This is a genomic window from Streptomyces sp. NPDC052107 (assembly GCF_040680215.1).
Lineage (GTDB): Bacteria > Actinomycetota > Actinomycetes > Streptomycetales > Streptomycetaceae > Streptomyces.
Map to the genome: position 1 here is coordinate 1 of NZ_JBFAWG010000021.1, position 113,578 is coordinate 113,578.

101 protein-coding genes and 1 pseudogene (1 of these 102 cut by a window edge) are annotated in these 113,578 nt (G+C 70.9%); 65 read left to right on the forward strand and 37 right to left on the reverse strand.

Going from position 1 to position 113,578, the window contains the following annotated elements:
* On the reverse strand, nt 1-449 hold a 449-nt coding region (locus AB0M27_RS23145), incomplete at its 3' end, for a recombinase family protein (RefSeq protein WP_365723764.1).
* Here AB0M27_RS23145 and AB0M27_RS23150 point away from each other — a divergent pair.
* Nucleotides 450-779, forward strand: coding sequence for an antibiotic biosynthesis monooxygenase (locus AB0M27_RS23150; protein ID WP_365723765.1), 330 nt, complete (start codon nt 450-452; stop codon nt 777-779).
* Between the two features lie 64 nt (nt 780-843).
* On the opposite strand, the gene AB0M27_RS23155 is transcribed toward AB0M27_RS23150, so the two are convergent.
* Complete coding sequence (locus AB0M27_RS23155) at nt 844-1,245, reverse strand: YrdB family protein (protein WP_365723864.1); 402 nt, start codon at nt 1,243-1,245, stop codon at nt 844-846.
* A 146-nt stretch (nt 1,246-1,391) separates the two neighbouring features.
* Here AB0M27_RS23155 and sigJ point away from each other — a divergent pair, with 146 nt between their 5' ends.
* Complete coding sequence (gene sigJ / locus AB0M27_RS23160) at nt 1,392-2,315, forward strand: RNA polymerase sigma factor SigJ (RefSeq protein ID WP_365723766.1); 924 nt, start codon at nt 1,392-1,394, stop codon at nt 2,313-2,315.
* An 81-nt stretch (nt 2,316-2,396) separates the two neighbouring features.
* On the opposite strand, the gene AB0M27_RS23165 is transcribed toward sigJ, so the two are convergent.
* Together AB0M27_RS23165 and AB0M27_RS23170 are read right to left on the reverse strand one after the other, a co-directional pair.
* Nucleotides 2,397-3,134, reverse strand: coding sequence for an NmrA family NAD(P)-binding protein (locus AB0M27_RS23165; RefSeq protein ID WP_365723767.1), 738 nt, complete (start codon nt 3,132-3,134; stop codon nt 2,397-2,399).
* A 151-nt stretch (nt 3,135-3,285) separates the two neighbouring features.
* The gene (locus tag AB0M27_RS23170) at nt 3,286-5,553 is read right to left on the reverse strand and encodes a heterodisulfide reductase-related iron-sulfur binding cluster (RefSeq protein ID WP_365723768.1); all 2,268 of its coding nucleotides are present in this window, start codon (nt 5,551-5,553) and stop codon (nt 3,286-3,288) included.
* A gap of 191 nt (nt 5,554-5,744) precedes the next feature.
* Here AB0M27_RS23170 and AB0M27_RS23175 point away from each other — a divergent pair, with 191 nt between their 5' ends.
* The 5 genes from AB0M27_RS23175 to AB0M27_RS23195 all read left to right on the forward strand — a co-directional run bounded on the left by AB0M27_RS23175 (nt 5,745) and on the right by AB0M27_RS23195 (nt 11,029).
* A complete protein-coding gene (locus AB0M27_RS23175) occupies nt 5,745-6,764 on the forward strand; it encodes an MraY family glycosyltransferase (protein ID WP_365723769.1) in 1,020 nt (339 codons plus the stop codon).
* Nucleotides 6,765-6,858: 94 nt separating this feature from the next.
* A complete protein-coding gene (dnaK, locus tag AB0M27_RS23180) occupies nt 6,859-8,706 on the forward strand; it encodes a molecular chaperone DnaK (protein ID WP_365723770.1) in 1,848 nt (615 codons plus the stop codon).
* Nucleotides 8,703-9,365: a nucleotide exchange factor GrpE gene (gene grpE, locus AB0M27_RS23185; RefSeq protein WP_365723771.1), complete on the forward strand. Its 663-nt coding sequence runs from the start codon at nt 8,703-8,705 to the stop codon at nt 9,363-9,365. The genes dnaK and grpE overlap by 4 nt, the downstream gene beginning before the upstream one ends.
* 36 nt (nt 9,366-9,401) lie before the next feature.
* Complete coding sequence (dnaJ, locus tag AB0M27_RS23190; RefSeq protein WP_365723772.1) at nt 9,402-10,574, forward strand: molecular chaperone DnaJ; 1,173 nt, start codon at nt 9,402-9,404, stop codon at nt 10,572-10,574.
* 5 nt (nt 10,575-10,579) lie between these two features.
* Complete coding sequence (locus tag AB0M27_RS23195; protein ID WP_365723773.1) at nt 10,580-11,029, forward strand: helix-turn-helix domain-containing protein; 450 nt, start codon at nt 10,580-10,582, stop codon at nt 11,027-11,029.
* Between the two features lie 81 nt (nt 11,030-11,110).
* Here AB0M27_RS23195 and AB0M27_RS23200 read toward each other — a convergent pair whose 3' ends face one another.
* The gene (locus tag AB0M27_RS23200; protein WP_365723774.1) at nt 11,111-13,117 is read right to left on the reverse strand and encodes a PA14 domain-containing protein; all 2,007 of its coding nucleotides are present in this window, start codon (nt 13,115-13,117) and stop codon (nt 11,111-11,113) included.
* Nucleotides 13,118-13,412: 295 nt separating this feature from the next.
* Between AB0M27_RS23200 and AB0M27_RS23205 the strand changes: the two genes are divergently transcribed.
* Nucleotides 13,413-14,519 carry a substrate-binding domain-containing protein gene (locus AB0M27_RS23205; RefSeq protein ID WP_365723775.1) on the forward strand — a complete coding sequence of 369 codons (1,107 nt, stop codon included), beginning with the start codon at nt 13,413-13,415 and terminating at the stop codon, nt 14,517-14,519.
* A gap of 431 nt (nt 14,520-14,950) precedes the next feature.
* A complete protein-coding gene (locus tag AB0M27_RS23210; RefSeq protein WP_365723776.1) occupies nt 14,951-15,997 on the forward strand; it encodes a LuxR C-terminal-related transcriptional regulator in 1,047 nt (348 codons plus the stop codon).
* Here the strand turns inward: AB0M27_RS23210 and AB0M27_RS23215 are convergent.
* Together AB0M27_RS23215 and AB0M27_RS23220 are read right to left on the reverse strand one after the other, a co-directional pair.
* Nucleotides 15,960-16,949, reverse strand: coding sequence for a helix-turn-helix transcriptional regulator (locus AB0M27_RS23215; protein WP_365723777.1), 990 nt, complete (start codon nt 16,947-16,949; stop codon nt 15,960-15,962). The two genes, AB0M27_RS23210 and AB0M27_RS23215, sit on opposite strands and share 38 nt — an antisense overlap.
* A gap of 105 nt (nt 16,950-17,054) precedes the next feature.
* On the reverse strand, nt 17,055-17,999 hold the full coding sequence (locus AB0M27_RS23220) for a helix-turn-helix transcriptional regulator (protein WP_365723778.1): 945 nt from the start codon (nt 17,997-17,999) through the stop codon (nt 17,055-17,057).
* A gap of 377 nt (nt 18,000-18,376) precedes the next feature.
* On the opposite strand from AB0M27_RS23220, the gene AB0M27_RS23225 reads away from it, so the two are divergent.
* On the forward strand, nt 18,377-18,712 hold the full coding sequence (locus AB0M27_RS23225; RefSeq protein ID WP_055707997.1) for a hypothetical protein: 336 nt from the start codon (nt 18,377-18,379) through the stop codon (nt 18,710-18,712).
* A 150-nt stretch (nt 18,713-18,862) separates the two neighbouring features.
* Here AB0M27_RS23225 and AB0M27_RS23230 read toward each other — a convergent pair whose 3' ends face one another.
* Nucleotides 18,863-19,255, reverse strand: a complete 393-nt coding sequence (locus AB0M27_RS23230; RefSeq protein ID WP_365723779.1) for a TIGR03618 family F420-dependent PPOX class oxidoreductase — start codon at nt 19,253-19,255, stop codon at nt 18,863-18,865.
* 117 nt (nt 19,256-19,372) lie between these two features.
* On the opposite strand from AB0M27_RS23230, the gene clpB reads away from it, so the two are divergent.
* The gene (gene clpB / locus AB0M27_RS23235) at nt 19,373-21,970 is read left to right on the forward strand and encodes an ATP-dependent chaperone ClpB (RefSeq protein ID WP_365723780.1); all 2,598 of its coding nucleotides are present in this window, start codon (nt 19,373-19,375) and stop codon (nt 21,968-21,970) included.
* Nucleotides 21,971-21,973: 3 nt separating this feature from the next.
* On the opposite strand, the gene AB0M27_RS23240 is transcribed toward clpB, so the two are convergent.
* Complete coding sequence (locus AB0M27_RS23240; RefSeq protein WP_365723781.1) at nt 21,974-22,441, reverse strand: hypothetical protein; 468 nt, start codon at nt 22,439-22,441, stop codon at nt 21,974-21,976.
* 141 nt (nt 22,442-22,582) lie between these two features.
* On the opposite strand from AB0M27_RS23240, the gene AB0M27_RS23245 reads away from it, so the two are divergent.
* Nucleotides 22,583-23,122, forward strand: a complete 540-nt coding sequence (locus tag AB0M27_RS23245) for a YbjN domain-containing protein (protein WP_365723782.1) — start codon at nt 22,583-22,585, stop codon at nt 23,120-23,122.
* A gap of 15 nt (nt 23,123-23,137) precedes the next feature.
* Here AB0M27_RS23245 and AB0M27_RS23250 read toward each other — a convergent pair whose 3' ends face one another.
* Both AB0M27_RS23250 and AB0M27_RS23255 read right to left on the reverse strand, forming a co-directional pair.
* Nucleotides 23,138-24,331: a hypothetical protein gene (locus AB0M27_RS23250; RefSeq protein WP_365723783.1), complete on the reverse strand. Its 1,194-nt coding sequence runs from the start codon at nt 24,329-24,331 to the stop codon at nt 23,138-23,140.
* A gap of 196 nt (nt 24,332-24,527) precedes the next feature.
* Nucleotides 24,528-24,959 (reverse strand): annotated as a pseudogene (locus AB0M27_RS23255) (aminotransferase class I/II-fold pyridoxal phosphate-dependent enzyme); the annotation flags it as partial.
* Between the two features lie 173 nt (nt 24,960-25,132).
* On the opposite strand from AB0M27_RS23255, the gene AB0M27_RS23260 reads away from it, so the two are divergent.
* Both AB0M27_RS23260 and AB0M27_RS23265 read left to right on the forward strand, forming a co-directional pair.
* Nucleotides 25,133-25,687, forward strand: a complete 555-nt coding sequence (locus AB0M27_RS23260; protein WP_365723784.1) for a Uma2 family endonuclease — start codon at nt 25,133-25,135, stop codon at nt 25,685-25,687.
* Nucleotides 25,688-26,012: 325 nt separating this feature from the next.
* Nucleotides 26,013-28,106 (forward strand): hypothetical protein, encoded by a 2,094-nt coding sequence (locus AB0M27_RS23265; RefSeq protein WP_365723785.1) that lies wholly within the window; start codon nt 26,013-26,015, stop codon nt 28,104-28,106.
* A 469-nt stretch (nt 28,107-28,575) separates the two neighbouring features.
* Here AB0M27_RS23265 and AB0M27_RS23270 read toward each other — a convergent pair whose 3' ends face one another.
* Nucleotides 28,576-29,775 carry a pyridoxal phosphate-dependent aminotransferase gene (locus tag AB0M27_RS23270; RefSeq protein WP_365723786.1) on the reverse strand — a complete coding sequence of 400 codons (1,200 nt, stop codon included), beginning with the start codon at nt 29,773-29,775 and terminating at the stop codon, nt 28,576-28,578.
* A 354-nt stretch (nt 29,776-30,129) separates the two neighbouring features.
* Nucleotides 30,130-30,711: a hypothetical protein gene (locus AB0M27_RS23275; RefSeq protein WP_365723787.1), complete on the reverse strand. Its 582-nt coding sequence runs from the start codon at nt 30,709-30,711 to the stop codon at nt 30,130-30,132.
* Nucleotides 30,712-31,812: 1,101 nt separating this feature from the next.
* Between AB0M27_RS23275 and AB0M27_RS23280 the strand changes: the two genes are divergently transcribed.
* The 3 genes from AB0M27_RS23280 (at nt 31,813) to AB0M27_RS23290 (ending at nt 35,229) form a co-directional block, all read left to right on the forward strand.
* Nucleotides 31,813-32,829: a PQQ-binding-like beta-propeller repeat protein gene (locus AB0M27_RS23280; protein ID WP_365723788.1), complete on the forward strand. Its 1,017-nt coding sequence runs from the start codon at nt 31,813-31,815 to the stop codon at nt 32,827-32,829.
* 517 nt (nt 32,830-33,346) lie between these two features.
* Nucleotides 33,347-34,015 carry a class I SAM-dependent methyltransferase gene (locus AB0M27_RS23285; RefSeq protein ID WP_365723789.1) on the forward strand — a complete coding sequence of 223 codons (669 nt, stop codon included), beginning with the start codon at nt 33,347-33,349 and terminating at the stop codon, nt 34,013-34,015.
* Between the two features lie 758 nt (nt 34,016-34,773).
* Nucleotides 34,774-35,229: a hypothetical protein gene (locus AB0M27_RS23290; RefSeq protein WP_365723790.1), complete on the forward strand. Its 456-nt coding sequence runs from the start codon at nt 34,774-34,776 to the stop codon at nt 35,227-35,229.
* Between the two features lie 465 nt (nt 35,230-35,694).
* Here AB0M27_RS23290 and AB0M27_RS23295 read toward each other — a convergent pair whose 3' ends face one another.
* Both AB0M27_RS23295 and AB0M27_RS23300 read right to left on the reverse strand, forming a co-directional pair.
* On the reverse strand, nt 35,695-36,927 hold the full coding sequence (locus AB0M27_RS23295) for an XRE family transcriptional regulator (RefSeq protein WP_365723791.1): 1,233 nt from the start codon (nt 36,925-36,927) through the stop codon (nt 35,695-35,697).
* 155 nt (nt 36,928-37,082) lie between these two features.
* A complete protein-coding gene (locus AB0M27_RS23300) occupies nt 37,083-37,448 on the reverse strand; it encodes a GntR family transcriptional regulator (protein ID WP_365723792.1) in 366 nt (121 codons plus the stop codon).
* Between the two features lie 175 nt (nt 37,449-37,623).
* Between AB0M27_RS23300 and AB0M27_RS23305 the strand changes: the two genes are divergently transcribed.
* The 26 genes from AB0M27_RS23305 to AB0M27_RS23430 all read left to right on the forward strand — a co-directional run bounded on the left by AB0M27_RS23305 (nt 37,624) and on the right by AB0M27_RS23430 (nt 62,513).
* The gene (locus tag AB0M27_RS23305) at nt 37,624-38,181 is read left to right on the forward strand and encodes a hypothetical protein (RefSeq protein WP_365723793.1); all 558 of its coding nucleotides are present in this window, start codon (nt 37,624-37,626) and stop codon (nt 38,179-38,181) included.
* The gene (locus tag AB0M27_RS23310) at nt 38,178-38,600 is read left to right on the forward strand and encodes a helix-turn-helix transcriptional regulator (protein WP_365723794.1); all 423 of its coding nucleotides are present in this window, start codon (nt 38,178-38,180) and stop codon (nt 38,598-38,600) included. The genes AB0M27_RS23305 and AB0M27_RS23310 overlap by 4 nt, the downstream gene beginning before the upstream one ends.
* Nucleotides 38,597-38,818, forward strand: coding sequence for a hypothetical protein (locus AB0M27_RS23315; protein ID WP_365723795.1), 222 nt, complete (start codon nt 38,597-38,599; stop codon nt 38,816-38,818). The genes AB0M27_RS23310 and AB0M27_RS23315 overlap by 4 nt, the downstream gene beginning before the upstream one ends.
* Nucleotides 38,819-38,844: 26 nt before the next feature.
* The gene (gene repSA / locus AB0M27_RS23320; protein WP_365723865.1) at nt 38,845-40,242 is read left to right on the forward strand and encodes a replication initiator protein RepSA; all 1,398 of its coding nucleotides are present in this window, start codon (nt 38,845-38,847) and stop codon (nt 40,240-40,242) included.
* Nucleotides 40,239-40,436, forward strand: a complete 198-nt coding sequence (locus AB0M27_RS23325) for a helix-turn-helix domain-containing protein (protein WP_365723796.1) — start codon at nt 40,239-40,241, stop codon at nt 40,434-40,436. The genes repSA and AB0M27_RS23325 overlap by 4 nt, the downstream gene beginning before the upstream one ends.
* Nucleotides 40,436-41,698, forward strand: a complete 1,263-nt coding sequence (locus AB0M27_RS23330; protein ID WP_365723797.1) for a site-specific integrase — start codon at nt 40,436-40,438, stop codon at nt 41,696-41,698. The genes AB0M27_RS23325 and AB0M27_RS23330 overlap by 1 nt, the downstream gene beginning before the upstream one ends.
* A gap of 154 nt (nt 41,699-41,852) precedes the next feature.
* Nucleotides 41,853-42,062, forward strand: a complete 210-nt coding sequence (locus tag AB0M27_RS23335) for a hypothetical protein (RefSeq protein WP_365723798.1) — start codon at nt 41,853-41,855, stop codon at nt 42,060-42,062.
* A gap of 293 nt (nt 42,063-42,355) precedes the next feature.
* Nucleotides 42,356-42,691 (forward strand): hypothetical protein, encoded by a 336-nt coding sequence (locus AB0M27_RS23340; protein ID WP_365723799.1) that lies wholly within the window; start codon nt 42,356-42,358, stop codon nt 42,689-42,691.
* A gap of 372 nt (nt 42,692-43,063) precedes the next feature.
* Nucleotides 43,064-43,588 (forward strand): DUF2617 family protein, encoded by a 525-nt coding sequence (locus tag AB0M27_RS23345; protein ID WP_365723800.1) that lies wholly within the window; start codon nt 43,064-43,066, stop codon nt 43,586-43,588.
* A 99-nt stretch (nt 43,589-43,687) separates the two neighbouring features.
* A complete protein-coding gene (locus AB0M27_RS23350; protein ID WP_365723801.1) occupies nt 43,688-45,325 on the forward strand; it encodes a polyamine aminopropyltransferase in 1,638 nt (545 codons plus the stop codon).
* A gap of 54 nt (nt 45,326-45,379) precedes the next feature.
* Nucleotides 45,380-46,174: an SRPBCC domain-containing protein gene (locus AB0M27_RS23355; RefSeq protein ID WP_365723802.1), complete on the forward strand. Its 795-nt coding sequence runs from the start codon at nt 45,380-45,382 to the stop codon at nt 46,172-46,174.
* 36 nt (nt 46,175-46,210) lie between these two features.
* Entirely contained in the window at nt 46,211-47,017 is an 807-nt protein-coding gene (locus tag AB0M27_RS23360; RefSeq protein WP_365723803.1) for an aldose 1-epimerase, read from the forward strand.
* Nucleotides 47,018-47,027: 10 nt separating this feature from the next.
* Nucleotides 47,028-47,576: an orotate phosphoribosyltransferase gene (gene pyrE, locus AB0M27_RS23365; RefSeq protein WP_356300279.1), complete on the forward strand. Its 549-nt coding sequence runs from the start codon at nt 47,028-47,030 to the stop codon at nt 47,574-47,576.
* Nucleotides 47,577-47,720: 144 nt separating this feature from the next.
* Entirely contained in the window at nt 47,721-48,743 is a 1,023-nt protein-coding gene (fbaA, locus tag AB0M27_RS23370; protein WP_365723804.1) for a class II fructose-bisphosphate aldolase, read from the forward strand.
* 69 nt (nt 48,744-48,812) lie between these two features.
* Nucleotides 48,813-50,267 (forward strand): MFS transporter, encoded by a 1,455-nt coding sequence (locus tag AB0M27_RS23375; protein WP_365723805.1) that lies wholly within the window; start codon nt 48,813-48,815, stop codon nt 50,265-50,267.
* A 94-nt stretch (nt 50,268-50,361) separates the two neighbouring features.
* On the forward strand, nt 50,362-50,775 hold the full coding sequence (locus AB0M27_RS23380; RefSeq protein WP_365723806.1) for a DUF3151 domain-containing protein: 414 nt from the start codon (nt 50,362-50,364) through the stop codon (nt 50,773-50,775).
* Between the two features lie 153 nt (nt 50,776-50,928).
* Nucleotides 50,929-51,777 (forward strand): tryptophan 2,3-dioxygenase family protein, encoded by an 849-nt coding sequence (locus AB0M27_RS23385; RefSeq protein WP_365723807.1) that lies wholly within the window; start codon nt 50,929-50,931, stop codon nt 51,775-51,777.
* Nucleotides 51,770-52,954 carry a kynureninase gene (gene kynU / locus AB0M27_RS23390; protein ID WP_365723808.1) on the forward strand — a complete coding sequence of 395 codons (1,185 nt, stop codon included), beginning with the start codon at nt 51,770-51,772 and terminating at the stop codon, nt 52,952-52,954. The genes AB0M27_RS23385 and kynU overlap by 8 nt, the downstream gene beginning before the upstream one ends.
* 229 nt (nt 52,955-53,183) lie before the next feature.
* Nucleotides 53,184-54,086 (forward strand): alpha/beta hydrolase, encoded by a 903-nt coding sequence (locus AB0M27_RS23395; RefSeq protein WP_365723809.1) that lies wholly within the window; start codon nt 53,184-53,186, stop codon nt 54,084-54,086.
* 211 nt (nt 54,087-54,297) lie between these two features.
* Complete coding sequence (locus AB0M27_RS23400) at nt 54,298-55,494, forward strand: alpha/beta hydrolase (protein ID WP_365723810.1); 1,197 nt, start codon at nt 54,298-54,300, stop codon at nt 55,492-55,494.
* Nucleotides 55,487-56,842: an acyltransferase gene (locus AB0M27_RS23405; protein ID WP_365723811.1), complete on the forward strand. Its 1,356-nt coding sequence runs from the start codon at nt 55,487-55,489 to the stop codon at nt 56,840-56,842. The genes AB0M27_RS23400 and AB0M27_RS23405 overlap by 8 nt, the downstream gene beginning before the upstream one ends.
* Nucleotides 56,835-58,352 (forward strand): histidine kinase, encoded by a 1,518-nt coding sequence (locus tag AB0M27_RS23410; RefSeq protein WP_365723812.1) that lies wholly within the window; start codon nt 56,835-56,837, stop codon nt 58,350-58,352. The genes AB0M27_RS23405 and AB0M27_RS23410 overlap by 8 nt, the downstream gene beginning before the upstream one ends.
* Entirely contained in the window at nt 58,349-59,029 is a 681-nt protein-coding gene (locus AB0M27_RS23415) for a response regulator transcription factor (protein ID WP_365723813.1), read from the forward strand. Before AB0M27_RS23410 ends, AB0M27_RS23415 begins: the two co-directional genes overlap by 4 nt.
* Before the next feature lie 143 nt (nt 59,030-59,172).
* Nucleotides 59,173-60,513, forward strand: coding sequence for a histidine kinase (locus tag AB0M27_RS23420; RefSeq protein ID WP_365723814.1), 1,341 nt, complete (start codon nt 59,173-59,175; stop codon nt 60,511-60,513).
* Nucleotides 60,510-61,175 (forward strand): response regulator transcription factor, encoded by a 666-nt coding sequence (locus AB0M27_RS23425; protein WP_365723815.1) that lies wholly within the window; start codon nt 60,510-60,512, stop codon nt 61,173-61,175. The genes AB0M27_RS23420 and AB0M27_RS23425 overlap by 4 nt, the downstream gene beginning before the upstream one ends.
* 111 nt (nt 61,176-61,286) lie before the next feature.
* Nucleotides 61,287-62,513 carry a cytochrome P450 gene (locus tag AB0M27_RS23430; protein WP_365723816.1) on the forward strand — a complete coding sequence of 409 codons (1,227 nt, stop codon included), beginning with the start codon at nt 61,287-61,289 and terminating at the stop codon, nt 62,511-62,513.
* A gap of 52 nt (nt 62,514-62,565) precedes the next feature.
* On the opposite strand, the gene AB0M27_RS23435 is transcribed toward AB0M27_RS23430, so the two are convergent.
* Both AB0M27_RS23435 and AB0M27_RS23440 read right to left on the reverse strand, forming a co-directional pair.
* On the reverse strand, nt 62,566-64,137 hold the full coding sequence (locus AB0M27_RS23435; protein WP_365723817.1) for an ABC transporter permease: 1,572 nt from the start codon (nt 64,135-64,137) through the stop codon (nt 62,566-62,568).
* On the reverse strand, nt 64,134-65,036 hold the full coding sequence (locus tag AB0M27_RS23440) for an ABC transporter ATP-binding protein (RefSeq protein ID WP_365723818.1): 903 nt from the start codon (nt 65,034-65,036) through the stop codon (nt 64,134-64,136). Before AB0M27_RS23440 ends, AB0M27_RS23435 begins: the two co-directional genes overlap by 4 nt.
* A 75-nt stretch (nt 65,037-65,111) precedes the next feature.
* Between AB0M27_RS23440 and AB0M27_RS23445 the strand changes: the two genes are divergently transcribed.
* On the forward strand, nt 65,112-65,612 hold the full coding sequence (locus AB0M27_RS23445) for a MarR family transcriptional regulator (protein WP_365723819.1): 501 nt from the start codon (nt 65,112-65,114) through the stop codon (nt 65,610-65,612).
* A gap of 23 nt (nt 65,613-65,635) precedes the next feature.
* Here AB0M27_RS23445 and AB0M27_RS23450 read toward each other — a convergent pair whose 3' ends face one another.
* The gene (locus AB0M27_RS23450; protein ID WP_365723820.1) at nt 65,636-67,147 is read right to left on the reverse strand and encodes an APC family permease; all 1,512 of its coding nucleotides are present in this window, start codon (nt 67,145-67,147) and stop codon (nt 65,636-65,638) included.
* Nucleotides 67,148-67,357: 210 nt separating this feature from the next.
* Here AB0M27_RS23450 and AB0M27_RS23455 point away from each other — a divergent pair, with 210 nt between their 5' ends.
* On the forward strand, nt 67,358-67,954 hold the full coding sequence (locus tag AB0M27_RS23455) for a Uma2 family endonuclease (protein ID WP_365723821.1): 597 nt from the start codon (nt 67,358-67,360) through the stop codon (nt 67,952-67,954).
* Here AB0M27_RS23455 and AB0M27_RS23460 read toward each other — a convergent pair.
* Nucleotides 67,946-68,785 carry a diacylglycerol kinase gene (locus tag AB0M27_RS23460; RefSeq protein WP_365723822.1) on the reverse strand — a complete coding sequence of 280 codons (840 nt, stop codon included), beginning with the start codon at nt 68,783-68,785 and terminating at the stop codon, nt 67,946-67,948. The two genes, AB0M27_RS23455 and AB0M27_RS23460, sit on opposite strands and share 9 nt — an antisense overlap.
* Before the next feature lie 196 nt (nt 68,786-68,981).
* Between AB0M27_RS23460 and AB0M27_RS23465 the strand changes: the two genes are divergently transcribed.
* From AB0M27_RS23465 to AB0M27_RS23475, 3 genes are all read left to right on the forward strand, one after another.
* Complete coding sequence (locus AB0M27_RS23465) at nt 68,982-70,265, forward strand: adenylosuccinate synthase (protein WP_365723823.1); 1,284 nt, start codon at nt 68,982-68,984, stop codon at nt 70,263-70,265.
* A gap of 251 nt (nt 70,266-70,516) precedes the next feature.
* A complete protein-coding gene (locus tag AB0M27_RS23470; RefSeq protein WP_365723824.1) occupies nt 70,517-70,729 on the forward strand; it encodes a hypothetical protein in 213 nt (70 codons plus the stop codon).
* A 273-nt stretch (nt 70,730-71,002) separates the two neighbouring features.
* Nucleotides 71,003-72,826: a 5'-nucleotidase C-terminal domain-containing protein gene (locus AB0M27_RS23475; protein ID WP_365723825.1), complete on the forward strand. Its 1,824-nt coding sequence runs from the start codon at nt 71,003-71,005 to the stop codon at nt 72,824-72,826.
* Nucleotides 72,827-73,004: 178 nt separating this feature from the next.
* Here the strand turns inward: AB0M27_RS23475 and AB0M27_RS23480 are convergent, their stop codons facing one another.
* The 6 genes from AB0M27_RS23480 to AB0M27_RS23505 all read right to left on the reverse strand — a co-directional run bounded on the left by AB0M27_RS23480 (nt 73,005) and on the right by AB0M27_RS23505 (nt 77,878).
* Complete coding sequence (locus AB0M27_RS23480) at nt 73,005-73,478, reverse strand: hypothetical protein (RefSeq protein WP_365723826.1); 474 nt, start codon at nt 73,476-73,478, stop codon at nt 73,005-73,007.
* 60 nt (nt 73,479-73,538) lie between these two features.
* A complete protein-coding gene (locus tag AB0M27_RS23485; protein ID WP_365723827.1) occupies nt 73,539-73,772 on the reverse strand; it encodes a hypothetical protein in 234 nt (77 codons plus the stop codon).
* Nucleotides 73,759-73,998 (reverse strand): DUF6400 family protein, encoded by a 240-nt coding sequence (locus AB0M27_RS23490; protein WP_365723828.1) that lies wholly within the window; start codon nt 73,996-73,998, stop codon nt 73,759-73,761. The genes AB0M27_RS23485 and AB0M27_RS23490 overlap by 14 nt, the downstream gene beginning before the upstream one ends.
* A gap of 979 nt (nt 73,999-74,977) precedes the next feature.
* Entirely contained in the window at nt 74,978-75,628 is a 651-nt protein-coding gene (locus AB0M27_RS23495) for a hypothetical protein (protein WP_365723829.1), read from the reverse strand.
* Between the two features lie 62 nt (nt 75,629-75,690).
* Nucleotides 75,691-76,386: a GntR family transcriptional regulator gene (locus AB0M27_RS23500; RefSeq protein WP_365723830.1), complete on the reverse strand. Its 696-nt coding sequence runs from the start codon at nt 76,384-76,386 to the stop codon at nt 75,691-75,693.
* A gap of 136 nt (nt 76,387-76,522) precedes the next feature.
* The gene (locus AB0M27_RS23505; RefSeq protein ID WP_365723831.1) at nt 76,523-77,878 is read right to left on the reverse strand and encodes an aspartate aminotransferase family protein; all 1,356 of its coding nucleotides are present in this window, start codon (nt 77,876-77,878) and stop codon (nt 76,523-76,525) included.
* A gap of 351 nt (nt 77,879-78,229) precedes the next feature.
* Between AB0M27_RS23505 and AB0M27_RS23510 the strand changes: the two genes are divergently transcribed.
* Nucleotides 78,230-80,260 carry a serine/threonine-protein kinase gene (locus AB0M27_RS23510; protein ID WP_365723832.1) on the forward strand — a complete coding sequence of 677 codons (2,031 nt, stop codon included), beginning with the start codon at nt 78,230-78,232 and terminating at the stop codon, nt 80,258-80,260.
* A gap of 118 nt (nt 80,261-80,378) precedes the next feature.
* The gene (locus tag AB0M27_RS23515) at nt 80,379-81,908 is read left to right on the forward strand and encodes a substrate-binding domain-containing protein (protein ID WP_365723834.1); all 1,530 of its coding nucleotides are present in this window, start codon (nt 80,379-80,381) and stop codon (nt 81,906-81,908) included.
* Between the two features lie 24 nt (nt 81,909-81,932).
* Here AB0M27_RS23515 and AB0M27_RS23520 read toward each other — a convergent pair whose 3' ends face one another.
* The gene (locus AB0M27_RS23520) at nt 81,933-82,682 is read right to left on the reverse strand and encodes an SLATT domain-containing protein (protein ID WP_365723835.1); all 750 of its coding nucleotides are present in this window, start codon (nt 82,680-82,682) and stop codon (nt 81,933-81,935) included.
* A gap of 274 nt (nt 82,683-82,956) precedes the next feature.
* Between AB0M27_RS23520 and AB0M27_RS23525 the strand changes: the two genes are divergently transcribed.
* Genes AB0M27_RS23525 through AB0M27_RS23535 form a run of 3 tightly spaced genes read left to right on the forward strand, consistent with a single transcriptional unit; the run spans nt 82,957 to nt 84,607 of the window.
* Nucleotides 82,957-83,301, forward strand: coding sequence for a YbaB/EbfC family nucleoid-associated protein (locus AB0M27_RS23525; protein ID WP_356301229.1), 345 nt, complete (start codon nt 82,957-82,959; stop codon nt 83,299-83,301).
* Between the two features lie 51 nt (nt 83,302-83,352).
* Nucleotides 83,353-83,952, forward strand: a complete 600-nt coding sequence (gene recR / locus AB0M27_RS23530) for a recombination mediator RecR (RefSeq protein ID WP_199211360.1) — start codon at nt 83,353-83,355, stop codon at nt 83,950-83,952.
* Complete coding sequence (locus tag AB0M27_RS23535; RefSeq protein WP_365723836.1) at nt 83,945-84,607, forward strand: DUF5063 domain-containing protein; 663 nt, start codon at nt 83,945-83,947, stop codon at nt 84,605-84,607. The genes recR and AB0M27_RS23535 overlap by 8 nt, the downstream gene beginning before the upstream one ends.
* Here AB0M27_RS23535 and AB0M27_RS23540 read toward each other — a convergent pair.
* Complete coding sequence (locus AB0M27_RS23540) at nt 84,558-84,995, reverse strand: hypothetical protein (RefSeq protein ID WP_365723837.1); 438 nt, start codon at nt 84,993-84,995, stop codon at nt 84,558-84,560. The genes AB0M27_RS23535 and AB0M27_RS23540 overlap by 50 nt on opposite strands.
* A 97-nt stretch (nt 84,996-85,092) precedes the next feature.
* Between AB0M27_RS23540 and AB0M27_RS23545 the strand changes: the two genes are divergently transcribed.
* On the forward strand, nt 85,093-85,263 hold the full coding sequence (locus AB0M27_RS23545; RefSeq protein WP_365723838.1) for a hypothetical protein: 171 nt from the start codon (nt 85,093-85,095) through the stop codon (nt 85,261-85,263).
* Here the strand turns inward: AB0M27_RS23545 and AB0M27_RS23550 are convergent.
* Nucleotides 85,253-85,981 (reverse strand): sulfite exporter TauE/SafE family protein, encoded by a 729-nt coding sequence (locus tag AB0M27_RS23550; RefSeq protein ID WP_365723839.1) that lies wholly within the window; start codon nt 85,979-85,981, stop codon nt 85,253-85,255. The two genes, AB0M27_RS23545 and AB0M27_RS23550, sit on opposite strands and share 11 nt — an antisense overlap.
* A 219-nt stretch (nt 85,982-86,200) precedes the next feature.
* Here AB0M27_RS23550 and AB0M27_RS23555 point away from each other — a divergent pair, with 219 nt between their 5' ends.
* From AB0M27_RS23555 to AB0M27_RS23570, 4 genes are all read left to right on the forward strand, one after another.
* Nucleotides 86,201-87,472, forward strand: a complete 1,272-nt coding sequence (locus AB0M27_RS23555; RefSeq protein ID WP_351243754.1) for an aspartate kinase — start codon at nt 86,201-86,203, stop codon at nt 87,470-87,472.
* A gap of 34 nt (nt 87,473-87,506) precedes the next feature.
* A complete protein-coding gene (locus AB0M27_RS23560) occupies nt 87,507-88,565 on the forward strand; it encodes an aspartate-semialdehyde dehydrogenase (RefSeq protein ID WP_365723840.1) in 1,059 nt (352 codons plus the stop codon).
* Nucleotides 88,566-88,881: 316 nt separating this feature from the next.
* Nucleotides 88,882-89,565: a SigE family RNA polymerase sigma factor gene (locus tag AB0M27_RS23565; protein ID WP_365723841.1), complete on the forward strand. Its 684-nt coding sequence runs from the start codon at nt 88,882-88,884 to the stop codon at nt 89,563-89,565.
* Nucleotides 89,566-89,693: 128 nt separating this feature from the next.
* Entirely contained in the window at nt 89,694-90,836 is a 1,143-nt protein-coding gene (locus AB0M27_RS23570; protein ID WP_365723842.1) for a hypothetical protein, read from the forward strand.
* Nucleotides 90,837-90,854: 18 nt separating this feature from the next.
* On the opposite strand, the gene AB0M27_RS23575 is transcribed toward AB0M27_RS23570, so the two are convergent.
* Together AB0M27_RS23575 and AB0M27_RS23580 are read right to left on the reverse strand one after the other, a co-directional pair.
* The gene (locus AB0M27_RS23575; protein ID WP_365723843.1) at nt 90,855-91,643 is read right to left on the reverse strand and encodes an SURF1 family protein; all 789 of its coding nucleotides are present in this window, start codon (nt 91,641-91,643) and stop codon (nt 90,855-90,857) included.
* Between the two features lie 43 nt (nt 91,644-91,686).
* A complete protein-coding gene (locus AB0M27_RS23580) occupies nt 91,687-92,526 on the reverse strand; it encodes a methyltransferase (protein WP_365723844.1) in 840 nt (279 codons plus the stop codon).
* Between the two features lie 83 nt (nt 92,527-92,609).
* On the opposite strand from AB0M27_RS23580, the gene AB0M27_RS23585 reads away from it, so the two are divergent.
* Nucleotides 92,610-94,427, forward strand: a complete 1,818-nt coding sequence (locus AB0M27_RS23585; RefSeq protein ID WP_365723845.1) for a prolyl oligopeptidase family serine peptidase — start codon at nt 92,610-92,612, stop codon at nt 94,425-94,427.
* Between the two features lie 28 nt (nt 94,428-94,455).
* Here the strand turns inward: AB0M27_RS23585 and AB0M27_RS23590 are convergent, their stop codons facing one another.
* Nucleotides 94,456-96,300 (reverse strand): NAD-binding protein, encoded by a 1,845-nt coding sequence (locus AB0M27_RS23590; RefSeq protein WP_365723846.1) that lies wholly within the window; start codon nt 96,298-96,300, stop codon nt 94,456-94,458.
* A 162-nt stretch (nt 96,301-96,462) separates the two neighbouring features.
* On the opposite strand from AB0M27_RS23590, the gene AB0M27_RS23595 reads away from it, so the two are divergent.
* The 3 genes from AB0M27_RS23595 to AB0M27_RS23605 all read left to right on the forward strand — a co-directional run bounded on the left by AB0M27_RS23595 (nt 96,463) and on the right by AB0M27_RS23605 (nt 99,303).
* Nucleotides 96,463-97,482 carry a permease gene (locus AB0M27_RS23595; protein WP_365723847.1) on the forward strand — a complete coding sequence of 340 codons (1,020 nt, stop codon included), beginning with the start codon at nt 96,463-96,465 and terminating at the stop codon, nt 97,480-97,482.
* On the forward strand, nt 97,479-98,201 hold the full coding sequence (locus tag AB0M27_RS23600; protein ID WP_365723848.1) for a TIGR03943 family protein: 723 nt from the start codon (nt 97,479-97,481) through the stop codon (nt 98,199-98,201). The genes AB0M27_RS23595 and AB0M27_RS23600 overlap by 4 nt, the downstream gene beginning before the upstream one ends.
* 85 nt (nt 98,202-98,286) lie before the next feature.
* On the forward strand, nt 98,287-99,303 hold the full coding sequence (locus tag AB0M27_RS23605) for a hypothetical protein (RefSeq protein ID WP_365723849.1): 1,017 nt from the start codon (nt 98,287-98,289) through the stop codon (nt 99,301-99,303).
* Nucleotides 99,304-99,329: 26 nt separating this feature from the next.
* Here AB0M27_RS23605 and AB0M27_RS23610 read toward each other — a convergent pair whose 3' ends face one another.
* Nucleotides 99,330-101,372 (reverse strand): NAD(+) synthase, encoded by a 2,043-nt coding sequence (locus AB0M27_RS23610; protein ID WP_365723850.1) that lies wholly within the window; start codon nt 101,370-101,372, stop codon nt 99,330-99,332.
* Between the two features lie 158 nt (nt 101,373-101,530).
* On the opposite strand from AB0M27_RS23610, the gene AB0M27_RS23615 reads away from it, so the two are divergent.
* Both AB0M27_RS23615 and AB0M27_RS23620 read left to right on the forward strand, forming a co-directional pair.
* On the forward strand, nt 101,531-102,502 hold the full coding sequence (locus tag AB0M27_RS23615; protein ID WP_365723851.1) for an ATP-binding cassette domain-containing protein: 972 nt from the start codon (nt 101,531-101,533) through the stop codon (nt 102,500-102,502).
* Nucleotides 102,499-103,293, forward strand: a complete 795-nt coding sequence (locus AB0M27_RS23620; RefSeq protein WP_365723852.1) for an ABC transporter permease — start codon at nt 102,499-102,501, stop codon at nt 103,291-103,293. The genes AB0M27_RS23615 and AB0M27_RS23620 overlap by 4 nt, the downstream gene beginning before the upstream one ends.
* Before the next feature lie 43 nt (nt 103,294-103,336).
* Here the strand turns inward: AB0M27_RS23620 and AB0M27_RS23625 are convergent, their stop codons facing one another.
* From AB0M27_RS23625 to AB0M27_RS23645, 5 genes are all read right to left on the reverse strand, one after another.
* Nucleotides 103,337-106,483: a BTAD domain-containing putative transcriptional regulator gene (locus tag AB0M27_RS23625; protein WP_365723853.1), complete on the reverse strand. Its 3,147-nt coding sequence runs from the start codon at nt 106,481-106,483 to the stop codon at nt 103,337-103,339.
* Between the two features lie 19 nt (nt 106,484-106,502).
* Nucleotides 106,503-107,021 (reverse strand): hypothetical protein, encoded by a 519-nt coding sequence (locus AB0M27_RS23630; protein WP_365723854.1) that lies wholly within the window; start codon nt 107,019-107,021, stop codon nt 106,503-106,505.
* A 111-nt stretch (nt 107,022-107,132) separates the two neighbouring features.
* Nucleotides 107,133-109,091 (reverse strand): amino acid transporter, encoded by a 1,959-nt coding sequence (locus AB0M27_RS23635; RefSeq protein WP_365723855.1) that lies wholly within the window; start codon nt 109,089-109,091, stop codon nt 107,133-107,135.
* Between the two features lie 288 nt (nt 109,092-109,379).
* Nucleotides 109,380-110,198, reverse strand: a complete 819-nt coding sequence (locus AB0M27_RS23640) for an SDR family NAD(P)-dependent oxidoreductase (protein ID WP_365723856.1) — start codon at nt 110,196-110,198, stop codon at nt 109,380-109,382.
* Nucleotides 110,199-111,035: 837 nt separating this feature from the next.
* A complete protein-coding gene (locus tag AB0M27_RS23645; RefSeq protein WP_365723857.1) occupies nt 111,036-112,607 on the reverse strand; it encodes a Na+/H+ antiporter in 1,572 nt (523 codons plus the stop codon).
* 233 nt (nt 112,608-112,840) lie between these two features.
* Between AB0M27_RS23645 and AB0M27_RS23650 the strand changes: the two genes are divergently transcribed.
* A protein-coding gene (locus AB0M27_RS23650) for an ATP-binding protein (protein WP_365723858.1) crosses the window boundary here: on the forward strand, nt 112,841-113,578 show its 5' end (the start). 1,764 nt of this gene lie beyond the right edge of the window; the window shows 738 of its 2,502 coding nt (coding positions 1-738); it begins with the start codon at nt 112,841-112,843; its stop codon lies beyond the right edge, outside the window.

The window sequence follows — 113,578 nt, forward strand, 5'->3', positions numbered from 1 at the left end:
TCCAACTTGAGCCTAGACACCTCAAGGATCACAGGAGACGGCGTGTTTCCCGTATCGGGGCAGCTCAGGGCACCCACACATACGGCAGGAGAGCCGTATTTGGCGAGTTCCTCGTTGATCAGCATCGCTTCGAGGGCGCCCTGTCGGGTGAGCCGGGACAGCGAGAAGACAACCACTGCGTCTACGTGTCCGGCGCGAACGGCGGACATCATCTCTTCGAACGCGGGGCGGACCACTTTGGGGTCCCAGCCGGATTTGCCCACGTCAGCGAAGTGACCGGCGTTGTCCCAACCCTTGGCCGTGATCAGCGCCTCGCACTTGGTCCGCTGCGCTTCGGGGGACGACGCGGAGTCGTCCTCACGCTTCCTTGACTGTCGGATGTAGGACACTGCGCGCACATGGTCCAGATCAGGGGTCCAGTCGGGGCCCCGTTTGACGAGAGGTGTCATGTGCCTAGCGTAGTAAAAATCAACGTGCTGACCGTCCCCGCCGAGCAGCGGGAGGTGCTGGAGAAGCGGTTCGCCTCCCGGGCCCACGCGGTGGAGAGCTCCGACGGCTTCGAGTGGTTCGAGCTGCTGCGTCCCGTCGAGGGCACCGACACCTACCTCGTCTACACGCGCTGGCGTGACGAGGAGTCCTTCCAGGCGTGGCTGGAGGGGCCGATGAAGACCGCGCACCAGGGCGGCGGAGAGGGTGCCGAGCGCCCGAAGCCCGCGGCCACCGGTTCCACCCTGTGGTCCTTCGAGGTGGTGCAGCAGTCGGGGCCGAAGGGGGCGTAGGCGACGATTGGCGGTCACGTTCCACCCCGGAGCCGCCTCCCGGCCCTTGACCTGCGTGTTCGCGTCAGGCCGGTGGAACGGATCTGCCAATCTCGACTTCACCGGTGGAGGGGATGGGCGGGGTGCGGCGGAAGGTCTCGGCCAGCGCCGTGTTCGCGATCACTACGACCGCCATGGTCACGGCGGCGACGGGATGGCCGACGCCGTACAAGGCCGCGGCCCCGCCTCCCAGCACCACCGCCTTGACCGTGAGCACGAGCGGCAGGCCGGGCCGCAGCCGTGCCCTCGGTGCCGCGAACAACGCCCACAGCACGATCGCCGCCAGGGGAGTCCCCAGGCCGAGCACGACATGGAGAGCCACGTCGCCGCCGGCGGTGAACCCCCACCAGCTCAGGCACGCCAGTGCGGCGAGCTCCAGCAGGAACGCCAGGAGCTCGTTGGCGGTGTACCAGCGCCGCTCGTCCATAACGGCCTTGGCGGAGGGGCCTGTTGACATGGGGTCCTCTCGGTGCGCCGGGGGGCCCAGCATGACAGGGTGGTGACGGGCGGGACGGGACTTTGCCGGACCGTTGTGGCTCGCCGCCCCGCCCTTTCTCGAAAGGCATCGGCATCATGGACGAGCAGCTGCAGCACACCGGTGACTCGCTGGACGAGGCGGCGGACGTGTTCCAGGAGGTGCGGCCGCGGCTGTTCGGTGTCGCCTACCGCATCCTGGGCAGCGTGTCCGAGGCCGAGGACGTGGTGCAGGACGTGTGGGAGCGCTGGCAGGGAACCGACCGCAGCGCCGTGCTGGATCCGGGAGCGTTCCTGGCGACGATCGCCACCCGCCTGGCCATCAACGTGGCCCAGTCCGCCCGGGTCCGCCGTGAGGCCTACGTGGGGCCGTGGCTGCCGGAGCCCGTGGACACCAGCGTGGATCCGCAGGTCGGCGCGGAGCGCGGGGAGGCGCTGGAGACGGCCGTGCTGCTGGTCCTGCAGAAGCTGAACCCCGTGGAGCGGGCGGCCTATGTGCTGCGGGAGGCGTTCGACTACTCGTACGGCGAGATCGCGAGCATGCTGCGGCTGAGCCAGGCCAATGCACGGCAGGTCCTCAGCCGGGCCCGCAAGCGCCTGTCCGCCGAGCGCAGGGAACCCGTCGAGGCGGCACAGCACCGGCGGCTGGTCGAGGCCTTCGTCGCCGCCGCGCGGCACGGTGACGTCGCCGCGCTGGAGAACGTGCTGTCGGCCGACGCCGTCGCCTACGCGGACGGCAACGGCATGCGCGGCGTGGCACGGCTGGCGGTCGTGGGCGCCGAGCGCGTGGCCAGGGTCAGTGTCTTCGCCCACAAGTTCTTCCCCGGCGCCGAGTACGGCGTGGTCGAGGCCAACGGCAGGCCCGGACTGCTGCTCGTCCAGGACGGGGCCGCCGTCGCCCTGGTGTCCGTCACGGTGGGGCCGGACGGCATCGACGGGCTGTACTGGGTCCTGGCGCCCGAGAAGCTGAGGGCGTACGAGCGGTCCGCGCACAGGCTCACGGGACGGTCGCAGGCCTCGTAGCCGTAGGCGCTGCACAGGCCCACGGCCGGTCGCGGTGGGCCCGCAGACCGGCCGGGGTCGTTCTGAACCGAGGCGCGTCGGTCAGTTCCGGTTGAGCCAGTCCTCGTAGCGCGTGGTCGCGAGGTGCGCGGTGTCGTCGCCGGTGAGAACGTCGGGCATGCCCGCGAACGGGCTCGCGGACTCGTCGGTGACGACGGAACGGCCGTCCGGCTTCGCCGCCAGGGTCAGCTCACCGAGCTGGTCGAGCCGGTGCACCTCGGGGCCCGCGATGTTCCGGATGCCGTTCGACGGTTCGTCCTGCGCCGCGTCGGCGACGGCGGCGGCGACGTCGGCGGAGGCCATCGGGCGCAGCCGGTTGGACGGCAGGTGCACCTGCTTGCCCTCCGTGCACATGTCCATCACCGGGGCGATGAACTCGAAGAACTGGGTGGCGCGCACGAGGCTGTAGGGGACTCCGCTGTCGCGCACGGCCCGCTCCTGGGCGACCTTGGCCCGGTAGTAGCCGTAGTCGGGTACCTGGTCGACGCCCACGATGGAGAGCGCGACGTGGTGGCGGACCCCCGCCGCCTTCTCGGCCTCGAACAGGTGCTGCGCCGAGCGGGTGAAGAAGTCCAGGGCCGGCTCGGTGTCGAAGGAGGGGGAGTTCGACACGTCCACGACCACGTCGGCGCCCTTGAGCGCATCCGCCAGGCCCTCGCCGGTGTAGGCGTTGACGCCGGTGGAGGGAGTGGCCGGCACGGCCTCGTGACCGCCCTTGCGCAGCAGCGCGACCACCTGCGAGCCGATGAGCCCGGTACCGCCGACAACCACGATCCTCATTACTGTCTCCGTTCGCTGAGTGCGTCCGTACACCAGCAGGACAGCGCAGCGTCCGGGTTTGTGACAGCCGGGCTCAGCCGTCGAGGGCGGAACGACGGCGCCCCCTGCCTGTGCGGGGCAGGGGGCGCCGTACGACCGGGGACGGCCGGCGTTACTTCACCGGCTCGGGCTCCGGCTCGGTCTCGCTCGCCGTCTCGCCGGCCGGGTCGACCGGGGTCCTGACGGAGTCGAGGAGCAGCTGGGCCACGTCCACGACCTGGATGGACTCCTTGGCCTTGCCCTCGTTCTTCTTGCCGTTCACCGAGTCGGTGAGCATGACGAGGCAGAACGGGCAGGCCGTGGAGACGATGTCCGGGTTGAGGGAGAGGGCCTCGTCGACGCGCTCGTTGTTGATGCGCTTGCCGATCCGCTCCTCCATCCACATCCGGGCGCCGCCGGCGCCGCAGCAGAAGCCGCGCTCCTTGTGGCGGTGCATCTCCTCGTTGCGCAGGCCCGGGACCTTGCCGATGATCTCGCGCGGGGGCGTGTAGATCTTGTTGTGGCGGCCCAGGTAGCACGGGTCGTGGTAGGTGATGATGCCTTCGACCGGGGTGACCGGGACCAGCTTGCCCTCGTCCACCAGGTGCTGCAGCAGCTGGGTGTGGTGGATGACCTCGTAGTCGCCGCCGAGCTGCGGGTACTCGTTGCCGATCGTGTTGAGGCAGTGCGGGCAGGTAGCGACGATCTTCTTCGCGGACTTCGGCTTCTTGGTCGACTCGTCCTCGTCGTCCTCGCCGAAGGCCATGTTCAGCGCGGCCACATTCTCCATGCCGAGCTCCTGGAACAGGGGCTCGTTGCCGAGGCGGCGGGCGGAGTCACCGGTGCACTTCTCGTCGCCGCCCATGATCGCGAACTTGACGCCCGCGATGTGCAGCAGCTCGGCGAAGGCCTTGGTGGTCTTCTTGGCGCGGTCCTCCAGGGCGCCGGCGCAGCCGACCCAGTACAGGTACTCGACCTCGGTGAGGTCCTCGATGTCCTTGCCGACGACCGGGACCTCGAAGTCGACCTCCTTGGTCCACTCCAGGCGCTGCTTCTTCGCCAGGCCCCAGGGGTTGCCCTTCTTCTCCAGGTTCTTGAGCATCGTGCCCGCCTCGGACGGGAACGCGCTCTCGATCATGACCTGGTAGCGGCGCATGTCGACGATGTGGTCGACGTGCTCGATGTCCACCGGGCACTGCTCGACGCAGGCGCCGCAGGTGGTGCAGGACCACAGGACGTCCGGGTCGATGACGCCGTTCTCCTCGGCGGTGCCGATCAGCGGGCGCTCGGCCTCCGCGAGAACGGCCGCGGGCACGTCCTTCAGCTGCTCCTCGGACGCCTTCTCCTCGCCCTCCATGGTCTTGCCGCCGCCGGCCAGCAGGTACGGCGCCTTGGCGTGCGCGTGGTCCCGCAGGGACATGATCAGCAGCTTCGGGGAGAGCGGCTTGCCGGTGTTCCACGCGGGGCACTGCGACTGGCAGCGGCCGCACTCGGTGCAGGTGGAGAAGTCCAGCAGGCCCTTCCAGGAGAACTGCTCGACCTGGGAGACACCGAAGACGTCGTCCTCGCCGGGGTCGGTGAAGTCGATCGGCTTGCCGCCGGAGGTCATCGGCAGCAGGGCGCCGAGGGAGGTCTCACCGGTGGCGTTGCGCTTGAAGAAGATGTTCGGGAACGCCAGGAAGCGGTGCCAGGCCACGCCCATGTCGGTCATCAGCGACACCGTGATCATCCAGACGAAGGACGTCCCGATCTTGATCATGGCGGTGAGGTAGACCAGGTTCTGCAGCGTGGAGATGCCGAGGCCCTTGAACGCGAGCACCAGGGGGTACGAGGCGAAGTACGCGGCCTCGTAGCCGTGCACGTCGGCGAGGGCACCCTCCAGGCCGCGCAGGGTCATGATCGCGAGGCCGATGATGAGGATGACGGACTCGACGAAGTAGGCCTGGCCGAAGTTGGAGCCCGCGAAGCGGGACTTGCGACCCGGGTTGCGCGGGTGGCTCAGCTGGCGGATGACGATCAGGGTGAGGATGCCGAGCGTGGTCATCGTGCCGATGAACTCGACGAACAGCTCGTACGGCAGCCAGTGCCCGATGACCGGCAGGGTCCAGTCGGCCTGGAAGAGCTGACCGAAGGCGTTCACCAGCGTCAGTACGAGCGAGAAGAAGCCGACGGCGACGAACCAGTGCGCGACGCCGACGACGCCCCACCGGTTCATCCGGGTGTGGCCGAGGAACTCCCGGATCACCGTGGCGGTGCGGGCGGTCCAGTCGTTGGTCCGGGTACCCGCCGGGACGTCCTGCCCGAGCCGGACGAACCGGTAGATCTGCGCGATGGCGCGGCTGAACAACGCGACGCCGACCACGGCGAGTACCAGCGACACGATGATCGCGGCGAGTTGCATGTGGGGCTCCTCGGGCCTGCGAGGGGTTCTTCGAGGGAAATTATTACTAAGCGGTAACTTATGCAGTCCGTCTGAGACTACCCCCATCTTCCGTCGGGATGCAGCTGAGCGTGGGGTGACGAGTGTCATCCCAGACTCATCAGATCGTGTTATTCGTACCGAATTGCTACATTCGCCCCTACCTTAGAGCCGTGCTCTACGGGATCGCCGCCGCAACCGCCGCCCTGCTTCTCGCCGCCGTGCTCTCGGCGCTGCTCAGGGTGCCCGCGCTGCGGGCCGGCATCCTCGACCGGCGCCGGCAGCGGCGGTTGCCGCTGCTCGGCGGGCTCGCCGTGGTGGCCGTCACCTGTCTCGTCGCCTGGGTGGGGCAGCGGACCGCGATCGCGCCGCTCGGCGACGGGGTCGACCGGCTGCTGATCGCCGCTGCCGCGGTCGCCGTGCTGGGCCTGGTCGGTGACGTCTGGCGGATCCGCGCGCGCGTGCTCGTCGCCGGTACGGCCGTGGCGGCGGCCTTCGTGGTGCCGTACGAGGAGACGGGTGTGCTGGGCGGGATCCTCGCCGTGGGGTGGATCGTCCTCGCCTCCCTCGCCTTCAAGGGGCTCGATCACGCCGACGGGCTCGCGGGGACCGTCGGGGTCGTCACCGCCTTCGGGGCCGGGGTCTGCGCCGCTGCCGAGCTGATGGACGGGATCGCGGTCCTGCTGAGCGTCCTCGCCGCCGCCCTCACCGGCTTCCTGATGCACAACTGGCATCCCGCGCGGATCGGGCTCGGCGCCTGCGGTTCGCTGTTCACCGGGTTCCTGTTGTCGTCGTCCCTCGTCTTCACGCGCGCGGGGTACGCACTCGCGCCGAGCGTGGCGGTGATGTTCTGCCTCAGCGCGGTGGCCTTCGCCGACGCCGTCCTCGTGGTCCTCGCCCGGAGGCTGGCCCGGCGTCCGCTGGTCAGGCGCGGCCCCGACCATCTCGTACACCGGCTGCGCCGCCTCGGGTTCACCCCGCAGGGCTCGGTCGTTCTGCTGGGGGCCGGCTCCTTCTGCTCGGTGCTCGTGGGGGTGCTCGTGCACACCGGGTGGACGGGGGAGGGAGCCGTGGCCTGGGTGGGCGGAGGGGCGCTGCTGGTCGTCGCCGTCCTCCTTCGCATCCCTGTCCAGCAGCCCCGTCGGATGCCATCGACGCAGGTCAGCGGCCACTTGCGTGTAAGGAACGGATAAGACTTGAGCCCTCTCGACTCAGGTCTGTTGACCCAGCGGGTGCCGTCATGCACACTTGAGCCTGTTCCACTCAAGTCAGCTGGAGGAATCAACCATGGCACGTGCGGTCGGCATCGACCTGGGCACGACTAACTCCGTCGTCAGCGTTCTGGAGGGCGGCGAGCCCACCGTCATCACCAACGCCGAGGGTGCCAGGACCACGCCGTCCGTCGTCGCCTTCGCCAAGAACGGTGAGGTACTCGTCGGCGAGGTCGCCAAGCGTCAGGCGGTCACGAACGTGGACCGGACCATCCGCTCGGTGAAGCGCCACATGGGCACCGACTGGAAGATCCAACTCGACGGCAAGGACTTCAACCCGCAGCAGATCTCCGCGTTCATCCTGCAGAAGCTGAAGCGGGACGCCGAGGCCTACCTGGGCGAGAAGGTGACCGACGCGGTCATCACCGTCCCGGCCTACTTCAACGACTCCGAGCGTCAGGCGACCAAGGAGGCCGGTGAGATCGCCGGTCTGAACGTCCTGCGCATCGTCAACGAGCCGACCGCCGCCGCGCTGGCCTACGGCCTCGACAAGGACGACCAGACGATCCTCGTCTTCGACCTCGGTGGCGGCACCTTCGACGTGTCCCTGCTGGAGATCGGCGACGGCGTCGTCGAGGTGAAGGCCACCAACGGTGACAACCACCTCGGTGGTGACGACTGGGACCAGCGCGTCGTCGACTACCTGGTCAAGCAGTTCGCGTCCGGCCACGGCGTGGACCTCGGCAAGGACAAGATGGCCCTGCAGCGTCTGCGTGAGGCTGCCGAGAAGGCCAAGATCGAGCTGTCCTCGTCCACCGAGACCTCGATCAACCTGCCCTACATCACCGCGTCCGCCGAGGGCCCGCTGCACCTGGACGAGAAGCTCACCCGGGCTCAGTTCCAGCAGCTGACGGCCGACCTGCTGGAGCGCTGCAAGACGCCGTTCCACAACGTCATCAAGGACGCCGGCATCTCCATCAACGAGATCGACCACGTCGTCCTCGTCGGTGGCTCCACCCGTATGCCCGCCGTCGCCGAGCTCGTCAAGGAGCTGACCGGCGGCAAGGAGGCCAACAAGGGCGTCAACCCGGACGAGGTCGTCGCCATCGGCGCCTCGCTCCAGGCCGGTGTCCTCAAGGGCGAGGTCAAGGACGTCCTGCTGCTCGACGTCACCCCGCTGTCCCTCGGTATCGAGACCAAGGGCGGCATCATGACCAAGCTGATCGAGCGCAACACCACGATCCCGACCAAGCGCTCCGAGATCTTCACCACGGCCGAGGACAACCAGCCGTCCGTGCAGATCCAGGTCTACCAGGGCGAGCGCGAGATCGCGGCGTACAACAAGAAGCTCGGCATGTTCGAGCTGACCGGTCTGCCGCCGGCGCCGCGTGGCGTCCCGCAGATCGAGGTCTCCTTCGACATCGACGCCAACGGCATCATGCACGTCACGGCGAAGGACCTCGGCACCGGCAAGGAGCAGAAGATGACCGTCACCGGCGGCTCCTCGCTGCCGAAGGACGAGGTCGACCGGATGCGCCAGGAGGCCGAGCAGTACGCGGAGGAGGACCACCGCCGCCGCGAGGCCGCCGAGACCCGCAACCAGGGCGAGCAGCTGGTCTACCAGACCGAGAAGTTCCTCAAGGACAACGAGGACAAGGTCCCGGGCGAGATCAAGACCGAGGTCGAGGAGGCCGTCGCCGAGCTGAAGGAGAAGCTCAAGGGCGAGGACACCGCCGAGATCCGCACCGCCACCGAGAAGGTCGCGGCCGTCTCGCAGAAGCTGGGCCAGGCCATGTACGCCGACGCCCAGGCCGCGCAGGCCGCGGGCGGTCCCGAGGGCGCCGCGCAGGGTGGCAGGGCCGCTGACGACGACGTGGTGGACGCCGAGATCGTGGACGACGAGCGCAAGGACGGTGCCGCGTGACGGAGGAGACCCCGGGCTTCGAGGAGAAGCCCGACGTCCCCTCCGGCGCGACCCCCGACGACGCCGAGCCGAAGGCCGCTCCCGATGAGGGGGCGGCCCCGGCCGGGGACGGAAACGAGAACGCCGGTCTGGTGGCCCAGCTGGACCAGGTGCGCACGGCGCTGAACGAGCGCACGGTGGACCTCCAGCGCCTCCAGGCCGAGTACCAGAACTACCGCCGCCGGGTCGAGCGGGACCGGATCGCGGTCAAGGAGATCGCCGTCGCGAACCTCCTGACCGAACTCCTGCCCGTGCTCGACGACATCGGCCGCGCGCGGGAACACGGCGAACTGGTCGGCGGCTTCAAGTCGGTGGCCGAGTCGCTGGAGACCGTCGCGGCCAAGATGGGCCTGCAGCAGTTCGGCAAGGAGGGCGAGCCCTTCGACCCGATCATCCACGAGGCCCTGATGCACAGTTACGCGCCGGACGTCACCGAGACGACCTGCGTGGCGATCCTGCAGCCCGGGTATCGCATCGGCGAGCGCACCATCCGCCCCGCGCGGGTGGCCGTGGCCGAACCGCAGCCCGGCGCGCACACCGTCAAGGCCGAGGGCGCCGAGGACAAGGCCGAGGCGCAGCAGGCCGACGACAAGGAGAACGGTGGCCCGGACGAGGGCTGACGTGAAGACCACTGAGGGGAAGGAGGGACGTCGGGGATGAGCACCAAGGACTTCATCGAGAAGGACTACTACAAGGTCCTCGGCGTCCCCAAGGACGCCACCGAGGCCGAGATCAAGAAGGCGTACCGGAAGCTCGCCCGCGAGTTCCACCCGGACGCCAACAAGGGCAACGCCAAGGCCGAGGAGCGCTTCAAGGAGATCTCCGAGGCGAACGACGTCCTCGGCGACCCCAAGAAGCGCAAGGAGTACGACGAGGCTCGCGCCCTGTTCGGCAACGGCGGCTTCCGCCCCGGGCCGGGCGCCGGCGGCTCCTTCAACTTCGACCTGGGCGACCTCTTCGGAGGTAGCGGGACCAGCACCCAGGGCGGAGGCTTCGGGGGTGGACTCGGTGACGTCTTCGGGGGCCTGTTCAACCGCGGCGGCGCGGGTACGACCCGTACCCAGCCCCGGCGCGGCCAGGACATCGACACCGAGGTCACGCTGAGCTTCACGGAGGCCATCGAGGGCGCCACGGTGCCCCTGCGCATGTCCTCCCAGGCACCCTGCAAGGCCTGCTCGGGCACCGGCGACAAGAACGGCACACCCCGCGTGTGCCCGACCTGCGTCGGCACCGGGCAGGTCGCCCGGGGCTCCGGCGGCGGCTTCTCGCTCACCGACCCCTGCCCGGACTGCAAGGGCCGCGGCCTGATCGCCGAGCACCCCTGCCTGGAGTGCAAGGGCAGCGGCCGCGCCAAGTCCTCGCGCACGATGCAGGTCCGCATCCCGGCCGGCGTCACCGACGGGCAGCGGATCCGGCTGCGCGGCAAGGGCGCTCCCGGCGAGCGGGGCGGACCGGCGGGCGACCTCTATGTGGTCGTACACGTCGGCGAGCACCCGGTGTTCGGGCGCAAGGGCGACAACCTCACCGTCACCGTGCCGGTGACGTTCACCGAGGCGGCCCTCGGCGGCGAGGTCCGGGTACCGACCCTCGGCGGCCCGGCCGTCACCCTGAAACTGCCGCCCGGCACCCCCAACGGCCGCACCATGCGCGCCCGCGGCAAGGGCGCGGTCCGCAAGGACGGCACCCGCGGCGACCTCCTGGTCACCGTCGAGGTACGTGTCCCCAAGGACCTGTCGGGGAAGGCTCGTGACGCGCTCGAGGCGTACCGCGAGGCGACCGCGGGCGAGGACCCGCGGGCGGAGCTGTTCGAGGCCGCGAAGGGAGACTGAGAGTGATGGACGGCCGTCGACGTAACCCGTATGAACTGACCGAGGAGACCCCGGTCTACGTCATCTCGGTGGCGGCCCAGCTCTCCGGACTCCACCCGCAGACGCTGCGCCAGTACGACCGCCTGGGCCTGGTCTCCCCCGACCGCACCGCGGGCCGGGGCCGGCGCTACTCGGCCCGCGACATCGAACTGCTCCGCCAGGTGCAGCAGTTGTCGCAGGACGAGGGCATCAACCTGGCCGGCATCAAGCGCATCATCGAACTGGAGAACCAGGTCGCCGCCCTGCAGTCCCGCGTCGCGGAACTGGAGGCGGCCCTGGACGGCGCGGCGGCCGCTATGCAGCAGCGCGAGGCCGCCGTCCACGCCTCCTACCGCCGCGACCTGGTGCCGTACCAGGAGGTCCAGCAGACCAGCGCGCTGGTGGTGTGGCGGCCGAAGCGGCAGCAGAACGACTGAGGCAGCGGTGAAAGGGGCCCGGAGGGAGACCTCCGGGCCCCTTTTCCGTGTGTCCGTCCCCGTGTGACCGGGCGTGCCCCGTCAGGGGGCCATGCCGATCCGGAACACGTGGCCGCCGACCGGGTCCGACTCGGTGCCGTCGCCGTAGACGGCCGTGACCTTGTAGAAGACGGTGTCGGCCGCGGGCGCGCCGCTGTCCGTGTAGCCGAAGGAGCGGAAGCCGACGGGCGTGTCGGTCAGCCGCACATAGGCGCCGGCGGAACGGTCCCAGCGGTACACGTAGTAGCCGGTCGGGGTGCCCTTCGGGTCGTCATCGTCGTGGACGGCGTCGATGTCGGGTCCCTGTGCGGTGTCGTCGATCCGCACACGCAGGCCGCCGGACTCCTCCGGGTAGGTCTCCGCCGGCATCTGGTCCAGCTCGGTGACCTCGACGGCGGACGAGGCGTCGGTGTCCAGGGCGTTGCCGTCCCGGTCGACGGCCACGACCACATAGCGCAGGTGCTCGCCGTCGGGCAGGCTCACGTCCCGGTTCCTGGACCAGACGGTGCCGAAGGCGAGGCCGGCCGTGATGTCCGTGTAGGTCCAGGCGCCATCGCGGTACACACCCCGGTGGATCTCGTAGTGGTCGACGTCGTCGGCGGTGCTGTCGTCCCAGTCGAGCAGGACGCCGTTGCCCTGAGGGGTGGCGGTCAGCCCGGTCACGGCGGGCGGGGGCGTGTAGTCGCCGACGTGCCGGACGGTGACGGGGGCGGAGCGGGGGGCGCCGTTGCCCGCGTCGTCGAGGGCCTGGACGGCGTAGGTGTGCGTGGTGGAGCGCTCGATGTCGGTGTCCGTGTACGAGGTGCCGGCCACCTCGGTGAGGCGGTGGCCGTCCCGGTAGACGAGGAAGCGCGAGGCGCCGCTGCCCTCGGGGCCCCAGGGCCAGCTCAGGGTGACGCCCCGCTCGCCGTCCTCGGCTTTCACGTCCGGGACGTAGGTGGGTGGGGTCTCGTCGCGGGTGTAGTACTGCCAGACGGCGGAGGGAGCCGACTCGTTGCCGGCCGTGTCGACGGCGGTGACGGCGTAGTAGTAATAGTCGCCGGTCTGCGGGGGACGGTCGGTCCACCACGTGGAGTGCAGCAGCGTGTCACCGCCCAACTGGTTCTCCGGGCCGGCCGTGACCGGCCATGTCGTGGAGCGGTAGACCCGATAGCCCGCGAGGTCGGGCTCGGTGTTCTGGCTCCAGGACAGCGTGACCTCCCGGACCGGGTCCATCGACCAGCCCCCGGCGCCGGCGGGGGCGGCCGGAGGTGTGGTGTCCACGGTGGTCACGCCCTGGTCGGCCGTGCCCGCGGACTCGTTGCCGGCCTTGTCGTAGGCGCGGACCTCGTAGTAGTAGGTGGCGTCATTCTTCGGCAGGGTGGTGTCGGTGTACGTGGTGGAGGTGGTCGTGGCCAGCGGCCTGCCGGGGTACGAGGTGCCCTTCAGCCGCCGGTAGACGCGGTAACCGGCGAGGTCCATCTCGGCGTTCTTCGCCCAGCTGATCCCGGTCTTGCCGGTCGAGGAGTAGTACGTGACCGAAGTCCCGGTCGGCACAAGGGGTTTGACCTTGTCGACGGTGGCGGACGTGCGTGGGGTGTAGGCGAACTTGACGCTCGCGGTGCCGGTCCAGTTGACGTGGTCGAGGCGCAGGGTGTGTTTGCCGGACGGGACGGTGACGTTGACGGTCTTGGCGCGCGCGCCCGAGGTGTTCGACCACAGGTCCACCTTGCGGACGCCGTCCAGGTAGACGCGGATGCCGTCGGTCCCGGAGACGGTGAACGCGAAGGGCCCGCCGGAGCCGAAGTCGCGGGTGACGGTCCAGCGGACGCCGAAGTTGTCCCTCGGCAGCCCGGAGGCGGGCGCGCCGGTCCAGTTCTGGTCGATGACGGTGTCGCAGTCCGTCTTCTTCGGAGTGCCGGAGAACGTGGTGTTCGCGTAGAACGCCCGCTTGTACACCGGTGAGCTGCAATTCACCGTGGCGTAGGCGGACGTGGCGACCGCGCTCAGCAGGGTGCCGGCGGTGGCGAGCACGACGGCCGTGGCGGTCGCGTGTCTGGCTGGCTTCATTCGGTCCTCTGGTCGAGTCGGGGGAGCGGCGCACGGCCGCCGGTGATCAGGACTCGCGGGGACCCAGGTTGGTTGTGCCGATCTTTACCGACCCATGAACACCCTTTGAATGGAGGGTCGGTAAAGAGTGTTTGGAGGCGATTCCGCTCCTTCTTCACAGAGTCAGCGGAGCGTGGTGTTGCGGACTCGTTAAGTAGATCCGCTTGACGACAGGTGTGGCCTCCGCGTTGTCTTTTCAGACACCTGGGTCGTATAGCAGGCCTACGTCCGGAACGCACCTGAAGTGAGCCCTCGAATGCGTCGAATCGCCATATCCGTGGCCGCGTCCACGATGACCCTCTCGCTCGCCGGCTGTGGCGTGCTGGGAGCGACGGGGGACGGCGCGAGCGCGAGCCCGAGCAAGGGCAACGACATCACCGTGGGCCTGTTGCTGCCGGAGAAGGCGAACACCCGTTACGACAAGTTCGACTACCCCATCATCAAGGACAAGGTGGCCGAACTCACCCGTAAGCAGGGCAAGGTCGAGTACGTCAACGCCGACGCGGACGCCTCCCGGCAGGCCTCGCAGATGCAGAAGATGATCGACGAGAGGGTCGACATCATCATGCTCGACGCGGTCGACTCGCACGCCATCGCGCCCGAGGTGAAGAAGGCCAAGGACGCGGGCATCCCGGTCATCGCCTACGACCGTCTCGCCGAGGGCCCGATCGACGCCTACGTCTCCTTCGACAACGAGCTCGTCGGCGAGGTGCAGGGCCGCACCCTGCTGGAGGCCCTCGGGTCGGGTACCGACAGCTCCGACAAGATCGTCATGGTGAACGGCTCGCCGACCGACCCGAACGCGAAGCAGTTCAAGCAGGGCGCGCTCTCCGAGCTGAACGGCCATGTGACGATCGCGGCGACGTACGACACCACGGACTGGAAGCCGGAGCTCGCCGAGACCGAGATGGCCAAGGCCATCACCGCGATCGGCAAGAACAACATCGCCGGTGTCTACGCCGCCAACGACGGCATGGCCGGCGGCGTCATCAAGGCCCTGAAGGCGGCCGGCGTCACCAACCTGCCCCCGGTCACCGGCCAGGACGCGGAACTCGACGCGGTCCAGCGGATCGTGGCCGGCGAGCAGTACATGAGCGTCTACAAGGCCTACCCGGACGAGGCCGAGGCCGCCGCGCAGATGGCCGTCGCCAGGGTCCAGGGCAAGGACATCCAGTTCGACGCGCTCACCCAGGACAAGGTCGACAGCCCGACCGACAAGAACATCCCCTCGAAGCTGATCCAGCCGGTCGCCCTGACCAAGGGCAACATCAAGTCCACGGTCGTCGCGGACGGCATCTACACCGTGGGCGACATCTGCACCGCCCCGTACAAGGCGGCCTGCGCGGCGAGCCACCTGAAGTAGACGTTCCCCCGCGCCCCTTCAGGGGCGCGGGGCTGTTTTGACATGCGGCTCCGCCGCGTGGGCCCGCCCAGCCACGACGGCACCGCGGACGAACGACGACCCATCGCGGCGGCTCCCGGCGGAGCGCCCCCGCACCGCGTCACCCCCGTGAACGCGGTGCGACGGCCCTGTGGCCCCCCCCGGCGGAGCGTCCCCGCTCCGGGTGTCCGGTGATCCGGTGACACCCGGGGGAAGCGGGACCAACGATGCCCTGACGCGGTCCGCCCCACCACCATCAGCTTGTTGCAATGTGAGGGGCGGAGCCTGGCATATACCCGCGCATAGCAGTGCTTTACGGCAGCCCTGTTGAGGTGAGCCGTGTTGCGGACCCGGTCGGCACCCGCGCATAGTTGCGCTGCGGAAGTGGCAGCACACCGGGGGTGAAATGGGCGATGGCCGGGCGCGGGGCGGAGCAGCATCCACACGGCGCCGACCGACTGTGCGCGGCCGGCGACCGGGTCTATTCCCGGGCCGTACGCCGGGGGCGCGTGTCGCGCACTGATGCCGAGGCGGTGCCCTGCCTGCTGGAACTGGCCCTGCTGCACCCGGACCCCGACGACATGGACTGGCTGGTGCCGACCTCCCCGCAGGAGGTCATGACCAGGCTGCTGCGCGGGGTCTACGACGAGGTCAGCGCGAGCCAGCGGCGGGTGGGCTCGGCGGTGGCCGCCTTCGAGTGGTACGCCGGACTCGGCCGTCAGCTGGGCGCGCTGGCCGCACCGGCCGAGGGCAGCGCGATCCGGGTGCTGGATGGGCTGTCCCGGATCCAGGCCGCGATGGACGAGGCGACCGAGGCGTGCACGACCGAGGTGCTCACCGTGCAGCCCGGCGGCATCCGCCGGGAGGCCGAGCTGACCGAGGGGCTGCACCGGGCGCTGGCCCTGCGCGGCCGCGGCGTGCGCATGCGCGACCTGTACACGCATGTGGCCCGGCACGGCCAGGGCCTGCTGAACTACCTGGAACTGATGGGCGACACGGTCGAGGCGAGGACGCTGGACGAGGTGATCGACCGCCTGATCCTCTTCGACCGCACGGTGGCCTTCATCCCGGCGAACGCCGACCGCACGATGGCTCTTGAACTGCGCCACCCGGCCCTGGTGGAGTACCTGGTGACGGTCTTCGAACGCCTCTGGCGTCTGGCCATCCCGCTCACCGCCCCCCTCCCCGACACCGGCATCGAAGGCATCTCGCACCGCGAGCAGTCCATCGCCGCGCTGCTCGCCGAGGGTCACCAGGACGCGGTGATCGCCGAGCGGCTCGGCATCAGCGTGCGCACCTGCCGCGCCCATATCGCCCGGCTCTCGGAGACCCTGGGCGCGGCCAGCCGTACCCAGCTGGGCGTCCGGATCGCCCAGGTCGGCCTGGACGGCCACCGCGGGCCCGGGCTGTCGGCCGGCGCGCTCACGGCTCCTGATCAAGGATCCCCGAGCGTGCGATGAGGTAGCCCAGCTGGGCCCGGCTGTCGCTGCCGAGGGTGGCGGCGAGCTTGGCGATGTGCAGCCGGGCGGTGCGGATGTTCATGCCCAGGCGGTCGGCGATGACGGCGTCGGTGTGGCCCTCGACGAGGAGGGCGGCGATGGCGCGCTGGCGGGGCGTGACGCCGTTCACCGACGGGGGCTGCACCGCCTTCGGGAACATCGGCGTGGCCAGCCGCCAGAGCCGGTCGAAGGTCGTGACGAAGTACTTGATCAGCGCCGGGTGGCGGACCTCCAGGGCGAGCCTGCCGTCGTCGTCGGCGGGGAGGAAGGCGATCTTGCGGTCGATGACGATGAGCCGGTCCGGCACTTCGTCGAGGCTGCGCGCCTCGGTGTCGCCGCGCCGGAAGTGCTCCAACGGCCCGTACACCTCCGGCACATGGCGCAGGGTGTGCTGGTAGAGGGTGCGGATACGGCCGCCGCGGTCCAGCAAGGCCTGATCGCGCCCGAAGGCGGTGTCACGGGCCGCCTCGCCGCGCGGGCCGGTGAGGCCGGCGTGCGGCTGGATGGTCAGGGACTCCTCGGTGGCGTCCACCATCGCGTCGGAGATGGCCCGGTTGATCTGCTCGGTGCCGCTGAGCAGCCGCAGCATCGCCGGTTCGGTACCGGTGCCGGGCGTCTGCCCTGCGCCGATCCGCAGCAGCGGCTCGAACCGCTCCACCAGCCGGTCCTCGCGCCGGCGTTCCTCGGCGACCCGTGCCGAGGAGGCGCGCAGCAGCCGGTGCAGGGCCGCGGCGGGCGCGACCGGCTCCAGCAGCCCCAGGTCGTCCAGGGCGGGGTGGAGCAGCCCGAAATCGGTGAGACAGGGCACGTCGGCGGCATCGCCGACAGGTATCCGCCCCTTCCGCAGGGCGCGCTCGTACAGCTCCTCCCCGGCGGCACACAACTCCTCGACCCCGTGCTCCCGGTGCGTCACCGGCCCACCTCCCCCTGCTGGCCGAGCATCCCTGACTGCCCGGTGCGCAGGTGTCGTCACAGTGACCTTCTCGTTCCGTACAGTGGCCTTCTCGTTCCGTCGGCGTCAGGGCTCCTGCTTGAGAATCCCCGACTGCGCTATGAGGAAGCCGAGCTGGGCCCGGCTGCCACTGCCGAGGGCGTTGGCCAACTTGGCGATATGGGCCCGGCAGGTACGCACGTTCATGCCGAGCCGGCGGGCGATGGCCTCGTCGACGTGCCCCTCGACCAGGAGCTTGGCGATGGAGTGCTGGATCTCCGTGATGCCGTCCGGGGCGGTTTCGTAGGGTGCGCCGGTGCTGAGCGGCACCGCGCGGGCCCACATGAACTCGAACACCTTGATCAGATAGCGCACCAGGCCGGGATGCCGGAGTTCCAGGGCGACCTGCCGGTCGTCGCGGATCGGAATGAAAGCGACGGTCTCGTCACAGATGATGAGCCGCTCCACCAGCTCGTCGATGGTGCGGTACTCCACCTTGCCTTCGGAGAACTGGGACACGTACCCGAGCGTCTCGGGACTGTAGCGGGCCGTGTGCTGATAGAGGGTCCGGATGCGCACGCCGCGCTCGAGGAGCGGACGGTCGCGCTCCAGCCCCTGCAGGAGGGTGTGTTCGAGGCGACGGCTGCTCGGCTGCACGGTGAGCACCTCGGAGCGGCACTCGGCCGTCGCCACGTCGAGGGCCGCGTTGATGCGGTCCAGGCCCTCCAGGACGGAAATGGCGTGCGTGGGTGTTGTGCTCTGCGCGCTCAGCGTCATGAACGGTTCGAACGCCTCGGCCAGTTCGACCGACAGCCGCCTGCGTTCGGATATCTCGCGCTCGATCGGGTTGAGCCGCTGGGCCAGGGCGACCGAGGGAGGAGTGGGGCGCAGCCAGTTCGCGTCGTCGGGGTCGGGGTGCAGGAGGGCGAACTCCATGAGGCAGGGGGCGGGTTCCACATCCGCACGGGCGATGCGTCCCGACCGCAGCGCCTTCGCGTAGAGGCGGCTACCCTCCTCGCAGAGCTCGGTCATCGCATGGGGATGTGACACTTTGGTCTGATTTCTTGTCAAATCTCCACCCCCCAGGGTCCTGAACATGCAGGAACATGATGCATCGATCGTGTGGCCATGAGGTGCCCAAATGAGACATCGTCTTGTTCGACGGGGGAAGAGGGGACCATCAAGTGAGGACGAAGCCGACTATGCGCAAGAGAATGCTTCGGTCGATGCTTGCCGTTACCTTCTCCGCCGTTGTGGCCATCGGCGCGCTGAGTGGCCTCTCCGGTGGGAAACGTGACGTTGCGGCGGACACTACCTGGGGAGTGGCTCCTCGGACCGTCGCTGTGAGTGCCGACAGCACCGCAACGGCCCATACCGATGGTGCAGACGACACCACCTGGGGCTGACTGATGACTACTCCACCCGACGACCGGTCCTTCCGCCGCGAAATGGCCACGGCCTACCGCTCCGGCTGGCACTTCATCGACCTGGTCACCGCCATCCCCCACAGCGGTGACTCGCTGATGGTGACCGTGTTCGGTGAGCCGGTCGTCGTGACGCGGGACGAGGACGAGGACGTGCGGGCGTACCGGTGCCTGCGCAAGCCGCGTGGCGCGCCCCAGCCGGTGCGGTGTGCCATCCGGTACGGAATGATCTTTGTGAACCTCGACCAGCGGGACCATCGGCTCGCCGAGCCGACGGACCAGGACCTGAGGACCATCTCGGCCACCCCCCGCAGTGCCTGACGCGATTCCCCCGTCGTAAAAGATCGCTCAGGTGCTTCCCCCCGCAGCGGCGTCACCGTGACCTGAACACGGTGACGCCGCTGCAGTTTTTGGGGACATTTCGGGGTATGGGTCCGTTTCCAGGGTGGCTGAAAATGTTCAGTCGCCTGTTCACCCGCGCCCCAGTGTCCGCTCCACCTCGATCTCGATCACCACGCGCGCCGGATTCGGCGACGGCACCCGCTCGTACCGCTCGGCATAGCGCCGCTCGGCCTCGGCGACCCGTCCCGGATCGGTCCGTACCCTCGCCCGACCCTCCAGCGTGGCCCAGCGCCGGCCGTCCACCTGGCACACCGCGACCCGGGCGCCCTCGGGCCCGGCCGCCAGCACGTGTCCGACCTTCGCGCTCGTCTTGTTGGTGATCACCCTGGCCAGCTCGGCCTCGGCGTCGTACGTCACCCCCACCGGGACCACGTGCGGACTGCCGTCGGGCCGGAGCGTCGTCAGGGTGCACAGGTGACGTTCTCGCCAGAACTCCAGGTACTGCTCCGCGTGCTTCGCCATGCCCGCAACCTAGTCCCCGCACGGCTTCCTCCCCCACCTTGAGCGGAATAGACTCAACTTTGTGTACGCTGGTGAAGTCAGCAGTGGAGAGTGTGGCCGAGGAGGAGAACGGACAACGTGGACGCCGAGCTGACCAACAGGAGCCGGGACGCGATCAACGCGGCCAGCAACCGGGCCGTGACCGAGGGGCACCCGGACCTCACCCCCGCTCACCTGCTGCTGGCTCTGCTTCAGGGGCAGGACAACGAGAACATCACCGACCTGCTCGCGGCCGTCGAGGCCGACCAGGCCGCGGTACGCGCGGGCGCCGAGAAGATCCTGGCCGCGCTGCCCAGCGTGACCGGGTCCACGGTCGCGCCCCCGCAGCCCAACCGCGAGCTGCTGGCCGTGATCGCCGACGCCGGCGAGCGCGCGAAGGAGCTCGGTGACGAGTACCTGTCGACCGAGCATCTGCTCATCGGCACCGCCGCCAAGGGCGGCCGCGTCGCCGAACTGCTCCAGGCGCAGGGCGCCGACGCGAAGAAGCTGCTGGAGGCCTTCAAGAAGGCCAGGGGAGGACGCCGCGTGACCACCGCCGACCCCGAGGGTCAGTACAAGGCCCTGGAGAAGTTCGGTACCGACTTCACCGCCGCCGCCCGCGAGGGCCGGCTCGACCCGGTCATCGGGCGGGACCAGGAGATCCGGCGGGTCGTGCAGGTGCTGTCCCGCCGTACGAAGAACAACCCCGTCCTCATCGGTGAGCCCGGTGTCGGCAAGACCGCCGTCGTCGAGGGGCTCGCCCAGCGGATCGTCAAGGGTGACGTGCCCTCGTCGCTGAAGGACAAGCGGCTGGTCGCGCTCGACCTCGGCGCGATGGTGGCCGGCGCCAAGTACCGCGGCGAGTTCGAGGAGCGGCTGAAGGCCGTCCTCGCCGAGATCAAGGACTCCGACGGGCAGATCATCACCTTCATCGACGAGCTGCACACCGTCGTCGGCGCCGGCGCCGGCGGCGACTCCGCCATGGACGCGGGCAACATGCTCAAGCCCATGCTGGCCCGCGGCGAGCTGCGCATGGTCGGCGCCACCACCCTGGACGAGTACCGGGAGCGGATCGAGAAGGACCCGGCGCTGGAGCGGCGCTTCCAGCAGGTGCTGGTCGCCGAGCCGACCGTCGAGGACACCATCGCCATCCTGCGCGGTCTGAAGGGCCGGTACGAGGCCCACCACAAGGTGCAGATCGCGGACTCGGCGCTGGTGGCCGCGGCCACCCTCTCCGACCGCTACATCACCTCCCGCTTCCTGCCCGACAAGGCCATCGACCTCGTCGACGAGGCGGCCTCCCGCCTCCGTATGGAGATCGACTCCTCGCCCGTCGAGATCGACGAACTCCAGCGCGCCGTCGACCGGCTGAAGATGGAGGAGCTGGCGATCGCCAAGGAGACCGACCCGGCCTCCGTCGCCCGGCTGGAGAAGCTGCGCCGCGACCTCGCCGACAAGCAGGAGGAGCTGCGCGGCCTGACCGCCCGCTGGGAGAAGGAGAAGCAGTCCCTCAACCGGGTCGGTGAGCTCAAGGAGCGCCTGGACGACCTGCGCGGCCAGGCCGAACGCGCCCAGCGCGACGGCGACTTCGACACCGCCGCCAAGCTGCTCTACGGCGAGATCCCGCAGCTGGAGAAGGAGCTGGAGGCCGCCTCCGAGGCCGAGGAGGAGGCCGCCAAGGACACCATGGTCAAGGAGGAGGTCGGCTCCGACGACATCGCCGACGTCGTCGCCGCCTGGACCGGCATCCCGGCCGGCCGCCTGATGGAGGGCGAGACGCAGAAGCTGCTGCGCATGGAGGACGAGCTGGGCAAGCGGCTCATCGGCCAGAGCGAGGCCGTACGCGCGGTCAGCGACGCCGTACGGCGCTCCCGCGCGGGCATCGCCGACCCCGACCGCCCCACCGGCTCCTTCCTCTTCCTCGGGCCGACCGGCGTCGGCAAGACCGAACTCGCCAAGGCGCTCGCGGACTTCCTCTTCGACGACGAGCGGGCCATGGTCCGCATCGACATGTCGGAGTACGGCGAGAAGCACAGCGTGGCCCGGCTGGTCGGGGCGCCTCCCGGCTACATCGGCTACGAGGAGGGCGGCCAGCTCACCGAGGCGGTCCGCCGGCGCCCGTACTCCGTCGTCCTGCTGGACGAGGTGGAGAAGGCCCATCCGGAGGTCTTCGACATCCTGCTCCAGGTGCTGGACGACGGCCGACTGACGGACGGTCAGGGCCGTACCGTCGACTTCCGCAACACCATCCTGGTGCTCACCTCCAACCTGGGCAGCCAGTTCCTGGTCGACCCGCTGACGTCCGAGGCGGAGAAGAAGGAACAGGTCCTGGAGGCCGTCCGGACCTCCTTCAAGCCGGAGTTCCTCAACCGGCTGGACGACCTGGTGGTCTTCTCGGCACTGACCAAGCCCGAGCTGGAGCGGATCGCCGAGCTCCAGATCGACCGCCTGGGCAGGCGCCTGGCCGAACGCCGGCTCACCCTGGAGGTCACCCCCGAGGCGCTGGCCTGGCTCGCGGAGGAGGGCATGGACCCGGCCTACGGCGCCCGCCCGCTGCGCCGCCTCGTCCAGACCGCCATCGGCGACCGCCTCGCCAAGGAGATCCTCGCCGGCGAGATCAAGGACGGCGACACGGTCCGCGTCGACCGCTTCGGCGAGGGGCTGCTGGTGGGGCCGGCGACGGGGAAGACGCTGTGACGCTCACACGGTGAACGCGGTGAACCGTACGAGGGCCTGGTCCGGGCCCTCGTACGACACGTCGATCTCCACCGCGTTCGCGTCGATGCCGGGCGGCACGGTGCTCTCGCTGTTCATGTTCACGCAGAAATCCGCGCCGTCGAGACAGAGGTCGGTGTCCGGCTCGGGAGCCCCCGGGTAGGTGTGCCTCAACCACGCCCACAGCTGTGCCCGGGGCAGGCGGAACTCGGCTCTGTAGTCGGTGTCCAGCCAGGTCTGCACCGTGCACCTGTCCTCGAACGCCGCGTCCGGGAGCTTCGCCCCGCCGAAGTCCAGTGCCTCCGCGCACGGCACCTTCTCCGGGGCCCCGCCCAGTGGGTGGTCCGAGGTCGCGAACCTCACCACCATCACGGCCAGCCCGGCCATGATCAGTGCGGGCAGCGCCAGGATCGCCGCGACGGTCCCCCACCTGGTCCGTCCCCGTTCCGCCACCTCTGCCCCCGTCCGCTCACGGCCCGCCGGCCCGGCAGCCGGAATCATGTCAGCCAAAGGCGGACAGGCGGGCGGCGGGGCTTGCCTCCCCCCTCCCCGGATGAGGGAGGATGGCGGAATCCGCACGAAGGGAAAAACACGGTGAGCATCGACCCGTCCTCGATTCCGAACTTCGGGGGCCAGCCCGAACCGCAGCCCCAAGGACCGGCGGGCCCCGTCGTCCCGGATCAGGATCTCGTGAAGCAGCTCCTCGACCAGATGGAGCTGAAGTACGTCGTCGACGAGGAGGGTGACCTCGCGGCTCCGTGGGAGCAGTTCCGCACGTACTTCATGTTCCGCGGGGAGGCCGAACAGGCGGTCTTCTCGGTGCGGACGTTCTACGACCGCCCCCACAAGATCGACGAGAAGCCGCAGCTGCTGGAGTCCGTCGACGACTGGAACCGCCGCACCCTGTGGCCCAAGGTGTACACCCACACCCACGACGACGGCACCGTCCGTCTGATCGGCGAGGCCCAGATGCTGATCGGCACGGGCGTCGACATCAACCACTTCGTCTCCTCGACCGTCAGCTGGGTGCGGGCCGCGATCGAGTTCGACCGGTGGCTCGTCGAGCAGCTCGGCCTGGAGCAGGAGGTCAACGAGGCGGACGAGCCGGAGAACCCCGAGGACGACGGCGAGTAGGCCCCGTCCCGCCGCCTACAGCGGTGCCTGCGCGTACACCACGAGGTACGCGCCGTAGACATAGCTGAGCCCGGCCAGGGTCGCGACCAGTACGGTCGCGTGCCAGGGCCGGGTTTTCGCCGTTTTCGCCAGCATCTGGGCCAGTGGCAGCAGCAGCGGGAACGCCGGCAGCAGAAACCGCGGCTTGGACTCGAAGAAGCCCGACCCGCCGAGCGCGATCAGCAGCAGCACCCCGCTGAACACCAGCGGCGGCAGCGGGACGCGGTCCAGGAGCAGCAGCGCGTACAGCACCGTCGCGGCCACGACCAGGAGCAGGGCCATCGGGAACACGAACCGCGTGCCGTGCAGCAGCATCACGCGCACGAACTGCAGCGAGCCGAGCCCGAAGTCGAACGTCGACCCCCACAGCCGCTGCACCTCGAAGTAGCCCCCGAGCAGATCGCCCCTCCGCCGCCCGACCCACAGCACATACGCCGTCCAGCCCAGCGGGGCGAGCGCCGCGCCCGTCCACAGCCTGTGGGAAACCTTTCCGCGGCGCCGCCACACCTCCGTACCGGCCGTGGCCAGCACCGCGGCGGCGACCGCGAGCCCGTTCGGCCGGGCCAGCCCCGCGAGCGCCGCCAGCGCGCCCGCCCACAGCCAGTTCCCGGCCAGCAGCGCATACAGCGACCAGGCCGCGAACGCGGTCAGCACCGGCTCGGTGTACGCCATCGACAGCACCACCGCGTGCGGCAACAGCCCCCACAGCAGCACCAGCGCGATACCGGTGGCCCGCCCGTGCAGCCGGGAGCCGACCGCGTGGATCCCGGCGGCGGCCACCGCGGCGGCGGTCCAGGAGATCAGCAGCCCGGCGGTGCCACCGCCGACCGGGGCCAGCGCGGTCACCGCCCGCAGCAGCGCCGGGTACAGCGGGAAGAACGCGAGGTCGCTGTGCGGGCCCGGGTCGGAGGAGGGCAGGTCGTGACCGTAGCCGTGCGCCGCGATGCCCAGGTACCAGACCGAGTCCCAGGACCGGGCGAGCAGCGGCAGGGGGTGCCGGCCGGCGAGATGGGCGACGAGGGCGAGCACGGCGACCCCGGTGAGCCGGACGCCGAGAAAGAGGCCTACGGCGACCCCGCCCGCACGGACCAGGGAGGGCCGGGCGCGGCCGCGCGGCGCCGGCTTCGGCGCGGCTACGGGCGGGGCGAGGGTGCTGCCGGCGTGGGTCACATCACCGCACCCTGCAAGGGCGGGGGCGCCGATGCGAGCAGGTGGGCGCCGAGTGCGGTGTGGGTTCACCTGTGTCGAGTAAGCGGCGAAGCGCCGTCGCTTCTCGGCCGTCTTCCGTCTGCGGGTGCGTCGTGGCCGGCCGCGCCCACGCGGCGGAGCCGCACAGCGAGCACGGCTCCGCACCCCCTGCGAGGCGCTAGAGCGCCCGCAACCGCTTCGCCGCCTCCCGCAGCACCTCCTCCCGCTTGCAGAACGCGAACCGCACGAACGGCGCCCCCGCCTCCCGGTCGTCGTAGAGGACGGCGTTGGGGATCGCCACGACGCCGGCCCGTTCCGGCAGGGCGCGGCAGAAGGCGAAGCCGTCCTTCTCGCCGAGGGGGCGGATGTCGGTGGTGATGAAGTACGTGCCGGCCGGCCGGAAGACCTCGAAGCCCGCCTCCGTCAGGCACTGCGCGAGGATGTCCCGGCGGGCCAGCATGGACCGGCGGAACTCCTCGAAGTAGGAGTCGGGCAGGGCGAGCGCCTCGGCGACCGCGTACTGGAAGGGGCCCGAGGAGACGTAGGTCAGGAACTGCTTCACCGCGCGGACCGCAGACACCAGCTCCGGCGCGGCCGTGACCCAGCCCACACCTCGTCGGCCTACCTATTCCTATGTCGTGCGACAGGCCCCGCTGCGGATCCCCGGCACCGGCGGTGAGCGGGCCGCGCAACCTGCCCGGACCGGTCTGCCGACCGTGCCGACGGGCTCGGTAACGCGGCACTGTCCGTCGTATCCTGACCACACACGGGAAGGAGCCGTCCATGAGCGTCGACGCGATCGTGCACACCGAGTTCCCCAAGGGGTACACGGTCCTGTTCGGGGCCGACGGAAAGGTGATCATGACCCCGCAGAGCGAAGAGCACTCCAGCACCATCAGGTCGATGCAGATCGACTCCGCTCTCGCCCTCGGCCGTCACGCGAAGGTCACCTCCGACGTCTACATCGACTTCCCCGCCGACGAGAACTCCGCCCCCGATCTGGCGATCCTGCGCGAGGACGCACGCAAGGAAGGCAAGCGCTACAGCTTCGAGGACGTCCTGCTGATCTCCGAGGTCGTCTCGACCTCTTCCGCACGCAAGGACTACGACGACTGCACCGCGAAGTACGGCCGCTACGGAATCCCGATCTACCTGGTCGTGGACCCCTACGCCCAGGAAGTCGTCCTTCACACCCAGCCGACCGCCACCGGTTACATCGCGGCACACACCCACGCGTACGGCACGGGCAAGCTCCCCATCCCCCTGGCCGACGGCCGCACCTTCACCCTCGACCTCGACGAACTCCCACGTCCGGAGCCCGAGGGGGACACCCGCTGACGAGGGACTCCCCGCCGGCCAGGCCCGTGCCGTCGGCACCGCCGTGGCCGGACGTGGTTGTTCCTGGTCGGGGCAGCAGCCAGCTGGGAAGGCCTGGTCTCTCGTCGATCGGGCTCGGCCAGGGGGCGTGCAGTTCTGTGCCGTGAGTCCGTGCGACGAAGTCCGATTCGCCGCAAGGATGTTCGAAGCCGCGTTTGCTGGGGGCGCCAACCACCACGTACTGCCCTGGGGTAGCGGGCCCGCTCGTCCTCGGCCGAGTTGCCGGCCCCGGTTCGGCGATAGCGTGGCACGGCAACGACTGCTGCAGACAGGTGGACGAGATTTCATGCGGATGCGGTTCGAACCCGAGGCCGAGGAGGAGTTCGAGGCGGCGCGTGGGCTGCTGGTCGACCGCCTGGTTCGGTGGGCCGGGGAGCAGGGGCTGCCGGTGGACGGGTACATGGCCGAGACGGCGCTGGACTACCGGCACCTGGTCACTGCCGACGGCCGACTGGGGCTGTGGGAGTCGTGCCATGTGGAGGAGCTACTGCTCTCCTGGCTTCCCCAGCAGGTCACCGAGCTTCCCGGGGAGGAACGCGCCGACGCCCCGGGCACACTGCGCACACTACTGCGCTATCTGCACGCCGCGCAGTTGGCGGATCCGCGCGGCCCCTCACTCCAGGATTCCCTTGCCGCGGTCGACAGGGTCGCGGAACAGCATCTGGCGGCGATGACGGACCGCACTCGCTGGGGATTGGCGAAGTTCTGGGCGATGACGGCCGCGGAGCAGGGCGTGGACGTCCAGGACGAGGCGGCGTTTCAGCGCTTCGCGGACCGGGCGCAACGCGGGGAGGTCGCCTACGATCAGCAGGCTCTCGCCGCGATCATGGAACGGCGGCTGACCGGCCGCGTGCTGTCCGGCGTGGCCCGGGCCGAGCCGCAGCTGCCCGTGATGCTTCCCCCGGACGACGAACTGCGCCGACGGGCCGAGGCGTCGACGGCCGTCTCGCAGTTGCGCGGACTCGCCGAATGGGCGGGGCAGGGCGGCCGCCCGGTGACGGCGACGGGACGGCTGCGGCTGGCGGAGGCCCGCGAGATGGTGGACGTACTCGGCACCGGCGACAAGGCCGAGGGGGTGCGTTCCTCTGCCGACCTGCCGCGGCTGGCACTGCTGGTGGAGTGGGCGAAGAAGGCACGGCTGGTCCGGGTGGCCAAGGGGCGGTTGTACGCGGTGGCCAAGGCCCGGCCGGTGCTGGCCGACCCGCTCCAGCTGTGGCTGCGCGCCTTCGACGCGAGCTTCGAGCTGCGGCAGGCCCTGATCGGGGCACGCAGCGGCTGGCACATCGAGTCGATGCTCTTCGACGTCTACGAGGGCGTCCTGGATGACGTGCTGAACACGCTCTACAGCCTGCCGTACCCGATGCCCTGGCCGCGGCTGCGCGACACCGTACACCTGGCCTATCGGAGCTCCTTCCAGCTCGACGCCGGGTCGGACCTTCAGCACCGGATGTGGTTCGAGCACGCCGACCGGGACCTGCACGCGGTGCTCGACCTGCTGGACGACCTGGGCGCGATCGAGCGTGACCGTGGGATGGCCGATCCGGTGTTCCTCGACATCGACCCCTCCGATGCCGGTCCCGAACTGCTCGCGGACATGCCGCCGGAGCTCGCGGAGCTGCTGGGCGTCGCGGGGGCGGCAACGGACCCGGCGGCGCGGGAGCGTGCCGATGCCCGGCGGGAGGAGCTGACCGCCGGGCCGGTCGAGCTCATCCGTCTCACCGAGCTCGGTACCCGGGCCGTACGACAGCGGCTGCTGGCGGTCGGCAGGGACGCACCGTTGGTCGGCGAACTGGCCCAGGCGCCGGCGGCCGGCCTGCTGGGGGTGCTGGCCGAGGAGTACGACCCGGACGCCGCCCGCACGGAGCTGGCCGGCTGGATCACGGCCCGCGGCGAGCGGGAAGGTGCCCTGCGGCAACTGACCGACGCCGTAAGGACCATGACCTTCCGCACGCGTGCGCAGGCGATGCTCGACGTGCTGCTGGCGGCGTTGCCGGACGGTGAGGGCGAGCGGCTGCTGCGCACGCTGCGGCGAGACCCACAGCTGGCGCCGCTGGCGCTGAACGCGCTGGCGCACCGTGAGTTGCTGTCCCCAGAGGACATGACCGATGGAGAGTCTCTGCTGGTGCTCGCCGAGAGCCTGCTTCAGCTCGTGGAGTTGGCGGGCGGCGGAGAGGGCGCCGAGGAGACGCTGCGCGCCCAGGGCTCCCAGGCCAGGGACGCGGTTGCCGCCGCGTTGGACTCCGCGCACCCGGACCGGGTCGGACTCGACGAGCTCAGGCAGCTGGCGGCCCGGGCACTGGGTACCCACGGCGCCCGCGTCGGCCGCGCCCGGAAGGCTCGGCGCTCCTCAGGCAAGAGCGGCCGCAAGCGGCGCCGCTGACCGGGCAACACCGCCTGCCCCCCAGGCGCCGGGTGCGCCGGCACTGGCACGGAGCCGGGCGGAGGGAAACCGATGGGTCCCGGCGTCGTACGTCCTCGGTGGCGCGTTACCGTCGGGGTCGTGGTTGAGGGATGGGGCGAGGACGGGCTGCGGGCCCTGCGTGGCGCGCTGCACGCGCAGGACGGAGTGGCGTTGCCTGCGGCGTTGCTTCGTGGACCCGTGCGTGAGGTGCTGCAGCTGGCCGGCGATGGTGTGGCCGGGGCAGCGGCGCAGGGCCTGCCGGGGGCTGCGGAGATGGCGGCCTTGTTTCTCGGCGCGCTCCAGGAGCGCGGCTTCCGGGGCGATGAGGAACTGGGGGACCGGTTGCGCGCGGCCACGGGAGACGCGGCGATCCCCCGAGTGCGGGTGCGCGGCGGCTCGGAGCAACCAGGCCGTGTGGCCGGTACATGTGCTGGTACGTCTGTGGCTGTCAGGCGGCCAGCGTCTTGAGTCGGGTGGCCGCGTCCGCCAGCACGTCTGTCCGCTTGCAGAACGCGAAGCGAACAAAGGGTGCACCCTGCTCGCGGTGATCGTAGAAGACCGCGTTGGGGATCGCTACCACCCCGCAGCGCTCCGGCAGCGCACGGCAGAAGGTGAAACCGTCGCTCTCGCCAAGGGGCCGGATGTCGGTGGTGATGAAGTACGTGCCGGCCGGGCGGAAGACCTTGAAGCCCGCCCGCTCCAGGCCGCCCGCGAGCAGGTCCCGTTTGGCCAGCATGTCCGCGCGGAAGTCCGCGAAGTACGAGTCGGGCAGGCGCAGGGCCTCGGCCACGGCGTATTGGAAGGGCCCGGAGGCGACATACGTCAGGAACTGCTTGGCCGAGCGGACGGCGGCGACGAGATCGGGGGCGCCGGTAACCCAGCCGACCTTCCAGCCGGTGAAGGAGAACGTCTTGCCGGCCGAGCCGATGGTCACCGTGCGCTCGCGCATCCCGGGGAAGGACGCGAGCGGCAGGTGCCCGGCGTCGTCGAAGACCAGGTGCTCGTAGACCTCGTCCGTGACCACCAGCAGGTCCCGCTCGACCGCCAGCTCGGCGATCGCGGCCAGCTCCGCGCGCGTGAGGACCGTACCGGTCGGATTGTGCGGGGTGTTGATCAGCAGCAGCCGGGTGCGGTCGGTGACGGCCGCGCGCAGTTCGTCCAGGTCCAGGCGGAAGGACGCCCCCTCCTCGAAGTGTGGCCGCAGTGTCACCGGCACGCGCGTGCCGCCCGCCATCGCGATGCTCGCCGCGTAGGAGTCGTAGTACGGCTCCAGGGCCACGACCTCGTCCCCCGGCTCCACCAGCGCCAGCAGCGCGGCCGCGATCGCCTCCGTCGCGCCCGCCGTGACCAGCACCTCGGTGTCGGGGTCGAAGGTCAGCCCGTAGCGGCGCCGCTGGTGCGCGGCGATCGCGGTGCGCAGCTCCGGGATGCCCGGCCCCGGCGGGTACTGGTTGCCGCGGCCGTCGCGCAGCGCCCGTACGGCCGCCTCCCTGACCTCCTCCGGGCCGTCGGTGTCGGGGAAGCCCTGGCCCAGGTTGATCGATCCGGTCGACAGGGCGAGCGCGGACATCTCGGCGAAGATCGTCGTCCCGAACTCGGCGAGCCGGCGATTGAGGTGGGGGCGTGCGCTGGAGGTCATGGCGGCCATCCTCCGCCCAAGCTCTGGAGTTCCTCAACATAGCTTCGCGGATGAACACCTGCGGTGGGACCCACCGCGCCATCTCTGACCAGGGGCAGAGCCGTCGACAACTGTCGTCGTCTGTCGTCGTTGGCCGCCCTCGGACGGCCCAGAGACGGCCCAGAGGGTGCCGGATCAGGGCCCTCGGGTGCCAGATCACCGCTTTAGGAGAGAGGCTGGGGTGTCTGGCCGGTGACCTGCGGCTTCCTTGGTTCGGGCTGGCGGGCACTGATGCACCCGCTCGTTCCCGTTGTTGACCGTGGCTGACCCCTGCATCTGGCACGGTTGTGGCACGCGACCTCTCGGTCCCGAACCAGGGGTCGTTCAGTCCAGGAAGTACGACCAGAAGGGGATCGTGGCGTACTGATGGTCTTCGGGTGTCGGCACAGGGCGACCGAACTCGTGGTGGAAGTAGTCGACCAGATCTGTGCCGTAGTAAATGATGTCCGTCTGGTACATCGACAGCACGGGCGTACCGGTGCGGTCTGGATCGGCTAGCAGGTACCGGTGCGAGTAGATCGGCACCATTACAGGGACCTTGGCCAAGTACGTGCGAGCAACTTCCAAGGCATCCTGAGTGTCCGCCGGCCGCGGTTCCCAGTCCGGATGCCAGAAAACGTTGTGCTCCACGTCGAACAGCACACCGTCCACTGGCCACGCCAACCGCTCCGCCAGGTCCTCCGGCTCGCCGTCCCGCCAATCGGGCCAACTGCGGCTCCCTGTGGGTAGCCCTGCGCCCAGCAGCGTTCGGTGCTCCGGCGCGAAACGGAACCCCCATCGCTCCTCGACGCAGTCGAGTTCTCGCTCGCTCATGCCCCGCTTCACCTCTACGCGGGCGGAGAGCATGGCGAGCAACGCCTGGGCGTCTTCTGAGGTCAGTGGGTTCCCGGGGCTGATCGGAGTCATGCGTGGAACGGTAGGCCACCTTGGGGACTGCGAGCAGGGGGATTTCGCCGAGACATCAGCTTGGGAAGCTGCGGTCATTCGAGGCCGGATTGGGCGCTGACCTGGGCGGACTGCTCCGATACGGCCTCGTCGGGCCCGGTTGCTGTCACTGTGATTCCCCGCTGTTCCCCGCTCGATCTGGTGCGCTTGTAGTGCGGGGCACCCGCTGACAGTCGATCACTGGCCGGTCCGTTGTCAGTCCTCAAAGCTATGGTCTCTGACGCGCGGTCGGCTTCCGGGGGTTCCAGCTCTGAAGGGAATGGTTGCATCCCCGGTCTGTCTGGGGGTGGTTCCGGAGACTCGTCCGGGACTTAACCGACGGCCGGGCTTCGTCGATGGCCAGGGAACGACCTGCCAGCGCTGGCCGCGCACCACTTCTCGTGCGGGCGGAGGCAGGCGCCTGATTTCCAAGTCTGTTGGCCGGGGTCTGATGGTGGTCCGCCGTGGTTCACCCGCGGTCGCTCCAGGTCGTCGGCGGTCCCCGATCCGACCTGCCTACCAGTGCGAACGACTCCGAACGACAGTGAATGAGATGGAAACTGAGACGGCCCACGGCTCCCACTCCCGGAGCGCAAACCAGGCAGAAGCCCGGGAAAATATACAGGGGGCCCTCGGGAACCACCTGGCGAGCCACGGCAACCACACCGCAGCTCTTGTCCTGCTCTCCTGCGGAAGGTGAGAATCCCCCAGCCACCGGGTCACGGTGATCAGGGGCAGGACCTGGGGGCTGTCGTGGCGCAACGTATGAATTTGCTGGGAGAACCAGGAGTGGGGCTGTCGGGGGGACCGGGCAGGCCTGTCCCGAACCTTGCGGAGGTGCGGGCGGTGGCCCGCGGCCAGGTGTGGGGTGGGCTCATCGCGCTACTCCTCCTCGCGATCAGTCAGTTGCTGGTGCACAAGGACCAGCCACGGGACGTGGTCACCGGTGCCCACGGCCCCTTTCCCGCCGCATTCGGCGCTGGGGGCCCGATCGCGCCTGAACGCGTCGTACGTCGGACTTCGGGACTCACAGAAGCCTTGGTCCACGGACTGTACGTACGTAATACGGCTTCGCTCCACGGCGTGACAGCGGTGAACGTGCGGACCGGCAAGGAATACTGGCGCTACGAGCCCCAGGACCCGGGCGCTACCGTGGATACGCTCGGGGTGTCGGAACGCACCGTGGTGGCCGGCTACGCCGACGGGAGGCTCGTCGGCATCGATCTGCGCACGGGCAAGCCGCTGTGGCGCGCAGACATCCGGCACGACAACAACTATCGGGTCGTGACGCTCGTCGGTGGTCAAGTCGTTACCGGGGCGCCCGGCGCCGTGCGTGCCTTCGACGAGCGCGACGGCCGGAGTCTGTGGACGGCGAAGACGCCCAAGTTCTGTCCCGAGGCGATCGTCTACGTCGTGTACGTCCTGCCGGACCACCTGAGCGTCGCCTCTGTGTACTGCATGCCGGACGTCCGCAGGGACGAGTACCACCTCCGGCTCGGCATCGACAACCGCACGGGCAAGGTCCTCTGGCAGCAGCGCACCGAGGACTTCAAGCTGACGGTCAGGGGCGACGAGCACACGCTGGTCGCCCCTGATCCGGACAACCCGGACACCGACCGGTATAACATCCAGCTGCTCGACGTGAACCGCCAAGGGATATCTCCACGCGCCGCCCTCTCCTTCGGCGAGTGGGACGCGGTCGCCTCGGGAGGCGGCATCGTACTGTCGGCCACCGGCCCCATTGACCAGTCCGAGGAGCACCACGACACCCTCCTGCGTGCCTATGGCACCCGGGACGGACACCTCGCCTGGCAGTTGCGGGCGCCGGCCGGTCAGGAGTACGGGTTGCCCGAGATCGCCGACGGGCGGCTGTACGTCGTACGCCAGCCGTTCCTCACCGACACGGACACGGGTCGCCGGATCCGCGCCGACCTGCTCGTGCTCGACGCAGGCACCGGGCGCCTGCTCCACACCCTGCGGCTGCCGGCCATGACCGTTCCGGACGACGACAGGGAACTCGACGTCATCGACATCGCCGACGGGGCGGTGAGCATCAGCTGGGGAGACGGAGAGGGGGACGTGCTGTTCGCCACGGACTGACCCCTCCCTCGTGGCACGCACCTCGCCATCACCCGGCCTGGGCCTGGTGGCGCGTGGCAAGTCTTTCCGAATGAGGTCAGCGGAGTCTCAACGGCGAGGCAAAGGCTGTCAACAATCTTGAAAACCGTCGTGGCGCGAGCCACCGTGGGTTCAAATCCCACACCCACCGCGCTGAGAACAGCGAGAGCGGCCCCTGACCTGGGTGTCTGGTCGGGGGCCGTTCTCGTGTCTGGCTACCGTGACTGCTCGGTGTTCCCCGTGGTTTCCCGCTCGATCGGGCACGGCTGGGGCACGGGCACCTTCTGATCCGCAGCTCTACATAGATCGGTCATCCAAGGTCATACAGGCTGCCCGAAGGGCTATGAGGGTTCGTGTTGGGCGCTGCCGGTTGCTGGGGTTGATGTACTTCGCTGCTGTAAGGCATACGCCCTCACGAGGTCAGCCGGGCCGTGAAGAACGGCTTGGTGTTAACCGCTTTGCCAGCCCCAAGTCCCCTGTACAGTCCTATCGTTGGCTGATGCGCACACACCCCATTGACCGCCCGGCCGATCTCGACGTCGTACGTGAGTCCTACGACCGGGTGGCCGACAACTACGCCCACATGGTCGTGACGACGGGAATCGGCGACATCCGCAAGGATCCATGGCTCAAGGCGTCGATCGACGCTTTCGCCGACACCGTGCGCGGGTTCGGGCCCGTCCTCGACGTCGGCTGCGGACCCGGAACGGTGACCGCCTACCTCGCCGAACGCGGACTCGATGTATCCGGGGTGGATCTCTCTCCTCGCATGATCGAGAACGCGCGCCGACTTCATCCGGAGTGCCGCTTCGCTGTCGCTTCCGCCACCGAGCTCGACCTCGGTGAAGGGTCTTTGGGCGGCGTGCTCGGGTGGTGGTCACTGTTCAACCTCCCTCGGGACGTCCTTCCCCAAGTCCTCGCCCTGTTCGCGCGCGCGTTGAAGCCAGGCGGCCACTTCATTACCGGAACACACGTCGGTGACGAGGACGCGGTGCGCACCGAGGCCTACGGCGGCGTACCCGTCCGCTGGACGACACACAAGTGGCGGCCTGAACAACTCGTCAACCTGATCGAGCAGGCCGGCCTAAACCCGGTCGCCGAATTGCGACTCCCTCCGACGGATTACAGCGGGCCCGGTCTGGTCGTCATGGCCAAGCGGCCCGACTGACGATCACGAGGAATCGAAGCGGCATAGGGGCTTCTGCCGGGACTCACCACCTGACGCCTACCGCCACTTGTCGTTTGGATACTCCCCGAGGGCCGGGTGGTGCTCAGTAGCCGAAGAAGTGAAGGGCCGGGCCTCTGACCTGCGGCCATGTATTCGATCAACGCTGCGACCTGCGGCTTAGCTGTCGGTGGTTGTCAGCATTGGTCGTCGTTGAGCACCCCCGCACGGCCCCCAGAGACGGCCCGAGCGGGGGTGTTGCGCGTGGCACCTCGATGCGAACTATGGTCATGGCGGTCGCCGAGGTCTCCTGGGCTGGTACGGCGAATGCCTCGGGGTACCGACGGTTGGCACTGGTCGGTGGGGTTGCTGTACTTCACTGCTGTACCGCGACAGTCCAGGGGCGCCGGCCGAGCAGCACATGGGCAGACCTTGGGCTGCAGCTCGGTCAGTAGCCGAAGAAGTGAGGGAGCGGATCTCCGACCTGCGGCCGGGTAATCGATCAACGCTGCGACCTGTGACTTAGCTGTCGCTGGTTGTCAGCGTTGGTCGTCGTTGAGCACCCTCGCACGGCCCAGAGACGGCCCGAGCGGGGATGCGGCCTGCTACCCGGGTGCGCGACGGGTGTACGCCCACTTCAGCCAACCGAGATCGTGCAGTCCTTGGATTGAGGCGCTGGCACCCGGTAGCCCAGATGCCGTCACTCGTCCGGATTCCTGGATCGGGCTTACTGGCTAGCGGCGTGCTGCGACAGTGGGATCATGACGCATCCACATCTGCCCACCACCGAAGCCGCCGTCACCGCGATACGTGAGGTCGCGTGGGAGTACGGCCTCGCGATAACCGTGACCGACGACATCGGTGCGGACCAGACGTCGCGCCGCACCTCGGCCGGGGCGTTCACCGTTCTCGACCCGGACGGCTCGCTGCCGCACGAGGCCTTCATCGAGTTGGGAGGCTCCCCGGCCGTCACCGTACAGATCTTCCCGGAAGACGATGCAAAGATCAGTGTCGAGAACGTCGTCTTCCACGATGTTCCCCGCGACTCGGCCCCAGCCTTCCTGCGGTCCGTCTACGGTGGCCTGGCCTACGTGACGGGGCGCGTCTTCCCGCCAGGCGTATGGCTGACCGTCCCGTTGCCCGGGGACGAGACCTACAAAGAGCCGATCCAGCGTGTGACTCTGACCCCCTGGCTCGCCCGCGCCATCCGGAGCTAGCTAGGCCCGAAGCCGTCGCGGACTGCGCGCCTGGGCTCACGGTGCCGATCTGGTCGATCTCAACCTCATGATCACGCCCCCGAATCCGACGTCCCCCTCGGCAGGCGGCAAGAGAGGTCGGCGTAGCGACTTTGGCCGGGAGCTGCTTTGGCGCGAGTGATCATGGCCCCGTAAGCTTCCGGCGCGTCGGGCAGTCTGTGGACCTGCCCGTTAAAGCACGACGTTGGGGCCATGATCTTCGAGGCTCGCGCCAAAGTGGCTGGCTAAAGTCGCGGAGCCGACCGCCCCAGCCACGACGTGTTCTGACCTCATGCCCCGTGTGCCTGCCTCTTGGGCGGGAGCGGGCGGACGGCGGTGCCGAGCGGGGCGGAGACATGAGCGCGGGCGCCGGCGGCCGCCCGGGCCCGCCCGGAGGAGCGAAGCGACGACGGGTGCTTGATGAGGTAGAGAAACCTGTAACGGGCTCTAGTTGGTGCGGCTGAGCGTTGTCAGGTGATCGAGGTATTCGCGGCCAGTCGGCTCGGCTGCGAAGTCCCGATTGACGATGGCTGCAAGCTCGCGGCTGACCATGAGCAGGGACGGCAGGGACTGTCGGTCGCCCTTCAAGGCCCACTCGCCGTAGTTCACCGCCTGGTCCAGGTCGCCCTGCCGCGCCGCGACCACACCGAGAGTGATCCTCGCCTCCGCCATGCGCATCGGGGATCGCTCGGACCCGTCGAAGTCGGTGCCCGCCCGAATCACCTCGTGGGCAAGGTTCTCGGCGAACCGGTCCTCTCCGAGTAGCCGGTAGCAGTCCATCGCATAGAAGTCGAACTTCGCCGGGTCCACCACGAAGTGGTGATCGAGGTTCTCGGGATAGGGCATCCCTTCGAGCAGCTTTCGCCCGCGGTCCAGCGCCACCTCGGTCTGTCGCCGGTCACCCAGCCTGGCCCATCCCTTCGCCTCCTGGGCAGCAAGCTGTACGGCTACGCCATGCGAGGGAGCCGCCTCCGTACCGGCCTGCGAGGCAGCGAGGATTCCCCGGTAGTCGCCCGTGGTCAGCGCGAACCAAGCGCGCATCTCGTGTGCCCAACCGGCAATCTCTGTGTTACCGGACTCATGAGCTAAAGACAGAGCTGCCTTTCGCGTGCTCTCGGCTGCGGCCCGGTCTCCCATGTCGTACTCGACGCATCCGATCAAGAGAGCGAGCCACCCGGACAGGGTGAGAACTTCACGGTGCTGTGCGAGCGTCAGCCGCTGGGACTGGAGCCCGGCGACTCGCTTGAGCCACTGCCTGCCTTCGGCGGCGAGCTGAGCGCCTGGAAGGTACGGGTACTCAGAGCACAGCCGATCCGTGGTGATCCGCAGCGCCTCTAGCGTGGCGTTGTCGACGTCAGACGCCTGCAACCTGCTGATGATGTCCAGCGTCTCCATGCCGCTGACGGCAACGATCTCGGCGTTCCCGTCCCGTTGCCCGGCTACGGGGAAGATCGCATGCGTGACGGTACCGAAGGTGGCCGCGATGATCGGTTGGTAGAAGTCGCTCGGCATGACCTCGCCGGACTCCCAGCGCTTCCACTGCCGCACCATGCTGGGGCCTTCCGGGAGAGGCTTTGGCGCGTGCGCCCGAAGCGCGGCCACGACTTCGGCCTGCGACCACTGTCGGGCTTCGCGCTCCGAGGAAAGCCGTCGTGCCCATGCTGGCCGTTCGTCACTCATGTGCTGCCCTCCCGTCGGGTGCTTGCCTCCGAGTCTGGCATTCAGAGAGCTGGTGACACGGGGGGTGACAGGGGGTTGGCACCCAGGCTGTCCCCTGGTGACACCACGCCTGTCCCTAGTCCCTGCACGGCTCGCCACGCATGGTGGATCACCAGTCAGGCACTGCTCGGGGACTGAGCGCGCTTCTCCAACTCGGCCACTCGGGCAGCAAGTTGCTGAATCTCGGAGTGGATAGCGTTGATCTCATCTCGGTTAACCGGCCCGCCGGCATCCTGCCCGGCATCGCCAGCACTCGGCGGGGACTGCACGAAGTACCCCCGATTCGGAACCGAGACGATCACGCCCTCATCCGCGAGGACCTTGAGCGCATTGCCCGCCGTCACCGTGGTGACCTGGAACCGGTCGGCCAGCTCGCGCAGTGAGGCGAGCCGGTGCCCCGCTGGCAGCCCTGCGATCTCTTCGCGCAGAGCATCGGCGATCTGCACCTTCTTGGGCCTGGGGTCGTGGGCTTCAACCGTCATGCGCCGAGAGTACCGACGATGGCGACATAGCACAGCCTATGTCGCACTACCTCTTGTGATCTAGTCTGCTATATAGCACGCTATGCCATGCGGCCAGCGGCCGTACCCCGGAGGACGGCGCCCTACCGCCAAGCAAGCCGCCGCCCTCCTTCGTCCCTCGAAGGGAGCTTCCATCATGCCTGCGATGCTCACCGCTTCGCCTGCCGCATCCCCGGTTTCGTTAGACGCCAGTGCGGCCGTCTCGGTCATCGCGAACCTGTCGAACCAGGAGCGAGCCGTAGCGCTGTACGCCTCGGACATGCCGACCGCCTACAAGTCGACCGGCAAGAGCTACGCGGCGGTCATCGCCTGGATCCTCCAGGGCGTTGCCCGGCTCGGCCTGGCCGAAGTGCACCGCTCGGCCGCTTACGCCTACGGCTACCGGTTGCTCTGGCTGGCCGACCTGACCACGCAGGAGCAGGACCAGGCCCATCAGAGCCGGTTCCCCAACGGGCGGCGCTGGGACCGGGCCGAACGGCTCGCCTCCGCCTTCACGGTCTGGGGGCCTTGCCGCATGACGCAGGCCGCCAAGGATCGAGCGGGCCGCCCGCAGGTCGAGGGCGCCTGCCGCTGTGGCGGGTCCGGCTGGATCGCCGAGTGCCTCGACCCGGACGACCCGACCACACGCACGGCGCGTAACTGCCCCGGTCACAACCCCAACGGCTCCATGCCTTCCGAGCAGGTGGCCCGATGACCGCCGCTGTGATCCTGCCGCTGACCGACCGTCCCCGGCCCGCCGAGCAGCCCCCGGCCAAGCGTCCCGCCAGCTCGCCGCTGGCACGGGCACGAGCGGCCCGTGGCTGGTCTCAGCTCCAGGTGATCCGCTCACTGGCGCTGCTCGCCGACCACTGGGGCTGGCCGATCGCCTCCGAGAACTCGCTGAAGGTGCAGCTCTCCCGCTGGGAGAACGGGGCCAACGAGCCGAACCCGATCTATCAGGTCTTACTCTGCGCCGTGCTGCGAGCCACTCCGGCAGAGCTGGGCTTTGGCGGAGCCTCCCGCCCGGCGGCTCCGCTGCCCGGTGAGGACGTGGCCTCGCTCGCTGACCGAGTGCAGGCCTTGGAAACCCTGGTGATCCAGCTTTCCGCGCGGCTGGGGTCGGTGACCGCATGAGCCTGTTCCCCTCCTGCCTGGACCTGCTGGACCGTCCGACCCAGTGCCCCGGTTGCCGTGCTCACGCGCCCGGCTGGGCACGCGTGTCCGTGGACGGACTGAGCGTGCTGACCCATGACGGTGACCGGATCTGCCCGGCGGACCCCACCTTCGGCACGTCGGGGGTGAGGGCGCTCCATGTCGCCTCCCCGGTTGCCATGGTGGAGGTGGCTGCGTGAGGGTCTTCCCCGTCGCCCCTGAGGCCGTGGCTGGTGCTGCGGCCTCCCTGGGCACCGACCCGATCACCCTCGCCGACCTGCTGCGGGTGGCGAACTCGCCCGGCTTCGACCGCTGGCAGGAACAGATCCGCCGCACGGGCGGCTGCGCACACCCGATCCGCCTGCGGGGCGAGACCGTCACCCGCGACCGCGTGACCGGTGACGTCCTCTACTCCTACAGCACCGAGCAGGAGCCGGGCGGCATGCTTCGGGTCGCCTGCGGCAACCGGCGGGCCTCCCGCTGCCCGGCCTGCGCGTGGACGTACGCCGGGGATACGTACCACCTGATCCGGGCAGGGATCACCGGCGACGAACGCAAGGATGTCCCCGGCACGGTCCGGGATCACCCTCGCGTCTTCGCCACCCTCACGGCTCCGTCCTTCGGCCCCGTGCACAACCGGCCCGACTCCGGCCGCTGTCGCTGCGGCGCCCAGCATGCCGATGGCGACCCTGCCTTGGGCACGGCGCTCGACCCGGAGCGATACGACTACGCGGGCGCGGTGCTGTGGAACAACTACGCCGGGGACCTGTGGCGGCGCTTCACCATCTACCTCCGCCGCGAGATTGCCGCCCGTGCGGGCCTGACGCAGACGGCCTTACGGGCGGTGTGCCGGGTCTCCTTCGGCAAGGTCGCCGAGTTCCAGAAGCGCGGCTCGGTCCACTTCCACGCCGTGGTGCGGCTCGACGGTCCAGACGGCCCGGACACCGCTCCGCCGGCCTGGGCCACCGTCGCCGTTCTGGACGACGCCATCAAGGCCGCCGCCGCCCGCGTCTCCGTCCCGGTTCCCGCCTCCGGTGACCACCCGGCCCGCACCCTGCGTTGGGGCTCCCAGGTCGACGTTCAGCCGATCGGCGCCTTGGGGCACGAGGAACTGACCGAACAGGCCGTGGCCTCCTACGTGGCCAAGTACGCCACCAAGGCGGCCGAGACCACCGGCACGGTTGATCACCGGATCGGGGAACTGTCCGAACTGGATCGGCTGCCGCTGCCCGCCCACACCCGGCGCCTGATCGAAGCCTGCTGGGACCTGGACGAGGTCTATCCGGAACGGCTGCTGGCCCGGTGGGCTCACATGCTCGGCTTCCGCGGGCACTTCTCCACCAAGTCCCGTCGCTACTCGACCACCCTCGGCGCCCTCCGCCAGGTCCGCGCCGACTACCGCGCCCGGCAGGAACGTCGCGAACGCGGGCTCTTGGAAGACCTCGACGACACGGAGGGCTCCACGCTCGTGCTCGCCCACTGGACCTACGCCGGACAGGGCCACACCCCCGGTGAGTCCTGGCTCGCCGCAACGATCGCGAAGGAGATCCGACTGAACCGAGAGACAGCACGCGAAGCGCTCGCCGAAACGCCCGATCCGGAGGACTGGGAGGTCTGCGCATGAGTCTGCCGCTGCCTGACCAGTACCTGACCCCGGAAGACCTCGTGACGCTGCTGCGCCTGCCGAGTGTCGAGACCGTCTATCAGTGGCGCCGTAAGGGCATTGGACCCCGTGGTTTTCGGGTCGGCCGGTACGTCCGCTTCGACCCGGAAGACGTACGGGTCTGGGTTGAGTCCCTGATGGAAGAGGCCGCCTGATGGCTGGCCACATCCAAGACCGTTGGTACAAGGCCGAGACCGGTGCGGACGGCAAGACCGTCCGAGTCAAGTCCGATCGATATGGCACCGGCCTGCGCTACCGCGCGCGGTACATCGGCCCTGACGGCACCGAGAAGTCCAAGAGCTTCCCCGACGGCAAGAAGCGGCTTGCCGAGAAGTGGCTGAGCGCGATCGAGACGGACATGACGCGGGGCCAGTACACGGACCCCAAGTCCGTGCGAATCACGTTCCGGCAGTACGCCGAGAAGTGGTTGGACAGCAAGACGTCCAGCCCGATGACCCGGAAGGAACTCGGCCGGCGCTTACGCCTGCACGTCTATCCGGTGCTTGGTTCCCGGCCGGTCGGGACCTTCCGACCCGAGCACATCCGGGAGCTCCTGGCCGCGCTGGAAGCGAAGCCCGGCGTTAGCGCTTCGTACGCCCGGAACATCTTTGCGGACGTTCAGTCGGTCCTGTCTGCCGCTGTGGATGACTCGCTCCTGTCGCGCAATCCGTGCGGTGCGCGAACCGTGCGGCGGCCCAAGCCCGACGCTCACCCGGTGGTTCCGTGGGGGCCCGCGCAGGTGTTCGCCGTTCGAGCGGCGCTGCTGGAGCGGTACCGAGCGATGGTCGATGTCGGCGCTGGATGCGGACTCCGTCAAGGGGAAGTGTTCGGGCTGGCCGAGGACGCCATCGACGTTGACGGGCGCACGCTTCACGTCGTGCGGCAGATCAAGCACGTTGAGGGTCACCCGGTGTTCGCCCTCCCCAAGGGAGGCAAGAAGCGCGCTGTGCCGCTTCCCAATTCTGTTGCGGCTGCGCTCCGGGCGCACATGGACGCTTTCAAACCCGCAGAGATCACGTTGCCTTGGGATGTACCCGAAGGGCCGAAGGTGTCCGCCCGGCTGATCTTCACGGCTGAGCAAGGGGGCATGGTGTGGCGGAGCAACTTCAACGGCAAGGAGTGGAAGCCTGCTCTTGCGGCTGCGGGTCTCATCCCGGAAGCGGACGATGACGGCAAGTACGAGTCGGCGCGTGAGCACGGCACGCACGCCCTCCGGCACTTCTACGCCTCCGCGCTGCTGGACGCGGGCGAGAACATCAAGGCCGTCAGCGAGTACATGGGACATGCCGACCCGGCGCTGACGCTGCGGGTATACGCCCACCTGATGCCCGACAGCCGCGAGCGTGCCCGGCGTGCCATCGACACCGTGTTTCAATGTGCCTCGCAGGAAGATCACGGCGCAGAGACGGCCCAGTGAGACCCTGACGGCCCCTGATCTGCCCTTCTGTGCAGGTCAGGGGCCTTTTCCATGCTCTGGTCACCCGAATGGCGCAACATGACGTGCCACCCGCGTGGGTGAAGATCAAACTGACTAGTGCCCCAACCGAGGTAATCCGTGAAAGGGGAACCAGATGCGCATTGGACGAATCCTCGCCGCCGTCATCGCTACGGCAGCCCTCGCCGGACTCGGCCTCACAGGCGCCGCCACAGCCACCGCCGCCACCGCACAGGGTGCCCCGTCCTACGTCACCCCTTCTCAGTGCAAGCAGGGCGGCGGAACGCCCGATCTGGTGGACAACATCTGCAAGGGCGGTACGCACAACGGGGAGAAGATCGACTGAACCCCACAAGGCGCCCTGCAGCCACGCGCCGCGGGGCGCTCCCGCGCGAGCGTGCCCGGCGTGCCATCGACACCGTGTTTCAGCGTGCCTCTGAGGGAGATCACGGCCCACAGACGGCCCAGTGAGCTTCGGACGGCCCTTGGTCTGCCAATCTGTGCAGGTCAAGGGCCTTTTTCATGTGCTGACCCTCAGAAGTTCCTCAACTCTGCTTTGAGTCCCGAGACGGCCGGGCATCTGCCGGTCACCGCGGTCCACGGGGGGCCGCTTCGGGGGAATGGAAGGAGGGTGACGCCATGGTCGTCGGCATCATCTTCATCCTGGTCGTGGCAGCGTTCGTGGCCCTCACGGCGCTGGCGGGCGGGCGGACCGGGAACCGGCAGCGCAAGGTGTCGCTCGGCAAGAGCGGCCGCGGCAGGTCCCGGTCCTACCGCTCGTCGTCTTCTTCGTCCTCGGCGTACGACGACAGCCGTAGCTGGTGGGCGGGCGGTGTCGACTCCGGCTCGTCGGGCGGCCACCACGGGGGGCACCACGGCGGTCACTCCTGCGGTGGCGGCCATTCCTGCGGGGGCCACTCCTCCTGTGGCGGAGGTTCGTCGTGCGGCGGGGGCGGATGCGGAGGAGGCAGCTGACACGGGGCAGCTGAGCTTTCGGGGGAACCGTATCCGGGCCGCACCCGGGCGCCCGCCGGGCGAAACAGCCGGCGGGCGCTCGCCGTCCGGTTCCCACGCCGGGCGCCCGCCGTTCACGTCTTTCGTGCCCGGCGCTCGCCGTCCGTTTCCCGCGCCAGGCGCACGCCATGGTTGAACAGTTGAACTGTGTAGCCCTCTGAGGGATGGAAACCCCACGAAGTTGGGTAAAAACGCTGTGGGGCGCCGCTGTTCATGATTCCCTCTAAATCGCCAACGCAGCCCCCCGGACGTCCCTGAGACTCCCGCCCCGGCCGAGCCGGCTGGGCTGACATGGCCGATCTCCCCCTCATCGCGCGTTAGCGGAGCCGACCCATGCTCACGACCCTGAACACCTCCTACACCGATACGCGTGCGGCCGACCTGGCCTGGGCCCTGGGACGCGAGCCGCTGCCGGCCCTCGCCACGCTCGACCTGGAACTCGCCGGGGCCAAGCTCCAGTTGAGACTGCTCGGCGCGTCCCACCAGGTGCTGCTGGACGAGGAGCGTGGCCGCTGTTCGGAGACCGTCGCCTGCATCCCCGGCTCCAGCACCCCGCTGCCGCTCGGCGTCGCCAAGCGGGTCGGCGACTGGGAGTACGAGTTCGCCGCGCGCGTCGAGGTGCTCACCCCCGGCTCGTTCGCGGGCCGCGCCCAGGAGTTGCTGGCCCTCGTCTCCGACCATCCGCACGGCCTCGCCGGCGTCTTCCCGGGCAGCCCGCACGCCTTCACCGCGATGCTGGCCCAGCGCCACGAGGGCCAGGTGCACTGGCGCACCTGGCACGCCTACCCGCAGGACGGGCAGTTGGTGGCCACCCGGACCCGGGTCGGGGTGCGGGTGCCGACCGCACAACTGAGCTGAGCACGCCCGCGCGGAGATAAACCCACCAGACGTCAACTGCCTCCAGATCCACACGTGTGGGTGACGAAGCGTACTGCGCGTGTGACGTAACGTCGCAGAGTGATCGAACCGCACGCCCCCGCGCCCCCGCGCTGCCCGCCGTCCTGGACAGCCCCCGCACGGCTGCCCGTCCGGCCCGGCACCGGGCGGTTCCTGGTCCTCGCGTGTGTCTTCGTCTGCGCGGCCTGCGGACTCGTGTACGAACTCGAGCTGGTCGCGTTCGCCTCGTACTTGATGGGCGACTCGGTCACCCAGGCCTCCGTCGTGCTGTCCGTGATGGTGTTCGCGATGGGCGTCGGCTCCCTCGGCGCCAAGCGGCTGCGCTGGCACGCGGCAGCCGGCTTCGGCGCGATCGAGACCGTCCTCGCGCTGATCGGCGGCTGCAGCGCGATGGCGCTGTACGCCGTCTTCGCCTGGACCGGCGGCTGGGGCGGGATGTGGGCCGAGGGCCCGCGCTGCCTGCTGGTCGCCTTCTCCCTCGCCATCGGCCTGCTCATCGGCGCCGAGGTCCCGCTGCTGATGGAGCTGATCCAGCGCATCCGCCACCAGGACGCGGGCGGCGCGGTCGCCGACCTGTTCGCGGCGGACTACGTCGGCGCGCTGGTCGGCGGCCTGGCCTTCCCGTTCCTTCTCCTGCCCGTCCTGGGCCAGTTGACGGGTGCGCTGTTCACCGGCACGGTCAACGTCGTGGCCGGCGGCGCCCTGGTCCTCGGGCTCTTCCGCCGCGACCTCACCCGCCGGGCCCGCTGGACCCTGCTCCTCGCCGGCCTCACCGTCCTCGGCGTCCTCGCCTCCGCCGCGGCCCTCGCCGACGAGTTCGAACGCGCCGCCCGGCACGCCGTCTACGGCAAGGACGTCCGGGTCGCCGAACAGACCGACGTCCAGGAGGTCGTCCTCGCCGGCGGCACCGGCGGCGAGCCCCTCGACCTCTTCCTGGACGGCCGGCTCCGCGTCGGCGGCCGCGACGAACGCCGCTACCACGAGGCCCTCGTCCACCCGGCCATGTCCGGCGGCGCGCACGCGCGCGTGCTGATCCTCGGCGGCGGCGACGGCCTGGCCGCCCGCGAGGTGCTGCGCCGGCCCGGGGTGCGCCGCGTCGACGTCGTCGAACTCGACCCCGGCCTGCTCCGCCTGGCCCGCCTGGACCCCGGTCTCGCCGCCGCCAACCACCACGCCTACGACGACCCCCGCGTCCACACCGCCGCCGCCGACGCCCTCGGCTGGCTGCGCGGCGCGCCCCCCTCCCGGTACGACGTGGTGATCGCCGACCTCCCCGACCCCTGCATCACCGCCAGCACCAAGCTCTACTCCCTGGAGTTCTACGGACTGGCCCGCCGCGTCCTCGCCCCCGGCGGCCGGCTCGTCGTCCACGCCGGGTCCGCCACCACCCGCCCCCGCGTCTTCTGGACGGTCGCCGCGACCCTGCGCGCCGCCGGCTTCGCCGGCTCCGCCTACCGGGTCCTCGGCCACGACTCCGGCTTCCCGCCCGGCCCCGACCGCTCGGCGGGCGCGTCCGGGGCCCCGCACGACTGGGCGTTCCTGCTCGCGAGCCCGGGGACCACCCCACCACCGCTGCGACTGACCGCCGGGCCGCCGCACACCCTGACGCAGGCGGGACTGACGGCGGACGCGCGGGCGGCGCAACGGACCCGGATCGGGCGGCTGCCCGCGTCCACGCTGGTGCATCCGCGATACTGACGAGCCGGTCAGGTGAGGGTGAATTCCGGTCACGGCTGGGTAGGCTCACCGGACATGGAGCACCAGGTCTTCGTCCCGGTCCCGCCCGAGCCGCTCAGAGCCGCCTTCGCCGAGCCCGCGCGCATCGCCCGCGCGGTTCCCGGCCTGCAACAGGACGCCGGCGCCGAACCCGTCGCCGGGCGCCTGAAGCTCCGCGTCGGGGGACACTCCGTCACCTACCGGGGTACGGCACGGGTGGTCGCCCGCGCCGACGGCACGTACGCCGTCGAGGCCGACGCCACCGAGGCCCGCGGCACCGGCGCCGTGAAACTCGCCCTCACCCTGAGCCTCGCGGAGGCCGACGGCGGTACGACGGTCACCGTCGAGGGCACGGCGAGCGCGGACGGCCGTATCGCGGAGCTTCCGCCGGACGCGGTGCACGCGGCGGCGACCCGCCTGCTGAACCGTTTCGTGGAGAACCTGGCGACGGTGGAGCCCGCGACGGCTTCGGAGGAGGGGGAGGGGGAGCAGCCGGAGCCGGCGGAGAGGGAGCCGGAATCCGGGAGCGAGCACACCTCCGTCTTCGACACCGAGGTCCCCCCGCCCTCCCTCGACCCGGCGGCCGACCGCCTCGCCGAGGACTTCGCCGACACCGGCGAGCCCCCCGCCGAGGCCGCCCACGCCCGCCGCACGATGATCGGCCGCAGCGCGGAGGAGGTCGACCACGCGCCACCGCGGGGCCGCTACGCCCCGGTCCCGGCACCCCAGACGGTGACGGCGACCTCGGCACTGCGCTGGGCGGCACCGGCGGCGGCACTGGTGGTGGCGTCGGCGATCGTTGTGAGCAGGGCACTGCGCAAACGCCGCTGAGCGCGAGCGCGACCGATCCCCCAGTACTGTCTTCCCGTGAGTAACGAAGACATCACGCTGACCGCAGGCAACGCAGAGGTGCACGTCAGCCCCACCAACGGCGGCCGTATCACCAGCCTCAAGGTCGACGCCCTGGAACTGCTGAGGCAAGGGCCCCGCTACGGCTGTTTCCCGATGGTGCCCTGGTGCGGCCGCATCCGCGACGGCCGCTTCCTGGACGGCGGCACCGTCCGCCAGATGCCGCTCAACTCCCCGCCCCACGCCATCCACGGCACGACCCGTGACGGCGCCTGGCGCACCGCGCGCGTCTCGGAGAACGAGGCGGTGATCACGTACGACCTGGTCGACCCCTGGCCGCATCCCGGCCGCGTCACCCACGTCGTCACGCTCGCCGAGGACGGCCTGACGCTGACCATGTCGGTGGAGGCGCGGGACGACTCCTTCCCGGCACAGATCGGCTGGCACCCCTGGTTCAACCGAACCCTCGCGGGCGAGGACGGTGCAGTCGGCGAGGACGCCATGGTCGGCTTCGAGCCCGCCTGGCAGGAGGAGCGCGGGGACGACCATCTGCCCACCGGGAACCGGATCGACCCCAAGCCCGGCCCCTGGGACGACTGCTTCGGCATGCCCGGCGGCGTCGACGTCACCCTCACCTGGCCCGGGCAGCTTCAGCTGAAGGTGGCCAGCAGCGAGGAGTGGGTGGTCGTCTACGACGAGCAGGCCGAGGCCGTGTGCGTGGAGCCGCAGACCGGCCCGCCCAACGGCCTGAACACCCTCCCGCGCCTGGTCACCCCGCTGGAGCCGCTGGAGGCGACGACGACCTGGAGCTGGCGGCGCCTTTAAGCTGGTCGGCATGACGGACGTACGTGGCGCGCTGCTGCAGCAGATCAAGGACAAGGCCGTGGTGCACGGCAAGGTGACCCTCTCCTCGGGTCTGGAGGCCGACTACTACGTCGACCTGCGCCGCATCACCCTCGACGGCGAGGCCGCCCCGCTGGTCGGTCAGGTGCTCCTGGATCTGACCGCGGACCTGGAGTTCGACGCGGTGGGCGGTCTGACCATGGGCGCCGACCCGGTCGCGGCCGCCATGCTGCACGCCGCCGCCGCGCGCGGGAAGAGGCTGGACGCGTTCGTCGTACGGAAGGCGGCGAAGGCGCACGGTCTGCAGCGGCGCGTCGAGGGCCCGGACATCGCTGGCCGCCGGGTGCTCGTCGTGGAGGACACCTCCACCACCGGCGGCTCCCCGCTGACCGCCGTGGAGGCCGTGCGCGAGGCCGGCGCCGAGGTCGTCGCCGTCGCGACCATCGTGGACCGCGCGACCGGCGCCGCCGAGAAGATCGAGGCCGGCGCGGGTGTTCCGTACCGATTCGCCTTCTCGAAGGATGAACTGGGTCTGGACTGACGACGCGTATTGACCTGGACTTGACCGGCGCATGGACCATCGGTCCATGTCTGGAAAGATGGGGACGACGACGGCGTCGAAACCCTCAGGTCTAGGTCAGGGCCGTAACGCACAACCCCAACCCGCAACACAAGGAGCGGACAGATGCCCATCGCAACCCCCGAGGTCTACAACGAGATGCTCGACCGGGCGAAGGCAGGCAAGTTCGCCTACCCGGCCATCAACGTCACCTCGAGCCAGACCCTGAACGCGGCGCTGCGCGGCTTCGCGGAGGCGGAGAGCGACGGCATCGTCCAGATCTCGACCGGCGGTGCCGAGTTCCTCGGCGGCCAGTACAGCAAGGACATGGTCACCGGCGCGGTCGCCCTCGCCGAGTACGCGCACATCCTCGCCGAGAAGTACCCGGTCAACATCGCGCTGCACACCGACCACTGCCCGAAGGACAAGCTCGACGGGTACGTACGTCCGCTGATCGCGGTCTCCGAGGAGCGCGTGAAGGCCGGCAGGAACCCGCTGTTCCAGTCCCACATGTGGGACGGCTCCGCGGAGACCCTCGCCGACAACCTGGAGATCGCCCAGGAGCTGCTGGAGCGCACCCGCGCCGCCAAGATCATCCTCGAGGTGGAGATCACCCCCACCGGCGGTGAGGAGGACGGCGTCTCGCACGAGATCAACGACTCCCTCTACACCACGGTCGAGGACGCGATCCGCACCGCCGAGGCCCTCGGCCTGGGCGAGAAGGGCCGCTACCTGCTGGCCGCCTCCTTCGGCAACGTGCACGGCGTGTACAAGCCGGGCAACGTCGTGCTCCGCCCCGACCTGCTGAAGGAGCTGAACGACGGCGTCGCCGCCAAGTTCGGCAAGGCCTCCCCGTTCGACTTCGTCTTCCACGGCGGCTCCGGCTCCACCGAGCAGGAGATCCTGACCGCGCTGGAGAACGGCGTCGTGAAGATGAACCTCGACACGGACACCCAGTACGCCTTCACCCGTCCGGTCGCCGCCCACATGTTCCAGAACTACGACGGCGTCCTGAAGGTCGACGGCGAGGTCGGCAACAAGAAGGCCTACGACCCGCGCACCTGGGGCAAGCTGGCCGAGGCGAGCATGGCCGCGCGTGTCGTCGAGGCCACGCAGAACCTGCGCTCGGCGGGCAACAAGATCAAGTAAGCGGTACGTCCGTTCCGCGGCGGGCCCGGCGGCTGTTCTCGGTCGCCGGGCCGCTGTATACCTGGGGGCATGCCCGACGTCCGGCTCGCCTCGCCCCAGGGCAAGTGGATCCTGTTCACCACGGTTCTCGGCTCCAGCATGGCGCTGCTGGACTCGACCGTCGTCAACGTGGCGCTCCCGCGCATCGGCGACGACCTGGGCGCGAGCCTGTCCGCCCTGCAATGGACGGTCAACGCGTACATGGTCACGCTGGCCGGGCTGATCCTGCTGGGCGGCTCGCTGGGCGACCACTACGGCCGGCGGAAGATCTTCATGCTGGGCGTGGTGTGGTTCGCCGCGGCGTCCTTGCTGTGCGGCCTGGCGCTGAACGCGGGCATGCTGATCGCCGCTCGGGCTCTGCAGGGCATCGGCGGCGCGCTCCTGACCCCCGGCTCCCTCGCGATCATCCAGTCGTCCTTCCACCGCGACGACCGCAGCCGGGCCGTCGGCCTCTGGTCCGGCTTCGGCGGGATCGGCGCGGCGGTCGGCCCGTTCCTGGGCGGCTGGCTGGTGGCCGGACCCGGCTGGCGCTGGGTGTTCCTGCTGAACGTCCCGCTGGCGCTGCTGTGCGTGCCGGTGGCGCTGAGGCACGTCCCGGAGTCGAGGGACGGCGGCAAGCACGCCCGCTTCGACGTCCTGGGCGCGGCGCTGGGCGCCCTGGCCCTGGCCCTGCTGACGTACGCGCTGATCGAGGCGAAATCAGGCTCCCTGGTGGTGACGCTGACCGGGTTGGCCGGGGTGGCGGCGGCGGTGGCCTTCGTGCAGGCGGAGCGGCACCGCCCGGACCCGATGCTCCCGCCGGACATCTTCGCCTCGCGCCAGTTCACGGCGGTCAACCTGGTCACCCTCTGCGTGTACGCGGCGTTCGGCGGCTTCTTCTTCCTCACCGCGCTCCAACTGCAGGTGGTGTCGGGATACTCACCGCTGCAAGCCGGTACGGCCCTGCTGCCGACGACGGCCCTGATGCTCCTCTTCTCCGCCCGCTCGGGCGCCTTGGCGGACCGCACGGGCCCGCGCCTGCCCCTGACGGTCGGCCCTCTCCTCTGCGCGGCGGCGATGCTGCTGATGCTCCGGGTGGGGAAGGGGGCGGTCTATCTCACCGACGTCCTCCCGGCCCTGCTGGTCATGGGCGCGGGCATGGTGACCCTCGTGGCCCCCCTGACGGCGACGGTGCTCGCCTCCGTGGACACCGCGCGGGCCGGCCTGGCCAGCGGCATCAACAACGCGGCGGCGAGGGCGGCGGGCCTGATCGCCGTCGCCGCGCTGCCACTGCTCGCGGGGATGGGCCCGGAGGCGTACCGGTCGCCCACGGCGTTCGACGCGGCGTTCAACCGTGCGATGCCGATCTGCGCGGGGGTACTGGTGGCCGGGTCCCTGCTGGCCTTCACCCTGGTCCGCCGCCCGCCCCCCGACTGCCGCCACCCGGAATGCCACGTACACGGCTGCGTGACGGCTCCGCCGCTGGAGGGGGAGCGGAAGGGGTAGGTACGGGCAGCAGACCTGCAGCGGCATGTGCGCATGACCCCGGCAAAGGACACCGGGCAGGAAACCAGTGGGCGGGAGCGGCAGACTGGACCCCATGACGATTCACGAAAACCTCCTCGGCGGTCCGCCCCCCACCCACCTCCCCGACGACCCCGAGCCCCGCGAACAGCTCGCGGCCGGCGTCGCCCCCGCGGACGTCGCCGCCAAGTACCCCACCTCCTCCCTCGCCTGGGCCCAGTTGGCCGACGAGGCGTTCGAGCGCGGCGCGGTCGTGGAGTCGTACGCCTATGCCCGTACCGGCTACCACCGCGGCCTGGACGCCCTGCGCCGCAACGGCTGGAAGGGCCACGGCCCGGTCCCCTGGGAGCACGAGCCCAACCGCGGCTTCCTGCGCGCCCTGCACGCCCTCGCCCGCGCCGCCCAGGCGATCGGCGAGCAGGAGGAGTACGAGCGCTGCGCGCAGTTCCTGAAGGACTCCTCCCCGACGGCGGCCCAGACCCTCGGCTAGCCGAAACGCACGTCACCGGTGTGGCCCGTCTGGCAGCGGACGGGCCTTGCCGTATCCGGGGCCCATTGCGGAGGATGCCGGGTGGGGACCGGGGCCCCCGTGCCGGCATCGGCAGGGGCGGACCGCTACCCGGAGCTACAACAGGAGACAGCGATGTCCCAACCGGCTCAGCAGTCCTTGGAGACTCAGGAGCCCGAGACTCCGCATCTCGACTTCGCGGGCACGACGCCGTACGAGGACTACGTCAGGGCGGACGTGCTCACCCACCTCCAGCACACCCTCTCCGACGATCCCGGAGAGATGGTCTTCCTGGTCACGACCCAGGTCATGGAGCTGTGGTTCACCGTCGTCGTCCATGAGTGGGAGACCGCGGCGGCCGCCCTGCGCAGCGACGACGTACCGACCGCGATCGCCGCGCTGAAGCGTTCCGTACGGGAACTGGAGGCCCTCAACGCCTCCTGGAAGCCCCTCGGACAGCTCACCCCGGCGCAGTTCAACTCGTACCGCTCCGCCCTCGGCGAGGGCTCCGGCTTCCAGTCGGCGATGTACCGGCGCCTGGAGTTCCTGCTCGGCGAGAAGTCCGCGTCCATGCTCGTACCGCACCGCGGCGCCCCGCGCGCGCACGCGGAGCTGGAGAAGGCGCTGCACGAGCCGAGCCTGTACGACGAGGTGCTGCGGCTGCTGGCCCGGCACGGGCATCCGATCCCCGCGTCCGTCCTGCGCCGTGACGTGTCCCAGCGCTACGAGCCCTCCGACGCGGTCGAGCGGGCCTGGAGCGCGATCTACTCCGGCGACCAGGACACCGAACTCGCCCGCCTGGGCGAGGCGTTGACCGATGTGGCCGAACTCGTCTGGCGCTGGCGCAACGACCACCTGGTGGCCACCCGCCGCGCGATGGGCGCCAAGCCGGGCACGGGCGGCTCGGCCGGCGTGGCCTGGCTGGAGAAGCGTGCCCGCAAGAACGTGTTCCCGGAGCTGTGGACGGCGAGGTCCCATGTCTGAACCTGCCCTGGAAGCAGCGAAGCTGGACGCGGCGGACGAGCTCGCCCCGCTGCGTTCCCGTTTCGTCCTCGATGACGTGGTCTACCTCGACGGCAACTCGCTCGGTGCGCTCCCCGCGAACGTCCCGGACCGCGTGGCCGACGTGGTCCGCCGCCAGTGGGGCGAACTGCGCATCCGCTCCTGGGAGGAGAGCGGCTGGTGGACCGCGCCGGAGCGGATCGGCGACCGGATCGCCCCGCTGGTCGGCGCGGCGGCCGGGCAGATCGTCGTGGGCGACTCGACAAGTGTCGACGTGTTCAAGGCACTAGTGGCCGCCGTACGGATGGCGGGCGAGGACCGGACCGAGATCCTGGTGGACGCCACGACGTTTCCCACGGACGGCTACATCGCCGAGTCGGCGGCCCGCATGACCGGTCGCGCCCTGCGCGCGGTGACGCCGGCGGAGGTGCCGGGGGAGCTGAGCGGCCGTACGGCGGCGGTGCTGCTGAACCACGTCGACTACCGCACGGGCCGCCTGCACGATCTGCCGTCCCTCACGTCGGCGATCCACGCCGTCGGCGCCCTCGCGGTCTGGGACCTGTGCCACAGCGCGGGCGCGCTGGAGGTGGGCCTGGACGAGCACGGGGTCGACTTCGCGGTCGGCTGCACCTACAAGTACCTGAACGGCGGCCCGGGTTCCCCGGCGTACCTGTACGTCCGCAAGGAGCTCCAGCCCCGCTTCGACTCCCCGCTGCCCGGCTGGAACTCGCACACCGACCCCTTCGGCATGAGCCCGTCGTACACCCCGGCGCCGGGTGCCCTGCGCGGCCGGGTGGGCACCCCGGACATCCTGTCGATGCTGGCCCTGGAGGCGGCCCTGGACGTCTGGGACGACGTGTCCGTCTCCGCCGTCCGCGCCAAGTCCCTCGCGCTGACGGACTTCTTCCTGCGGTGCGTGCGGGCGTACACCGAGCCGGGGCGCGTGGAGTCCGTGACCCCGGAACACCACGAGGAACGCGGCAGCCAGGTCGCCCTGCGCTGCGATGACGCGGGCGAGGTGATGAAACGCCTGATCGCCCGGGGCGTCGTGGGCGACTTCCGCCACCCCGACGTCCTCCGCTTCGGCTTCACCCCGCTGTACGTCACCTTCACCGAGACGGAGCGGGCGGCGCGGATCCTGGGCGAGGAACTGGCGTAGGGGAGGGGCACGGGCCCGAGGCTGGGCCTGGAAGGGACCAGGGCCTGGGAGGAGGGGGCCCCTCTCCCAGGCCCAGGCCTTTCCCTACAGAACCGTTTATTCCTCACCCTGCGTGACATCCCCATGTCCCCGCATGTCACCGGCCTGATACGGTCCCGCCAACGCGAACGAAAATTCCCCACCTGGTCCGCCAGACGCCAAACACGTTCCATCGCTGAGAGGTTGGAGCATGCCGGACGACGCCGCAGCAGCCCGCGCCGCCGCAGAAGAGGAGTCGGCCTTCTCGCACCCGCCGGTCGACCCCGACATCACCTCCGCATACGGCAGCCACCCCGACCAGGTGATCGACTTCTACGCCCCCCGGACCGCCCCGGACTCACCGGCCCCTCTGGTGGTGGTCCTGCACGGCGGCGCCTGGCGCGCCCGCTACGACCGCCGCCACATCACCCCCTTCGCGGACTTCCTGGCCCGTCGGGGCTTCGCCGTGGCCAACGTCGAGTACCGGCGCGGCGGTGACCCCCTGATCCCCGGGCAGAACACGGGAGACGGCGGCGACGCCCCCACCCCTCCGGCCGGCCGCTGGCCCGACACCTTCGACGACATCGCGGCCGCCCTGGACGCGCTGCCCGCTCTGGTCCGCGAGGCGCTCCCGCAGGCCGACGCGCGCCGCACGGTGCTGACGGGCCACTCGGCCGGCGGTCACCTGGCCCTGTGGGCGGCGGCGCGCCACGTCCTCCCCCCGGACAGCCCCTGGCGCATCGACGGCCCGGCCCCCCTGCGAGGTGTCGTGGCCCTCGCCCCGATCGCGGACTTCGAGGTGGCAGAGAAGCTGGACGTCTGCGGCAACGCGAGCCTGCAACTGCTCGGCGGCCACGACACATTCACCGATCGCCGCCCCTACGCCGATCCCGTCCTGCTCCTCCCGACGGGCATCGCGACGACCCTCGTCCAGGGCCGTACCGACCTGGTGGTGCCGCAGGCGGTGGCCGAGTCGTACGCGGACGCGGCGGCGAAGGCCGGCGAGGTGGTGGGCCTGACCCTGCTGGAGGACGTCGGTCACTTCCCGCTCGTCGACCCGGCGGCGGACGCGTGCGCGGTGGTGGCGGAGGAGATCGCCCAACTGGCTTGGTAGCAAGGGAAGTCCGTCACCTGGCGTGACCTGTGAAGGGCCCGGTGCGGATCTGTGCGGGCGCACCCCTGCGGGTCGGCCCCGGTGATACCCGTAATACCTGAGAGCTACCCCGCAGAACAGCTCCCTGGCGGGACGCCGATGACACGCCCCGATCCATAACTTCCTTGTCAGACAAGCCCGATGGCCGGGCGATCTGAAAGGAAGCCCGACCATGGGGCACCCCCACCACACCACACACCTGAACGCACCGACGGACAACACGTCCTGCTCCACGGACGCGCAGCCGCCGACGGCGATCGCGCCCCACGAGCCCCACCCGCACCCGACGACGAAAGCCACACGGGTGGTGCGGGTGGTGCCGGTGGGAACACAGACCCGGCCGAGGGCCGGGTACCCACCCACGGACCCGCGGCCGAACTCCCTCGGCACGCACCCCACCCGCCGCCCCGGCGGCCGCCGCAGGACCCGCCGCACCCTCCTCGCCACCCTCCTCACCGCAGCCATGGCCGCCCCCCTCTCCGGCGCCGCCCGCCCCCAGATTCCGGCCCCGGCCCCCGCCGTCCTCCCCCCACTCACGGCGACGACCCTCCAGACGGCCTACGCCGCCAACCGAGCCGACGCCGCCCGCGCCGCCGACATGGCCGCCGCGCACGGCGACACCCACCGCGCCGCCGCCGACCGCACCCTGGCCGCCCCGTCCCGCCACCTCCTCACCTTCGACGGCCGAGGCGCCGGCCAGGCCACGGAGGTGCTGGGCGACCTCGCCCACGCCGAACACATCGCCGTCCTGGTCCCCGGCTCGGACACCTCCCTGGACACCTACGCCCGCTTCCACAAGGCAGCCGAGGTCCTGTACACGGACCTCACCCACCGCGCGCCCCGAGGCACCCGCACCGCGGTCGTCGCCTGGCTCGGCTACGAGACACCGGCCACCGTCAGCACCACGGTGACCACGACCACCCGCGCCGAGGAAGCCGCCCCCCACCTGCGCGCCTTCGTACGCGAGCTGCGCGCCGCGACCAAACCGCAGGCGCACCTCTCCCTGATCTGCCACTCCTACGGCACGGTCGTCTGCGGCCGAGCCGCCCATGGCCTGGACGCCGACGACATCGCCCTCGTCGGCAGCCCCGGCACCGGCGCGGACTCCGTCGCGGCCCTGCACACCCGCGCAAGAGTCTGGGCGGCCCGCGGCAGCGACGACTGGATCGCGAACGTGCCGCACACCAGCGCCACCCTCTTCGGCGCCACCGTCGGCTTCGGCACCGACCCGGTCTCGCACACCTTCGGCGCCCGGGTCTTCAACGCAGGCAACGCCAACCACAGCGGCTACTTCGCCCCGGGCTCGGCCTCCCTCACCAACCTGGCCCGGATCACCCTCGGCGACCCTTCGGAGGTGCCCCGTGCCTGACCCCACCGCAAGCACACCACTCACCCCGCACACGCCCCCGCCGCCGACGGTGATGTCGCCCCGCAAGGGCCACCCGCACCCGACGAAACCGCCAGGGGTGGTGGTGCGGGTGGGTACTCGAATCCCGCCGAAGGCGCCCCGCACCCGCACCCAAAAATGGCGCCGAGCCCTCCGCACCGTCTCCCAGTCCGCCCGCCACCTGGACACCCTCACCCCCGCCACCCGGGACCGAGCCGTCGACGCACTCCGCTCGATCGCGATCCTCGGAGTGGTCCTGGGCCACTGGCTGGTAACCGCACTCGTGGCGAGCGACGGCGGCCTGCACACCACGAGCCCGCTGCAGCACATGCCCTGGCTGGCCCCGATCTCCTGGCTGTTCCAGACCCTGGCCGTGTTCTTCCTGGTCGGCGGCCACGTGGCGACCCGAAGCCTCGCCACCGCCCGTGAGAGAGGCGAGACCTACGGCTCCTGGCTGCGCGCCCGCCTGACCCGCCTCCTCCGCCCGGTGGCCGCACTCCTGTGCCTGTGGGTGGTGGCCGCCACGGCCCTCCTCCTCGCCGGCACCCCGCTCGCCACGATCGAGGCCCTGCTCAAGCTCGCCCTGTCGCCGTTGTGGTTCCTGCTTGTCTTCGCCGGTCTGACGGCCGCCACCCCGCTCCTCACCCGTCTCAACCCGCTCTGGCCCCTGGCCGTCGTCCTGCACGTGGACCTGCTCCGCTTCGGCCTGCACACCGGCCCGTCCTGGCTCGGCTGGCTGAACCTCCCGGCGGGCTGGCTGGTCCCGTACACCTTGGGCGCGGCCTGGACCCGCGGCGAGCTGGACAGCCGCCGCGCGGCCCGGGTGCTGTTCCTCGGCGGTACGGCGGCCACGGCCGTCCTCGTCGGCTGCGCCGGCTACCCGGCGTCCATGGTCGGCGTCCCGGGCGCGAGGATCTCCAACCTCGACCCCCCGACCCTGGCGGCCGTCACTTTCGGCCTGGCCCAGTGCGGTCTCGCCCTCCTCCTCCGCGACCGGCTGCGCCGCGCGATGACCCGCCCGCTGCTCTGGGCGGCGGTGGCCCTGGTCAACCTCTCCGCGATGACGGTCTACCTGTGGCACCAGACGGCCATGATGGCCACGACGGCCACCGGCCTCCTGGCCGGCCGGCTGCCCGGTCTGCACACCTCGCCCGACTCCCTGGGCTGGGTGCCGTACCGCCTCGCGTGGCTTCCGGTCTTCGCCCTGACCCTCGCCCTGTGCTGGACGGCCTTCCGCCACCACGAACAGGGCCCCCGCCGCCCCCGAAACCGCAGGTCCCATGTGGTTCGCCGCCATCTGCCCGCAGCAAAGAAACCACGCAATGCCTAGTGTTGACCTCGTGAAGCCCGCGGCCGCCGACGGCGAGGACCCCCAGGGGACACCCGCACCCGAGAACGCACCCGCCATCGACAGTCCATCCACCCCCAGGACCACCCTGCGCCGCCGCCTTCGGATCTGGTTCGGCGAGAACCCCTCACCGAACTCACCCCCCTTCTCCCGGCACCGCTGGGTCCGCCTCCTCACCTACCTGCTCGTCGGCTATCTCGCCCTGGGCATCGCCCTCGGCGGCGGCGAGGAGCTGACCAACAGCTACGGCTTCACCGCGGCCGTGGCGTTCTTCAGTACGTTCCTCCAGGCCGCCGCCGTCGTCCTGGCCCTCTGGCGGCCGGTACCCGCCTGGGCGCTGTCCCTGGCCGCCGCCCTCGCCACCGCGCTGCTGGCCCGCCAGCAGCTGACGGCACCGCTGCTTCGGCTGCCCAGCCCCGGCTGGCCCTGGACCACACCCGTCCTGCTGGCCCACATGGCCGTCCTGCTGCTCCTCGCCCTGCGCGTCCGGTTCAGCGGGACGGTCGCCGCGCTCGTCACGACCGCATTGGTGACCGCCGTCGTGGAGGGCGGCCTGGGAGCGTCGCGCTACTCCCCGACAGGCACGGTGGCCGTCGGCCTGTTCGCGATCGCCGCCGTCATCGGCGCGGCCCTGCGCAGCCGTAGCGAGGCCCGTACCGAACTGGTCCAGCAGACGACGATCACCGCCGAGGAACGGGCCCGGCGCACGCTCCTCGAGGAACGCAGCCGTATAGCCCGCGAGCTGCACGACGTGGTCGCCCACCACATGTCGGTGATCTCGATCCAGGCCCAGGTGGCCCCCCACCTGGTGGAGAACCCCTCCGAGGAGCTGAAGGAGAACCTCGCCGGCATCCGCAACAACGCCCTGGAGGCCCTGACCGAGCTGCGCCGGGTCCTTGGGGTGCTGCGGTCGGAGGGCCCGGACGACCCCGAGACGGTCGAGGAGACCCACCGGCTGTCCGCCCCCGGCACCGGCCCGGCACCCGACGCCCCGCAGCCGAATCTCGCCCGCCTGGACGCCCTGATGGAGAACACCAGGGCGGCCGGCCTGGACGTGGTCAAGACGGTGGAGGGCGAGCCCCGTGCCTATCCGCCGGGCGTGGAGCTGTCGGCGTACCGGATCGTCCAGGAGGCCCTGAGCAACGTCCTGCGGCACGCCCCGGGCGCGAGGGTCAGCGTGGACGTCCTCCATCTTCCGCACGGGATATGCCTGGACATCACCAACTCCCGGCCCAGCCGTCCGGCCCCGCCGTCCCCAGGTAGCGGCCACGGTCTGCTCGGCATGCGGGAGCGGGCGGCGATGCTGGGCGGGCACCTCGTCGCGAGGGCGGAGCAGGGAGGCGGCTTCCGGGTGACCGCGTTCCTCCCGCGTGACGGCACCCCGGTGCCGGCCGACCTCGCCCTGCCCGCCGCGTTCCGGCGGCAGCTGCCACCCGGCTCCACCCCCGATCCGTACCCGCCCGAGCCCCCGACAGGAGAACAGCACCCATGACGAGCGGCGCCGGTCCCATCCGCGTACTCATCGCCGATGACCAGCAGATGGTCCGGCAGGGTTTCAGCGTGCTGCTCAGCGCCCAGTCCGGCATCGAGGTGGTCGGGCAGGCGGTGGACGGTCTGGACGCGATCGTGCAGACCGCCGAACTGGTCCCGGACGTGGTGCTGATGGACATCCGGATGCCCGAACTCGGCGGCATCGAGGCGACCCGCCGGATCACCGCCGAGCATTCCGCCATCAAGGTGCTGGTCCTGACCACGTTCGACCTGGACGAGTACGTGTACGAGGCGTTGCGGGCCGGGGCCTCCGGGTTTCTGCTCAAGGACGCCTCGGCGGACAAGCTGGCCGAGGCGGTCCGGGTCGTGGCCGCGGGCGACGCCCTGCTCGCGCCCGGTATCACCCGTCGTCTCATCGCCGAGTTCTCCCGCATGGACGGCAGCCGCCGGGCCCCGCTCAAGCAGCGCGTCGGCGACCTCACCGAGCGGGAGACGGAGGTGCTGGCGCTGATCGCGCAGGGCCTGTCGAACGCGGAGATCGCCGAGCGGCTGGTCGTGGCCGAGCAGACCGTGAAGACGCACGTGGGCCGGATCCTGGTGAAGCTGGGCCTGCGCGACCGCACCCAGGCGGCGGTCTTCGCCTACGAGTCCGGCGTGGTCCGCCCGGGCGGCCGGTGACCCTCCGGGCGCGGCCCGCGGTGCGCGGCCCGCAGTACCTGTCCGAACCCCGCAGGGGGCGGCCCGTAGTACCTGAGAGGGACGGCCGAGAACCCCTCTCCAAGGTGACGACCGCGCCCCGCCGCCCGCCTACCGTTTCGTACGTGACCCAGACGACGCACACGCAGACAACACCGCCGGGCCCGGCCGGCCGGCCGCGCAGCCCCGAGTTCCGGCTGGCCGCGGACGCTTTGCGAGGGCTGCGGCAGGACCTGTTCCAGGACGCCTTCGCCTACGACCCGCTGCCCCGCCGGAGCGCCGAGGGCGCGCTCACCCGCAGGCTGTCCGGCGCGGGCTGGCTGCCGCACGCGGTGGTCGCCGCGCTGGGCGTGATGGCGATGTCCCTCGCCATGGCGAGCTCCTTCGATCCCGGGCCGGCCGCCCTGATGTGCGGGCTGCTGGCGCTGGGGCCGGTGCTGCTGACGCTGGCGCGTCCGGTGGGGGCGTTCTGGTTGTCGCTGGCCGCGAGCACGGCCGCCGCCGTGATCGGCCGGGGCGAGTGGAGCGACTGGCCCTGGCTGCCGGGCAGTTTCCTGGCCCACCTGGTGGTGCTCACGGTCGTCGCGCTGCGCACCCGCCCGAGCACCGCGGCCTCGATGTGGGTGATGACCGCGGTCTACGGCTTCGTCATGGCAGGCCTCTTCGGCTGGCACCGCTACGACTCCAACGTCCCCCCGATGCTGGTCGCGTCGGCCCTGATCCTGCTGGCGGTCTCGGTCCGGCACATCCGCCGCCAGGCCCAGCGGGAGGTGACCGCCCAGCAGACGGTCACCGAGCACGAACGCTCCCGCCGCACCCTCCTGGAGGAGCGCACGACGATCGCCCGTGAGCTGCACGACGTGGTCGCCCACCACATGTCGGTGGTCGCCATCCAGGCGGAGGCCGCGCCCTACCGGGTGGAGAACCCGCCGGAGGAGCTGGAGAAGGCGTTCGCCACCATCCGGGAGAACGCGGTGGCGGCCCTGACCGAGCTGCGCCGGGTCCTTGGGGTCGTACGCGCGGAGGACTACGAGGCGCCGGACGCCCCCCAGCCGACCCTGGCCGACCTCGACGGGCTGCTCGCCAATGTGCGGGAGGCCGGCCTGACGGTGGAGAAGGCGGTGACCGGCGCGGTGCGGGAACTGCCGCAGGGCGTGGAGCTGTCGGCGTACCGAATAGTGCAGGAGGCCCTCAGCAACACCCTCCGGCACGCACCGGGAGCGGGCGCCCGGGTGGAGATCGGCTATGTCCTCGGCGGTCTGGGCCTGCGCATAGTCAACACCCCGCCGCCCGCGCCGCACCTGACCAAGCCCTCTCCGGGCGCGGGGCACGGCATCACGGGCATGCGGGAGCGTGTGTCGATGCTGAACGGCGAGATGACGGCGGGCCCGACGGAGGACGGGGGCTACGAGGTGACGGTGTTCCTGCCGGTGCCGGCGGCCACCGCGAGCGAAGGGGACGCATGACCATCCGCGTGCTGATCGCGGACGACCAGATGATGGTCCGCGAGGGCTTCTCCGTCCTGCTGAACGCGATGCCGGACATCGAGGTCGTCGGCGAGGCCGTCAATGGAAGGGAGGCGGTGGACCGGGTCCGTGAACTCGCCCCGGACGTCGTGCTGATGGACATCCGCATGCCGGAGCTGAACGGCATCGAGGCCACCCGGGAGATCGTGGCGGCGGACGCGGCGGCGAAGGTGCTGGTCCTGACGACCTTCGACCTGGACGAGTATGTGTACCAGGCGCTGCGCGCAGGAGCCTCCGGCTTCCTCCTGAAGGACGCCTCGGCCCGCCAACTGGCCGACGGAGTACGGGTGGTGGCCGCGGGCGAGGCCCTGCTGGCCCCCTCGGTCACCAAACGCCTGCTCACGGAGTTCTCCCGCCTCTCGGACCCCCCGCGCCTGGTCCCCTCGGCCCAGGCGGCCTACGGCGAACTCACCGAACGGGAGACGGAGGTCCTGATCCTGATCGCCCAGGGCCTGTCCAACGCGGAGATCGCCGAGCGCCTGATGGTGGCGGAGTCGACGATCAAGACCCATGTGAGCCGTATCCTGGTCAAGCTGGGCCTCAGAGATCGCACCCAGGCAGCGGTGTTCGCCTACGAGGCGCGCCTGGTCACTCCGGGCTGACAACGGGAAGCACACAGGCGACTGGAACTGCTGCCGCACACCGCCCCTGCTGAGCACGTCGAGGGCGGGCACCCCTGGTCAGACCTCTGTCCGGCGGGTTAGCGTCCCCGCATGGCAGGTCCTGACGAGCTCGGTTTCGATCCCTGGGATCCGGCGTTCCTCGCCGACCCCTACCCGGCCTACGCGGAGCTGCGCGCACGCGGGCGGGTGATCCGGTACGAGCCGACCGACCAGTGGCTGGTTCCGCACCACGCGGATGTCTCGGCGCTGCTGCGGGACCGCCGGCTGGGGCGGACGTATCAGCACCGGTTCTCGCACGAGGAGTTCGGGCGGACACCGCCCGCGCCGGAGCACGAGCCGTTCCACACCCTCAACGACCACGGCATGCTCGACCTGGAGCCGCCGGACCACACCCGGATCCGGCGCCTGGTGTCGAAGGCGTTCACGCCGCGCACGGTGGAGCGGCTGAAGCCGTATGTGCAGCGCCTGGCGGGCGACCTGGTGGCGGCGCTCGTCCACAACGGCGGCGGGGATCTGCTGACCGACGTGGCCGAGCCGTTGCCGGTGGCGGTGATCGCCGAGATGCTGGGCATCCCGGAGGCGGACCGGGGGCAGCTGCGCCCCTGGTCGGCGGCCATCTGCGGGATGTACGAGCTGAACCCCTCCGAGGAGACGGCCGCCAAGGCGGTCCGGGCGTCCGTGGAGTTCTCGGAGTACCTGCGGGAGCTGATCGCGGCCCGCCGCAAGGAGCCGGGCGAGGACCTCGTCTCCGGCCTGATCGCGGCCCACGACGAGGACGACGACCGGCTGACCGAGCAGGAGATGATCTCCACGGCGGTCCTGCTCCTCAACGCCGGCCACGAGGCCACGGTCAACGCCACGGTGAACGGCTGGTGGGCGCTGTTCCGCAACCCCGGCCAGCTGGCCGCCCTGCGCGCCGACCACTGCCTGATCCCGTCCGCGATCGAGGAGCTGATGCGCTACGACACCCCGCTCCAGCTCTTCGAACGCTGGGTGCTGGACGACATCGAGATCGACGGCACGGTGATCCCGAGGGGCTCGGAGATCGCCATGCTGTTCGGCTCCGCCAACCACGACCCAGCCGTCTTCACCGACCCCGGCCGACTGGACCTGACCCGCACCGACAACCCGCACATCTCCTTCAGCGCCGGCATCCACTACTGCATCGGCGCCCCGCTGGCCCGCATGGAGCTGGCCGCCTCCATGACGGCCCTCCTCCAGCAGGCCCCCACGCTGACCCTGGCGGCGGAGCCGCAGCGCAAGCCGAACTTCGTCATCCGGGGATTGGAGGGGCTGAGCGTCGAGGTGACCGGCTGACGCTCAGCCGGTCGGTTCCCTCAGCCGATCAGCCCCTCCACCGGGCAGCTCCTCACCCGGCCAGATCCCTTCGCCGCACCCCCGCAAGACCGCCGGCCACCAGCACCACGGCCAGACCCAGCAGAACCACCACCGGCCCCCACGCCATCGCGCCACCCGGCAGCTTGGGCAGATGGCCGAACGGGGACAGGTCCAGCACCACCCGCGGCACGTTCAGCGCCGGGCCGATCCAGCCGATCAGCAGGACCGCGCCGGCCACCCCCCACGCCGCGACCGCGCCCCGCGGCAGGACGCCGAAGAGAAGGACGGCGACGCCGCCGATGACCCATACCGCGGCGACCTGGAGCAGGCACGCCCCCAGCACCGGGCCGGTCTGCCGGCCGTAGCCGACGGCGAAGCCCAGGCCGGCCAGGAGCATCAGCAGGGCCGAGCCGCCGAAGGCGATGATCAGGTGGCCGGCGGCCCAGCGCAGCCGGCCCACGGCCGCGGCCAGCACCGGCTCGGCCCGGCCGGAGGTCTCCTCGCCGCTCAACCGCAGCACGGAGGAGACGACGTAGAGCGCGGCGACCAGACCGAGCATGCCGACCATGGCGGCGAGGAACGCGTCCGTCAGACCCGACTGGCCGCCCATCCGCTGGAAGATCTCCCGCGCCTTGGCGTTGTCGCCGACGAGCCTGGCCGCGCCGTCCGTCATCCCGCCGTAGACGACCCCGGCGAGGAAGAAGCCGATCGACCAGCCGAGCACGCTGCCGCGCTGCAAGCGCCAGGCCAGTGCACCCGCCGTGCCGAGGCGGCCGGCCGCCGGTCCCGGCCGGGTCGGCAGGAAGCTCATGCCGATGTCCCGCCGCCCGGCCAACGCGTAGGCGACCACCGCATGGAGGGCTACGGCGGCGACGAACAGTGGCATCACCCACCAGCGTTCGGCCGCGAAGGCACGCAGGTCCTCCAGCCAGCCCAGCGGGGACAGCCAGGTGAGCAGGGAGGATCCGTCGTCCGTCGCCGAGTCGCCCGCCGCGCGCAGTACGAACGCCGCGCCCAGCACGGCCGCCGTCAGCCCCCGGGCCAGCCGGGCGCTCTCCGTCAGCTGGGCGACGATCGCCGCCGTCGTGGCGAACACCATGCCGACGCCCGCCACCCCGAGCCCGAAGGCCAGAGCACCCGAGGCGCCCTGTCCGGCCAGCCCCGCCACGATCAGGACGCACAGGGCCGCGTTCGCCACGGCCGCTGTCAGCAGGGCCGCCGTGAGCGGGGCCCGGCGCCCCACCATCCCGGAGGACACCAGCTCCTGCCGCCCGCTCTCCTCCTCGTCCCGGGTGTGCCGTACGACGACGAGCAGGCTCATCACGGCCGCGAGGGCGCCCGCGTACACCCCGACCCGCCAGGCCGTCAGCGCACCGATGGAGTCGTCGAAGACGGGGCCGACCATGGCGCGCAGGGAGGTGTTGGTCGCCATCTGGTGCATCAGGTCGGCGCGGGCGGCCGGGGTGTCGTACAGGCCCTTCAGCGTCCTCGGCATGGAGAGGACCATCAGCGCGTTCACCGCGACCCAGACCGGGATCAGCACGCGGTCGCGGCGCAGGGAGAACCGCAGCAGGGTTCCCGTGCCGGCCAGTTGGCGCGTCATACCGCCACCTCGTCCGGCTCGTCCTGGTAGTGCCGCAGGAACAGCTCCTCCAGCGTCGGCGGCGTCGAGGTCAGCGAGCGCACCCCGGAGGCGGTCAACGAGCGCAGTACGGCGTCGAGTCGGTCGGTGTCCACCTGGAGCCGGACCCGGTGGCCCTGCACGTCGAGGTCGTGCACGCCCGGCAGGTGGGCCAGTCCGTTGGGCGGCCCGGCGAGTTCGGCGCTCACGCTGGTGCGGGTCAGATGCCGCAGGTCGGCGAGCGACCCGCTCTCCACCGTCCGGCCCTTGCGGATGATGCTGACCCGGTCGCAGAGTTCCTCGACCTCGCTCAGGATGTGCGAGGAGAGCAGGACCGTACGGCCGCGCTCCCGCTCCTCCTCCACACAGCGCTGGAAGACCTCCTCCATCAGCGGGTCCAGGCCCGAGGTCGGCTCGTCCAGGATCAGCAGTTCCACGTCCGAGGCGAAGGCGGCGACTAGGGCGACTTTCTGCCGGTTGCCCTTGGAGTAGGTGCGGCCCTTCTTGGTCGGGTCCAGCTCGAAGCGGTCGATCAGCTCGGCGCGGCGCCGGGTGTCGACACCTCCGCGCAGGCGGCCGTAGAGGTCGATGACCTCGCCGCCGGAGAGGTTGCGCCACAGGGTCACGTCGCCGGGCACGTAGGCGATCCTGCGGTGCACCTCCACCGCGTCCCGCCACGGGTCGTGGCCCAGCACCCGCGCGGCGCCCGCGTCGGCGCGCAGCAGCCCGAGCAGCACCCGGATCGTGGTCGACTTGCCGGCGCCGTTCGGGCCGAGGAAGCCGTGCACCTCACCGGCCTCGACGTCCAGGTCGAGGCCGTCCAGCGCGTGGGTACGGCCGAAGGACTTGTGGAGTCCGGAGACCGTGATTGCCTTCGTCATGGTTCCGAACGTACGCTTCTTTCAGAAATTTGTGAAGTTAAGGAAGTTCATAAACCCTCGGATAGGGTGAGGGACATGACGGAGTCGAGGACAGCAACGCCGGAGCGGGACCCGGAGTCGGTCTCGCGGTTCGTGGAGCACTTCGCGGCACAGCTGGTCGAGGCTGGCGTGCCGCGCATGCCGGCCCGGGTCTTCGCCGCGCTGCTCGCCTCCGACACCGGCACCCTGACCTCCGCCGAGCTGGGGGAGCAACTGCGGATCAGTCCCGCCGCGGTCTCCGGCGCGGTCCGCTATCTCGCCCAGGTCCACCTGGTCTCCCGCGAACGCGAGCCGGGCTCACGCCGGGAGCGGTACCGGGTGCACAGCGACCAGTGGTACGAGGCGCTCACCAACCGCGAGGCGATCATCAAGCGCTGGGAGGAGGCCCTGCGGGAGGGCGTCTCCAGCCTCGGGGCCGACACCCCCGCGGGACGCCGACTCGCCGAGACGCTGGACTTCTTCGAGTTCGTGGAGAGGGACGTGGCGGAGATGATGGAACGCTGGCGGGTGTACCGGGAGCGCAAGTACGGCCGCTGAGCCTCCTCGGCGTTCCAGCCTTCTCAGCGTTCCTTGGTCTCCTCCAGCACCGTCCGCCCCAGCAGCGCATACCGCTCGGGCGCCCGGCGCTTCAGGTACTGGGCGTAGCCCACCCCCGTCGCCGCGACCAGCGCCACCAGCCACGGCGTCGCCTTCAGCAGCAGTGAGCCGGACTCCGCCCCCGCCGCGACCCCCATGTTGGACACCAGCAGGACGACCACGCCGAGCATCGCGATGCCGCCGATGAGCGGGGCGGTGAAGGTCCGGAACCAGTGGCGGCTCTCCGGGTGGTGCGTGCGGAAGTAGACGAGCACCGCGAAGGAGCACACGGCCTGGACGACCAGGATGGCCATCGTGCCGAGGATGGCCAGCAGCACGTAGAGCGCGTTGTAGGGGTCCTTGCCCGCGATCCAGAACGCGGCGATCAGTACGGCGCTCACCACCGTCTGCACCAGGCCCGCGATGTGCGGGGAGCCGTGCCGGGCGTGGGTGCGGCCGACGGTGTTCTTCAGCGAGGGCAGCACACCCTCCCGGCCGAGGGCGTACAGATAGCGGGCGGCGCAGTTGTGGAAGGCCATGCCGCAGGCCAGCGAGCCGGTGATCATCAGCCACTGCATGACGTCGACGGCCCAGTGGCCGACGTACCGCTCGGTGGGGTGGAAGAACAGGGCGAGCGGGTTGGCGGAGGAGGCGGCCCTTACGGCCTCGGCCTCACCGTTGCCCGTGATGGCCATCCAGGAGACGAAGACGTAGAAGACGCCGACGCCCAGGACGCTGATCATCGTGGCCTTGGGGATGATCTTCTTCGGGTCGCGCGACTCCTCGCCGTACATCGCGGTCGACTCGAAGCCGACCCAGGACCAGAAGGCGAAGAACAGCCCGAGCCCGGCGGACGTGCCCTTGAAGGCGTTGACCGGGTTGACCGGGGCGAGGGTGAACCCGTGCGGGCCGCCGCCGTGCAAGGCGACCGACACCGCCATCGCCGCCAGCACGGTCACCTCGGTCGCCAGCAGCGCCACCAGCAGTTTCTCGGCGACGCTGATCCCGAACCAGGTGCCGGTCGCGTTGATCGCGAGCATCAGGACCGCGAAGGCCCACCAGGGCACGTGCAGGCCCGTCTGGTCCTTCAGCGTGGTCGTGGCGAAGGTCGAGAAGATGCCGATCAGCGCCGGTTCGAAGACGACGTACGCGAAGGTCGCGAGCAGTCCGGAGGCGAGGCCGGCGGTGCGTCCCAGGCCGTAGGAGATGAAGCCGTAGAAGGCCCCGGTCGACGTGATGTGCTTCGCCATGGACGTGAAACCCACGGAAAAGATTGCCAGGACGACCATTGCGACGAGATAGCTCGCGGGCGCCCCGATCCCATTGCCGGACGACACCATGAAGGGCACGTTGCCGGTCATCGCGGTGATCGGCGCGGCGGTGGCGACGGCCATGAAGACCACCCCGAGCAGCCCCACGGCGTTGGGTTTCAGCCGATGAACGGTTTCCTCGTCCGCCGTGCCCGCCGCCGGGGCAATGCCCTCGTCCACTGCCATCGGGTGGCCCCTTCCATGTCGGGTCCCTGGGTTCTGGTGGGTCCTGATGGAGCAGGATGGTGTACGGGAGAGGGGCACGGGAAGGGGTCGGGGCGGTTAAATATGTGTCACCAGACCATTGAGGTGGGTGATTCCAGGATCCCGGCTTGCCGACGTGTTCGTTCGGCTACTTTGCGTGGTGACTGGTCCGCGTTCGTGGGAGGGCGCATCATGACGCTGATGACAGAGCGACCGACGATAAGCGGCAGCGAGCCCATCGGCTTCGAGGAGCTTCTCGACGCCCTCGACGAGTTGGACATGCCCGGTTTCAAGGCCGAGGTCATCAGGGGGAGCATCGTCTTGTCGCCATGGTCGAGGGGTTACTACGCCCGCGTGATGAGGCTCGTGTGCACGCAGTTGGAGAGGCACCTTCCGGAGGGCCACGTCATTGGAACGGGGCCGTTCCTGTACGTCTTTCCGGGCGACGAGCGTGCGTACGGTCCTGACATCCATGCCGCGCCTGAGCAGGTCTTCGAGACGGACAGCAACCGCCTCGACGGCGAGGCCCTCTCCCTGGTCGCCGAGCTGACGTCCTCCTCCACCCGGGACGACGATTTGACGGACAAGGTCACCGTCTACGGAAGGGCCGGCATCCCCGTCTACCTCATCCTCGACATGCAGGAGAAGCGGGCCACGGCTTTCTGGGACCCCTCGCCCAAGGGATACGAGTCGCGTGAGACGAGGCCCTTCGGCGAGAAGCTGCACATCCCCGCCCCTTTCGACTGCACCCTCGACACCACGGGGTTCGAAGCCCCCGGCTCACGCTGAAGGCAACACCAACCCCCAAGCCCCCTCCACCACCCGCCACGTCCGCCTTCGTACCGGCCCCGTCACCGCCGCGTCCGCCCGGTACCGGAAGTCCGCGCCGACGACCGTCACGGTCCGCCCGGAAGTCCGCAGAGGTGTCGCCTCCGCCCCGACCGACAGCGGCCGTACCTCCACCCGTGCCAACCCGCCCGTGCCCGGCGTCACCGACACGGCCTCCACGGGCTGGCCCAGGTCGACCACCGTCTCCCCGTCGACCTCGACCCGGAACCGCGAGGTGCCCGGTGCCGGTACGGCGGGGAGCCGGGGCGGGCGGGGGGCGAGGGTGCGGACCAGGGAGCGGTACCAGGCCCGCCCGGCAGCGACCGGCACCGGCTCCACGGCCGCCGCCCGCACCACCGGCTCCGGCGGAATGCCCAGCCTGCTCAGCACGACCCCGTCGCTGTCGTCGACGAGCAGGTCCAGGCGCCGCTCGGCCCCGTCCAGCACGGCCCGCGCCGCCGCCACCGCGCCGCCGGGCACGCCCAGCGACTCGGCGAGGCCGGTGTCCCCCACCGGGACCACCGACAGTGCGCATCCGGCCAGCTCGCGCGCCCGGTGCAACAGGGCCACGGCCCGCATCAGAGCGTGACCGTCGCCCACCACGACCGGCCGCCTCGAACCCCGCCGGTCCAGTGCGCGGGCGAATTCCTCCGGCCCGTCCGGCAGGCACACCTTGGCCGCCGCACCCGCGCTGAGCACGTCTTTCGCGATCCGTACGGACTCCCCGTCCGTCTGCCGGGCCGCCGGATCGATGATCACCAGCAGCTGTTCGGACGTCGCGAAAGTCGCCACCTCGGTCCTGCCTCGCTTCCTCGGGTAGCATCTTTGTGCAAGAGCCCCTTGCGCTATTGCGCCAGGGGCTTCGTCTATTCCGGGGCATCCGGTCCGACGGTTGGCGACCAACGGCGGTCGCTGTGGCACGCGGCGGTGAACCTTACGCCCACGCCCCCGACCTTGGACATGCCCCGCCCGGAAGGGGTGTACGCGCGTGCCCGCACTTGTGCTGCTCGGTGCTCAGTGGGGTGACGAAGGCAAGGGAAAGGCGACCGACCTGCTCGGTGGCTCGGTGGACTATGTAGTGCGGTACCAGGGCGGCAACAACGCCGGCCACACGGTCGTCGTCGGCGACCAGAAGTACGCACTCCACCTGCTCCCTTCCGGAATCCTCTCGCCCACATGTGTTCCGGTCATCGGCAACGGCGTCGTCGTCGATCCGTCGGTCCTGCTCTCCGAGCTGAGCGGTCTGAACGAGCGTGGCGTCGACACGTCCAAGCTCCTGATCAGCGGTAACGCGCACATCATCACGCCGTACAACGTGACCGTCGACAAGGTGACGGAGCGCTTCCTCGGAAAGCGGAAGATCGGTACGACGGGGCGCGGTATCGGCCCGACCTACGCCGACAAGATCAACCGTGTCGGCATCCGGGTCCAGGACCTGTACGACGAGTCGATCCTCACCCAGAAGGTCGAGGCGGCCCTCGACGTCAAGAACCAGATCCTCACCAAGCTGTACAACCGGCGCGCGATCGCCGTGAGCCAGGTCGTCGAGGAGCTGCTGGGCTACGCCGAGCAGATCAAGCCGTACGTCGCCGACACGGTGCTCGTCCTCAACCAGGCGCTGGAGCAGGACAAGGTCGTGCTCTTCGAGGGCGGCCAGGGCACGCTGCTGGACATCGACCACGGCACGTACCCCTTCGTGACCTCCTCGAACCCGACCGCCGGCGGCGCCTGCACCGGCGCCGGCGTGGGCCCCACGAAGATCAGCCGGGTCATCGGCATCCTCAAGGCCTACACGACCCGCGTCGGCGCCGGTCCCTTCCCGACCGAGCTGTTCGACGAGGACGGCGAGGCGCTGCGCCGGATCGGCGGCGAGCGGGGCGTGACGACGGGCCGTGACCGGCGCTGCGGCTGGTTCGACGCCGTCATCGCCCGGTACGCCACCCGCGTCAACGGCCTGACCGACTTCTTCCTCACCAAGCTGGACGTCCTCACCGGCTGGGAGCAGATCCCGGTCTGCGTGGCGTACGAGATCGACGGCAAGCGCGTCGAGGAACTGCCGTACTCCCAGACCGACTTCCACCACGCGAAGCCGGTCTACGAGACCCTGCCCGGCTGGTCCGAGGACATCACCAAGGCGAAGTCCTTCTCCGACCTGCCGAAGAACGCCCAGAACTACGTCAAGGCGCTGGAGGAGATGTCCGGCGCCCCGATCTCCGCGATCGGCGTGGGCCCGGGCCGGGACGAGACGATCGAGATCAACTCGTTCCTCTGAGCCCTTGGGCCGTCCGGCCCCGTTCGGCTGCGCCCCCGTCCGGCTTCCGCCGGCGGGGGCGTTTTCCGTCGGCCGAGCCGGAGCAAGGCCGCCAGGGGACCGCGGGCGGACGCCGATGGGATTCCCCGATTCTCGTGGGGACCGCGAACGTTCCTGCAGAGCGTGACCTACTCCAACACCTTCGTCAGGGACGGCATGGACAACGTTGTGATCGGCGGGCGCTCGTTCGGCGTGCGCGGTGCAATGGGGGTATGAGCGTCCACCGGAATGCACGGTGCCGGGGACCGTACGGCGGCGAGGGCGACGACGCCGAGGGCACGGACTGCTCCGACCCCGCGATCTTCGAGGTCGCCCGGTATCACCGGCCCCCGCTCCACGTCTGCCCGGTGCATCTCGGCCCCTCCCTGCTGATGGCGAGCGGGGTGCTGTGGCCGCCGCGGATCAGGCTCATCGGCCGTATCTGAACCCGGCGATTCGAGGCGTGGTCCCAGGACAACGGCGCGGCGGTCCACCAGTGGAGCTGCCGGGCGTCCGACAACGGCAACCAGCTCTGGTGGTACGGCGGTTAAGACTCGATGAACAGCCCCAGGTCGGTCATGGACATGAACTTCCTTGACCGGCCTTTGGGTTGTTCGTGGTTCTCAGCGGAACCGGAGTGAGGCAAGCATCTACGCGGGTAGTCCCCGCACGTCTCTCGCACAGAATCTCCTCACTCCAGCCCTCTCCAGGAGCCTCGAATGCCCCTCAGTCCCATGAACCGCCGGGAGTTCGTGAAGAAGTCGGCCGTCACCGGGGCGGCGGTGGCCGCCGCCGGGACCGTCGGCACCGGCACCGCGCAGGCGGCCGAGGCCGGTGACCGTCCCGGAAAGGCGCCGCGCACCTGGTCGTTCTCCATCCTCGGCACGACCGACCTGCACAGCCACGTCTTCGACTGGGACTACTACAAGGACGCCGCCTACACCGACAAGGCGGGCAACTCCGTGGGCGTGGCGCGCGTGGCCACCCTCATCAAGCAGCAGCGCGAGGCGAAGGGCGAGGACCACGTCCTCCTCGTCGACGCAGGCGACATCATCCAGGGCACCTCCCTGGCCTACTACTTCGCGCGCGTCGACCCGATCACGGGCACCGACGGCAAGAGGGGCCCCAAGCACCCGATGGCCGTGGCCATGAACCACATGCGCTACGACGCCGCCGCCCTCGGCAACCACGAGTTCAACTACGGCATCGAGGTGCTGCGCAAGTTCGAGAGCCAGTGCCGCTTCCCGCTGCTCGGCGCCAACGCCCTGGACGCGAAGACCCTGCGCCCGGCGTTCGCCCCGTACACCGTGAAGCGCATCTGCGTGCCGGGCGCCCCGGACATCAAGGTCGGCATCCTCGGCCTGACCAACCCCGGTATCGCGCTGTGGGACAAGGACAACGTCAGCGGGAAGATGGTGTTCCCGGGCCTGGTGGAGCAGGCGAAGAAGTACGTGCCGAGGCTGCGCGCGCTGGGCTGCGACGTCGTCTTCCTGACGGACCACTCGGGGCTCGACGGCTCCTCGTCGTACGGCGATGAACTCCCGTACGTCGAGAACGCGTCGAACCTGGTGGCCGAGCAGGTGCCGGGCATCGACGCGATCCTGGTGGGCCACACGCACGTGGAGGTCCCGTCGTACACGGTGAAGAACGCGGAGACCGGCGAGGAAGTGCTCCTCTCGGAGCCGTACTGCTGGGGCTACCGCCTCAGCGTCTTCGACTTCGAGCTCGAACTCCACCACGGCCAGTGGAAGGTGACGAGCAAGAAGGCGCAGACCCTCAACCCCAACACCGTGGACGAGGACCCGGAGATCAAGAAGCTCCTGGAGGCCGACCACGAGCTGGTGGTCAAGTACGTCAACACGGCGGTCGGCACCTGCACACAGGACCTCTCGGCGGCGGAGTCCTGCTGGAAGGACGTGCCGATCATGGACTTCATCCACAAGGTCCAGATGGACACGGTGAAGACGGGCCTGTCGACGGCGGACGCCGCCCTCCCGCTGATCTCGGTCGCGGCCCCCTTCTCCCGCACGGCCGACATTCCCCAGGGCAACGTCACCATCAAGGACATCGCCGGCCTCTACATCTACGACAACACCCTGTACGGCAAGAAGCTGACGGGCGCCCAGCTCAAGGACTACCTGGAGTACGCGGCGAAGTACTACCACCAGGTCCCGGCCGGCACGAAGGTCGACACCGCGACGCTGACCAACGCCAACAACTTCTGGGACTACATGTACGACACGGCGGCGGGCGTCGACTACGAGATCGACATCGCGCAGCCGGAGGGGTCGAGGATCAAGAACCTGACCTACAACGGCGCGCCGGTGGCCGACGACCAGGTGTTCGTCGTGGCGGTGAACAACTACCGCGCCAACGGCGGCTCGGGCTACCCCCACATCGCTTCCGCCCCCATCGCCTACGGCTCGACGAACGAGATCCGTCAGCTGATGATCGACTACGTGACCGCGAAGAAGAGCCTCGACCCCGCCGACTTCGCCGTCACCAACTGGAAGCTGACGCAGGCCGGTACGCCGGTCTTCTGACCATCCACGGCGAGGCGGACGAGCCAGGGGCGGCCTTCGAAGGCCTGCGCCGGCAGTCGGCGGCGAGATCGCGGAGATCCGCGCGGTGAGCGACCGCCTCGGCCTGTTCGCAGAGCCCGGCCGGGGAGGGGCGAGGACTGCCCCTCCCCGGCCGGTGCCGTGCTCCTGCTGCGGATGATCACCCGGTGGTGAAGGGGGCGTACCCGGTCGGGACCTCGCTCACCTGCAGGTCCGAGAAGAGCAGGGTGAGCCGCTGTGCGCTGGTCTCGATGCGCACCTCATGAAAGTCGACCCCGACGGCTCGCGCCCACCGACGGGCCGCCTCCGACTCGGGCAGAACCTTGGCCCCCGGATACAGGGCATGCCATCTGACGCCCCAGACGTATCCGTCGAGGCCGGCATCGGGTTCATGGCCGATGAGACGGTCGTCCAGGGAGATCCGCCAGGTCTCGGGCAACACCGACGACTCGCACCCGGCCTCGACGCAGTGCCTGAAGAGATACCGCAGGTAGGCGGGCTCGACGCCGGTACGGGGATCCGCGGTCGCGTGGACGATGACCTCGTAGTCACGCAGGTAGCCGGTGTATCCGTGGTGCACGAGGGCCTGGTCGAATACCTCGTCCAGGATGTGCTGGAGTGCTGCGGCGTCCATGCGGCTGTTCCATCCCCACGCGCTCGGACGTCCGTCAGCGAGATCCGTGAGCGTGATTCGTCATTCGGACGAGCGCGTGGCGCCGAAGTGCGTCTCGTGCGTCCAGGCGTGGTGGCAGGAGGGGCACTGCAGGTTCAGCAGGCTGCCGGTGTTGGAGAGCAGATAGCGCCAGTGCGCGGTGCAGGTGCTGCTGCCCCCCTGCCGGCATGTCTCGCACCCGGCCCGGTCGTCACAGTTCGGGCACGCCACCCAGGCGCGCCGCCCTATGTCGGCCTGCGGATCAAGCGGCAGCATCGCCAGGCCCTGGGGGGAGCACGCCGGCCGCCACCAGCTCCTCGTAGATGCGCTGCTGCTCGGCGTCCAGACCGGAGTACAGCAGCGCACGCGCCTCCTCCTCACCGCGCAGCGCCGCCGCGGGGTCCCAGCCGGGGCCGAGGGAGGCCATGACGTGGGTGCGCCGGAGCATCTCGTGCGAGCTGAGGTCGACGTTGAAGTCGAAGGTGGGGTCGTGGGGGGACATGCCACCGAACGTAGGTAGGCATTTCCCCCACGGCAAGAATAGGTGGGTGAAATCACACCAGCTGAACGCAGCCTGTTCAGTTGCCGTGGGGCCGCCCGCTCCTCGGCGCCTCCGGCGATGGCCCTCCGGGCCACCCTTGACCCACCTCGCTCCAGCACGGGGGCGAAGCGGGCGGGCGGCCGGGGAGAAGTGGGCGACTCGACGGGGTCGGGCCCTGGGGTCGGCTGCGTTCGCATCCTGCGCTGCGGAGGGTGCGGTCGTGTCCGGCCTGCATGCCGGGCCGGCTTGGGGCGGTCGCCCGGTGGGTGGGGCGTGCTCACACTTCGCCTGCACGCCGGGTGGGCTGAGCGGCTTCCGCCCGGGTGGTGGGGCGCGGTCGCGTCTCGCCTGCATGCCGGGCCGGCTTGGGGGCGGTCGCCCGGGTGGCTGGGGCGTGCTCGCATCGGGCTCGCAGGTCGGGTGGGCTCTGCGGCGGACGGTCGGTGGGTGGTGGTGCGTGGGGGGACGGGTGGCGAGTGTTGCGGTGGTGGGTGAGCGGGCGGCCTGGAGCTGGTGGGTGGTGGGGCCGCCCATGAGGTGATCGTCCGGGGTGTATCTGGAGTCACATGCGGCCCATGGGTCACTCGCCCGGTGGGGATTGGCGGGTTTGTGCCACCCGGCCGTGGCCCTTGCCCCTGGATTTCGGGCTTGTGTGTGGGGGGAGGTGGCCCAAATCTGTCAATCACTGCCTGGGGGCGCGGGTGGGGTCTGCGAGTGGGGTCGATGGGGCAGGCCTCCCGGGGCGAGGTGCCGAGACGGCCGGTGTGCTGGCGATACGCTGGAGCACACCCCATCCGCCCATCGGTCGTTCGACGCTGAGACCACCCGGTATGCATCCGATGCGCGAACGCCCGCCGGCCGACGGTGCCAACGCAACGCCGCAAGGGCCCGGCGCCGGGCTGGGCCGTGTTGCTGCGGCTCGGCTGAACCCAGTGATTCGTCAGCTGAAGACGATCATCGAGCCCTGGGCCAGGGAGCGCGTCGCCGCTGCGTGCAGGCCCAGCCATACGTGGCGTTCGCGGGCGAAGGGGCTGGGGTCGTACGGGGCCGGGACGGCTGGTTCCTCCAGTTCTGTGGGGGCCGTGGGTGGGGCCGGGGCGGCTGGAGGGTTGGCCGGGTCGATGCCGATCGAACCGGCGACGTACTCCAGCTCGCGCAGGAGAGTCTGGGAGGAGCCCAACGGGCCGCCGCCAGCGAGGAGTTCGTCGTTGGAGAGCGGGTTCGGGAAGTCGACAGGGACGTATGCGCCCGCGTGGTCGTAGTGCCAGACCAGGTGGGACTGCTGGGCCGTCGACTCGAACATCTCCAGCAACTGCTCGTAGTCGCCGCCGAGTTCGTCGACGGGAGTCACCGGCAGGCCGCAGACCTGGAGCAGGTACGCGCGGCGCAGGAAGTGCAGCGCGTCGTAGTCGAAGCCGGCCACCGGGGCGACCTCGCCGGACAGGCCCGGCATGTACTGGTACACCGGCACCGGTGGCAGCCCGGCCTCGGCCAGGGCCTTGTTGTACTGCGCGAGTTCCTCGGCGAACGGATTGTCGGGCGTGTGGCACAACACGTCCACGAGCGGTACCAGCCACAGGTCACAGGCCAAAGAGGGCTCCTCGCACACAGAAGGGGCCACCAAGGAGGTGGTTCGGGAAGGGTACTGGTCATTTACCCGTTGGTCAGGTGTTCCAGCAGCTCCAGCGAGTGGGCGTTGGAGGCGGCGACGATGCTGCGGGCGGTGTCGGCCTCGCGGCGGGCCAGCGCGTCGACCAGGTCCGTGTGCCCGGCCCACAGACGGCCGCGCAGGTCGGGGAGGCGGAGCAGGTGCTGCACCGCGCAGACCCAGGACTGCACGCGCAGGCGGTGGAGGAAGTCGCCGAGGTAGGGGTTGCCGAAGAGGGAGCTGAGCTCGCGCCAGAAGCGGAGGTCGTAGCCGATGAGAACCGTCAGGTCGCCGGCCGTCGCGGCCCGCGCGGCCTCCTCTCCGCGGCGGCGCACCGTGGACAGCGCGGCCTTCGTACGAGAGTCCTCGGGCGGGGTGCGGAAGGCGGGGTGGCCGGTGGTGAGGGCCTGGAACATGCCGTCGGTGACCAGGCTGCGGGCCTCGATCATGTTCCGGTAGTCGGTGACGGAGTACTCCGGCACGCGGAAGCCGCGGTGCTGGTCGGCCTCCAGGATGCCCTGCGCGGACAGGTCGACCAGCGCCTCGCGGACGGGGGTGGCGGAGACGCCGTACTGATCGGCGATCTCCTTGACCGTGAACGCCCGGCCCGGTCGCAGCCGCCCCGCCAGCACCTCGTCACGGAGCGCGTCCGCGATCTGCTGGCGCAGGGTGCTGCGTGTCACGGGGCCTGTGCCGGCCATGGGGGGCCTCTCCTCACGCGTCAAGGTGACGTACTCGTACGTACACGCCCGTACTCGCGGTCTACGCGTGTACGTCATGTCTTACGAGCACGCCACCTTACGCGTTCGGATCGCCCCGGCGGCAGCCGTCGTACCGTTACGCCGTGTATGCGTCGGCCACGCTCAGCGCGGCGTCCAGGGCGGCGAGGCCCTCCTTCAGCTCGGCCTCGGTGACGTTGCACGGCGGGACCACGTGGGTGCGGTTCATGTTCACGAAGGGCCACACGCCGTGCTGCTTGGCGGCGGCCGCGAACGCGGCCATCGGGGCGTTCGCCTCGCCGGCCGCGTTGTACGGCACCAGCGGCTCGCGGGTCTCGCGGTTCTTGACGAGTTCCAGCGCCCAGAACATGCCGACGCCGCGCACCTCGCCGACGCTCGGGTGGCGCTCGGCCAGCTCGGTGAGGGCGGGGGCGAGGACGGTCTCGCCGAGGCGCCCCGCGTTCTCCACCACGCCTTCCTCCGCCATCACGTCGATCGTGGCGACGGCGGCGGCGCAGGCCAGCGGGTGCCCGGAGTACGTCAGACCGCCGGGGTAGGGCCGCTTGCCGAAGGTCTCGGCGATCGCGCCCGAGATGGCGACACCGCCCAGCGGGACGTAACCCGAGTTCACACCCTTGGCGAAGGTCATCAGGTCGGGTACGACACCGAAGAGGTCGGCGGCGAACCACTCGCCCGTACGCCCGAAGCCGGCCATGACCTCGTCCAGGATGAAGACGATGCCGTGGCGGTCGCAGATCTCGCGGACTCCGGCCAGATAACCGGGCGGCGGGACCATGATCCCGGCCGTGCCCGGGACGGTCTCCAGGATGATCGCCGCGACCGTGCCCGGCCCCTCGAAGGCGATCGTCGTCTCCAGGTGTTCCAGGGCGCGCGCGGTCTCCTGCTCCTCGGTCTCGGCGTAGAAGCGGGAGCGGTAGAGGAACGGCGCCCAGAAGTGGACGACACCGTTCGTGGCGCTGTCGCTCGCCCAGCGGCGCGGGTCGCCGGTGATGTTGACGGCCTGCTGGGTGCCGCCGTGGTACGAGCGGTAGGCCGAGAGCACCTTCGGGCGGCCCGTGTGCAGCCGGGCCATGCGCACCGCGTGCTCGACCGCGTCGGCGCCGCCGTTGGTGAAGAAGATCTTGTCCAGGTCGCCGGGGGTCCGCCCGGCGATCAGCCGGGCCGCCTCCGAGCGCGCCTCGATCGCGAAGGCGGGCGCGAAGGTCGTCATCCGCGCCGCCTGCTCCTGGATGGCCGCGACGACCTTCGGGTGCTGGTAGCCGATGTTCGTGTACACCAGCCCGCTGGTGAAGTCCAGGTACCGCTTGCCGTCGTAGTCCCAGAAGTACGACCCTTCGGCGCCGGCGACGGCGAGCGGGTCGATGAGGTCCTGTGCGGACCAGGAGTGGAAGACGTGCGCGCGGTCCGCGGCCTTGACTGCGGCGCCGGCGTCGGGGTTGGGCTGAGGGGTCATGCCGGTGAGGGTAAATGTCCGCGATGCGGAAGGCCTATCGGCGTCTTGTTCTGTGGACGGGGGCTTTCCGCGACAGGTTGTCGAAGGGGTGAGTGCCGAGTGACCCGTACGACCCCCTGTCTCGCCCGCGCCGGGTATTGATCCTGCCCCTGGGACCCGGCCGACGGCTGTCCGCGGTCCCGGACGAGCTGGGAAAGCCCGTTACGGAACCGTAGGCGGCGGGCCGCGCGACTCATCGGTAGGGCCGCATTATTCTCGGTCCGTCGCACACGTATGCGTCGTAGTCGTATGCGTTGCGTATATGGGGTGTATGGGGCGTTCGGGGCGTATCGGGGGGAAGGCGGGGCGGCCATGGAGAAGCTGGGGGCGGGGGATCCGCTGGGGGTTCCCCCGGCCGAAGGCCGGGGGAGGATCGGCAGCTACCGGCTGCTGGCGCGACTGGGCGCGGGCGGCATGGGGCATGTGTATCTGGCCCGCTCGGACCGGGGCCGTACCGTCGCCGTGAAACTGGTCCGTGAGGAGCTCGCCGCGCAGGAGGAGTTCCGGGCGCGGTTCCGGCAGGAGGTGCAGGCCGCGCGGCGGGTCGGCGGGTACTGGACCGCGCCCGTGCTGGACGCGGACACCGAGGCGGCGGTGCCGTGGGTGGCCACCGGGTATGTGGCCGGGCCGAGCCTGCAGCAGGTGGTCGGACACGATCACGGGGCGCTGCCGGAGAGGTCCGTACGGATCCTGGCTGCCGGGCTCGCGCACGCGCTGAAGGACATCCACGCGGCGGGGATCGTGCACCGGGATCTGAAGCCGTCGAACGTGCTCGTCACCATCGACGGCCCGCGTGTCATCGACTTCGGGATCGCGCGGGCGCTGGAGACGACCTCGCTGGGCGGGGAGGGGCTGACCCGGACCGGGTCGCTGGTCGGGTCACCGGGGTTCATGGCGCCCGAGCAGGTGCGGGGGGATCGGATCACGCCGGCGTGTGACGTCTTCTGTCTGGGGTCCGTGCTGGCGTACGCGGCCACGGGGTCGTTGCCCTTCGGGACCGCCAACAGTGGTGTGCACGCGTTGATGTTCCGGATCGCTCAGGAGGAGCCGGATCTGGCGGGGGTGCCGGAGGGGATCGCCGACCTGGTACGGGAGTGCCTGCGCAAGGATCCGGGGGCTCGGCCTTCGCTGGACGCGGTGCTGGAGCGGACGGGGGCGGGGGACACCGTGGCCGGGGGGCGGTCCCGGGATCCCTGGCTGCCGGGGGCGCTGGTCGCGCAGCTTGGCCGACATGCTGTGCAGTTGCTGGAGGTGGAGGATCCGGAGGGGGACGGGGCGTCGTCTTCGGGTGCGGGTGGCCCTGGTGGGGCGGACTCGCCGTCGGCGGGTGCGGGTGGTGCCGGTGGCGGCGCTGCGTCGGCCGACGGTGGCTCGGCGTCGGCCGCTGCTCGGGGTTCTGGCTCGGGCACCGGAGACAGTGCGGTCTCGCCCGAGCACGCTGCCGTTGCCGATGACGGGAGTGGGCCCGGAGCGGTGGGGGAGCCGGGGACCGGGGGCGGGGTGAATCATCTGCCCACCGTCGTGGCGGGGCGGACTCCGCCGCCGGGAGTGCTGCCTGCGGCACCGCAGTTCGGGCCCGCACCAGGGGCCTACGGGTATGCGCAGCAGCATCCGCAGCCCCAGGCTCAGCCTCAGCCGTATGCGCCGCCGGGCGGTGCCTACGGCTATCCGCAGCAGGGCGGGGGCCAGCCGTCGTACAACCCCTACGGCGGACTCGGGTCCACGCCGCCGTACGGGCCGCCGCCCGTCGGTGGGGCGCCGGAGCCGGAGCGGCGGGGCGGGCGGTCGACCGTGCTGCTCGTCGTGATCGCGCTGGTGGTGGCGCTGGGCGCGGGTGGCTCGGTGTACGCGTTGATGAGGAATGGCGGAGGGGGCGACGACAAGGGCGGCGGGACCGTCAGTCCTACGCCCACCGTCAGCAGTTCCGGTACCTCGCAGGCGCCCGGCACGGCGGGGCCGACGCTGTCCGACTCCGCCTCCTCGGACGGGGTGGTTCCGGCCGGCTACCTGGGCACCTGGGAGGCGGCCATCGACAGCGCCAACGGGACCAGCACCCGCCAACTGACCATCCGGCAGGGCGCGGTGGGTGACAGCGTGCTGACCCTGGTCGCGGACGGGCCGATGGCGAGCGGTGGCACGTACCACTGCGTCTTCGACGCCGAGCTCGCCGAACAGCCCGGCGCCGACGGGCCGTTGCAGATCGGACCGTCCACCGTCACCAGCGGCGAGCCCGCCTCCTCGTGCACTCCGGGCGAGGCCACCGAGGTCACCCTGCTGCCGGACGGCAGGCTGAAGCGGACGAAGGCAGGCGGCGGGGAGAGCCTGACGTACACCAGGCAGTGAGGTCCGCCCGGGGCTGTTGAACGTCAGACGAATTTCACCGAACGCATCCGGTTCGTCCCCTTCTTCGCGCGTACCGTGACTCCACCATCCGACTCCGGTCAGTGGCGGGGGCATCCACATGCAGTGGCTGAACGCGGAGAACGTGGTCGCCATCGGCACGGCGCTGCTGGGTATCGCCGCGTCCGCGGGCATGGTCTGGTACGAGCGCCGGGTGCCACGGCGCAAGCGGCTCGGCTATCGCGTGCAGATGGACAACGCCATCGGCGACGACGCGCGTTCGGGGCGGGTCAACCGGCGGCTCGGGATCTTCCTGGAGATGCCGGGGATGGAGGACGCCACACTCGTCCTGCTGCGCATCGAGAACGACGGCTCGCAGGGCATCGACCGCGACGACTACACCGGCCCCGAACGGCACGGCCTGACCGCCGTGTTCACCGACCGGACCATCCGCGGTGTCTCGGTGACCCAGCCGAGCGACGCCGACCATCTGATGGACCACTTCACCGCCGACCGCGGCTTCGGCTACGAGGGCAACACCCTGCGCATCCCCCGCGTCCCGCTCAACAGGGGCGACCACTTCAAGCTGCTGGTGCTGCTGTCGGGCGGCGACGTGGGGCGGGGCATACGGCTGAGCGGCGGCCTCCGGGACGGCGAGGTCCACACCAACCGCAGCGCCACCCCGGACGACAAGCCGCCGCTGTTCAGCGCCGCGTCCCGGCTCATCACGGTCATGCTCACGATGTGCGTGGTGACCCTCGCGGCGATCGTCGTGGCCCGCGACGACACCCGGCCGCCGATCGGCTGCGAGAAGGGCTCGCTGACCGTGATCGGGTCGACGGCCTTCGCACCGGTGATACGGGACGCGGCGACGCAGTACGAGAAGGACTGCGAGGGGTCCCGTATCACGGTCGATCCGCACGGTTCGACCGCGGGCGTACGGGAGCTGGCGGCGGACGGGGCCGCGCGCAGGAGCGGCGGAGCGCCCCCGGTCGTCGCCCTCTCGGACGGAGCGAAGCCCGACGACATGCCCGAACTGCGGGAGACCAGGGTGGCGTTGTCCGTCTTCGCGCTCGTCGTCAACGACGACGTGGGCGTGCGCGACCTGTCCACTGCGGACCTGCGCCGGCTGTACCAGGGCCGGATCACCAACTGGGCGCAGCTCGGCGGGCGTTCGCTTCCGGTGCATCTGGTCAGCCGCGACGCCAACTCCGGTACGCGGCAGGTGTTCCAGCGGCGGGTGCTCGGACAGGGCGAGATGGCGAACTCGTCCGTCGACTGCGTCCACAAGGACTATCCGTCGGCACCGGTGACCCGGTGCGAGCTGGACTCGACCGACCAGGTGCTGGCGGAGGTGGCGCGGCTGCCCGGCGCGATCGGCTACAGCGAGCTGAATCTGGCGACGCGGGAGAAGGGGCTGCGGGTGCTGGGCATCGACGGCAACGCGCCCTCGGTGGACGCCATCGAGCATGCGCACAGTGCCTATCCGTACCGGGAGATCGAGTACGCCTACACCTACGGCAAACCGCCGGCGGACTCCCTGGCCTCCAGCTTCCTGACCTACCTGTCACGCGGGCAGGGCCAGGAGATCATCCGCACCCATGGGCATGTGCCGTGCTGGACACCGGAGGGGATGAAACTCTGCGCGTAGGGGCTGCCGCGCCGGCTGCAGCCCCTATCGCGGCTCCGGCGGCCGCTGGCGCGGCATGTTCGGACGGGTCCCGTTCGCGGGCGGCACCGAGAAGCGGCCCAGCGGGCCCCCGGCCTCCTGGCGCGGCACGTACGCCACCGTCGCCTGCATGCCCAGCGGTGCGGAACCGGTGCGGAACTCGACCATCCAGTCGGTCGTCTCCATGCGCACCAGTTCCGTGACGTCCTCCGCGAAGCGCCGCAGGACCCCCAGGCACCGCTCGGCGGCCTCGCTCGCCGTGCCCTCCGCCGGGCCCAGCACCTCCCGGATGCTCTCGGAGGCCCAGTCGAACTGCAGGGCCTGCAGCCGCCGCTGTACCGCCTGTGCGGTGGCCACGTCCCTTATCCAGCCGGACGTCACGCCGAAGAACCGGTCGATGCCGACGCAGGCGACCCCGAGCAGCAGCGCCAGACAGCCCCAGGGCGCGACCCCGTGGGCCGCCCCGGCGAGGTCGAGCAGGGGGAGCGCCGCCCCGGCCACCGCGCCCGCCGCCGCGCCCGAGCGCAGGATCCGGGCGCCGCGCCGCTTCCAGACCCGGTCCCGCAGATACCAGGACGCCGTCTCCAGTGCCCCGTGCTCCACCCACCGGTACAGCTCGTCGAGCCGCTCGGCGGGCTCGCCCCAGTCGCCGAGCGGAAAGGTCCGCCCGGTCAGATCGCCCGGCCGCAGTCCGGCCGCGCCCTCGCCCCGCCCGTCCTGAGGCGGTCCCTCGGGCTGCATCTCCGGCTGACCCACCCGGCACTCCCTACTGATCCTTGATCACCTGTCGCGGCCCGGTCACGTTGCGTGACAGCCCATGCCGATGCCATGCCGATTCCATGCCGACGCGCGGCACCCTTCCTACCGCCCAATGGGTGGCGAAGAAGAAGCTTTCCCAGGTTTTCCGCCCGGAAGAGGGTCTTGATCAGGTATAGGGCTGCCGCGCTTCTCACTCGAAAGAGTGGCGGGGCGACAGGGGCGTGGACCACGTAGGCTCGTGCCCAAGGAGAAGTACGTAAAGGAGCTGATCGTGATCCCCGGTGGTGGCCAGCCCAACATGCAGCAGTTGCTCCAGCAGGCCCAGAAGATGCAGCAGGATCTCCAGCGGGCGCAGGAGGAACTGGCGAACACGGAGGTCGACGGGCAGGCGGGCGGCGGCCTGGTGAGGGCCACCGTGACCGGCGCCGGCGAACTGCGCGCGCTGAAGATCGACCCGAAGGCGGTCGACCCGGAGGACACCGACACCCTCGCCGACCTGATCGTGGCGGCCGTACAGGCGGCGAACGAGAACGCCCAGACGCTCCAGCAGCAGAAGCTCGGCCCGCTGGCGCAGGGCCTCGGCGGCGGCACAGGCATCCCCGGTCTGCCGTTCTGAGGCCGGGCCAACTACGGTACGTACCGAAAGGTCTCCAGGAAGGGCAGTCCGGTGTACGAAGGCGTGGTCCAGGACCTCATCGACGAGCTGGGGCGGCTGCCCGGCGTCGGTCCCAAGAGCGCGCAGCGGATCGCCTTCCACATCCTGCAGGCCGAGCCGGCGGACGTGAAGCGGCTCGCGCAGGCGCTCCTGGAGGTCAAGGCGAAGGTCCGCTTCTGCGCGACCTGCGGCAACGTGGCACAGGAGGAGCTGTGCAACATCTGCCGTGACCCGCGTCGGGATCCCTCCGTCATCTGTGTGGTGGAGGAGCCCAAGGACGTCGTCGCCATCGAACGCACCCGTGAGTTCCGCGGCCGCTACCACGTGCTCGGCGGCGCCATCAGCCCGATCGAGGGTGTGGGGCCCGACGACCTGCGTATACGAGAACTTCTCGCGCGGTTGGCCGACGGGACGGTCACGGAGCTGATCCTGGCGACGGACCCGAATCTGGAGGGCGAGGCCACGGCCACCTACCTCGCCCGGATGATCAAACCCATGGGCCTGAAGGTCACCCGCCTGGCCAGCGGCCTCCCGGTGGGTGGCGACCTGGAATACGCGGACGAGGTCACCCTCGGCCGCGCCTTCGAGGGGAGACGACTCCTAGATGTCTGACGCCACACTGCACGCGACCGGTCATGACCCGGACGATTTCGCGGTCCAGATCGCGGACCAGATCGAGAGCTTCCTGGTGGCCGTCACGGAGGTGGCGAGGGGCGACGAGCCCGGCTCGACCGTGCCCTTCCTCCTCCTGGAGGTCTCCCAGCTGCTGCTGGCCGGCGGCCGTCTGGGCGCCCACGAGGACCTCGTCCCCGAGGAGCGCTACGAGCCCGACCTGGGACCGGAGCCGGACGTGGACGAACTCCGCGAGAACCTGGGCCGCCTGCTGGAGCCGGTCGACGTCTACTCCGAGGTCTTCGACCCGTACGAGCCCCGCAAGGCCCCGGTGCCGGCCCGGATCTCCGACGACCTCGCCGACGTCATCACCGACCTGCGCCACGGCATGGCCCACTTCCGCGCGGGCCGCATCACGGAGGCGCTGTGGTGGTGGCAGTTCTCCTACTTCTCCAACTGGGGCCCCACCGCGTCCGCCGTCCTGCGCGCCCTGCAGTCGGTCCTCATCCACGTGCGCCTCAACCAGCCCCTGGAAGAACTGGACGGCCTCGACACCGACCAGTCCGACATGGGCGACGACACCCTGGAGTTCGAGGCGGGCCGGGTCATGGCGCAGGAGATCGGCGGACCGCTGGGGATCCGGCAGGGGCGGTGACCGCGAGCAGCGCCGCCGCGTCGACGTACGGCGCGGTCGGCGTCGGTTCGCTGTACCAGCGCAGCGGCCAGGTGTCGCCGTCCAGCGCCGGAACGCCGACATAGGTGACGGTGGTGCGGTCCGCGCGCCGGCCGAAGTGCTGTACGCCTAGCGGCCATTCGTAGCGGTGTACGACCCCGGGCGGCAGCAGGAAGTACACCCACCGCTTCCCGCCGCCGCCCTCGCACACGATCGGCCCCGCGTCCCCGTCGCCCCGCTCGATCAGCCAGTCGGCGACGGCCTCGCCCCATCTCCCCTCGATCCGCACGGCGTCGAAGTGCACGCCGGCCACGCGCAGCCGGTGCCCACGGAGGGGGACCCAGGCGGGCCGGTGAATTCCGTTCGTCATGGTCACAACGAAAACCCGGACGCGGACGCGGACTTCGCACATCCGGACGGCCGTTAACGCGATCTCGCGGTCTTCATCGACCACCTCCAAGACGGCCATGCGATGGGCTACAAGGCGATCGCTGCCGAACACCCGCGGTACGGTCAACCAGCACGAGGACGGTCGCTACCGGCACGAGGAGAAGCTGCCGTTCGGCGCCTCCGTCAAGCTCCCCGACCCCGTGAACATCACCCTGGACACCGAGCCGCTCAAGGAGTTCAGCGACTGAGCCACACCCCCCACAGCCCCTTGGCCATCGCCGTACCGCCGCCCACCAGGGCCAGCAGCAGGACGAGGTGCCGGGCCCGGTGCTCCGGGATGCGCCCGGCGATGGCGTGGCCGATCACCGCGCCGGTCGTCATCGCGGCGCAGACGGCCGCCCACTGCTCACCGGTCAGATGGGGCATGCCGTTCGCGGCGATCGAGAAGGCGTTCACGGCGGCGCCGTAGAACTGGGCGTTGGGCACGAACTCCCGCACCGTCCAACCCGCGTTGAGGGCGTACAGGGACACCGCTGGGCCGCCCACGCCCGCCGCCGCGTTCATGAAGCCGCCCAACGCCCCAGCCGTCACCGCTCCCTTGCCGCCGCGCAGGGCCGGGACCTGGGCACCGCGCAGCACGAGCAGGACGGCCGCCGTCACCAGAGCGCCCATCACCAACAGCAGGACCGGCCGGGGGAGTTGGTGGGTCATCCAGGCGCCCATCGGCACCGTGCAGGCCGCCGCCGCACACAGGGGGACCATTGCCGCGGGGCGGACCCGGCGCCAGCCGCCCGCCAGCCCCACCACACTGATCGCGCCGGCGGCGCAGTTGGCGAGCACCACCCCGTCGGCGGGGCCGAGCAGCAGCACCAGCGCCGGTACGGCGACCAGGGCGAAGCCCATGCCGGTCAGCCACTGCACGCATCCGCCGAGCAGGACGATCGCAGCGAGCAGCGTCTCCGTCATGTCGCCCCCGTACGTAGTACGCCTGTTGTTGAAAGCTAATGCAGTGGCGACTGTGACGCGAGGCACTTTCCCGCGTGGTACGGCAGCGGCTGGGCAGGTGCCGGAACGCGGACGTCCGATGACTCACCGGTCCCATGTCTCACCATGCGGGAGCAGGGTGGTGGAATTCGGGCGCTCGTTAGACTGAGCCGACACAAACGAACCGAGCGAGGAGCGCACGTGGGCCTTGTCGTGCAGAAGTACGGAGGCTCCTCCGTAGCCGATGCCGAGGGCATCAAGCGCGTCGCCAAGCGGATCGTGGAAGCGAAGAAGAACGGCAACCAGGTTGTCGTCGTCGTTTCCGCGATGGGCGACACGACGGACGAGCTGATCGATCTCGCCGAGCAGGTTTCTCCGATGCCTGCCGGGCGTGAATTCGACATGCTGCTGACCGCCGGAGAGCGGATCTCCATGGCCCTGCTGGCGATGGCGATCAAAAACCTGGGTCACGAGGCCCAGTCCTTCACGGGCAGCCAGGCAGGCGTCATCACCGACTCGGTCCACAACAAAGCGCGGATCATCGACGTCACGCCGGGCCGGATCCGGGACTCGCTGGACAAGGGCAACATCGCGATCGTCGCCGGTTTCCAGGGTGTGAGCCAGGACAAGAAGGACATCACCACGCTCGGTCGCGGTGGGTCCGACACCACGGCCGTGGCGCTCGCCGCCGCGCTCGACGCCGAGGTCTGCGAGATCTACACCGACGTCGACGGCGTGTTCACCGCCGACCCGCGTGTGGTGAAGAAGGCGAAGAAGATCGACTGGATCTCCTTCGAGGACATGCTGGAGCTCGCGGCCTCCGGCTCCAAGGTGCTGCTCCACCGCTGTGTGGAGTACGCCCGCCGCTACAACATCCCGATCCATGTCCGGTCCAGCTTCAGCGGGCTGCAGGGCACCTGGGTCAGCAGTGAGCCGATTGGGGACAAGAAGGTGGAGCAGGCCATCATCTCCGGTGTCGCGCACGACACCTCCGAGGCCAAGATCACGGTCGTCGGCGTGCCGGACAAGCCGGGTGAGGCTGCCGCGATCTTCCGGGCCATCGCCGATGCCGAGATCAACATCGACATGGTCGTGCAGAACGTGTCCGCCGCCTCCACCGGGCTGACGGACATCTCCTTCACGCTCCCGAAGACCGAGGGCCGCAAGGCGATCGACGCGCTGGAGAAGAGCCGGTCGGGCATCGGCTTCGACTCGCTGCGCTACGACGACCAGATCGGCAAGATCTCCCTGGTCGGCGCCGGTATGAAGACCAACCCGGGCGTCACCGCCTCTTTCTTCGAGGCGCTGAGCGACGCGGGCGTGAACATCGAGCTGATCTCGACCTCCGAGATCCGTATCTCGGTCGTCACCCGCAAGGACGATGTGCCGGAGGCCGTGCGCGCCGTGCACACCGCCTTCGGGCTCGACTCCGACACCGACGAGGCCGTCGTCTACGGCGGCACCGGCCGATGACCGTCTCCACCGCGACGTACGGAGGCGTACGACGATGACCGGCAAGCCGACGCTCGCGGTCGTGGGAGCGACCGGAGCCGTCGGCGCGGTCATGCTCCAGATCCTGTCCCAGCGCGCGGACGTCTGGGGCGAGATCCGCCTGCTCGCCTCCCCGCGCTCGGCCGGCCGCAAGCTGGCCGTGCGCGGGGAGGAGGTCGAGGTGGTGGCCCTGAGCGAGGAGGCCTTCGACGGGGTCGACATCGCCATGTTCGACGTCCCGGACGAGGTCGCCGCGCACTGGGCGCCGATCGCCGCCGCGCGCGGCGCGGTCGTCGTCGACAACTCCGCCGCCTTCCGGCTGGACCCCGAGGTGCCGCTCGTGGTGCCCGAGGTCAACCCGCACGCCGTACGGACCCGGCCGCGCGGGATCGTCGCCAACCCCAACTGCACCACCCTGACGATGATCGTCGCCCTGGGCGCGCTGCACGCCGAGTTCGGGCTGCGCGAGCTGGTGGTGTCGTCGTACCAGGCGGTGAGCGGGGCCGGGCGGGCCGGTGTGGACGCGTTGCGGGCCCAGCTGTCCCTGGTGGCCGGGACCGAGCTGGGCACCAAGCCCGGCGACGTACGGCGGGCCGTCGGGGAGGACACCGGGCCGTTCCCGGAGCCGGTGGCGCTGAACGTCGTCCCGTGGGCCGGATCGCTCAGGGAGGACGGCTGGTCGTCGGAGGAGATGAAGGTCCGCGACGAGTCCCGCAAGATCCTCGGGCTGCCGCGGCTGCCGGTCGCCGTGACCTGTGTACGCGTCCCGGTGATCACCACCCACTCCCTGACCGTGCACGCCCGCTTCCAGGGTGAGGTGACGGTCGACCGGGCCCGGGAGATCCTCGCGACCGCGCCCGGCGTGGTGCTGTGCGACGATCCGGCCGCCGGCGAGTACCCCACCCCCGCGGACGTCGTGGGCACCGACCCGACCTGGGTGGGCCGGCTGCGGCGGGCCCTCGACGACCCGACCGCGCTCGAACTCTTTGTGTGCGGAGACAATCTCCGCAAGGGGGCCGCGCTGAACACCGCGCAGATCGCGGAGCTGGTCGCGGCCGAGTGGGCCGACCGGTGAGAGCGGTCCGACAAGAGGTTTGTAGGATCTCGGTAAGAGGTGTGGCCGGGAGCATGGTCCAAACCACTTGAATCATTGCTCAAGGCAACAGAGGATTTCCCTCCCCGTCCCCGCAACCACGCGGTGGGCGGGGAGCGTCTTTGCGGTCACCCTTTCGGGCGTGGGGACGCCGTGATCGGGTGGGTGCGGGGACACCCGTCCATATCGGACATAGGGGAAGAGCGGGACGCATGACGGCACTTGAGGCACGGCCGGTTGTCGCACATGTGACGCCCGGCACGTACAACCCTGGCGGGGGCAGACGTGTCCAACTGGCGTGGCAGAGGTACTCGAAATCAGCGCGGCCCGCGGCGCGGCGGCCCTACGGCCGCCCCGTACGGCGCTCCGGCCCCGTACGCCCGGCGGCATGCCGGTGATCGCGCCCATGCCCGCAGCGCGGCCCGCCCGCATACCCAGTCAGCGTGACGGTACCGAGGAGGCCGCGACCACCGCGGCGACCGAGGCCGCCGGAACGACCGTCGACCACCTCACCGAGACCTACCGGGCGCACTACCGCTCGCTGCTCGGCCTCGCCGCGCTGCTCCTGGACGACACCGCCTCCTGCGAGGACGTGGTCCAGGAGGCCTTCATCCGCGTGCACTCGGCCCGCAAGCGCGTCCGCGACCCCGAGAAGACCCTCGCCTACCTGCGGCAGACGGTCGTCAACCTCTCCCGGTCCACGCTGCGCCGCCGCATACTCGGCCTGAAGCTCCTCTCCAAGCCGATGCCCGACATGGCGAGCGCGGAGGAGGGCGCCTACGACCAGCTGGAGCGCCGCGACCTCATCAAGGCGATGAAGGGCCTGCAGCGCCGCCAGCGCGAGGTCCTGGTCCTGCGCTACTTCGCGGACATGACCGAGGCCCAGGTCGCCGAGACCCTCGGGATCTCCCTGGGGTCGGTGAAGGCGTACGGGTCGCGGGGCATCGCCGCGCTGCGGGTGGCCATGGAGGCACCGGCATGAGCGAGCGAGCCGAAGGGGGCGATTCCGATGAACGTCATTCCCACGAACGTCACGAGCCCTTCGCCTGGCACGAGCCGACGAGGCGGGATGAGCAAGAGCACACGCAATCGCACGCTGGGAACGGAACTGTGAACCACGGCCCCGACGAGAAGGGCCCGGAGGGCCTCGACCAGGGTCCCGAGGGCCGCAAGCAGGGTTCCGGCGCCGATGCGGACGGCCTCGGGTTCGGTCTCGACGGCGTCGGCGGCCTCGGTGACGACGAGCTGGCCCTGCGCCGGATACTGCACTCCGCCGTCGACGACATCGAGCCGCGCACCGGCACGCTGGAGCGTCTGCGCCGGGCCGTGCCCGCGCGGCGGGCCCGCAAGCGGCAGGCCGTCGTGGGCATGGCCGCAGCGGCCCTGTTCATCGGTACCGCGATCCCGGCTCTCGTGCACGTCTCCGAGTCCGGCGGCACCGACCCCAACACGGCCATGGCCGGCCAGTCCTCGCAGGCCCAGGGCGGCACCGGGCAGGGCAAGGACAAGGGCGGTGACAAGGGCGGCAGCAAGGACGCCGGCAGTACGACCGTCAAGCCAGGCACGGGGCCCGGCAAGCCCGGGGAGAAGGGCAAGGGCGGCGGCAGCGGCGGCGGCTCCACCGGCGGCGCCAACCCGACCTCCACCGTCGCCTCCAGCGGCGTCCCGGCGTGTACGACGGCCCAGCTGGGCTCGGCCACCGGCACCGCCGACGCCCCCGACACCGCGGGCGTGGTCTACGGCACGTTCCGCGTCGTCAACGTCTCCGCCGCCGCCTGCACCGTCGCCGGCGCGGGCACCATCACCCCGACCGCCGTGGGCGCGGCCGATCCGACCAAGATCAGCATCGCGCGGCATGTGGCCGGGGACGCGGCCACCAGTCTGCCCGACCCCTCGCTGGAGGTGACCGGGCTGGTCCTGCAGCCGGGCGCGGCCTACGAGGAGAAGTTCGCCTTCGTACCCTCCGAGACCTGTCCCACCACCGGCGGCGGCACCAGCACCACCGGAGGCTCGGACACCGGTGGCCCGACGGCGGACCCGACGCCGACCCAGGACGCGAGTGCCACCGGCGGTTCGGCCGACGGCGGGAGCTCGGCGGGTACTACGACCCAGCTGATGACCGAGGACGGCACGGCCGACGGCAGCGTACAGATCACCCACACCGCGCAGGGGGGCTCACCTTCGGCGACGGCGACGGTGACGGGGGAGTGCGCGGGGACGGTCATCTACACCGGGGTGCTGGCGGGGGCGTAGCAGCCGGGGCGCCGGTGCTCAGCTACTGGTCACCGGCTCCGGTGTTTCCTCCGGTACCAGGCCCAGCGCGGCGTCCCGCGCGGCCTCGGCCTCTCGTCGGAGCAGCCGGAACCACATGAACACCACGAAGCCGGCGAAGACGAACCACTCCCCGGTGTAGCCGAGGTTCTGGAACGCCTTCAGGTCCAGCCCGGTGCCGTCCGGCGCCGTCGCGGGTACGGCCTTCATTCCGGCGTCGGCCTTGTCGAGGGTCACCCAGGCGTCGTACAGCTTGTACGGCACCAGGTTGACCAGCGACGCCGAGCTGATCGCCGCCGTCTGCCCGGCCGGCAGTCCGCCGGCCGCGCTGACCCCGTTGTCCCCGGGGGTCTCGGACGCCTGCAGCGCACCGGTGACGGTGACCTCACCGCTCGGCGGCGCGGGCGCCTTCGCCGGGTCCGCCTTGCCGGGCAGCCAGCCTCGTACCACCGGCAGCGCCTTGCCGGAGCCGGTGCGCAGCAGGGTGAGGACGTAGAAGCCGTTCTTGCCGTCCAGCCGGCGGTCGGGCACCAGCAGCTGTGTGCCGTAGTGTCCGCTCGCGGTGACCCGGCGGCCCGAGGTGGCCTTGTCGACGGGCAGCATCGACGCCAGCGGGCGGGCGGCCTCCTGCTTGTCCGACGCGGCCTGCTCGGTCGCGCTGCGATGCTCCTGCACCCGCCCCTCGAACCGGCTCAGCTGCCAGGACCCCATGAAGATGCAGAACGGGATGGCGAGCAGCACGAAGACGTTGATGCCCCACCAGCGGGGTGTCAGCAGAAACCGGTACACGCCCTCCACGGTACGGCGCCGCCGCCGGGCGTCCGCCCGCGGGTCAGCTCCTGCTCGCCTTGAGGGAGTAGATCAGCGGGATGCGCGGGTGGTCCGCCGGGAAGCGGTGGTAGCCGTCCTGGACCTCGAAGTTCTCGAAGCGCGGGAACAGTGACACGTCGTGCTCGTGCAGGAACTCGATCCGCAGCCCGACCGCGGCGATCGCGGAGACCACGTCGCCGAGGGTGTGCTGCCACTCCACGCTGCGGTTGTGGACGGTGACGGCGTCCGGGTCGGCGTAGGTGCCGGGCTCGTCCCACACCTGGGCGCCGCGGCGGAAGTAGTCGCGCACGATCCGCGAGCCGGTCGCGTCGTCCAGGACCTCGGTGATCGGGTGGAACTCGGCGAGGTAGAGGAAGCCGCCGGGGGCGACGAGGGAGGCGGCAGTGCGTGCCCAGCGGCGGATGTCGGGCAGCCAGCACAGCGCCCCGAGCCCGGTGTAGACGATGTCGTACGAGGCCTCGGGCACGGCGTCGGCCGCGTCGTACACGTCGCTGGTGACGAAGGCGGCACGCTCGGGGCCGTGGCCGAGGTCGGCGGCGAGGGAGCGGGCGGCCTCCACGGCCGGGGCGGAGAAGTCCAGGCCGACGACGCGGGCGGCGCCCCGGTGGACCCAGGAGAGGGTGTCGGTCCCGATGTGGCACTGCAGGTGGAGCAGCGTCCTGCCGGTGACGTCGCCGACCTCGGCCGTCTCGAAGTCGCGCAGGACGTCGGGGTGGGTGCGGAAGCCGTCGAGGTCGTAGTACTCACCGGCCACATGCACGGGGACGCGCTCATCCCACATGGCGCGGTTGTCCTCGCGCCAGCCGTCGGGGGCGGAGTGGTGGCCGACCTGCGTGCTCATGATCGGAAAGTTATCCACAGGCTGCCCACACCCGCCACCCAATTGTCGGAGCGGCCAGGCAGTATGGGCGCATGACTGGGGCGATGAGTGAGAGCAACGAGCCGGGCGCGCGCGACGCGGCCGGCATGCCGGACTGGGAGAAGCGCTTCCGGGCGCCGCGGGTGTCCCTGCCCGACTGGGCGGAGGACGCGCCGGACCGCTCCCTGTTCGTGTCGAACGCGACGGGCACGTACGAGCTGTACGCCTGGGACCGCGCGACGGGCGGCCAGCGGCAGGCGACGGACCGGCCGAACGGCACGACGGACGGCGCGCTCTCCCCGGACGGCGCCTGGATCTGGTGGTTCGACGACAAGGACGGCGACGAGTTCGGCATCTGGCGCCGCCAGCCCTTCGAGGGAGGACAGGACGAGCCGGCCGTCCCGGGCCTCGATCCGTCCTACCCGGCGGGGCTCGCCCTGTCCCGGGACGGGCGTACGGCGGTCGTCGGCCGCTCCACGGACGACGAGGGCACGACGATCCACCTCGCGCGCGAGGGCAAGGACCCGGTCGAGATCTACCGGCACCGCGAGTCGGCGGGCGTCGGCGACCTCTCGCACGACGGCTCCCTGATCGCCGTCGAGCACACCGAGCACGGCGACGCCATGCACGCCGCGCTGCGCGTGCTCCGCCCGGACGGCACGCCGGTCGCCGAGCTGGACGACACCAAGGGCGGCACCGAGGAGCTGGGCCTGGAGGTGCTGGGCTTCGCCCCGGTCGATGGCGACACCCGGCTGCTCATCGGACATCAGCGCCGGGGCCGCTGGGAGCCGCTGGTGTGGGACGTGGCGACGGGCGAGGAGACCGACCTCGCCCTGGACCTGCCGGGTGACGTCAGTGCGGAGTGGTACCCGGACGGCTCGGCCCTGCTCGTCGCCCACGGCTTCGAGGCCCGCAGCGAGCTGTTCCGCTACGACCTGGCGACCCGTGGGCTGACCCGCATCCCCACCCCGCCCGGCACGGTCTCCGGCCACACGGCACGCCCCGACGGCAGCGTGGAGTACCTGTGGTCCTCGGCCGCCGAGCCGCCCGCGGTCCGCTCGACGTCCGGCGGCATCGTCCTGGACCCTCCCGGCATGGCCTGCCCGCCGTCGGTGCCCGTGGAGGACGCGTGGGTGGAGGGCCCCGGTGGCCGCATCCACGCCCTGATCCAGAAGCCGGCGGGCGCGAGCGGCCCCCTGCCGACGGTCTTCGACCTGCACGGCGGCCCGACCTGGCACGACAGCGACTCCTTCGCCGCCGGCCCGGCCGCCTGGGTCGACCAGGGGTATGCGGTGATCCGCATCAACTACCGCGGCTCCACCGGCTACGGCCGCGCCTGGACCGACGCCCTGAAGCACCGGGTCGGCCTGATCGAGCTGGAGGACGTGGCCGCGGTCCGCGACTGGGCGGTCGCCTCGGGCCTCGCCGACCCCGCCCGGCTGATCCTCACCGGCGCCTCCTGGGGCGGCTATCTCACCCTGCTCGGCCTCGGCACCCAGCCCGAGGCGTGGACGGTGGGCATCGCGGTCGTGCCCGTCGCGGACTACGTCACCGCGTACCACGACGAGATGGAGGCCCTGAAGGCCATGGACCGCACCCTGCTGGGCGGCACCCCCGAGGAGGTCCCCGAGCGCTTCGAGGCCTCGTCCCCGCTCACGTACATCGACGCGGTCAAGGCCCCGGTCTACATCTCGGCGGGCGTCAACGATCCCCGCTGCCCGATCCGCCAGATCGACAACTACGTCAAGCGCCTGGAGACCAGAGGCGCGACCCACGAGGTGTACCGCTACGACGCCGGTCACGGCTCCCTGGTGGTGGACGAGCGGATCAAGCAGGTGAGACTGGAGACGGACTTCGCGGCCCGGCACCTGGGCGCTTCCTGAGTGACGGCACCTGGTTGCGCGTCCTGAGTCAGCGGAGCTCCGCCAGGCCTCTGCGGGTGGTGGCGACGACGACCCGGTCCCCCTTCTCCAGCACATGGTCCGGGGCCGTGTCCGTCCGCCCCTCCAGCGCCAGCACCCGCCAGGACCCGGCTTGGAAGGCGTCCCGTACGGTCCGCCCCTCCAACTGGGGATGCCCGGAGACGTCGACCGCGGCGAACAGCAGCACCCTGCGCTCCACCGCGATGGCGCCCAGCACCTGCCGCCCCAGCATCGCCCCGGCGAACGCGGGCGCGGCCAGGTGCGTGACGCTCCGGCTCCGGGTGAGGGCGTGCGGGTACGCGGCCCGCAGGGTGCGGTACACCGCGGTGGCGAAGTCGTCGTCGTACAGCCGCAGTACCACCCGCAGGTCGGGCCGTACGTTCCGGGCGTACAGCACGGCCTCCAGATTGGTGGTGTCCGCGCTGGTCACCGCGAGCAGCGCGTACGCCCGGTGGATCTTCGCGGACTCCAGCACACCTTCCTGGGTGACGTCCCCGAGCACCACCGGCACCCGCAGCCGGCGCGCGGTCGCGAGTCCGCGCGCCTCCGGGTCGGACTCGACGCACACGACGGGGATGTTCAGTTCGCGCAGCCGGGTCAGCACCCGGGTGCCGATCTTCCCCAGCCCGAGCAGCACCACATGCCCGCCGAGACCGCGCGGCGGTTTGCGCAGGGCGGAGGCGGTGCGGAAGGTGCCCAGCGCCTCCAGCACGGCCGCCAGCAGCACCGGCAGCAGCAGCAACCCGACCAGCCCGGAGAGGAGTTGGAGGATCTGCCGGCCGAGCGACGCCCCGAGGGCGGGGTCGTCGATCGCGAACAGGTCCAGCAGGGTCAGATAGAAGGCCCGCAGCGGATGGATCCCGGTGACCACCCACAGCGCGACGGCGAGCGCGACCACGCACGCGACCATGCCCGCCAGCGACCACCTGAGCCGCCGGGAGAACAGCGAGGCGAACGGCGGCACCCCGCCGCGGCCGGGGGCGGCCGACTCCCCGCCGCCCGCCGAGGAAACCTGCTCCAGTACCACGGCCGCCCGCCCGGAGGCCTGCCCTACCTCGTCGTCGTCCGGCAGCAGCCGGGGTTCCAGGTCCGCGCCGCCCTCGGGATCCGCGCCCGGCGGGGAGAGCAGGGCGAGCGTGCACAGTCCGGTGCCGGCCGCCGGCCGTTCGACGGCCCGCAGCAGCAGCCCCTCGGTCTGGACGACCTTGCTGGTGCCGGCGACCGCGGTGGCGGCCAGTGCGGGCGCGGCGGTGTCGGCGTCGGACAGCACGGTGGTGGACGCGTCGGTGCCGCCCTCGCCATTGCCGGTGGCCAACGCGGCGGCTTGGTCGAGGAGTTCCTCGATGTGCTGGCCCAACCGCCGGTTGTAGAGCCTCAGGACGAGCCGCAGCCGTGGGTTGAGCCGACGGGCGGTCAGCGCGGCCCGGATGTTGGTCTCGTCGTCTTCGAAGACGAGGGCGAGCGCGGCGGCCCGTTCCACTCCGGCCTGGGCGAGCACGGACTCGGTGATCTCGGCGGCTTCCAGCACCCGTTCGGCGTCACCACCGTTGCCGCCGGCGGTGCTACCGGCGCTGCCGGTGTTCGTGGCGGTCGCGGTCGATCCCGAGCCGGCCCTCGACCCGGAGCCGGACCCGGGTCCGTTGCCGCCGCGGCCGACCGTGGCGCTCACCACGCGGTCGAACAGCGTGGCCGAAGCGGACCGGGCCCGTCCGACCACCGGAGGCCTGGCGGTGCGCTCGTTCGGCGGTACCACAAGGGTGACCTGCTCGCCGTAGACTCCGCGCAACTCGGCGGCCAGCCGGTGCGCCAGCCCGTCGTCACCGCACACCACCATGTGCGGGGCACTGGGCCCACCTTGATACGGAACGCTCCCCACGAGGGAAAAGACTGCCCCAAGGAGAGGAGTGGTTCCAGCAACGATGTGAACACCCGGGGGACGACTCGCGTACCGAGGGGGAGGGAGCGAACCAGGACAGCCGGCCGGAGGTAACCGCACGTGGCCATCACGGAAGACGCCCCGCCCGGCGCGGAGACCGGCCCCGCCGGCGAGCCGGGCGGCGGGGAGAGCCGCAGGCTCAGCTCTCCCCTCGTGCTGACGCTGACCCTGCTCCTCGCCGTGCTCGCCCAGTCCCCGATCCGCGGGCTCCTCGGCACCCCGCTGATGCAGAGCTGGATGACGGTGTTCGTCGCGGTGACGGTCCAGGCCCTGCCCTTCCTGGTCCTCGGTGTGCTGCTGTCGGCGGCGATCGCGGTGTTCGTGCCGCCGTCCTTCTTCGCCCGCGCCCTCCCGCGCCGCCCCGCCCTGGCCGTGCCGGTCGCCGGGGTCGCGGGCGCGATCCTGCCGGGCTGCGAGTGCGCCTCGGTCCCGGTGGCCGGCGCCCTCGTCCGCAGGGGCGTCACCCCGGCGGCCGCCCTCGCCTTCCTGCTCTCCGCCCCCGCGATCAACCCGATCGTGCTGACCGCCACCGCCGTCGCCTTCCCCGGCAGGCCCGAGATGGTGCTGGCCCGGTTCCTGGCGAGCCTGCTGGTGGCGTGCGCGATGGGCTGGCTGTGGCAGCGGCTGGGCCGCACCGACTGGCTGCGCCCGCCGACCCACGGCGCGCACGAGGGCGCGACCAAGGGGGAGGCGTTCTGGAGCTCGGTACGGCACGACACCATGCACGCGGGCGGCTTCCTGGTGCTCGGCGCGATGGCCGCGGCCACGCTGAAGGCGGCGACCCCGGCGGACTGGCTGCGCACGGCGGCCGTAAACCCGGTCTTCTCGGTGCTCGCCCTGGCCGTCCTCGCCGTCCTGCTCTCCATCTGCTCGGAGGCGGACGCGTTCGTCGCGGCCTCCCTCACCCAGTTCTCCCTGACGGCCAAGCTGGTGTTCCTGGTGGTGGGCCCGATGATCGACCTCAAGCTGTTCGCGATGCAGGCCGGCACCTTCGGCCGTACCTTCGCCCTCCGCTTCGCCCCCGCCACCTTCGCGCTGGCGATCGCGGGCGCGCTCGTGACCGGGACGGTGCTGTTGTGAACCGCCAGACCCAGGCCGCCGTCATGTTCCTGCTCGGCGCCGCCCTCCTGCACGCGGGCAGCACCGACCTCTACCTCCGCTACGTCAAGGAGGGGCTGCGCCCGCTGCTGCTGGCCTCGGGCGCGGTCCTCATCGTGGCGGCGCTGGCGACGGTCTGGTACGAGCGCCGACGCGCCAGGGCCGTCGCCACCGAAACCCACGACCACCACCACCCCGAACCCCGCGTCTCCTGGGTGCTGTTGCTCCCCCTCCTCGCCCTCATCCTCATCGCCCCGCCCGCCCTCGGCTCCTACAGCGCCCTGCGCTCCGGCACGGCCCTGCAGAAGCCGTACGCCTACGGCAGGCTGCCCGCCACCGACCCGGCCCCGCTCTCCGTGATCGACTACGCCTCCCGCGCGGCCTACGGCCACGGCCGCTCCCTGCAGGGCCGTACGGTCCGCGTCACCGGGTTCCTCGCCCTGGACCACTCGGGCGCGCCGTACCTGGTCCGCATGGCCCTCAACTGCTGTGCCGCGGACGCCCAGCCGGTCAAGATCGCCCTCACCGGCGCGCTGCCCCCGGTCCTGCGCCCGGACGCCTGGCTGGAGGTGACCGGCACGTACACGCCCAGGCTCACGCGGGATCCCGTCAACAACGGCCTCATTCCTTACCTGAAGGTCACCTCGGCGAAGCCGGTTCCGGTGCCGCACGATCCGTACGACGAGACGTGGAACAACTGAGGTCGGATCACGGCAGTGCCGGTCGTCTCTTCGTTGCCGGATCCGGTACAAGACCGGTCGGCCCGGCGCGGTGACAATCCCGGGCATGAACAGCAGGATCGGTCAACTCGCGGTCTGCGCGCTGCTGCTGGTGTGCGCGGGGGTGGCCGCCTGGTTCGTGCCGGCCGTCACCGCGGACGAGCGGGCCTGGCGCGCGGCCCGGCCCTGCGCCGCCGGTGCGCGCGGGAACGACTGTCTGCGCACCCTCCCGGCCGTGATCGAGCGGACCGATCCGCGCTCGCCCAAGCAGGGCGGCCGCCTGTACTTCGCCGAGGGCCGTCCGACGCCCCGGATGAGGGTGTCGTACGACGCCGCCGAGGCCTTCGAGGCCGGTGACCGGGTGCGGCTGACCGTGTGGCGGGGGCAGGTGATGAAGGTCGCCGGGGCGCGGTACGTCTGGCACGAGCATGTGGCCACCGGCGGCAGCCAGGCGGTCGTCGCGGCCCTGTGCGTGCTGGCCACGGGCTGGCCGGGAGCCCGGCTGCTGCTGCGGGCGCGCGGGCGCCGGCTGCCCGAGGGCGAGGTCCGACCGTCGGCGCTGCCGTTCCTCGTCCCGCTCCTCGGCACGGCGGTGTGGCTCTTGCCGCTGTGCTACCGGCACCCCGTGTCCCTGTTCGGCTCGACGGCCACGATCGCCTGGTGGGCGGTGGGCGCGCTGGTCAGCGGGGTGCTGTCCGGATGGGCGTGGCGGGCGACGCGGATCCGCACGCCCGGTGAGTCCACGGCACCCGAACTCCCCGCGGACGGCGAGGTGTTCCTCTCCGCCCATTTCCTGGAGGACACCGACTACAACCCGCACGGCTTCGGTACCCACGTCGTTCTTGGCGCCGACGGACCCGCCGTGACACCGCACCCCGGGCCGGGTCGGTTCGCGGCGAAGGCGATACCGGTCAAGCGGCTCACGCTCCGCTGCGTGCGGCGGGCGCGGGGCGAGGAGGGTGACCTCGTCTCGCACAGCTGGCACATCGCCGAGCTTGACGACGCGGGCCGCTCGGTGCGGTTGGCTGCCGCGCCGGACGACCTTGCACGCATCCTTCGTGCGCTTTCAGCGGTGAGGGTCTGAGTCGATCGCCTCGCAGCTCGGGGCGCCTACGCCTCCTTCGGATCGACCCGCTCCAGATCCCGCAACCACGCCTGCGCCGTCCCGTCCGACGGGGCCCGCCAGTCGCCGCGTGGGGAGAGGGAGCCGCCTGCCGAGACCTTCGGGCCGTTCGGCATGGCCGAGCGTTTGAACTGGGAGAAGGCGAAGAAGCGGCGGATGAAGACCTCCAGCCAGTGGCGGATCTCCCCCAGGGAGTAGGTGCCGCGCTCGGCCTCCGGGAAGCCGGGGGGCCAGGCGCCGTTCTCCCGGTCGTGCCAGGCGTGCCAGGCGAGGAAGGCGATCTTGGAGGGGCGGAAACCGTAGCGCAGCACGTGGAACAGGGTGAAGTCGTGCAGCGCGTACGGGCCGATCTTCGACTCGGTGGACTGCATCTCCTCACCGGGTACGAGTTCGGGGCTGATCTCCGTGTCGAGGATCGCCGTCAGGATCTTGCCGGTCTCCTCGTCGAACTGCTCGCTGCCGACGACCCAGCGGATGAGGTGCTGGATCAGTGTCTTCGGGACGCCGGAGTTGACGTTGTAGTGGCTCATCTGGTCGCCGACGCCGTACGTCGACCAGCCGAGCGCCAGCTCGGAGAGGTCGCCGGTGCCGAGCACGATGCCGCCGCGCTGGTTGGCGAGGCGGAACAGGTAGTCGGTGCGCAGGCCCGCCTGGACGTTCTCGAAGGTGACGTCGTACACCGGCTCGCCGGAGGCGAAGGGGTGGCCGATCTCCTTCAGCATCAGCCGTGCGGTCGGGGTGATGTCCAGCTCGGCCGCGGTGACACCGAGGGCGCGCATCAGCCGGTGGGCGTTGTCCTTGGTGTGGTCGCTGGTGGCGAAGCCGGGCAGGGTGAAGGCCAGGATGTCGCTGCGCGGGCGGCCGGCGCGGTCCATCGCCCGGGCGGCGACGATCAGCGCGTGCGTGGAGTCCAGTCCGCCGGAGACGCCGATGACGACCTTGGGGCCGCCGATCGAGGCGAGGCGCTGCTGCAACCCCGCGACCTGGATGTTGTACGCCTCGTAGCAGTCCAGGGCGAGGCGCTCGGCGTCGGCGGGGACGAAGGGGAAGCGTTCGACGCGGCGGCGCAGGCCGAGGTCGGTGGTGGCCGGCGGGGCGAGCTCGAAGGAGACGGTCCTGAAGTCGGCGGTGCGTGCGGCGTGGGTGCGGCGGTTGTCGCCGAAGGTGCCCATCCGCTGCCGTTCCTGCCGCAGCAGGTCGAGGTCCACGTCGGCCACCGCGTACTGCTCGCCGAGCGGGAAGCGGTCGGTCTCGGCCAGCAGCGCCCCGTTCTCGTAGATCAGGGTCTGGCCGTCCCAGGACAGGTCGGTGGTCGACTCGCCGAGGCCGGCCGCCGCGTAGACGTACGCGGCGAGGCAGCGCGAGGACGCCGAGCGGCACAGCAGCTTGCGGTCCTCGGCCCGGCCGACGGTGATCGGGCTGCCCGAGAGGTTGAGCAGGACGGTCGCCCCGGCGAGCGCGGCCTCCGCGCTCGGCGGCACCGGCACCCACATGTCCTCGCAGACCTCGGCGTGCAGCACGAGTCCGGGCAGGTCCGCCGCCGCGAAGAGCAGGTCCACGCCGAACGGCACGTCCGCGCCGCCGAGCCGGATCGTGCCGCCGCGCTCGTCGTCGCCGCCCGCGATCTGCCGGCGCTCGTAGAACTCGCGGTAGTTCGGCGGGTACGACTTCGGCACGACGCCCAGGATCCGGCCGCGGTGCACGAGCACCGCGCAGTTGAAGATCCGGTCGCGGTGGCGCAGCGGGGCGCCGACGACCAGTACCGGCAGCAGGCCGGCCGACTCGGCGACGATCGTGGCGAGCGCCGTCTCGACGTCGTCGAGCAGCGCGTCCTGCAGCAGCAGGTCGTCGATCGCGTACCCGGACAGGCACAGCTCCGGGAACACGGCGACGGCGACACCCTCCTCGGCGCACCGGCGCGCATGCCGCAGGACCGCCTCGGCGTTGGCGGGCGGGTCGGCGATGACGGTGTGGCCCGTGCACGCGGCGACGCGCGCGAAGCCGTGCTGGTAGATCGACCAGAAGCTCAACGGGACCTCTTTCCGAAGCGACTTTCCTACAAGACGAAGCCTAAAGGCCGGGCCGCACTCACCGCCCACCTGCGGGTTTCAGCGTTCCGCGGCCCTTCCCGCCCGGCTGAAACCCGGTTGAAGCCGGTCTGAACCGCCCCGGCGGCACGCTCTGGGGCATGACGACGACGGAACAAGAACTCGCGATCGCGGCCACCGGGCTGCGCAAGGCCTACGGGGACAAGACAGTCCTCGACGGCATCGACATCCAGGTGCCCACCGGCACGATCTTCTCCCTGCTCGGGCCGAACGGCGCGGGCAAGACCACGGTGGTCAACATCCTGTCCACGCTGATCTCCGCCGACGGCGGCCGGGCGAGGATCGCCGGGCACGACCTCACCGCCGAGGCCCAGGCGGTCCGGGCGGCCATCGGGGTCACCGGGCAGTTCTCCGCCGTGGACGGACTGATCACCGGCGAGGAGAACATGCTGCTGATGGCGGACCTGCACCACCTGTCCAAGCGCGAGGGACGGCAGGTCGTCGCCGATCTGCTGGAGCGCTTCGACCTGGTCGAGGCCGCGAAGAAGCCCGCCTCCACCTACTCCGGCGGCATGAAGCGCCGCCTCGACATCGCCATGACCCTGGTCGGCAACCCGCGGATCATCTTCCTCGACGAGCCGACCACAGGCCTCGACCCGCGCTCCCGCCACACCATGTGGCAGATCATCCGCGAGCTGGTCTCCGGCGGCACGACCGTCTTCCTCACCACCCAGTACCTGGACGAGGCCGACCAGCTCGCCGACCGCATAGCGGTGCTCAACGGCGGCGAGATCGTCGCCGAGGGCAGCGCCGCCGAGCTCAAGCGGCTCGTGCCCGGCGGTCACGTACGGCTGCGGTTCTCCGACCCGGTGACCTACGAGCGGGCGGCGACCGCGCTGCGCGAGACCACCCGCGACGACGAGGCGCTCAGCCTCCAGATCCCCAGCGACGGAAGCCAGCGCGAGCTGCGCGCCGTCCTCGACTGGCTCGACGCCGCAGGCATCGAGGCCGACGAGCTCTCCGTGCACACCCCGGACTTGGACGACGTGTTCTTCGCCCTGACCGGCAGTTCCGTACCCGCTCAGACCACCGACAAGGAGACCGTCCGATGAGCACCGCCGGCTACGCCTTCCGCGACAACCTCACCATGCTGCGGCGCAACCTCCTGCACGCGCGCCGCTATCCGTCCCTCACCTTGAACCTCCTGCTCACCCCGGTCATCCTGCTGCTGTTGTTCGTCTACGTCTTCGGCAACGTGATGAGCGCCGGCATCAACGGCGGCCACGCGGACCGGGCCGACTACGTCGCCTACCTCGTCCCCGGCATTCTCTTCCTGACCGTGGCCATGACCTCGCTCGGCACCGCGGTGTCTGTGTGCACCGACATGACCGAGGGCATCATGGCCCGGTTCCGCACCATGGCGATCTCCCGCGCCTCCGTGCTGATCGGCCACGTGATCGGCAGCGTGATCAAGACGCTGATGGCTCTGGTGCTCGTCCTGGGCATCGGACTGGCCATCGGCTTCCGGCCGAACGCGACGCCGGTGGAGTGGATCGCGGCGGCCGGACTGATGGCGCTGGTCAGCCTCGCGCTGACCTGGATCGCGGTCGGCATGGGCCTGGTGAGCCCCAACCCCGAGGGGGCCAGCAACATCGGGACCCCGCTGGTCATGCTGCCGTTCCTGTCCAGCGCGTTCGTACCGGTGGACGCCATGCCGGGCTGGTTCCGCTGGTTCGCCGAGTACCAGCCGTTCTCGCCCTTCATCGAGACGCTGCGCGGACTGTTGCTGGGCAGTGGGATCGGCACGAAGAACGCTGTGCTGGCTCTGGCCTGGTGCGTGGGGCTGACGGTGCTGGGCTATCTGTGGTCCAAGGCGCAGTTCAACGGCGAGCCGAAGCGGTGAGTTCGGCCGGCCGGCGGGTGCGGGCCGGTGCGGAAGGCCCCTGTCAGCCCGTCAGCTCCCGCAGGGCCTCCGCCCGCAGTTGCTCCCGCCCCAGGGCGGCGTACCTCGACCTCGCGTCGGTGTACGCCGCCCTGTCGGCGTTCTCGGCCGCTTCCCGGGAGCGGGCCAGGGACAGGGTGGGGAACTCCCGTACCACCGGCATCCGTTCGGCCAGCGCCACCAGCCGTACGGCGGCCGGGTCGTCCTGGGCCAGCCGGGCGTGTCCGAGCGCCAGCAACAACGTGCCGTACACCGGCAGTTCCACCGGGGCCCCGTCGGCCGGCGAGCCGTCGGCCAGGGCGCTGGACAGCAGCCCGAGCAGCCGCGCCCGCAACTCCTCGGTGAGCCCGGCGACCGGCTCCGGCCGGCCGTGCAGCGCGTGCGCGGCCACGGCGGCCGACTGCAGCTGCAGCGCCCACGGGTCGACGAACGGATCGTCGGCGGCGTACAGGGCACTGACCTGCCGTATCCGCTCCGCCGCCCGGCGCCACAGCCCGAGCCCGAGCTCGGTCAGTCCGCGGGCCAGCGCGATCTCCGCCCTGGCCGGCAGCTCGGGGCTGAACGTCCCGTCCGACTCCGGCGGCTGCTCCAGGGCGGCGCGGTCCAGCCAGTACTCGGCCTCTTCGATCTCGCCCTTGTGCAGACAGGCCAGTGCCAGCCCCCAGCGGACGCCGAGCGAGTCCGACCAGTCGCCGAACGCGTCCAGCGCGCTCAGGGCGGCGCGCAGATGGTCGTACGCCTCCGCGCCCCGCTCGGTCTGCAGGCACAGCTCGCCGGCCCGGCCGTGGCTGAGCAGGTGCATGGCCGGGTTGTTCAGCGGGGCGAGCGCGTCGATCATCCGGCGGGCGCTCTCCAGTGCCCGCTCCGTGTCGTGCCCCGCCTCCCAGACGTAGCTGGCGACACCCGCGGCCAGGCCCGCCAGCAGCGGCTCGTCGGCCTCGCACAGCTGCTGGAGCCGGGCGAACTCCGGCGGCCGCATCTCCGGTACGGCGCACAGCACGACGGACAGGGCCCGCAGCACGGTGTCCGGCGGAGCGGGCGGCAGCCGGCGCAGGGTGACCAACTGGCGTACGGCGTGCGGGCCGTGGCCCATGAAGAGGCTCGCCGCGCACACCGCCGCCGCGCTGCGGGCCGGTTCCACGTCCTCCGGGTTCTCGGGCCGGAAGTGGGACAGGGGGCCCGCGGTGTCGGCGGCGAGTGCGGCCAGCCGGCCGTAGTGGGAGCCGGTGGACCACAGGGAGGACAGTACGGCGGTGACGGCCGCGGTGGTGGGGCCGTCGGCGCGGGCCAGCGCGTGCCGCAGGGCCAGGACGAGGTTGTCCTGCTCGGCGCGGATACGGGACCAGGCGGGCACCGGATCGGGGCTGAACAGCTGGTCGTGGTGGGCGCGGCCGAAGCCGCGGGCCCAGGCGAGGTACCGGTCGGTCACCGTCTCCTCCTCGCCGGCCTCGGCGAGCTTGGCGGAGCCGAACTCCCGAAGTGTCTCCAGCATGCGGAAGCGCACTCCAAAGGGGCTGTCGTCGACCTTGATCAGCGACTGCCCGGCCAGCTGTTCCAGCAAGGTCAGCGCGTCCGCTCTCTCGCCGAGGACGTACTCCGCGGCGTCCTCGGTGAAGCCGCCGGGGAACACGGACAGGGCGCGCAGGGCGGCCTGGCCGTCGGGTTCCAGGAGGTTCCAGCTCCAGTCGACCACGGCGCGCAGGGTGCGATGCCGCTCGGGTGCGTCGCGGGCGCCGCCGCGCAGCAGCGCGAAGCGGTCCCTCAGGCGGCTGGAGATGTCGGCCACGGAGAGCACCCGCACCCGGGCCGCGGCGAGCTCCACGGCGAGCGGCAGCCCGTCCAGGTGCCGGCAGATCTCGGCGACCGGACCCGGGGGCAGTTCCACGCCGGGCCGGGCGGCGCGGGCCCGCTGGGTGAAGAGTTCCACCGAGGTCGCCTGGGACAGCTCCGGCAGGGCGTACACGGACTCCGAGCTCAGTCCCAGCGGGGCCCGGCTGGTGGCCAGGACCCGCAGTTTGCTCGACCGCGACACCAGCGCCTGGACGAGGGCGGCCGCACCGGCGATGACCTGCTCGCAGTTGTCCAGCACCAGCAGCACCGGCCCGGCACCCAGCGCGGCGACGATGCCGCTCACCACGTCCGTGCCGCCGGTGAACTGCCGGCCCTCCCCGGCGCCGACCGCCGAGGCCACCTCACCGGGCACGTCGTCGTCGGCGGTGACACCGGCCAGCGGGACGAAGTGCACCACGGGCTGCTCGGCCGCCCGGCTCACCGCGTGGGAGAGCCGGGTCTTGCCCAGTCCGCCGGGACCGACGACGGTGACCACCCGGGCCTCGCGCAGCAGCCCGGTCACGGCGGCGAGGTCGGCGTCGCGGCCCAGCAGCGGGTTCGGCTCGTGCGGCACGCCGTGGCGCACCGGCGCCGCGTCCGCGCTCAGCAGCTCCTGGTAGACGGCCTTGAGGCCGGTGCCGGGATCCGTACCCAGTTCGTCCCGCAGCCTGCGGCGATAGGTGTCGTACCGGGTCAGCGCGGCGGCCCGGCCGGCGGTGGCGGCCTCGCAGCGCAGCAGCTCCGCCAGCACCTCCTCGTCCTGCGGCAGCTCCTGCGCCAGCTCGGCCAGGGGTGCGGCGGCCTCCTCCCGCCGCCCCAGCCGGGCGAGCGTGAGCGCCCGGGAGCGGACCAGCGAGCGGTACGCCCGCAGCCGTCCGGCGCGCAACCCCACCACCGGGTCGTGCAGGTCCTCGCCGGCTCCGGCGTCCAGGTTCCCGTCCCACAGGGCCAGCCCGGCCTCGGCCTCGGCCAGCGCGCCCTCGTGCTGCCCGGCCCGTGCGTGTTCGGCGGCCGCCGCCTCGTGCAGCAGCAGCGCGGAGCTGTCGACCTGCCTCTCGTCCAGCGTCAGCCGGTAGCCGGACGGGGTGCTCGCGACCAGGTCGGTGCCCAGCTGCGCCCGTAGCCGCGACACGAGGATCTGCACCGCCTTGCCGGGCCGTTCCGGCAGTTCCTCGGCCCACAGCCCCTCCACGAGCCGGCCCGTGCTGCAGCCGGTGCGCAGATCCTCCGCGAGCAAGGCGAGGAGCCCGCGCAACCGGGGTGCGGTGATCTCCCGCCCACGACAGGCGACGCGGGCCAGCAGTGTCAACTCGGTGGTCACCCGTGCAGGTTAGCCAGAGTCACGACAGCCCCGAAGCCCGGAGCACCGCCTGCACGGTCTCATCGTCGATGCGGTGGCCCAGGCGGTGCAGGACGTCCGCACCGCGCAGCAGCGTTCCGCGTTCCAGGGAACGGCGGACGCCGGTGTCGAGCTCGTGCCAGAGCAGGGGGCTGGCGGCGAGGACGCGGGGGTCGAGTTCCAGGCGGTGGCCGTGGGTGTCCCGCAGGACCAGGTGAGAGGAGACGCCGTCGTACTGGCGTACGGAGACCAGCGCGTCCGTACGGACCATGTGCCGGCGCCAGGGCGTGCGGACCGCGAGCCAGCCGGGGCCCGCGCTCACCCGCTGGGGGAGCAGCACGGCGCACACCGCGGCCGACAGGGTGAGCCAGAGCAGGGCGCGCAGGGGGGTCAGGCTTCCCGCGTCCCAGTCGACCAGGAGGCTCAGGGCGCAGAACAGCAGGGCGCAGGTCAGCGCGAGCCGGGCGCTGCCGCGCCAGTGGCGGTCGCCGGCCGAGCCTGGCGGTCCGCTCCGTCCCATGGCGCCGACGCTAGGCGGCCGTACGGGATGCGGCAGCCGCTGCTTACGGGGTCCTAGCGCCGTACGGGCGCATCTTGACGGGATCCTGACGCCGGTCGGCACGGCCGGTGCTCAGCCGGTGTGGACGCGGGGGCGCAGCGGCCGGTTCGGTTCCGCCTCGCGCAGGACCTCGCGGGTGACCGGGGCGACCTCGCCCTGGCCGAAGAGGAAGAACCGGAGGAAGTTGGCGAAGGGGTTGCCCTCGGTCCACTCGAAGTAGATGTGCGGGGTGCAGCCGGTCACGTCGCGGGCGTGCAGGAGGAGTGCGGCGAGGGCGTTGGGGATGGAGGAGGACTCCAGGGTCAGGACGCGGTAGCGGTTGTGCAGGACCTCGCCGCGTACGGACATGCCGGCCTCGAACTCGGAGGGGTCGGTGACCGTGACCTCGACGAAGACGAAGTCCTCCGTGGTCGGGACGTCGTTGTCGGCCCGGATCTGCTCGATCTTGTCGCGGTACTCGGCCTTGTCGCGGTGCCTGGGCTTGTTCGCGATGAAGCGGATGCGGCGGTGGGACATGTCCCGGATGAATCGTTCCGCCATGTCGTCCAGCTCGATATGGGTGACGCGCAGCTCGAACGCGCGGGCCAGCCTGGAGAGGAAGGAGACGAGCATGATGCCGACGATGAAGCAGGCACCGATCTTCACACCGTCCGGGCGCTCGATGACGTTGGCGACGGTGACGTAGAGCAGGACGGCCGAGACGACCGAGAAGCCGATGGTCCAGCCGCGCTGGCGGGCCCTGCGGGCGGCGATGGTCACCGCGATGGCCGCGGAGGACATCAGGACCAGCACGCCGGTGGCGTAGGCGCCGCCCTGCTTGTCGACGTTGGCATCGAAGATCCAGGTCACCAGGAAGGCGATGAGCGTGAAGACGATGACCATCGGGCGCACGGCGCGGGCCCAGTGCGGGGCCATGCCGTAGCGGGGCAGATAGCGGGGCATGAGGTTGAGCAGGCCGGCCATCGCGGAGGCGCCGGCGAACCACAGGATGGCGATGGTCGACAGGTCGTAGACCGTGCCGAAGGCGCCGCCGAGGTATTCGTGCGCCAGGTAGGCAAGCGCGCGGCCGTTGGCCTTGCCGCCCGGCTTGAACTCGTCGGCCGGGATCAGCACCGTGGTGATGAAGCTGGTGGTGATGAGGAAGACGCTCATGATCAGCGCGGCCGTGGTGAGCAGCTTCTTGGTGTCCCGGATCCGGCCGGTCGGCTTCTCCTCGGTGTCGTCCGGGTCGCCGCGGACGTGCGGCATGACGGCGACGCCGGTCTCGAAGCCGGACAGGCCGAGGGCGAGCTTGGGGAAGACCAGCAGGGACACGCCGATCATGGCGAAGACGTTGCCGTGCTGGGTGATCAGGGCGCCGGTCCAGTCGGTGACCAGGGTCTCGGCGGTCAGCACGTGCCACAGTCCGACCACCACGACCACGGCGTTCAGGGCGAGATAGACCGCCACCAGGGCGAACGCGACGCCGATCGCCTCCAGGAAGCCCTTGAGGAACACCGCGCCCAACAGGGCCACCAGCAGCAGCGTGATCAGCATCTGCTGCCCGTGCAGCGTGCTCGTCAGGTGCGGGTTCTCGATCAGGTGGGTGGAGGCGTCGGCGGCCGACAGGGTGATGGTGATCAGGAAGTCGGTGGCGGCGAAGCCCAGCAGGGTCAGGACGAACAGCTTGCCCTTCCAGAAGGACAGCAACCGCTCCAGCATGGCGATGGAGCCCTCGCCGTGCGGGCTCTCCTCGGACACCCTGCGGTAGACGGGGAGGGCGCCGGCCAGGGTGACGGCGACGAGGACGAGGGTGGCGACGGGGGAGAGCAGTCCGGCCGCCAGGGCCGCGATGCCGGGCTGGTAGCCGAGGGTGGAGAAGTAGTCGACACCGGTCAGGCACATCACCCGGTACCAGCGCTGGCCCTTGTGCGGGGGTTCCGGCGCGGCGTGCGGTCCGGTGTGGCCGCCGGCCCTCCCCATGTCGGACAGGCCCTCCAGCATCCAGGCGCGCAGCCGACCGGTATGCGGAGGGTGCTCGGTCGTCGCCATCGACGTGCTCCTGATGTGCGGCTCAGCGTGGGGTTCCGGCCATCACGCGTACGGCGACACCAGCGTAGGCAGACCCTGACGCGCGGGCCCATGGGTCGTTCCGCCGGGGGCGTCAAGCTTGCGTCAAGACCGGCGGGGCGAGCGCTGGCCGGACGTCAAGATCGGAGGCTTTCCCTTGCGCGGAGAGCGATTGCGCCGTATGGGGGAGCGGACGCCGGTCAGGCGCCGAGGCGAGGGCTTCCCACCGGAGTCGCCGGCTCCGGCCGGCCTTGCTGCCGTGGGGCTTCTTCAAGCGGTCCGGCCGACCAGCAGGTCCGCCAGCTTGGTGAGGCGCCTGACCGTGCGGTCCTCGGTCGCGGCCGGCGCCGGGTCGACCCGCTCCTCGCGGTCGTGGTAGGCGCCGTTGACGATCTCCACCGCCGGGTCGCACAGCCGGACCACGTGTGCGGCGCCCTCGGCCGCTGAGCCGCCCTCGTGGGCGTAGAGCGGCAGCAGCGCGGTGTCGCAGATGCCCGGGTGGACGGAGACGGCGGTGACGCGCGGGTCGGCGGCGAACACGGTCAGCGCGAGCTGGGACTGGGCGTAGGCGGCGAGCCGGGAGTAGCGGCGGGCGCGGTTGGGGTCGGCCCACTGGATCGACCCGGTGCGGTGCAGGGAGGACGAGACGTTGACGACCCGCCCGCCCGGGTCGCTGGTGAGCGCCGGCTCCAGCAGACACGTCAGCAGGTAGTGGGCGAGGAAGTTGACCTGGAAGGCGATCTCGTTGCCGTCGGCCGTGACGGTGTGCCGCTCCGGCGCGGCCATACCCGCGTTGTTGACGAGGACGTCCAGGTGCGGGTGCTCGGCGACGACCGTACGGGCGAGGGCCCCGACCTCTTCGAGGTGGCTGAAGTCCGCGCCGAACAGGCGCAGTTGGCCCGCCCGGACAGCTGTCGTGGCGACCAGGCGGTCTGCGGCGGCCCGCGCCTCCTCGGCGGTACGGCCGTGCAGCAGCACGGTGGCGCCGCGCTCGGCGAGCTGCCGGGCGGTCTCGAGGCCGATGCCGGAGGTGGCGCCGGTGACCAGGACGGTGCGGCCGGAAAAGGGGGAGAGCGTGGAGTTGGACATGATCCGATCCGGGTGCGGGCACGCCGGTGCGGCCAGGTAAGGGCGGTGGGCGTGCGGTGGTGAGGGGAGGGCGAGGGGTGCCGGATGCGATCACGGCGCCCCTCGGGTCACGGAAAGCGGCGTCGGCGGGACGCGGCGTCGCCGGGCTATGGCGTCGCCGGGGTATGGCGTCGGCGGGACGCCGTACCGGAGTGACGCGGGCGCTTCCGGTCAGCGCGGCTCGCGACGCGACGGCCGAGCGGGACTCGGCGGCCGGTCGAGCAGGAGCCAGGCGCTGTTCACATCGTTCATGGAAGCCGTCCCGCTCGGATCGGGCAAGCCGAAGTCCCGTTCCCTGACGGGGCTCTGACGCGGCTCGACCGGCTTGGCGTCGGTCGTCCACGCCCGGCGTCAACGTTCCGTCAAACCGAGCTGAGGATCCGTCAGAGGCCCGTCAAGGCAAGCCGTACGTGGCCGAATCCGGTCCCAGACTGATCGGCAACGGGGGACGGGCGACCGTCCGTGGCGTGACGTTGGAGGGACCGTGACTCTCACGGCCAAAACGGCGCAGGGTCTTGGGAGGAGGCCGCCCCAGCGCCACGACATGGGGAGATCGCCCCCTGCGGGGGCAGCCCCGGATCGCGACGACGAGGGAGTTCGCGGACGGCCGGACCGGTTCCGGGGCTGCGCCCGAAGCGCCGGGCCGTGGCCGCGCGGGCCGCTCTGCGCCGCCGTTTCCGGGCCACCGTGCCCGCACGGCTGCGCCTGACACTGCTGGGCCTGCGTCCGAGGCTGGCGGAATTCGACTGACCTACGGCGCCATGAAAGCGCCCCCGGACGAACCGGCCGTTGAGCCCCTCACGCGTCGGACAGACGGGCCTCCTCCAGGTCCAACGCCCGCTGCAACCGCCGCCGCGTAGTGTCACTGATGGCATGCGCGTCGTACAGCCGCTGGAGTTCACCGCTCTCGACGGCGATCAGATCGCGCCGCAGCTGCCGGTAGACCCGGTCGGCGGACTCGGTGGCGACGCCGCCGTTGCCCTCGGCGAGGCGGTCGCGGGCGTCGTCGAGGCGGGCGGTCAGGCCGCGGCGGAGCCGGTCCAGGACGACCTCGGGCACGACCTCCAGTTCCGCGAGCTCCTCCAGGCGGGCGAGGCCGGCGTGGGCGAGGTGGGAGCGGGCCTCGGCCTCCTCGCGCGCGGTGTGGGCGGGCTCCAGGGCGATGCCGGAGGCGCGGACGACCGGGGCGAGGGTGAAGCCCTGGACGACGAGGGTGACGACCACGACGGACGTGGTCAGGACCAGGACGAGCGGGCGGTCGGCGAGCGGGCTGCCGTTCTTCGCGACCTCGGGTATGGACAGCGCGGCGGCGAGCGGCATCACGCCGCGCGTCCCCGCCCAGGTCAGCACCATCGGCACCCGCCAGTTCAGCCGGCCGACCCCGCCCTTGCGCTGCACGACCGCCGACAGCGGCGCCAGCCACAGCAGCCGTACGGCGACGAGGGTCACGGCGACGGCGAGGGCGTACAGGGGCCAGGCCCGGTCGCCGTCCGCCAGGGCCCGTACCTGGGAGGGCAGGGCCAGCCCTATCAGGCTGAAGACGACGCTCTCCAGGAGGAACACGACCGTGCCGTACACCGCGTGCAGCTGGAGCCGAATGCGGGCGTTGGTCAGCCGGTCGCCCCGGCCGCCCAGCACCACCCCGGCGACGACGCAGGACGTCACTCCGGAGGTGTGCGCGACCTCGGCCAGCAGGTAGGCGGCGTACGGGGTGACCAGGGCGATCACCGTCTCCAGGACCGGGTCCTCGGTGCGGCGCCGGATCAGGGTGATCACTCCGGCCACCGCCGTCCCGATCACCGTGCCGCCGCCCGCGAGCAGAAAGAACTCGCCGCTCGCCGCGCCCCAGCTCGCGGCGGCCGAGGCGATGGCGATGCCCGCCGCCACCCGGACCAGGACCAGGGAGGTCGCGTCGTTGAACAGGCTCTCCGCCTGGACGAGGACCTGGACCCGGGGCGGCAGGGCGAGCCGGCGGCCGAGCGCGGTCACCGCCACCGGATCGGTGCTGGCCAGCACCGCGCCCAGGACGAACGCCATCTCCCAGGACAGCGGAGTGACCAGGGTGGCCACGGCCGCGACGGCCGCCGCGGAGGCGAGCACCAGGCCGATGGCGAGGATGCCGACGGGTTTCCACACCGCCCGCAGCTCCCGCCAGGGCATGTCCTCGGCGCTCGCGTACAGCAGGGGCGGGAGGACGACGAGGCCGATGATCTGCGGGCTGATCTGGATCTGCGGGGTGCCCGGCAGCAGCGCCACCGCGAGACCGGCGACCACGAGCAGGGAGGGGGCGGGGATGCGCCAGCGGCGCGCGAAGGTGGCGACCACCGTGGCGAGGACCACGAGGGCGAGAACCGTACCGACGCTGCGCATGCCGTCCCCCTGGGATTGCGGAAGCCGCTCCGGCTCCCGGCCGACCAGACTTCCCGGCACACCTGCTGTCACCCTATCGGGCCAGGTCACGTCAAGACAGTGTCAAGGTCCACGGAGCCGACGCCAAGGAACCGCTAACACGCGCACCGGCCGCCCCCCGAAGCGGCTTCCTTGGGAGGAGAAAACCTCCCACCAGGGGGAGTCGGATCGGTGAGCGGAGCGCGTCGGCGGCGATGAGTGACGTACGGCCCGGACGACTGAAGGTCTACCTCGGTGCGGCCCCGGGGGTCGGCAAGACCTACCGGATGCTCGACGAGGGGCGGCGCCGTGCCGCGCGCGGCGCGGACGTGGTGGTGGGGATCGCGGAGTGCCATGGCCGCCCGCGCACGGAGGCGATGCTCGACGGCCTGCAGACCGTCCCCCGGGCGTCCTGCACCTACCGCGGCGGACGGTTCCAGGAGATGGACCTGGCCGCGGTCCTCGCCCGCCGCCCGCAGGTGGCGATCGTCGACGAGTTCGCGCACAGCAACGTCCCCGGGGACGGCCGCAACCCCAAGCGCTGGCAGGACATCGAGGCCCTGCTCGACGCCGGTATCGACGTGATCACCGCGCTGAACATCCAGCACCTGGAATCCCTCAACGACGTGGTCGAGAAGATCACCGGCGTGCCGCAGCACGAGACGGTGCCGGACGAGGTCGTGCGGCGGGCCTGGCAGATCGAGCTGGTGGACATGCCGCCCGAGGGGCTGCGGCGGCGCATGGCGCACGGGAACATCTACGCCCCCGAGAAGATCGACGCCGCCCTCGCCAACTACTTCCGGCCCGGCAATCTCACCGCGCTGCGGCAGCTGGCGCTGCTGTGGGTGGCCGACCGGGTCGACGAGGCGCTGCAGGAGTACCGCTCGCAGCACGGGATCGGGCGGGTGTGGGAGACCCGGGAGCGGGTGGTGGTCGCGCTGACCGGTGGCCCG

Coding starts and splice junctions, on each gene's coding strand:
- AB0M27_RS23380 (WP_365723806.1), top strand. CDS start 50,362: ATGACGATTCACGAAAACCTCCTCGGCGGTCCGCCCCCCACCCACCTC.
- AB0M27_RS23435 (WP_365723817.1), bottom strand. CDS start 64,137: ATGACGCGCCAACTGGCCGGCACGGGAACCCTGCTGCGGTTCTCCCTG.
- AB0M27_RS23475 (WP_365723825.1), top strand. CDS start 71,003: ATGCCCCTCAGTCCCATGAACCGCCGGGAGTTCGTGAAGAAGTCGGCC.
- AB0M27_RS23315 (WP_365723795.1), top strand. CDS start 38,597: ATGAGCCTGTTCCCCTCCTGCCTGGACCTGCTGGACCGTCCGACCCAG.
- dnaK (WP_365723770.1), top strand. CDS start 6,859: ATGGCACGTGCGGTCGGCATCGACCTGGGCACGACTAACTCCGTCGTC.
- AB0M27_RS23585 (WP_365723845.1), top strand. CDS start 92,610: ATGAGTGAGAGCAACGAGCCGGGCGCGCGCGACGCGGCCGGCATGCCG.
- AB0M27_RS23645 (WP_365723857.1), bottom strand. CDS start 112,607: ATGCGCAGCGTCGGTACGGTTCTCGCCCTCGTGGTCCTCGCCACGGTG.
- AB0M27_RS23305 (WP_365723793.1), top strand. CDS start 37,624: ATGCCTGCGATGCTCACCGCTTCGCCTGCCGCATCCCCGGTTTCGTTA.
- AB0M27_RS23275 (WP_365723787.1), bottom strand. CDS start 30,711: ATGACTCCGATCAGCCCCGGGAACCCACTGACCTCAGAAGACGCCCAG.
- AB0M27_RS23270 (WP_365723786.1), bottom strand. CDS start 29,775: ATGGCCGCCATGACCTCCAGCGCACGCCCCCACCTCAATCGCCGGCTC.
- AB0M27_RS23480 (WP_365723826.1), bottom strand. CDS start 73,478: ATGGACGCCGCAGCACTCCAGCACATCCTGGACGAGGTATTCGACCAG.
- AB0M27_RS23345 (WP_365723800.1), top strand. CDS start 43,064: ATGCTCACGACCCTGAACACCTCCTACACCGATACGCGTGCGGCCGAC.
- AB0M27_RS23210 (WP_365723776.1), top strand. CDS start 14,951: ATGGCCGGGCGCGGGGCGGAGCAGCATCCACACGGCGCCGACCGACTG.
- AB0M27_RS23165 (WP_365723767.1), bottom strand. CDS start 3,134: ATGAGGATCGTGGTTGTCGGCGGTACCGGGCTCATCGGCTCGCAGGTG.
- AB0M27_RS23450 (WP_365723820.1), bottom strand. CDS start 67,147: ATGGCAGTGGACGAGGGCATTGCCCCGGCGGCGGGCACGGCGGACGAG.
- AB0M27_RS23200 (WP_365723774.1), bottom strand. CDS start 13,117: ATGAAGCCAGCCAGACACGCGACCGCCACGGCCGTCGTGCTCGCCACC.
- AB0M27_RS23540 (WP_365723837.1), bottom strand. CDS start 84,995: ATGACGAACGGAATTCACCGGCCCGCCTGGGTCCCCCTCCGTGGGCAC.
- sigJ (WP_365723766.1), top strand. CDS start 1,392: ATGGACGAGCAGCTGCAGCACACCGGTGACTCGCTGGACGAGGCGGCG.
- AB0M27_RS23265 (WP_365723785.1), top strand. CDS start 26,013: ATGCGGATGCGGTTCGAACCCGAGGCCGAGGAGGAGTTCGAGGCGGCG.
- AB0M27_RS23605 (WP_365723849.1), top strand. CDS start 98,287: ATGAACAGCAGGATCGGTCAACTCGCGGTCTGCGCGCTGCTGCTGGTG.
- AB0M27_RS23515 (WP_365723834.1), top strand. CDS start 80,379: ATGCAGTGGCTGAACGCGGAGAACGTGGTCGCCATCGGCACGGCGCTG.
- AB0M27_RS23455 (WP_365723821.1), top strand. CDS start 67,358: ATGACGCTGATGACAGAGCGACCGACGATAAGCGGCAGCGAGCCCATC.
- AB0M27_RS23225 (WP_055707997.1), top strand. CDS start 18,377: ATGACTACTCCACCCGACGACCGGTCCTTCCGCCGCGAAATGGCCACG.
- AB0M27_RS23355 (WP_365723802.1), top strand. CDS start 45,380: ATGGAGCACCAGGTCTTCGTCCCGGTCCCGCCCGAGCCGCTCAGAGCC.
- AB0M27_RS23290 (WP_365723790.1), top strand. CDS start 34,774: ATGACGCATCCACATCTGCCCACCACCGAAGCCGCCGTCACCGCGATA.
- AB0M27_RS23500 (WP_365723830.1), bottom strand. CDS start 76,386: ATGGCCGGCACAGGCCCCGTGACACGCAGCACCCTGCGCCAGCAGATC.
- AB0M27_RS23580 (WP_365723844.1), bottom strand. CDS start 92,526: ATGAGCACGCAGGTCGGCCACCACTCCGCCCCCGACGGCTGGCGCGAG.
- AB0M27_RS23505 (WP_365723831.1), bottom strand. CDS start 77,878: ATGACCCCTCAGCCCAACCCCGACGCCGGCGCCGCAGTCAAGGCCGCG.
- AB0M27_RS23590 (WP_365723846.1), bottom strand. CDS start 96,300: ATGGTGGTGTGCGGTGACGACGGGCTGGCGCACCGGCTGGCCGCCGAG.
- AB0M27_RS23395 (WP_365723809.1), top strand. CDS start 53,184: ATGCCGGACGACGCCGCAGCAGCCCGCGCCGCCGCAGAAGAGGAGTCG.
- AB0M27_RS23560 (WP_365723840.1), top strand. CDS start 87,507: ATGACCGGCAAGCCGACGCTCGCGGTCGTGGGAGCGACCGGAGCCGTC.
- AB0M27_RS23470 (WP_365723824.1), top strand. CDS start 70,517: ATGAGCGTCCACCGGAATGCACGGTGCCGGGGACCGTACGGCGGCGAG.
- AB0M27_RS23510 (WP_365723832.1), top strand. CDS start 78,230: ATGGAGAAGCTGGGGGCGGGGGATCCGCTGGGGGTTCCCCCGGCCGAA.
- AB0M27_RS23635 (WP_365723855.1), bottom strand. CDS start 109,091: ATGGCGACGACCGAGCACCCTCCGCATACCGGTCGGCTGCGCGCCTGG.
- AB0M27_RS23335 (WP_365723798.1), top strand. CDS start 41,853: ATGCGCATTGGACGAATCCTCGCCGCCGTCATCGCTACGGCAGCCCTC.
- AB0M27_RS23545 (WP_365723838.1), top strand. CDS start 85,093: ATGCGATGGGCTACAAGGCGATCGCTGCCGAACACCCGCGGTACGGTC.
- AB0M27_RS23375 (WP_365723805.1), top strand. CDS start 48,813: ATGCCCGACGTCCGGCTCGCCTCGCCCCAGGGCAAGTGGATCCTGTTC.
- AB0M27_RS23550 (WP_365723839.1), bottom strand. CDS start 85,981: ATGACGGAGACGCTGCTCGCTGCGATCGTCCTGCTCGGCGGATGCGTG.
- AB0M27_RS23445 (WP_365723819.1), top strand. CDS start 65,112: ATGACGGAGTCGAGGACAGCAACGCCGGAGCGGGACCCGGAGTCGGTC.
- AB0M27_RS23340 (WP_365723799.1), top strand. CDS start 42,356: ATGGTCGTCGGCATCATCTTCATCCTGGTCGTGGCAGCGTTCGTGGCC.
- AB0M27_RS23425 (WP_365723815.1), top strand. CDS start 60,510: ATGACCATCCGCGTGCTGATCGCGGACGACCAGATGATGGTCCGCGAG.
- dnaJ (WP_365723772.1), top strand. CDS start 9,402: ATGAGCACCAAGGACTTCATCGAGAAGGACTACTACAAGGTCCTCGGC.
- kynU (WP_365723808.1), top strand. CDS start 51,770: ATGTCTGAACCTGCCCTGGAAGCAGCGAAGCTGGACGCGGCGGACGAG.
- AB0M27_RS23205 (WP_365723775.1), top strand. CDS start 13,413: ATGCGTCGAATCGCCATATCCGTGGCCGCGTCCACGATGACCCTCTCG.
- AB0M27_RS23440 (WP_365723818.1), bottom strand. CDS start 65,036: ATGACGAAGGCAATCACGGTCTCCGGACTCCACAAGTCCTTCGGCCGT.
- AB0M27_RS23195 (WP_365723773.1), top strand. CDS start 10,580: ATGGACGGCCGTCGACGTAACCCGTATGAACTGACCGAGGAGACCCCG.
- AB0M27_RS23260 (WP_365723784.1), top strand. CDS start 25,133: ATGAGCGTCGACGCGATCGTGCACACCGAGTTCCCCAAGGGGTACACG.
- AB0M27_RS23410 (WP_365723812.1), top strand. CDS start 56,835: ATGCCTAGTGTTGACCTCGTGAAGCCCGCGGCCGCCGACGGCGAGGAC.
- fbaA (WP_365723804.1), top strand. CDS start 47,721: ATGCCCATCGCAACCCCCGAGGTCTACAACGAGATGCTCGACCGGGCG.
- AB0M27_RS23285 (WP_365723789.1), top strand. CDS start 33,347: ATGCGCACACACCCCATTGACCGCCCGGCCGATCTCGACGTCGTACGT.
- AB0M27_RS23155 (WP_365723864.1), bottom strand. CDS start 1,245: ATGGACGAGCGGCGCTGGTACACCGCCAACGAGCTCCTGGCGTTCCTG.
- AB0M27_RS23300 (WP_365723792.1), bottom strand. CDS start 37,448: ATGACGGTTGAAGCCCACGACCCCAGGCCCAAGAAGGTGCAGATCGCC.
- AB0M27_RS23330 (WP_365723797.1), top strand. CDS start 40,436: ATGGCTGGCCACATCCAAGACCGTTGGTACAAGGCCGAGACCGGTGCG.
- AB0M27_RS23310 (WP_365723794.1), top strand. CDS start 38,178: ATGACCGCCGCTGTGATCCTGCCGCTGACCGACCGTCCCCGGCCCGCC.
- AB0M27_RS23400 (WP_365723810.1), top strand. CDS start 54,298: ATGGGGCACCCCCACCACACCACACACCTGAACGCACCGACGGACAAC.
- AB0M27_RS23295 (WP_365723791.1), bottom strand. CDS start 36,927: ATGAGTGACGAACGGCCAGCATGGGCACGACGGCTTTCCTCGGAGCGC.
- AB0M27_RS23535 (WP_365723836.1), top strand. CDS start 83,945: ATGTCTGACGCCACACTGCACGCGACCGGTCATGACCCGGACGATTTC.
- AB0M27_RS23230 (WP_365723779.1), bottom strand. CDS start 19,255: ATGGCGAAGCACGCGGAGCAGTACCTGGAGTTCTGGCGAGAACGTCAC.
- AB0M27_RS23630 (WP_365723854.1), bottom strand. CDS start 107,021: ATGGGACGGAGCGGACCGCCAGGCTCGGCCGGCGACCGCCACTGGCGC.
- AB0M27_RS23490 (WP_365723828.1), bottom strand. CDS start 73,998: ATGTCCCCCCACGACCCCACCTTCGACTTCAACGTCGACCTCAGCTCG.
- AB0M27_RS23385 (WP_365723807.1), top strand. CDS start 50,929: ATGTCCCAACCGGCTCAGCAGTCCTTGGAGACTCAGGAGCCCGAGACT.
- AB0M27_RS23640 (WP_365723856.1), bottom strand. CDS start 110,198: ATGTCCAACTCCACGCTCTCCCCCTTTTCCGGCCGCACCGTCCTGGTC.
- AB0M27_RS23170 (WP_365723768.1), bottom strand. CDS start 5,553: ATGCAACTCGCCGCGATCATCGTGTCGCTGGTACTCGCCGTGGTCGGC.
- AB0M27_RS23220 (WP_365723778.1), bottom strand. CDS start 17,999: ATGACCGAGCTCTGCGAGGAGGGTAGCCGCCTCTACGCGAAGGCGCTG.
- AB0M27_RS23325 (WP_365723796.1), top strand. CDS start 40,239: ATGAGTCTGCCGCTGCCTGACCAGTACCTGACCCCGGAAGACCTCGTG.
- AB0M27_RS23430 (WP_365723816.1), top strand. CDS start 61,287: ATGGCAGGTCCTGACGAGCTCGGTTTCGATCCCTGGGATCCGGCGTTC.
- pyrE (WP_356300279.1), top strand. CDS start 47,028: ATGACGGACGTACGTGGCGCGCTGCTGCAGCAGATCAAGGACAAGGCC.
- AB0M27_RS23615 (WP_365723851.1), top strand. CDS start 101,531: ATGACGACGACGGAACAAGAACTCGCGATCGCGGCCACCGGGCTGCGC.
- AB0M27_RS23415 (WP_365723813.1), top strand. CDS start 58,349: ATGACGAGCGGCGCCGGTCCCATCCGCGTACTCATCGCCGATGACCAG.
- AB0M27_RS23620 (WP_365723852.1), top strand. CDS start 102,499: ATGAGCACCGCCGGCTACGCCTTCCGCGACAACCTCACCATGCTGCGG.
- AB0M27_RS23485 (WP_365723827.1), bottom strand. CDS start 73,772: ATGCTGCCGCTTGATCCGCAGGCCGACATAGGGCGGCGCGCCTGGGTG.